Source organism: Flavobacterium pectinovorum (assembly GCF_006438875.1).
Classification (GTDB): domain Bacteria; phylum Bacteroidota; class Bacteroidia; order Flavobacteriales; family Flavobacteriaceae; genus Flavobacterium; species Flavobacterium pectinovorum_A.
In genome coordinates, this window is record NZ_RCZH01000001.1 from 403,699 (window position 1) to 519,041 (window position 115,343).

104 protein-coding genes and 1 tRNA gene (2 of these 105 only partly in view) are annotated in these 115,343 nt (G+C 32.9%); 69 read left to right on the top strand and 36 right to left on the bottom strand.

All coding sequences use genetic code 11. From position 1 onward, the window contains the following. Both EAH81_RS01595 and EAH81_RS01600 read right to left on the bottom strand, forming a co-directional pair. A protein-coding gene (locus EAH81_RS01595) for a PAS domain S-box protein (protein WP_140503010.1) crosses the window boundary here: on the bottom strand, window positions 1–2,756 show its 5' portion. 136 nt of this gene lie to the left of the window's left edge; the window shows 2,756 of its 2,892 coding nt (coding positions 1–2,756); its start codon is at window positions 2,754–2,756; the stop codon falls past the left edge of the window. A 50-nt stretch (window positions 2,757–2,806) separates the two neighbouring features. Continuing rightward, the gene (locus EAH81_RS01600; protein ID WP_140503013.1) at window positions 2,807–3,568 is read right to left on the bottom strand and encodes a LytR/AlgR family response regulator transcription factor; all 762 of its coding nucleotides are present in this window, start codon (window positions 3,566–3,568) and stop codon (window positions 2,807–2,809) included. A gap of 706 nt (window positions 3,569–4,274) precedes the next feature. Here EAH81_RS01600 and EAH81_RS01605 point away from each other — a divergent pair. The 6 genes from EAH81_RS01605 (at window position 4,275) to EAH81_RS01630 (ending at window position 10,270) form a co-directional block, all read left to right on the top strand. Further along, window positions 4,275–5,024 (top strand): DUF6597 domain-containing transcriptional factor, encoded by a 750-nt coding sequence (locus EAH81_RS01605; protein ID WP_140503015.1) that lies wholly within the window; start codon window positions 4,275–4,277, stop codon window positions 5,022–5,024. Between the two features lie 33 nt (window positions 5,025–5,057). Further along, window positions 5,058–5,477, top strand: coding sequence for a VOC family protein (locus EAH81_RS01610; protein WP_140503017.1), 420 nt, complete (start codon window positions 5,058–5,060; stop codon window positions 5,475–5,477). Between the two features lie 257 nt (window positions 5,478–5,734). Continuing rightward, entirely contained in the window at window positions 5,735–7,606 is a 1,872-nt protein-coding gene (locus tag EAH81_RS01615; protein ID WP_140503019.1) for a DUF3604 domain-containing protein, read from the top strand. A 61-nt stretch (window positions 7,607–7,667) separates the two neighbouring features. After that, the gene (locus tag EAH81_RS01620) at window positions 7,668–8,525 is read left to right on the top strand and encodes a peptidyl-prolyl cis-trans isomerase (protein WP_140503021.1); all 858 of its coding nucleotides are present in this window, start codon (window positions 7,668–7,670) and stop codon (window positions 8,523–8,525) included. Beyond that, complete coding sequence (locus EAH81_RS01625) at window positions 8,522–9,508, top strand: HupE/UreJ family protein (RefSeq protein ID WP_140503023.1); 987 nt, start codon at window positions 8,522–8,524, stop codon at window positions 9,506–9,508. The genes EAH81_RS01620 and EAH81_RS01625 overlap by 4 nt, the downstream gene beginning before the upstream one ends. Before the next feature lie 63 nt (window positions 9,509–9,571). After that, window positions 9,572–10,270: a DUF1826 domain-containing protein gene (locus EAH81_RS01630; protein WP_140503026.1), complete on the top strand. Its 699-nt coding sequence runs from the start codon at window positions 9,572–9,574 to the stop codon at window positions 10,268–10,270. Window positions 10,271–10,324: 54 nt separating this feature from the next. Here EAH81_RS01630 and EAH81_RS01635 read toward each other — a convergent pair whose 3' ends face one another. After that, window positions 10,325–10,804 carry a hypothetical protein gene (locus EAH81_RS01635; RefSeq protein ID WP_140503028.1) on the bottom strand — a complete coding sequence of 160 codons (480 nt, stop codon included), beginning with the start codon at window positions 10,802–10,804 and terminating at the stop codon, window positions 10,325–10,327. 108 nt (window positions 10,805–10,912) lie between these two features. After that, complete coding sequence (locus EAH81_RS01640; RefSeq protein ID WP_140503030.1) at window positions 10,913–11,602, bottom strand: VIT family protein; 690 nt, start codon at window positions 11,600–11,602, stop codon at window positions 10,913–10,915. A gap of 409 nt (window positions 11,603–12,011) precedes the next feature. On the opposite strand from EAH81_RS01640, the gene EAH81_RS27625 reads away from it, so the two are divergent. The 4 genes from EAH81_RS27625 (at window position 12,012) to EAH81_RS01655 (ending at window position 15,046) form a co-directional block, all read left to right on the top strand. Beyond that, entirely contained in the window at window positions 12,012–12,164 is a 153-nt protein-coding gene (locus EAH81_RS27625) for a hypothetical protein (RefSeq protein WP_170214114.1), read from the top strand. Between the two features lie 94 nt (window positions 12,165–12,258). After that, window positions 12,259–12,765 carry a PRC-barrel domain-containing protein gene (locus EAH81_RS01645; protein ID WP_140503032.1) on the top strand — a complete coding sequence of 169 codons (507 nt, stop codon included), beginning with the start codon at window positions 12,259–12,261 and terminating at the stop codon, window positions 12,763–12,765. Window positions 12,766–13,474: 709 nt separating this feature from the next. Further along, window positions 13,475–13,669, top strand: coding sequence for a hypothetical protein (locus EAH81_RS01650; RefSeq protein WP_140503034.1), 195 nt, complete (start codon window positions 13,475–13,477; stop codon window positions 13,667–13,669). Window positions 13,670–14,212: 543 nt separating this feature from the next. After that, window positions 14,213–15,046, top strand: a complete 834-nt coding sequence (locus EAH81_RS01655) for a hypothetical protein (protein WP_206669068.1) — start codon at window positions 14,213–14,215, stop codon at window positions 15,044–15,046. Window positions 15,047–15,071: 25 nt separating this feature from the next. Here EAH81_RS01655 and EAH81_RS01660 read toward each other — a convergent pair whose 3' ends face one another. Further along, a complete protein-coding gene (locus EAH81_RS01660) occupies window positions 15,072–16,061 on the bottom strand; it encodes a hypothetical protein (RefSeq protein WP_140503036.1) in 990 nt (329 codons plus the stop codon). 146 nt (window positions 16,062–16,207) lie between these two features. Continuing rightward, window positions 16,208–16,618 (bottom strand): helix-turn-helix domain-containing protein, encoded by a 411-nt coding sequence (locus tag EAH81_RS01665; RefSeq protein WP_140503038.1) that lies wholly within the window; start codon window positions 16,616–16,618, stop codon window positions 16,208–16,210. Window positions 16,619–16,899: 281 nt separating this feature from the next. On the opposite strand from EAH81_RS01665, the gene EAH81_RS01670 reads away from it, so the two are divergent. From EAH81_RS01670 to EAH81_RS01700, 7 genes are all read left to right on the top strand, one after another. Continuing rightward, window positions 16,900–17,460 carry a hypothetical protein gene (locus tag EAH81_RS01670; protein WP_140503040.1) on the top strand — a complete coding sequence of 187 codons (561 nt, stop codon included), beginning with the start codon at window positions 16,900–16,902 and terminating at the stop codon, window positions 17,458–17,460. 474 nt (window positions 17,461–17,934) lie between these two features. Beyond that, window positions 17,935–19,518: a hypothetical protein gene (locus tag EAH81_RS01675; protein WP_140503042.1), complete on the top strand. Its 1,584-nt coding sequence runs from the start codon at window positions 17,935–17,937 to the stop codon at window positions 19,516–19,518. 2 nt (window positions 19,519–19,520) lie between these two features. After that, window positions 19,521–20,408: a glycoside hydrolase family 25 protein gene (locus tag EAH81_RS01680; protein WP_140503045.1), complete on the top strand. Its 888-nt coding sequence runs from the start codon at window positions 19,521–19,523 to the stop codon at window positions 20,406–20,408. Next, complete coding sequence (locus EAH81_RS01685) at window positions 20,408–21,463, top strand: S8 family peptidase (protein ID WP_140503047.1); 1,056 nt, start codon at window positions 20,408–20,410, stop codon at window positions 21,461–21,463. The genes EAH81_RS01680 and EAH81_RS01685 overlap by 1 nt, the downstream gene beginning before the upstream one ends. A gap of 4 nt (window positions 21,464–21,467) precedes the next feature. Beyond that, a complete protein-coding gene (locus EAH81_RS01690) occupies window positions 21,468–23,663 on the top strand; it encodes a hypothetical protein (RefSeq protein ID WP_140503049.1) in 2,196 nt (731 codons plus the stop codon). Between the two features lie 62 nt (window positions 23,664–23,725). Beyond that, entirely contained in the window at window positions 23,726–25,471 is a 1,746-nt protein-coding gene (locus tag EAH81_RS01695; RefSeq protein ID WP_140503051.1) for a metallophosphoesterase, read from the top strand. A gap of 119 nt (window positions 25,472–25,590) precedes the next feature. Beyond that, window positions 25,591–27,015: an amino acid permease gene (locus EAH81_RS01700; protein ID WP_140503054.1), complete on the top strand. Its 1,425-nt coding sequence runs from the start codon at window positions 25,591–25,593 to the stop codon at window positions 27,013–27,015. 115 nt (window positions 27,016–27,130) lie between these two features. Here the strand turns inward: EAH81_RS01700 and EAH81_RS27795 are convergent, their stop codons facing one another. Beyond that, complete coding sequence (locus EAH81_RS27795) at window positions 27,131–28,123, bottom strand: DKNYY domain-containing protein (protein WP_241676491.1); 993 nt, start codon at window positions 28,121–28,123, stop codon at window positions 27,131–27,133. A gap of 268 nt (window positions 28,124–28,391) precedes the next feature. Between EAH81_RS27795 and EAH81_RS01710 the strand changes: the two genes are divergently transcribed. The 3 genes from EAH81_RS01710 (at window position 28,392) to EAH81_RS01720 (ending at window position 31,468) form a co-directional block, all read left to right on the top strand. Further along, complete coding sequence (locus EAH81_RS01710; RefSeq protein ID WP_140503056.1) at window positions 28,392–28,934, top strand: cysteine hydrolase family protein; 543 nt, start codon at window positions 28,392–28,394, stop codon at window positions 28,932–28,934. Window positions 28,935–29,113: 179 nt separating this feature from the next. After that, a complete protein-coding gene (locus EAH81_RS01715) occupies window positions 29,114–29,986 on the top strand; it encodes a helix-turn-helix domain-containing protein (RefSeq protein WP_140503058.1) in 873 nt (290 codons plus the stop codon). A gap of 126 nt (window positions 29,987–30,112) precedes the next feature. Then, window positions 30,113–31,468, top strand: a complete 1,356-nt coding sequence (locus EAH81_RS01720) for an MATE family efflux transporter (protein WP_140503061.1) — start codon at window positions 30,113–30,115, stop codon at window positions 31,466–31,468. 95 nt (window positions 31,469–31,563) lie between these two features. Here the strand turns inward: EAH81_RS01720 and EAH81_RS01725 are convergent, their stop codons facing one another. Further along, complete coding sequence (locus tag EAH81_RS01725) at window positions 31,564–32,307, bottom strand: SDR family oxidoreductase (protein WP_140503064.1); 744 nt, start codon at window positions 32,305–32,307, stop codon at window positions 31,564–31,566. Window positions 32,308–32,451: 144 nt separating this feature from the next. Here EAH81_RS01725 and EAH81_RS01730 point away from each other — a divergent pair, with 144 nt between their 5' ends. Both EAH81_RS01730 and EAH81_RS01735 read left to right on the top strand, forming a co-directional pair. Then, a complete protein-coding gene (locus EAH81_RS01730; RefSeq protein WP_241676492.1) occupies window positions 32,452–32,760 on the top strand; it encodes a winged helix-turn-helix transcriptional regulator in 309 nt (102 codons plus the stop codon). A gap of 174 nt (window positions 32,761–32,934) precedes the next feature. Beyond that, window positions 32,935–33,456, top strand: a complete 522-nt coding sequence (locus EAH81_RS01735; protein WP_140503068.1) for a hypothetical protein — start codon at window positions 32,935–32,937, stop codon at window positions 33,454–33,456. Window positions 33,457–33,467: 11 nt separating this feature from the next. Here EAH81_RS01735 and EAH81_RS01740 read toward each other — a convergent pair whose 3' ends face one another. Both EAH81_RS01740 and EAH81_RS01745 read right to left on the bottom strand, forming a co-directional pair. Beyond that, on the bottom strand, window positions 33,468–34,163 hold the full coding sequence (locus EAH81_RS01740) for a hypothetical protein (protein ID WP_140503070.1): 696 nt from the start codon (window positions 34,161–34,163) through the stop codon (window positions 33,468–33,470). 80 nt (window positions 34,164–34,243) lie between these two features. Then, entirely contained in the window at window positions 34,244–34,825 is a 582-nt protein-coding gene (locus tag EAH81_RS01745; protein WP_140503072.1) for a Crp/Fnr family transcriptional regulator, read from the bottom strand. A 347-nt stretch (window positions 34,826–35,172) separates the two neighbouring features. Here EAH81_RS01745 and EAH81_RS01750 point away from each other — a divergent pair, with 347 nt between their 5' ends. The 7 genes from EAH81_RS01750 to EAH81_RS01780 all read left to right on the top strand — a co-directional run bounded on the left by EAH81_RS01750 (window position 35,173) and on the right by EAH81_RS01780 (window position 42,053). Further along, on the top strand, window positions 35,173–35,961 hold the full coding sequence (locus tag EAH81_RS01750; RefSeq protein ID WP_140503074.1) for an SDR family NAD(P)-dependent oxidoreductase: 789 nt from the start codon (window positions 35,173–35,175) through the stop codon (window positions 35,959–35,961). A 233-nt stretch (window positions 35,962–36,194) separates the two neighbouring features. Next, window positions 36,195–37,001: a phytanoyl-CoA dioxygenase family protein gene (locus EAH81_RS01755; protein WP_140503076.1), complete on the top strand. Its 807-nt coding sequence runs from the start codon at window positions 36,195–36,197 to the stop codon at window positions 36,999–37,001. 153 nt (window positions 37,002–37,154) lie between these two features. Continuing rightward, the gene (locus EAH81_RS01760) at window positions 37,155–37,841 is read left to right on the top strand and encodes a CDP-alcohol phosphatidyltransferase family protein (protein WP_140503078.1); all 687 of its coding nucleotides are present in this window, start codon (window positions 37,155–37,157) and stop codon (window positions 37,839–37,841) included. A 1-nt stretch (window position 37,842) separates the two neighbouring features. Then, window positions 37,843–38,274 (top strand): GtrA family protein, encoded by a 432-nt coding sequence (locus EAH81_RS01765; protein ID WP_140503080.1) that lies wholly within the window; start codon window positions 37,843–37,845, stop codon window positions 38,272–38,274. 490 nt (window positions 38,275–38,764) lie between these two features. After that, complete coding sequence (locus EAH81_RS01770; protein ID WP_140503082.1) at window positions 38,765–39,343, top strand: DUF4833 domain-containing protein; 579 nt, start codon at window positions 38,765–38,767, stop codon at window positions 39,341–39,343. Between the two features lie 559 nt (window positions 39,344–39,902). Beyond that, the gene (locus tag EAH81_RS01775; protein ID WP_140503084.1) at window positions 39,903–40,790 is read left to right on the top strand and encodes a DUF4238 domain-containing protein; all 888 of its coding nucleotides are present in this window, start codon (window positions 39,903–39,905) and stop codon (window positions 40,788–40,790) included. Window positions 40,791–41,330: 540 nt separating this feature from the next. Further along, window positions 41,331–42,053, top strand: coding sequence for a hypothetical protein (locus EAH81_RS01780; protein ID WP_140503086.1), 723 nt, complete (start codon window positions 41,331–41,333; stop codon window positions 42,051–42,053). 174 nt (window positions 42,054–42,227) lie between these two features. Here EAH81_RS01780 and EAH81_RS01785 read toward each other — a convergent pair whose 3' ends face one another. Both EAH81_RS01785 and EAH81_RS01790 read right to left on the bottom strand, forming a co-directional pair. Next, a complete protein-coding gene (locus tag EAH81_RS01785; RefSeq protein ID WP_140503088.1) occupies window positions 42,228–42,647 on the bottom strand; it encodes a helix-turn-helix domain-containing protein in 420 nt (139 codons plus the stop codon). A gap of 110 nt (window positions 42,648–42,757) precedes the next feature. Next, window positions 42,758–42,831 (bottom strand) — tRNA-Arg (locus EAH81_RS01790). Window positions 42,832–42,945: 114 nt separating this feature from the next. Here EAH81_RS01790 and EAH81_RS01795 point away from each other — a divergent pair. Together EAH81_RS01795 and EAH81_RS01800 are read left to right on the top strand one after the other, a co-directional pair. Further along, window positions 42,946–43,458: an adenine phosphoribosyltransferase gene (locus tag EAH81_RS01795; protein ID WP_140503090.1), complete on the top strand. Its 513-nt coding sequence runs from the start codon at window positions 42,946–42,948 to the stop codon at window positions 43,456–43,458. 28 nt (window positions 43,459–43,486) lie between these two features. Further along, entirely contained in the window at window positions 43,487–44,254 is a 768-nt protein-coding gene (locus tag EAH81_RS01800) for a hypothetical protein (protein ID WP_140503092.1), read from the top strand. A gap of 28 nt (window positions 44,255–44,282) precedes the next feature. On the opposite strand, the gene EAH81_RS01805 is transcribed toward EAH81_RS01800, so the two are convergent. The 4 genes from EAH81_RS01805 to pheT all read right to left on the bottom strand — a co-directional run bounded on the left by EAH81_RS01805 (window position 44,283) and on the right by pheT (window position 49,493). After that, window positions 44,283–44,927: a response regulator transcription factor gene (locus tag EAH81_RS01805; RefSeq protein WP_140503094.1), complete on the bottom strand. Its 645-nt coding sequence runs from the start codon at window positions 44,925–44,927 to the stop codon at window positions 44,283–44,285. Then, entirely contained in the window at window positions 44,917–45,576 is a 660-nt protein-coding gene (locus EAH81_RS01810; RefSeq protein WP_241676493.1) for a sensor histidine kinase, read from the bottom strand. The genes EAH81_RS01805 and EAH81_RS01810 overlap by 11 nt, the downstream gene beginning before the upstream one ends. A gap of 753 nt (window positions 45,577–46,329) precedes the next feature. Then, window positions 46,330–46,770, bottom strand: coding sequence for a hypothetical protein (locus tag EAH81_RS01820; RefSeq protein WP_140503101.1), 441 nt, complete (start codon window positions 46,768–46,770; stop codon window positions 46,330–46,332). 302 nt (window positions 46,771–47,072) lie between these two features. Further along, complete coding sequence (gene pheT / locus EAH81_RS01825; protein ID WP_140503103.1) at window positions 47,073–49,493, bottom strand: phenylalanine--tRNA ligase subunit beta; 2,421 nt, start codon at window positions 49,491–49,493, stop codon at window positions 47,073–47,075. Window positions 49,494–49,769: 276 nt separating this feature from the next. Between pheT and EAH81_RS01830 the strand changes: the two genes are divergently transcribed. After that, the gene (locus tag EAH81_RS01830; RefSeq protein WP_140503106.1) at window positions 49,770–51,275 is read left to right on the top strand and encodes an aldehyde dehydrogenase family protein; all 1,506 of its coding nucleotides are present in this window, start codon (window positions 49,770–49,772) and stop codon (window positions 51,273–51,275) included. 76 nt (window positions 51,276–51,351) lie between these two features. Further along, complete coding sequence (locus EAH81_RS01835; protein WP_140503108.1) at window positions 51,352–51,726, top strand: DUF779 domain-containing protein; 375 nt, start codon at window positions 51,352–51,354, stop codon at window positions 51,724–51,726. Between the two features lie 488 nt (window positions 51,727–52,214). Here the strand turns inward: EAH81_RS01835 and EAH81_RS01840 are convergent, their stop codons facing one another. The 5 genes from EAH81_RS01840 to EAH81_RS01860 all read right to left on the bottom strand — a co-directional run bounded on the left by EAH81_RS01840 (window position 52,215) and on the right by EAH81_RS01860 (window position 59,720). Then, on the bottom strand, window positions 52,215–53,138 hold the full coding sequence (locus EAH81_RS01840; protein ID WP_140503110.1) for an AraC family transcriptional regulator N-terminal domain-containing protein: 924 nt from the start codon (window positions 53,136–53,138) through the stop codon (window positions 52,215–52,217). A 72-nt stretch (window positions 53,139–53,210) separates the two neighbouring features. After that, entirely contained in the window at window positions 53,211–54,074 is an 864-nt protein-coding gene (locus EAH81_RS01845) for a bestrophin family protein (protein ID WP_140503112.1), read from the bottom strand. A gap of 27 nt (window positions 54,075–54,101) precedes the next feature. Next, the gene (locus EAH81_RS01850) at window positions 54,102–55,412 is read right to left on the bottom strand and encodes a TolC family protein (RefSeq protein ID WP_140503114.1); all 1,311 of its coding nucleotides are present in this window, start codon (window positions 55,410–55,412) and stop codon (window positions 54,102–54,104) included. A 70-nt stretch (window positions 55,413–55,482) separates the two neighbouring features. After that, the gene (locus tag EAH81_RS01855) at window positions 55,483–58,578 is read right to left on the bottom strand and encodes an efflux RND transporter permease subunit (RefSeq protein ID WP_140503116.1); all 3,096 of its coding nucleotides are present in this window, start codon (window positions 58,576–58,578) and stop codon (window positions 55,483–55,485) included. A gap of 83 nt (window positions 58,579–58,661) precedes the next feature. Then, window positions 58,662–59,720, bottom strand: a complete 1,059-nt coding sequence (locus EAH81_RS01860; protein ID WP_140503118.1) for an efflux RND transporter periplasmic adaptor subunit — start codon at window positions 59,718–59,720, stop codon at window positions 58,662–58,664. A 549-nt stretch (window positions 59,721–60,269) separates the two neighbouring features. Between EAH81_RS01860 and EAH81_RS01865 the strand changes: the two genes are divergently transcribed. The 3 genes from EAH81_RS01865 to EAH81_RS01875 all read left to right on the top strand — a co-directional run bounded on the left by EAH81_RS01865 (window position 60,270) and on the right by EAH81_RS01875 (window position 62,593). Next, window positions 60,270–60,866 carry an AhpC/TSA family protein gene (locus tag EAH81_RS01865; protein WP_140503120.1) on the top strand — a complete coding sequence of 199 codons (597 nt, stop codon included), beginning with the start codon at window positions 60,270–60,272 and terminating at the stop codon, window positions 60,864–60,866. A 29-nt stretch (window positions 60,867–60,895) separates the two neighbouring features. Then, window positions 60,896–61,750 (top strand): hypothetical protein, encoded by an 855-nt coding sequence (locus EAH81_RS01870; protein WP_140503122.1) that lies wholly within the window; start codon window positions 60,896–60,898, stop codon window positions 61,748–61,750. A 240-nt stretch (window positions 61,751–61,990) separates the two neighbouring features. Further along, window positions 61,991–62,593 (top strand): PAS domain-containing protein, encoded by a 603-nt coding sequence (locus EAH81_RS01875; protein ID WP_140503124.1) that lies wholly within the window; start codon window positions 61,991–61,993, stop codon window positions 62,591–62,593. 601 nt (window positions 62,594–63,194) lie between these two features. Here EAH81_RS01875 and recG read toward each other — a convergent pair. Further along, the gene (gene recG, locus EAH81_RS01880) at window positions 63,195–65,303 is read right to left on the bottom strand and encodes an ATP-dependent DNA helicase RecG (protein WP_140503126.1); all 2,109 of its coding nucleotides are present in this window, start codon (window positions 65,301–65,303) and stop codon (window positions 63,195–63,197) included. A 188-nt stretch (window positions 65,304–65,491) separates the two neighbouring features. On the opposite strand from recG, the gene EAH81_RS01885 reads away from it, so the two are divergent. Further along, entirely contained in the window at window positions 65,492–66,034 is a 543-nt protein-coding gene (locus EAH81_RS01885; protein ID WP_140503128.1) for a DUF1697 domain-containing protein, read from the top strand. Between the two features lie 137 nt (window positions 66,035–66,171). On the opposite strand, the gene EAH81_RS01890 is transcribed toward EAH81_RS01885, so the two are convergent. Together EAH81_RS01890 and EAH81_RS01895 are read right to left on the bottom strand one after the other, a co-directional pair. Next, window positions 66,172–66,678, bottom strand: coding sequence for a hypothetical protein (locus EAH81_RS01890; protein WP_140503130.1), 507 nt, complete (start codon window positions 66,676–66,678; stop codon window positions 66,172–66,174). Between the two features lie 47 nt (window positions 66,679–66,725). Next, window positions 66,726–67,463, bottom strand: a complete 738-nt coding sequence (locus EAH81_RS01895; RefSeq protein WP_140503132.1) for a diphthine--ammonia ligase — start codon at window positions 67,461–67,463, stop codon at window positions 66,726–66,728. An 89-nt stretch (window positions 67,464–67,552) separates the two neighbouring features. Here EAH81_RS01895 and EAH81_RS01900 point away from each other — a divergent pair, with 89 nt between their 5' ends. The 6 genes from EAH81_RS01900 (at window position 67,553) to EAH81_RS01925 (ending at window position 73,409) form a co-directional block, all read left to right on the top strand. Beyond that, on the top strand, window positions 67,553–68,440 hold the full coding sequence (locus tag EAH81_RS01900; RefSeq protein ID WP_140503134.1) for a transposase: 888 nt from the start codon (window positions 67,553–67,555) through the stop codon (window positions 68,438–68,440). 6 nt (window positions 68,441–68,446) lie between these two features. Further along, window positions 68,447–70,522 carry a M1 family metallopeptidase gene (locus EAH81_RS01905; protein WP_140503136.1) on the top strand — a complete coding sequence of 692 codons (2,076 nt, stop codon included), beginning with the start codon at window positions 68,447–68,449 and terminating at the stop codon, window positions 70,520–70,522. A 140-nt stretch (window positions 70,523–70,662) separates the two neighbouring features. Further along, the gene (locus EAH81_RS01910) at window positions 70,663–71,562 is read left to right on the top strand and encodes a patatin family protein (RefSeq protein ID WP_140503138.1); all 900 of its coding nucleotides are present in this window, start codon (window positions 70,663–70,665) and stop codon (window positions 71,560–71,562) included. A gap of 5 nt (window positions 71,563–71,567) precedes the next feature. Beyond that, on the top strand, window positions 71,568–72,503 hold the full coding sequence (locus EAH81_RS01915; protein ID WP_140503140.1) for a hypothetical protein: 936 nt from the start codon (window positions 71,568–71,570) through the stop codon (window positions 72,501–72,503). A 15-nt stretch (window positions 72,504–72,518) separates the two neighbouring features. Then, window positions 72,519–72,926 carry a hypothetical protein gene (locus tag EAH81_RS01920; protein ID WP_170214116.1) on the top strand — a complete coding sequence of 136 codons (408 nt, stop codon included), beginning with the start codon at window positions 72,519–72,521 and terminating at the stop codon, window positions 72,924–72,926. A 48-nt stretch (window positions 72,927–72,974) separates the two neighbouring features. Next, the gene (locus EAH81_RS01925; RefSeq protein ID WP_140503142.1) at window positions 72,975–73,409 is read left to right on the top strand and encodes a hypothetical protein; all 435 of its coding nucleotides are present in this window, start codon (window positions 72,975–72,977) and stop codon (window positions 73,407–73,409) included. Between the two features lie 22 nt (window positions 73,410–73,431). On the opposite strand, the gene EAH81_RS01930 is transcribed toward EAH81_RS01925, so the two are convergent. Then, complete coding sequence (locus EAH81_RS01930; RefSeq protein WP_140503144.1) at window positions 73,432–73,953, bottom strand: hypothetical protein; 522 nt, start codon at window positions 73,951–73,953, stop codon at window positions 73,432–73,434. Window positions 73,954–74,077: 124 nt separating this feature from the next. Between EAH81_RS01930 and EAH81_RS01935 the strand changes: the two genes are divergently transcribed. The 4 genes from EAH81_RS01935 (at window position 74,078) to EAH81_RS01945 (ending at window position 78,488) form a co-directional block, all read left to right on the top strand. Beyond that, window positions 74,078–74,845 carry a sulfite exporter TauE/SafE family protein gene (locus tag EAH81_RS01935; RefSeq protein WP_140503146.1) on the top strand — a complete coding sequence of 256 codons (768 nt, stop codon included), beginning with the start codon at window positions 74,078–74,080 and terminating at the stop codon, window positions 74,843–74,845. Between the two features lie 102 nt (window positions 74,846–74,947). Continuing rightward, a complete protein-coding gene (locus tag EAH81_RS27340; protein WP_161595777.1) occupies window positions 74,948–75,091 on the top strand; it encodes a hypothetical protein in 144 nt (47 codons plus the stop codon). A 298-nt stretch (window positions 75,092–75,389) separates the two neighbouring features. After that, entirely contained in the window at window positions 75,390–77,726 is a 2,337-nt protein-coding gene (locus tag EAH81_RS01940; protein ID WP_140503299.1) for an ATP-dependent helicase, read from the top strand. A gap of 141 nt (window positions 77,727–77,867) precedes the next feature. Beyond that, on the top strand, window positions 77,868–78,488 hold the full coding sequence (locus tag EAH81_RS01945; protein WP_140503148.1) for an L-threonylcarbamoyladenylate synthase: 621 nt from the start codon (window positions 77,868–77,870) through the stop codon (window positions 78,486–78,488). Between the two features lie 190 nt (window positions 78,489–78,678). Here the strand turns inward: EAH81_RS01945 and EAH81_RS01950 are convergent, their stop codons facing one another. From EAH81_RS01950 to EAH81_RS01960, 3 genes are read right to left on the bottom strand one after another with little or no spacing between them, the layout of a single operon-like run. Continuing rightward, window positions 78,679–79,512, bottom strand: a complete 834-nt coding sequence (locus EAH81_RS01950; RefSeq protein WP_140503150.1) for a flagellar motor protein MotB — start codon at window positions 79,510–79,512, stop codon at window positions 78,679–78,681. A gap of 34 nt (window positions 79,513–79,546) precedes the next feature. After that, window positions 79,547–80,566, bottom strand: coding sequence for a glycosyltransferase family 2 protein (locus EAH81_RS01955; RefSeq protein WP_140503152.1), 1,020 nt, complete (start codon window positions 80,564–80,566; stop codon window positions 79,547–79,549). A 28-nt stretch (window positions 80,567–80,594) separates the two neighbouring features. After that, complete coding sequence (locus EAH81_RS01960) at window positions 80,595–81,041, bottom strand: type I restriction enzyme HsdR N-terminal domain-containing protein (RefSeq protein ID WP_140503154.1); 447 nt, start codon at window positions 81,039–81,041, stop codon at window positions 80,595–80,597. Window positions 81,042–81,140: 99 nt separating this feature from the next. On the opposite strand from EAH81_RS01960, the gene holA reads away from it, so the two are divergent. The 3 genes from holA (at window position 81,141) to ettA (ending at window position 84,159) form a co-directional block, all read left to right on the top strand. Continuing rightward, complete coding sequence (holA, locus tag EAH81_RS01965) at window positions 81,141–82,145, top strand: DNA polymerase III subunit delta (protein ID WP_140503156.1); 1,005 nt, start codon at window positions 81,141–81,143, stop codon at window positions 82,143–82,145. A gap of 66 nt (window positions 82,146–82,211) precedes the next feature. Further along, the gene (locus tag EAH81_RS01970) at window positions 82,212–82,394 is read left to right on the top strand and encodes a CAL67264 family membrane protein (RefSeq protein WP_140503158.1); all 183 of its coding nucleotides are present in this window, start codon (window positions 82,212–82,214) and stop codon (window positions 82,392–82,394) included. A gap of 73 nt (window positions 82,395–82,467) precedes the next feature. Next, entirely contained in the window at window positions 82,468–84,159 is a 1,692-nt protein-coding gene (ettA, locus tag EAH81_RS01975; RefSeq protein ID WP_140503160.1) for an energy-dependent translational throttle protein EttA, read from the top strand. A gap of 395 nt (window positions 84,160–84,554) precedes the next feature. Here ettA and EAH81_RS01980 read toward each other — a convergent pair whose 3' ends face one another. Both EAH81_RS01980 and EAH81_RS01985 read right to left on the bottom strand, forming a co-directional pair. Continuing rightward, the gene (locus tag EAH81_RS01980) at window positions 84,555–84,968 is read right to left on the bottom strand and encodes a thiol-disulfide oxidoreductase DCC family protein (RefSeq protein WP_140503162.1); all 414 of its coding nucleotides are present in this window, start codon (window positions 84,966–84,968) and stop codon (window positions 84,555–84,557) included. Between the two features lie 407 nt (window positions 84,969–85,375). Beyond that, window positions 85,376–87,541: an endonuclease MutS2 gene (locus tag EAH81_RS01985; protein WP_140503164.1), complete on the bottom strand. Its 2,166-nt coding sequence runs from the start codon at window positions 87,539–87,541 to the stop codon at window positions 85,376–85,378. Between the two features lie 110 nt (window positions 87,542–87,651). Between EAH81_RS01985 and EAH81_RS01990 the strand changes: the two genes are divergently transcribed. After that, on the top strand, window positions 87,652–88,323 hold the full coding sequence (locus EAH81_RS01990) for a uracil-DNA glycosylase (RefSeq protein ID WP_140503166.1): 672 nt from the start codon (window positions 87,652–87,654) through the stop codon (window positions 88,321–88,323). A 133-nt stretch (window positions 88,324–88,456) separates the two neighbouring features. On the opposite strand, the gene EAH81_RS01995 is transcribed toward EAH81_RS01990, so the two are convergent. From EAH81_RS01995 to EAH81_RS02020, 6 genes are all read right to left on the bottom strand, one after another. Continuing rightward, window positions 88,457–88,843, bottom strand: a complete 387-nt coding sequence (locus tag EAH81_RS01995; RefSeq protein WP_140503168.1) for a DUF4258 domain-containing protein — start codon at window positions 88,841–88,843, stop codon at window positions 88,457–88,459. A gap of 36 nt (window positions 88,844–88,879) precedes the next feature. Next, the gene (locus tag EAH81_RS02000; protein WP_140503170.1) at window positions 88,880–90,079 is read right to left on the bottom strand and encodes an alanine dehydrogenase; all 1,200 of its coding nucleotides are present in this window, start codon (window positions 90,077–90,079) and stop codon (window positions 88,880–88,882) included. Window positions 90,080–90,161: 82 nt separating this feature from the next. Then, the gene (locus EAH81_RS02005) at window positions 90,162–90,635 is read right to left on the bottom strand and encodes a GNAT family N-acetyltransferase (protein WP_140503172.1); all 474 of its coding nucleotides are present in this window, start codon (window positions 90,633–90,635) and stop codon (window positions 90,162–90,164) included. Further along, on the bottom strand, window positions 90,636–91,136 hold the full coding sequence (locus EAH81_RS02010) for a hypothetical protein (RefSeq protein ID WP_140503174.1): 501 nt from the start codon (window positions 91,134–91,136) through the stop codon (window positions 90,636–90,638). 25 nt (window positions 91,137–91,161) lie between these two features. Next, window positions 91,162–91,569, bottom strand: a complete 408-nt coding sequence (gene tsaE, locus EAH81_RS02015; protein ID WP_140503177.1) for a tRNA (adenosine(37)-N6)-threonylcarbamoyltransferase complex ATPase subunit type 1 TsaE — start codon at window positions 91,567–91,569, stop codon at window positions 91,162–91,164. A gap of 162 nt (window positions 91,570–91,731) precedes the next feature. Beyond that, window positions 91,732–93,285, bottom strand: a complete 1,554-nt coding sequence (locus EAH81_RS02020; protein WP_140503180.1) for a bifunctional response regulator/alkaline phosphatase family protein — start codon at window positions 93,283–93,285, stop codon at window positions 91,732–91,734. Between the two features lie 221 nt (window positions 93,286–93,506). On the opposite strand from EAH81_RS02020, the gene EAH81_RS02025 reads away from it, so the two are divergent. The 18 genes from EAH81_RS02025 to EAH81_RS02110 form a co-directional block, all read left to right on the top strand. Continuing rightward, the gene (locus EAH81_RS02025) at window positions 93,507–94,736 is read left to right on the top strand and encodes an HD domain-containing protein (RefSeq protein ID WP_140503182.1); all 1,230 of its coding nucleotides are present in this window, start codon (window positions 93,507–93,509) and stop codon (window positions 94,734–94,736) included. A gap of 39 nt (window positions 94,737–94,775) precedes the next feature. After that, entirely contained in the window at window positions 94,776–95,819 is a 1,044-nt protein-coding gene (gene lpxD / locus EAH81_RS02030; protein ID WP_140503184.1) for a UDP-3-O-(3-hydroxymyristoyl)glucosamine N-acyltransferase, read from the top strand. Further along, window positions 95,812–97,200, top strand: coding sequence for a bifunctional UDP-3-O-[3-hydroxymyristoyl] N-acetylglucosamine deacetylase/3-hydroxyacyl-ACP dehydratase (locus tag EAH81_RS02035; RefSeq protein WP_099712873.1), 1,389 nt, complete (start codon window positions 95,812–95,814; stop codon window positions 97,198–97,200). Before lpxD ends, EAH81_RS02035 begins: the two co-directional genes overlap by 8 nt. Window positions 97,201–97,274: 74 nt before the next feature. Further along, window positions 97,275–98,060, top strand: coding sequence for an acyl-ACP--UDP-N-acetylglucosamine O-acyltransferase (gene lpxA, locus EAH81_RS02040; protein WP_017497513.1), 786 nt, complete (start codon window positions 97,275–97,277; stop codon window positions 98,058–98,060). 91 nt (window positions 98,061–98,151) lie between these two features. Beyond that, entirely contained in the window at window positions 98,152–98,718 is a 567-nt protein-coding gene (efp, locus tag EAH81_RS02045; protein ID WP_089479142.1) for an elongation factor P, read from the top strand. Between the two features lie 134 nt (window positions 98,719–98,852). Then, a complete protein-coding gene (locus EAH81_RS02050; RefSeq protein WP_140503186.1) occupies window positions 98,853–99,782 on the top strand; it encodes a UDP-3-O-(3-hydroxymyristoyl)glucosamine N-acyltransferase in 930 nt (309 codons plus the stop codon). A 1-nt stretch (window position 99,783) separates the two neighbouring features. Beyond that, a complete protein-coding gene (locus EAH81_RS02055) occupies window positions 99,784–100,146 on the top strand; it encodes a nuclear transport factor 2 family protein (RefSeq protein WP_140503188.1) in 363 nt (120 codons plus the stop codon). Between the two features lie 84 nt (window positions 100,147–100,230). Next, window positions 100,231–101,103: a succinate--CoA ligase subunit alpha gene (gene sucD / locus EAH81_RS02060; RefSeq protein WP_140503190.1), complete on the top strand. Its 873-nt coding sequence runs from the start codon at window positions 100,231–100,233 to the stop codon at window positions 101,101–101,103. 154 nt (window positions 101,104–101,257) lie between these two features. Continuing rightward, window positions 101,258–101,686 carry a hypothetical protein gene (locus EAH81_RS02065; protein ID WP_099712377.1) on the top strand — a complete coding sequence of 143 codons (429 nt, stop codon included), beginning with the start codon at window positions 101,258–101,260 and terminating at the stop codon, window positions 101,684–101,686. A 455-nt stretch (window positions 101,687–102,141) separates the two neighbouring features. Continuing rightward, window positions 102,142–102,753 (top strand): RNA polymerase sigma factor, encoded by a 612-nt coding sequence (locus EAH81_RS02070; RefSeq protein ID WP_140503192.1) that lies wholly within the window; start codon window positions 102,142–102,144, stop codon window positions 102,751–102,753. Window positions 102,754–102,842: 89 nt separating this feature from the next. Further along, window positions 102,843–103,958, top strand: a complete 1,116-nt coding sequence (locus EAH81_RS02075; protein WP_140503194.1) for a FecR family protein — start codon at window positions 102,843–102,845, stop codon at window positions 103,956–103,958. 304 nt (window positions 103,959–104,262) lie between these two features. Further along, the gene (locus EAH81_RS02080) at window positions 104,263–108,003 is read left to right on the top strand and encodes a SusC/RagA family TonB-linked outer membrane protein (protein ID WP_140503196.1); all 3,741 of its coding nucleotides are present in this window, start codon (window positions 104,263–104,265) and stop codon (window positions 108,001–108,003) included. A gap of 11 nt (window positions 108,004–108,014) precedes the next feature. Continuing rightward, the gene (locus tag EAH81_RS02085; RefSeq protein WP_140503198.1) at window positions 108,015–109,517 is read left to right on the top strand and encodes a RagB/SusD family nutrient uptake outer membrane protein; all 1,503 of its coding nucleotides are present in this window, start codon (window positions 108,015–108,017) and stop codon (window positions 109,515–109,517) included. 17 nt (window positions 109,518–109,534) lie between these two features. Further along, a complete protein-coding gene (locus EAH81_RS02090; RefSeq protein WP_140503200.1) occupies window positions 109,535–110,398 on the top strand; it encodes a substrate import-associated zinc metallohydrolase lipoprotein in 864 nt (287 codons plus the stop codon). A 21-nt stretch (window positions 110,399–110,419) separates the two neighbouring features. Continuing rightward, entirely contained in the window at window positions 110,420–111,751 is a 1,332-nt protein-coding gene (locus EAH81_RS02095; RefSeq protein ID WP_140503202.1) for a DUF4302 domain-containing protein, read from the top strand. A gap of 175 nt (window positions 111,752–111,926) precedes the next feature. Continuing rightward, on the top strand, window positions 111,927–112,175 hold the full coding sequence (locus EAH81_RS02100; protein ID WP_140503204.1) for a hypothetical protein: 249 nt from the start codon (window positions 111,927–111,929) through the stop codon (window positions 112,173–112,175). Between the two features lie 249 nt (window positions 112,176–112,424). Further along, complete coding sequence (gene fabG / locus EAH81_RS02105; RefSeq protein WP_140503206.1) at window positions 112,425–113,171, top strand: 3-oxoacyl-[acyl-carrier-protein] reductase; 747 nt, start codon at window positions 112,425–112,427, stop codon at window positions 113,169–113,171. 186 nt (window positions 113,172–113,357) lie between these two features. Continuing rightward, on the top strand, window positions 113,358–115,343 hold the 5' portion of the coding sequence (locus tag EAH81_RS02110; protein ID WP_140503208.1) for a hypothetical protein. 42 nt of this gene lie beyond the right edge of the window; only the first 1,986 of its 2,028 coding nucleotides appear in the window; the start codon lies at window positions 113,358–113,360; its stop codon lies beyond the right edge, outside the window.

Sequence of the window (115,343 nt, forward strand, 5' to 3'; positions counted from 1 at the left end):
CCTGAAAGCCGAAAAAACATTTCATATATTTTTTGATGATATTCCTTATCTATACCAATCCCGTTATCGGCGATGCTGAGATGAAGATTTTCAGGATCTGAATATCCGGTTATTTTGATATACCGGCCAATTTCTTCCTTTTTCTGGTATTTTATGGCATTTGAGATCAGATTTTCTAAGATAGTATTAAAACGCAGCTTGTCAGTATAAAACGGTTGCTCTTCTGTGATTTCAATTTTGTAATGAATTCCTTTGGCATCTCTCGTGCTTTGAAGTGAATTTATGATGTCAGCTACCGTTTTATGAAGCGGAATCTGTTCTACTTCAAGTCCGGTACGGTTGTTTCGCGAGTAGTTTAAAATATTTTTAATAAAGTCATCAAGACGATTGACACTAGATCGTATCATTTCGGCATGACTAATGGTATCGGGTTCCTGGCTTTCTGTCTCAATAAAAGAGAGCAGACCCAGAATGGAAGTTAGGGGAGAACGTAAATCATGAGATACACTGTATACGAATTTATCCAGTTCTGAATTGGTTTTGAGAAGTTCTCTATTTCTTTTTTCCAGATTTATTTCGGCTTTTGTGCGGTCAGTGATGTCATTGGAAAGAATTAATCTCGCCGGCGATCCTTCATAGATAATATCATGCGCAATAATTTCAACAGGAAAAACGGAGCCATCCTTTCTGATATGATTCCATTTTCCCCTATTGTAATTTGATTTGTTAATTTCTGAAGAATCGCTGTATTTTATGAAATGATTTTTATCGTCATTAGGGCGTATATCTAAAGCAGTCATCGAAAGAAATTCCTCACGGCTGTATCCATAATGAGCAATAGCTATCTTATTTACGGCCAGAAATTTAAAGGTTACTAAATCTATAATCCACATAGGCATTGGATTGTTATCAAAGAGATACCTGTATTTCTTTTCACTTTTTTTCAGTTGTTTTTGCGCCAATTTCATTTCTGTAATATCAGCAAGCACAATAACGGCTCCGGTTATTTGACCTTTAGCATTGCGAAACGGAACAGGGTAGGGCAGAACATTGCGCTTTTCTCCGTTGGGGCGTTCGATAATGATTTCTCTTGTAAGATTTGATGCATCTTCTGTTAGTGCTTCGGCGAGAGAACATAAGCTCCGAGGTTCTGTGTCATTTATATTATGGTGCATGTTCCATGAATCGTACCATAAATCTTTTCCAATTTTCGGTTCTCTGCCCCATAAAGCTACCGCGGCCTTATTATAGATTGTTATTCGTCCTTCGCGATCGCAGGAATAAGTAGCAACTGGTAATTTGTGGATTAAATCCCGGTACATTTTCTCTCTTTCTTCGATTTTTTTCCGGGACACGACTTGCTCCGTTACGTCATTGGCAAAGACAAGGATACCATCAATATTGTTATCAGAATCCCTATTGGCCTGATAAATGAAATTTAAATAAACATCAACTAGCTTTCCGTTTCCATGACGGTCGAATTTGACTAACATTTCACTGGCTGCAAATGTTTCACCTGTTTTATAAACCGTATCCAAAAATTCAAAAATCCCTTGTGTTTCAAGTTCCGGTAATACTTCTTTTACCGTTTTGCCTATAATATTTTTTTTGCCGATTAATTGTAAATAGAGTTCATTTGCCAATTCAAAAATATGATCGGGACCTTTTAAAATTCCCATACAGGAGGGTGCCTGAGAAAATAAATTACAGAACCGCTGTCTTTCTGTTTCAAAAGCTTTTTGGATGTTTTTTTTCTCAGTAATAACTCTGCCTATGAAGTAGGTCACCTTATGCACGTCATCCCGGACAGCAGACAAAAGCATGCGGACTTTACTTCCGTCTTTACGTATAAACACTTTATTAGACGTATTTTCTTGAATATCAGTGTTAAAATTCGCATTTAGCACATCATGAGTATCTTCATGGGAAATAAAATCCATACATTTCTTTCCAATTAAATCTTCGTTTTGGTAACCTAAAATGTATTCTGATGCTTTGTTTACAGCCAAAAATCTACCTTCTTCATCACAGGAATAAATCAGTTCCATTGAAAAATCCAGAATTTTGGTAAGATTATGTAATTGCTCCTGACAAGAAATTTGAGTATCAATCTTTTCTGTAGCTTTTTTGTTTTCCTTTATTGCAGGTCTAATCATTTCAGTGGTTTCTTCTTCTTCTTTACTATTCTGTTTAAACGTTGTCAAAGTTCGCTCGTCCTTAAAAGTGTTGCTCTCATTGTCAACAACTATAAATTTTTGTAACAAACTGTCTTTTTGGAGTTGTTTGTCTGTTATTTTTAATACGTCTGAATTTGCAATTTTGAAAGTATCCCATTGTTCGTTATCAATAATTACATTTTCAGTTCTTTGAAAATTTTCACCGGCTTGTTTGTATTCCTGCAGCGCAATTTTAACTTTTCTTGCTAACGTATTCAGGTTTGCCTTTAGTACCACGTCACGTACTCCGATTTTTATAAGTTTTATGGCCTTTTCTACAGCAATGGTTTGTGTAACAAAAATGAAAGGTATAGTTGGCGCCATTTTTTGCTTCAATGTAAAAAGAGCCATCCCGTTGAAGGAAGGGAAAGAATAATTAGAAAGAATAATGTCAGGTTTGAAGTTGTAAATCGCCGATTCATATTCCTTTTCAGAGTAAACAATTTCGACAATAAAAGAACTATAGGCATCCTTCAATTCGTGTAGAATAGCCTTAATATCAGCAGGATCTTGCTCGGCAATTAATATTTTTGTTTTCATAAGAATGTTGATGCTATATTATTTGCAATTACTTAAAGCAGCAAGCTTTTTTATTCTTTAAGTTTAATAAATTTGTTAAAGTCCTCTTGCCGTCTTTTGGCAACCGGTAAAATTGCTCCATTTGAAAACTCACAGAAATAGCCATCTTTTTTTGAAATTTTAACGATATGACGCAGATTGATAATATAGGAATGATGTATTCTAAAAAAATAATTATGGTCTAAAATAGCACTGTATTCTCCCAGGTTTCTGCTTGACATTACCTTAGTGCCGTTTAAAAGGACAAAAACAGTATATTTTCCGTCTGCTTTGCAAAAAATAATTTCTGCAGTAGGTATTAGTTCTATTTTTTCTAAAAACGCTACTGCTACATAATCATTTGATTGATTCGAAGAATTTAGGAGATTAATGCTATTGATTTTATGATCCTGATAAGAGCGTTCCATTTCTCTTCTTTTGATTACTTTATAAATGGCTAAAATGATTGCATTAAAATCTATTGGTTTCAACAAAAAATCAATCGCATTGTGTTTAAAAGCCTTAATGGCGTAATCCTTTTGTGCGGATATAAATACGAGTTTCGGAATGCTGAAATCCAGTTGTTCAAGCATTTCAAAAAAAAGATCGTCCTTAAGTTCAACATCCAGAAAGATAAGGTCAGGTTTTTTTGCTTTTATAATTATGGTTCCGGTACTTATACAGCCTGCATCGCCAATTATTTCCAAAATCATAGCATTCTCTTCTTCAAATTTTTTCAGAATGAGCAACGTCTCTTTTTCCCCAGATATGATTATAGCATTAACAGGATTCATAATCTTATATTGGTGGTTTGGAAATTCAAACCGTAAATTAATTGATTTAAAATATTTCTTAATCTATTGATTTTTAAGGCTTTATTTCAATTAAAAATAGTAAGTTCTAAAATATAAATAAAAGAAATACTTTTATTATGAGATACAAAATTTGATCACAAGTAATAAATGAGCCTTAATAAGTATAAGTGTAGCGTATATGACGCTAGTGTGTATTTTAATGATTTATTTACGAATTTCGGACTTGTCTACATATTAGCTGGTCACTTTACCAGAAGTAGTATCAAAATTCTTTAAGCAAGCGAACAAAAGGCACTGAACGATCTTCTATTATTAAATAAGTGAACAATTAAATATGAAACAATCGATAATATCAAATATACTATTTTGATTAAAAATCAATTTATATAATTTCTAATAAATCTTACAAATTAAGTATGTAATTTGCTGTTATGTAGTTGTTTATAGATTGTAAAAAATGTTAGATATAGTTATTAGAATGCAATAAATTGCAACCAATAAAAATAGGAATGTTTCAATAGAGCAGTCTTTTTTAGGAAACCAACTATCGATTTTTTTTGTAGTATTGTAAAACCTTAAACTACATACGGCTATTAAATATTAGAGATGCGTTATAAAGGCGCGGGTTATAATTATGTGCGATTTTAGGGATATAAGTACAATAAAAAGCTGACAGACAAATTAAATGATTTATAAAGAATTTGACCCCGACACATTATTAAGCGATTTCGTTAAGAATTATTGGTGGTTTGATAATTCTACAACTCAACAACTAGACTTTACAATTTTGCCGGACGGCTGTTTTGACCTTATCATATCCTTTGACAACTACGAACAGGAAGAAATTTCACTAACAGGACTTTGGACGAAACAAGTTGAAGTTTCTATTGCACCAAACAGACAGCTTTTTGGAATTCGTTTTAAATTATTGGCGGTTGACTACATTTTACAACAAAAGATTTCATCGTTTTGCGATAGCGAACAAATTAAGGATAACGATTTTTGGGAATTTGATAAAACCTCATTTAAGGATTTAGAAATTGTAACAGAAGAATTGAATAAAATTATGCTTTCAATTTTGGGTAGTCAAAAAGGTATTGACAGCCGAAAAAAAAGTCTTTTCAACTTGTTGTATCAAACAAATGGTGAACATACAGTAGAACAATATTCGCAACAGGTTTTTTGGACAAGCCGACAAATCAACCGTTATTTCAAAGATAGATTTGGTATTCCTTTAAAATCGTACTGCAAAATTTTAAAATGTTTCGCCTCATTCAGGCACATCAAAAAAGGGCAACTTTATCCCGAACAAAATTATTTTGACCAATCACATTTTATAAAAGATTTGAAAAAACATACGGGAAACAATCCAACTGAACTTTTTGAAAACAAAAACGACCGATTTTTACAATTGGCAACAATGACAGAAAAGTAGTTTTGCATCATTAATCCATATAAAAAAAGCAAAATGAAATTCAGTAACATCAGACTTTTAGTGCACAACTTTGATAAGTGCTTCACTTTTTACAACGACATTCTTGGTTTGGAATGCTCTTGGGGAAAACCTGGCGACAATTTTGCCAGTTTCAATATTGGCCATCCATCGGGACTTGCTCTGTTTAAAGCAGAACTAATGAGTAGTGCAATCAACAACGCAGACGCAAATAAAAATGAAATATTGCAAGACAAAATTGCAATCATTCTGCAAGTAGACAGCGTAAATGAAACGTACAGTTTATTACAAGGTAAAGGCGTAAATTTTTTAACTGAGCCAAAAGATATGACAGCTTGGGGAATTAGAGTGGCACATTTTAGAGACCCTGAGAACAATTTAATTGAATTATATTCTGACTTTACCAAAAGAGAAATGGGACGATCATTTAATTGAAGACGAAAAGGATTTTGCTAAAAATAAATAACAAATTTTGCCTAACAGTTGTTTGTGAATTTTAAATTTCGCCATTGTTTTTTCATATTCTTGAGTCATTACCGATAATGTAGAAGTAGTCTATTATGTAAATTATTATGGTGGATATAATGTATACACATCAATTAAAGTTTATTAACTTCATAAGTAAGTGTTTGGTTATTAAATAATTGTTTAACTTTATTGAGGTTTTATATTATGAATTAAAAATTTGTATTATGAGAAAAATAATTCAGGCAGGACTTGTGTTATTACTAATAACAAGTTGTGGAGGAAAAGATTCATCAAAAGATGTTACGGTTGATAAAGCCCAAAAAACTGCTGAAATTGATGAGATTGCCGAAAATCCATTAAAAGATTGTTTTTTTGGAGACCTTCATTTGCATACTTCATTATCACCAGATGCCAATATGATTGGTACTACTGCACTTCCTGAAGATTCTTATAAATTTGCGATGGGCGAGGAAGTAACTTATATGGGACAGAAAATAAAACGTATTGCCCCACTTGATTTCTTGGCCGTAACCGATCACTCTGAATATCTTGGCGTAATTGCAGCAATAAAAGATCCAAACGGTCCTTATGCAGGCACAGATCGGAATAAACTTTACAACAGCAAAGATCAAAAAGATGTGGCGAAAGCTTATGCAGATTTTATGGTTGGTGTTGTTGCCAATAAACCAGCGCCCGAATTAAACAACGAAAAAGTAATCAAAAGTTCGTGGCAACGCATTATTGAAGCTGCCAGCAAATACAATAAACCTGGAAAGTTTACGACGTTTGTTGGTTACGAATGGACTTCAATGCCATCAGATGCCAACAAACATTCACAAAACTTGCATCGATGTGTAATTTTTAAAGGAGAAAAGGTTCCGGACAAACCATTTTCCTCTTTTGATTCAGACGATCCGGAAGATTTATGGACTTATTTAGAAAATGCCAGAAAAACAGGAGATGATGTTATTGCTGTTCCTCATAACGGAAACCTTAGCAATGGACTTATGTTTGATACCAAAACATTAAAAGGAAAACCACTTACCAAAGAATACGCAGACAGAAGAATGAACAATGAGCCTTTGACAGAAATCGCTCAGGGCAAAGGACAAAGCGAAACACATCCTTCTTTGTCAGGAAATGATGAATTTGCAAATTACGAACTGGTTGAAATACTATTAAGCAGCAGTGCCAAAGCAAAATTCCAAAAAGGAAGTTACGTTAGACAAGCTTATGGAGTAGGGCAGGAATTACAAGAAAAATTGGGGAGTAACCCCTTTAAATACGGACTGGAAGGCGGAACTGATTATCATTCCGGTTTTTCAACTACCGAAGAAAATAATTATCCCGGATCTCACGCTTCTCAGGATAATCTGGCAAAAGATTATGCTACAATTCTAGCCGCTACTGAATCTATTGGCGGAGAGCCTGCCAGTAAGCTAAGTGCAGGCGGATTGACAGGCGTTTGGGCAGAAAGCAATACCAGAGATGCAATTTTTAATGCATTGAAAAAGAAAGAATGTTTTGGAACAAGCGGCGTACGCATTAAAGTACGCCTGTTTGCCGGTTGGGATTATTCAAATAATTTGATAAAACAAAATAATTGGATAAAAGAGGCTTATGCCAGTGGAGTACCTATGGGCGCCGATCTTCCAATTTCGACTAATAGTAAAAAACCTAAATTTTTGGTTCAGGCCATTAAAGATCCCAATTCCGGAAATCTGGACCGCATCCAAATCATTAAAGTGAGTACTAAAAACGGAAAAAGTACGGAGAAAATATTTGATGTTGTTTGGGCAGGCAGCCGTAAGGTTGATGCCAAAGGAAAACTGGCTTCTGTTGGAAACACCGTAGACATTAAAGCGGGTTCTTATACCAACACCATTGGTGCGGCAACCTTATTGGGCTATTGGGAAGATACAGAATTTGATCCACAATCGTATGTTACTTACTATGCAAGAGTACTTGAAATTCCAACCCCGAGATGGAGTACTTATCTTGCTGCAAAACATAATTTGCCAGTGAGCAAAACTGTTCCTGCCACTATTCAGGAGAGAGCATGGACGAGTCCTGTTTGGTACACACCTGCAAAATAAATACAGCTATTAATTTCAAATATGTAAAACCCTTTGGTTTTGTATGTTTTAATTTTATTTCATGGCAATTAAAATAAAACGCTTTTTTAGTGAACCCTTGATTCAATTTATAATTTTAGGTGGATTATTGTTTTTATTTGTTTCTTACTTTCAGCAAAAAAAAGATATTGAAGCCCGTGAGATAACGGTTAGTAAAGAAAAAGTAAATCAGATTATTCTAAATTATAAGACACAAGTTGGCAGCCTTCCGTCAAAACAAGAATTAGAGGCACTTATTGATGGATATATCAAAGAAGAAATATCGTATCGTGAAGCAAAAAAATTAGGACTGGATCACGATGATGAAATTATCCGCAGAAGACTTTCTCAAAAATTCGATTTTTTGCAGACAGATTTGGTAGAAATCAAAGAACCGACAGAAGAAGATCTACTACTTTTTTATAACAATCATAAAAAGCTTTTCCGGAAAGATGCCACCGTAACTTTCTCTCATATTTATTTCAGTGCCGATAATAGTACAGCTGCTTTGGCAAAAGAAAGAGCAATCATCGTTTTAAAGCAATTACAAAATCATGAAATTGCCAATGCACACGAAAAAGGAGATCTATTCCCTTTGCAATATGATTATGTCGATCAGGCAGTTGTCGATGTACAGCAAAACTTTGGAAATAAACCAATCGTAGATTTCTTATTCAAAGAACCTTTAAAGAGATGGCTAGGGCCCGTAGAATCGGGTTATGGCTGGCATTTGGTATTTATATCAAGCCGTGGAAATACAGGAATAATGCCATATAAGTTAATTAAAGAAGAGGTAAAATTAAACTATATAGATTCCGTTAAAGCAACACAAAATAAAATTGCATACGATAAGCTGGCTAAAAAATATCTCATTAATCGTTCTTATCTGGATAAAAAATGAGAAACTATTTTTTAATTATCCTAGTCTTATTATCATCTAACTTCCTGTATTCGCATGAGATAAGACCTGCTTTTCTGGAAATAAAAGAGAATAAAAATCATTCTCTGGAAATAATCTGGAAACAGCCTTTGATGGGCGATTATGGTTTACCAATATATCCCTCTATATCTGCGGGATGGATGACAAATTCAAAAGCTCAAATAGTTTATACAGAAACCTATTTAATCAAAAGATGGAAAGTACCCGCCAATCATGTTTCACTTGACGGGCAAACTATTAGAATTGACGGACTTGAAAAAACAATTACGGATGTATTGGTACAAATAACCCTTCTTAATGATGTATCTTATACCTATTTAATAAAACCATTACAGCCATTTGTAATACTCGACATAAAAAAAATACAGCCTCCACCGGTCTGGCAATATGTGCAATTAGGAATATTTCATATTTGGTCCGGTTTTGATCATTTGCTTTTTGTCTTAGGTTTGATACTGCTTGTAAAAAAGAGATCAAAACTAATCTGGACGATAACCGCCTTTACAATAGCCCACAGCATTACATTGGCATTGGCAACCTTGCAGATTGTTAAAGTATCGGCAGTATTTACCGAATCTGCCATTGCGTTGAGTATTGTTTTTCTGGCCATAGAACTGCTGCGTCATTACAAAGGAAAAGATGGTTTTGCCTATCATTATCCCTGGTTGGTTTCTTTTCTTTTTGGACTATTGCACGGACTTGGTTTTGCCAGTGCTTTACAAGACGTTGGATTACCGCAAAATAATATTCCGCTAGCCTTGTTTTTATTTAATGTAGGTGTTGAAACCGGACAATTAGTATTTGTGTTTGTAATTCTACTGCTATTATCAGTCCTGCATTTATCAAAATTTCAATTACCTAAATGGAGTTATAAAGCACCGGCTTATATAATAGGAACACTTGCAATGTATTGGTTTTTTGAGCGGCTTTCAGATGTTTTTTGATTAACTGACTACTATTGCATAATTTTGTAACGCACGAAGCAACCAGCTTCTTACTATTATACTATGAGCAAGACATTTTCTGACAACAGCCAAATTGGAACCGTTTCTACTTTCTCTGACCTTATACATACCGATTTCAAAGGAGAAATGAATGCACTATGCTGGTACAGAAATTTGGATGGCGATTTTAACGAGATTGTAATTCAACTAGGTTTAAAAGAAAATATAACCGAAGTTTATCCTGAAGATCTTATCGCACTCCAACTCTCAGAAAAGGGAAATATAGCACGAAAAATAATCTTAAATGATTTACAATTATTAACTGATTTTGGCGCTTCTCCGGCACTTAATTTACTGAAGTGTTATGATCGCGATGATGAATTTGATTTCATATCGACTGATGTATATTCGTTTCATGTAGATCGTTCGCCCATTGCAACAGATACTTTTTTATGTACCTATCACGGAGCGGCAAGTGATATTGTTTCTAATTTGCAAGCAGAGCAAAAAATCTTAATTCCGGAAATCCGAGCAAAGCTAAAAGAGCTGCATGATGGACCACAGGAAGAATTCGAAGACTTTTTGAAGGAAAATTATTTTGATTTGCATTATCAGATACATGACGATGCAGAACCTGTTAATTTAGGATTAGGACATCTTTGGCGACTTGCTGTAGATCATCCAAAACAAGAAGTATTGCCTTGTATTCACAGAGCACCAATAGAAAATGAAGGCGAATATCGGTTGTTGTTGATTTGTTAAGGATATTTATAAAAATAAGATAAAAAAAGAGGCTCAATTTGAGCCTCTTTTACATTAATGTTTCCCGTTTCCTTTTCCTTTGCCGTTTCCATTATGGTTCCCATTATCGTGATGACCATTATCTTTTCCTTCTTTATTATTTCCTTTACCGGGTTTTTGACCAATTGTTTTTTGAGGTTTTCCTTTGTAACCTTTTCCATATTTTACTTTATGAGTTTTGAAATTATCGTAAGGACGATCACCTCGATAATCATTCAATACAACTTTGTATTCGTTATAAAGATCATAATTTCTATAAACAGAAGGAAGTGATCTTGCTCGTACCCATCTTCCATTATTCAAATAAACATAATTTGATGTGCTTACATCATAATAGGTTTCAAGATCAGGCAGATAGTAGTAACGTACATCTGTATAACCGGCAGGTCCCCAGGCAGGAGGAGTTCCTATATTTACATTTACCGAAACCTGTGCCTGCGTATAACTAAATGAAAGGAATAATATTCCAATCAAAAAATATTTGATAGTTTTCATAATGTTATTTTTTATTCATTTATATTTTGGATAAAACAACAAACGTGCCGAAAATTTATTTATGATATAAGTTATTGATTATCTATGGTTTGTGTTTTATATTGATTTTTAAGTAGTTTGAACTCCAAAAATATATCCAACTAAAGCCGAGATTGCCATTGCAAAAGTTCCCCAAATACAGATGCGCAAAACGGCTTTCCTGACATTAGAGCCACCTGCTTTGGCTGCCAGTATTCCTGAAAAAGCTAAAAAGAGTATAGAAAAACCATATTGATAGAAAACCATGTCATTTATGGGAGCAAAAATAGCAACCAAAAGCGGAAGCAAACCTCCTATAATAAAGGATATTGCAGATGCAAAAGCAGCTGTCAAAGGATTGGCTTGCGAGATTTCATTAATTCCCAGTTCATCTCTCGCATGAGCTTCAAGGGCATCCTGAGCCATTAATTCGCTGGCGACCTGTTTTGCCAATGTTTTATTTAGCCCTCTTTGGACATAAATATCTGCTAGTTCCTCAAGTTCTGCTTCGGGCATGGTATCAAGTGCAAATTTTTCTCTTTTTAAATCAGCAGATTCTATATCAGATTGTGAACTTACTGACACATATTCTCCTGCTGCCATAGAGAGCGCACCGGCGACTAATCCGGCAACAGCTGCCAATAAAATAGGTTCTCTGGTTACGCTTGCCGCTGCAACCCCAATAACTAAACTTGTAGTAGAAAGAATTCCGTCATTTGCTCCCAGTACAGCAGCCCTTAGCCACCCGCTTCTATTGATATAATGATTTTCTGCTTTCATAGACTTTCTTGCGTTATTTACAATTTTATTTCCCGTTCATTTTTTCATTTATCTCTTTCAGATTTCTTGTAGGGAATTTTCGTTTTTTGTAGATTATTGTGCTGAATTTTATTTGTTTACAGAATAAAGTTACTGTAAAATCTGCGAGCTGATGAAGTAAAAAAAGTAGAATGATTCTAAATTTAAAGTGGATATTTTTTAAATCTAATTAATCGCGCTCTAACGGTCCGAAAAGAGAAATATCTGTCACAAATTAATCTTCACTTATTCAAAAAATAAAATGATTCTCCAAATCAATCTACTGGGAATTGTGTAACATCCTGCTGAAATTAAATACTTTAGAACATATTCTCATTTGTATCTTTAATTAGTATTTTAAAAACTATTATTTACTCAAAAAAACTAAGTTATGGCAGAGATTAAAATTGAAAAAAAGAAACCGATGTGGCTATTGATTGTAGTATTGCTCATAATTGGAGGACTTATATACTACATCTATTTTACAGATCATGAAACTCACACCGAAAGCAGCACAGAAATTGAAAACACAAGTGCACAATAAGAAACTATAACTGGATATAGCAGACTAATATCAACTTTAGTTTCCTGCAATTCTATCCGGCAGAAAAAATAATATAATTTTTATATAAAAAAATATGGAAAATAAAGACAAAAACTTATACAAACTGGACGAACTATCTAATTATAAAATTGCTTCTGATTATTCTGACGTAAGAGGATGGAAGATCGTAGACGCTGAAAACCACACCATAGGCAAAATTGATAATCTCTGGGTTAATAAAGATATGAAGCGCGTGGTTTATCTGGATGTTAAACTAGACAAAGGATTACTAGACGACCACCACAATGAGGTTCGTGATGTTATTGCAAACGACAACGGAAAGGAGTTTATCTATAAAGAAGGCGACAGCCATATTATCATACCAATAGGATCTGTAAACATAAATAAAGACACCAAAACTGTAATGGCAAACAGTATAGGATATGATACCTTTAGAAACACAAGCAGATACAACACACAAAATAATTTTGACAGAGAATATGAAAGAAGAGTTATGAAGTCTTACTATCCGGAAAATGATCCTAATTATGATAGTGACGATGACGCTTTTTACAACCGCAGGGAATTTGACAACCACTAGTATTGCTGATTTTACTTTACATTCAAGTTGTATTTTGATATATTAAATTGGTAAAACGGTATAAAAAAATCCCATTTTTAAGATGGGATTTTTTTTTATGTCTGTTACTGAAAGGAGTCCTGATCGCGCGAATATGCGCAACGATAGTGCGGAAATTCTTTCCGTACCTGTTCCTGTAATAATAAATACTTATCTCGAGTTGTGGACAGGGGTTGCAAATACGCGCTATCGTGTTTCATAACATTTTTTAATATTCCGTAGGAATATCTGAGCGGTAGAAAAAAAATAATATCGTTTTGAGTTGTGTCCTGTAAGGACACCTGCTTTTACAGAAATAACACATCTAACGCGTTAATCAAACGTTCCTACGGAACGTATAACTGTAATTCAAATTAATTCTACCGAGCAAACATTCCTACGGAATGAATCATTTTTTGCTTATTTTGTAGAATAACTAGACCAGATAGCGCAAATTTGAAATTATAAGCATACAAACCCTCAGGATTATGAGATTTATAATTGCCACTCATTTTTAATTTAGAATTAATTGTTGCTAATTGACCCATAACCACACGAAAGGATTCGTGCGGGAGCGGGTCATAAATAGAGATAAATTAGAATAATCAAATTATTGTTAAATAAACTTGGTGGTTTTTATTATTAAAAAATTAAGTTATATATTAATTTCTAACCAATAAAACTATTAAAAATGACTTACAAAACAATTCAAGAACTTTACAAAAAACAATTTAACAAAACTATTAAAACTTGTTGGATTGCAGATGTTAAAAGAGAATTAGGGCTTACTACTCGAATTTCAAAAAACAGAATAAATAAAGATTCTGTAAAATATCCTTGCCCAAATGAAGAAATAAAAATTTGGTTGAGAGAAATTTTAAATTAAAAACCTGCCTATAAGAGCTACTACAACGGATTTGGGTAATAGCTTGCTACCGCACGAATCCTTTCGTGTGGACATAACAGCTAAACATTAAACATTCTAAAAATCACAACATCGTCAATAAGTCCACTTTTGATCTAAATAATCAATAGCATCACTATAAGCATACAAGCCCTCAGGATTATGAGATTTATAATTTCCACTCATTTAATTTAGAATTAATTGTTGCTAATTAACCCATAACCACACGAAAGGATTCGTGCGGGAGCTGGGGATTTCTAAAGATGAATTTATTGAAAGTATGAGAACAGGAAATTATAAATCAACTTCAATACATATTGACTTATTAGAATATGGCGAACAACCAAAAAAGCAATAAAAATAAAAAACTATAACAGCAGATGTTTTATAAATCTGCGTAGGGAGTTACCTTTATATTTCATATTTGCGTTAAGCAAAAAAAAAGTTTATTAAATTACAAACCGCTTAATTACAAGAATTATATGTGATTTAAAATAGCAATTTTTTAATAATAAATATTTTATAATGGGAAAAATGAAAGATTGGCTTATAGATATGCAAGAAAATGCAACGGAATTTACACTTGCGAAAATTCTTGGGATATCTTATGAAGAATTAAATGAGCTAGATTATCAAATTGAAACTGACGAAAGTGAAGATGGAATAATTTATAATTACAGATTCGAATTATTTGGAAATTCGCCAAAACAAATTATTCAAAAAATAAACCGTCTACAAGATGGTAAACGAGTCTATTTAGAACCTTGGGAATTAGATAATGAATTTGACTATGACTTTCAATTCGAAGCTATTACTAATGACAAAAATTTCTTAAAAAAATTCCATGAAGAAATTGACAATTTGATGTCTTTGCTTGCAATTAAAATAGAAGAACCAAATCAAAAAAAGATATTAAACAGACAAGTTTTTATTGGTATAATTGGAACAATGGAATCTTTTCTTTCTGATGTATTTATAAATTTAATTTTTGATAATGACAATTATTTCAAAAATTTCATTAAAACCCATCCTGAATTCAAACAACGTAAATTTGAGCTACGAGAAATATTTGAGGAAACAGACAGGCTCGAGGAAACTGCCAAAAAAATAATGCTTGACACTATTTATCATAATTTACCTGTTATTAAAGAAATGTATGAAGACACTTTTGAAATTAAATTTCCTTCTATTAAAGAAGTTTTTAAATATGTATTTCAACGTCATGATTTAGTACATAGAAATGGAAAAACAAAAAATGGAATAATTGTAGATACTAATGAAGAAGCAATACAAGACTTGAAAATGAAAGTGATTGAAATGATAACTAATTTAGCTAAAGAATTAGATATCAGTAATTAAAATGTTTATAATTAAGAATCCGCAACTACATAAACAATTTTACTTTATGTCGGATACAAAATGGGCTATTTAGTGATGCTTGATAAAGCTCCATTTCATACTTTCTTATTTCATCAAAATGGTTTTTTATTCCTGTAATAAAATCTTTAAGGATGTCAGTACCGTTGAAAAACTCATTACATAAAACATTTACACTATTAAAAGTATCTTGAAAATCGATTTTGACTCCATTCGCTTTCGCATTTTTGACATAGTGATTTATTACATAATATAGCCTAACATATGTATGTGGGTGAGTACTTGCTTTGGTGTAAAACGTTGTACTAGTATCTTCTAATTTATCTGAATCAAATTCACCATTTAAAAAAAGTAAAAAGGTAATTACTATACTAGAAATCCCCATATACATCAGTCGCTTGAAATTTTTTTCATTTTTTATTGCGGACGGCAACATATCTGTATAATATTGTTGCATATACATACTTACAAATTGCGCACCATTCAAATCTGCATCATATTCACAAACATGATGATAAAGGGAATAAGATCTRTTCTCCGGTCGTTCATTTAAACTACTTGATTGCTTTTGAACACAATGTGCAAATTCATGATAAAATGTAAAAATTGTAGAGCATTGAAACAACAGATATTCAAGACTATCACTAATACCACTTTGTAAGTTATGGTAACCCGTAAACTTACTGTTTTTAAAAAACTTATTTTTAGTACCAACTCTTTCATGTAATTGTTCCATGTAACCTTTAGAAAACCTTATAAAAGAATTTTTTCCATCGGTCGCTGCTCCAGCATTAGCTTCTGAAGTATTCCAATAAAAAAAATAGCATGGTCCTAATTTGAACCTATTGCTATAATCTCTCAGATTTTCTTCACACCAGAGAAAATACTGATCATAAACCTTGCGTAAACTATCGTTTTCGTAATCAAAAATTATTGAATTAGGAATACCAATTTCTAAGATTTTACGCTTATTCTCTTTATAATTCTCAAAGGCCATTTTTATTAGATTGAAATTCGCACAAAATTAAATAATTAAATGCCGTTTTTATCAAATTATTCTTTTGGTTGTAATGGACGAGTTTTATATATATTTGACTTAGTTTTAATGAAATGATTTTAAATTAATATATCTTCTATAAATAATTATTTTCCAATTAATTTTTCAAGCCTCACCATCATTTCATCTTTCTCTTTCAACAGACGCTCGTACAAAGCAATTTTTTCTTCATACAATTGAACAATTTTATCAATTGGATTAAATGTACAGTGTGGGTTAATTGCATTTAATGTTGATGCATCATTACTTGTAAATGTATTAGAAATTACACTCACAGCATGTTCTTCATCAAAATTCTGAAAAGCTTCAACTGGAATTTTCATTGCATCTGAGATTTGTTTCAGCAAATTATCTTCAATTACATCTTTTTGCTCGAGCACAGAAATTTTCTTTTGATTCCATTCATTTCCCAGATCAAAAGCCAATGCTTCTTGTTTGATTCCAAGCATTTCTCTGAAGCGTTTTACGTTTCTTCCCTGATGTATTTTCTGTTCCATAATGAATATCAATTTTTCTAGAGGCTCAAAGATAACCCCATTTGGATTAAAAACCTTGAATTTCAAAGATAAAAAAATATCCCGTAAAACATTTATTTTGTCAGAATATTATACCACTTATATTTTGCTCCAATGTTCTCTGGTATAATGCCGATGTAATATGAAAATAGTACAATACAATTGGACTATATTGAATATACAATCAGTATTATACAGGATTCCGAATAGATTATCCTTTGCAAAGAATAGAATTTCGCTTGAGAATTTTAAATCTTCGTACTATGAAAAAGAGTAAAATATCCTTCGAAACTAGCTTTTGGGCAGGATTTGTGGCGGGAAATCCATTTAAGGCTATTAATGCATTTTTTGCTTTTGCAGATCTTGATTATTATAAACAAAATTTAACCGAAGCGGTAATTTATAGCTATAAAACAAAGGTTTATAATCAGGAGAACCCCAGCAATGTTTTTGTATTTTATACTGCTGTCAATTCTTTTCTTAAAGTCTGTTATTGCCTGCAACAGAAAAGCAAAAAATGGAAAGTAAAAGATTCCTTGCGTTCTGAAACCGTGTTTCCTTTTTCATCTTTGACAAAACAAGAATACGACAATCCTTTTATGGTATTTCAGAAAGCATTTGCCGAAAAAACGCTTGAAGAATTTGAATCATTTCTAAGTCTAATCGTGGAGCTTTCGTTGTCTCCTTTTGCCGGAGATCCTGAATCTGACCTAACGACGCCTTATATTCACTTAATCAAAATGCTCGATGCCGTAGAACTAATCAAGGAAAGAGGCGTGGAGAAAATCAAAAAAACAAATCAGATTGTTGCCGTAATTGCATAAAACATCCCTTATCCAAACTTTAAAAACGATATTATGAAAACCTCAACATCGATTTTCTTTCGACTATCATAAATTATAAATCTTGTTTTGGAAGATTATTTAAATTGTGTTTTTTATTTATTATGTAAGATTTATTTTAAGCTTAACGATTTAGAAAAAAGGTCTGTATTCCGGTGCGTTACGACCTTTTTTGGTTGAGGACTTTTAACAAGTTATTTATTTTTATAAAAATCAGGTGTTTTTACGGTCTGATATATGGTTTTCTTTTTTTAATTTAGATCTGTGTTAATTGTTTGATATTTAGTAATTTAGATTAATTTTTCTGTTTGATAATTATTTAAAAAAGAGTACTGAATTCGGCATTTTTTTGACATATTTTCATTTAGTTGAACAAATACTATTAATCAGGTTTGTTTTACAATTCCGGATGCATGCACAAAAGTTAACATTTATAAATATCTAAATAGCCCCGATATGATAAATAATGTAGCCCTCGATGTTTTTATCGGACTTACTTTCATCTTCTTACTGTATAGCCTTTTGGCAACGATAGTTCAGGAAATGATTGCCGTAAGATTTTCTTTTAGAGCAAAACTACTGGAGAAAGCCATTCTCAGAATGTTGGAAGATGGTAAAACAAGTGTAGGATGGTCCTCTTTTATTGATGATAGAATATATGGAATACTTCATTTGTTTGGCGTGGTCAATATACTTAAAAACAAGAAAGTAGCAGTTTGGTTTTATTCACATCCATTAATTAAATATCTGGCAGAAGATAACTACTACAGCAAGCCGGCTTATTTGACAGCGGCCAACTTTTCGAAAGTAATTATCGATTTATTAAAAGGCTTCAATCAGCCGGAATCGCAAACAATCCAAACCATCAATCAATCGATAACTAATGGTACAATTTACAAATTACCCATTAGCAGCAGTAATGCTCAGGATGATAAATCGAATCCAGCTTTTAAGATATTAATTAAAGAAAATAATCTTCAAGGAGCTAATACAGCTACTGGTTCTGAAACGGTTGATATAAATCCCAATACGGCTCTTTTTCTAAGATCACTTTGGCAGGAATCAGGTGGGGATCTTGATTTATTTAAAGCAAAACTGGAACAATGGTTCAACGATACAATGGAGAGAACAACAGGCTGGTATAGAAGATATACCAGAGTTTTGTTGTTTGTTATTGGTTTGATAATGGCTTGTAGTTTTAATGTGGACGCAATTGCGATTCATCGAATTCTTAGCAAAGATAAAACTGCGAGGGAACAGCTTGTTCAAATGGCGATTAAGGATCAGGGAAATTATGCCGGAGCTGTTGATAATATTCGAAACGGAACGCTGCCACAAAATCAGGCAGATCTTCAAAAAACATACAATTTGGTAGCTGCAGATTCCCAAAAAGCTGAGAGTATTATGGGGTTAGGAAGACCCTGGAAGGATTCTTGTGCTACTTGTGAAAAGTATTTTAAATGTGATAAAGAAGCATTAGAAGTAAAGAAAAACATGATCGTTTTAAGAAATAAAATTGCATCGATTGATTCTTCTTTAGCAATAATTGATACTTACAAAAAACAAATAAAAACAAAAGATTCATTACTAATTATTCCGGCTTTTAAAGATAATGTGGACAAACTGAATGCAGATATTAAAAAGCTAAAAAAAGATAAGGATTCGGTAAGTGAAAAATTGAAAAAAAAGAGTCCTGATAGCCTGACAACGTTCAGAGATACTTTAAATAAAATGACCGTTTTAAGCAAACGATGCCATATAATACAAAAAGCTCACTGGTTACAATCTAGTACCTATCAGGTAGGCGGATGGGAAACTATTATAGGTTGGCTTATAACAGCATTAGCCATCACTTTGGGTGCTCCGTTTTGGTTTGATATGCTTAGCAAATTAATCAGTGTTCGCGGTGTTGGATCTAAAGCTTCTCCAACTACAGATCCTGATTCGACAGGAGGAAAACCAAACGGAACCGGTTCAAATTCTAACAGTACAAGTCCGGTAACAATCAATAATAATTCAGGTGAGGAGGCTGTTGGTTAATTATGGCACAGTTAAAAGTAATCGTAAATAAATTAAATAAGCGAACAGGTCCAATAACTGATTTTAATGATAAATCAAATATAGTTGGAACTATTTTAAAGGGAAAATTGTTTGAAGGCAGTAAACAAATTTCAAATATACTTGGTGATTGGTATGAAGACAGTGATGGCTATTATTATTGGGCTGGTGGCTTATTGGTTTTAGATATACCATTGGGGATTACTATAAAAGTTCCGGATTTGCCTATTAATCTTCCAAATCCGTATAGGGTAGGAATTGATATTTCTCATCATAATATAATTCCCGATTGGCAGGGAATTAAGAATTGTGGTGTCACCAGTGTCTACATAAAGCTTTCAGAAGGAGTAGGAACTCCTGATAAAATGGCTTCACAAAATGCATTAAAAGCAAAACAATTTGGATTAAACATTGGATATTATCATTTCTGCAGACCTGATACAAGAAATGGTGGTATTATAATTAGCGATGCAATTGCAGAAGCAGAGGAAGCAATACGACTAATGTCCGGTATCACAAATTCAAATCTACCATTGGTTCTTGACTTAGAAAACCAAAAAAGCTGGGATACACCACTTAATGCAAATGACTATGAAAAGTGGATAAACCATTTTATTACCAGAATTAATGAATCGGGAAAGGAATGCATGATTTATAGCCGTAAAGAATATTTAGACAGAAAACTTCCGGCTACACACGATTTAGGTAAATACAAATTATGGATATCCCGCTACACATTAAAAGACTGTAACAAAGTCGAATTGCCCGTTGGTTGGAACGATTGGGCAATGTGGCAATACAGGGAAGATGGTATAATAGGAACCAATGGAAAACTGGATATTAATATTATTAAAGACAAAAGCTTATTCTGATGGCACAATTTAAAGTATTAGCAAATAAACTGAACGTCCGCATAACTCCTGTTATTGATTTTGCGAATAAAAGTAATATAGGAGAGGTTATTCTAAAAGATTCTATTCATGAAAGTACGGAGCAACATGAAAATATCTTGGGAGTTTGGCATAAAATAAATGACGGTTGGGCGAATGAGAAGTGGTTAAGTGAAGAGCAATTATTGTTCAGCAAAAGTCAAATTATTGACTATAACATTTTATCATTATTACCACAAGAGACAAAAAAAACAAATGGTCAAGGAATAACTGTAGGAATTCTTGATAGTGGTTTATTTAGACACGAAGCTTTTGCAAAAACCAAAATAACAGGGGCGAATTTTGTTGATAGTAATAAAGATTTTGAAGACAATTCAAGAGATAGCCATGGAACTTTTGTTTCTGGTATAATTGCAGCAGGAATCTGTGAGGATTTCAAAATGAAGGGCATCGCAACAAATGTATCTCTCCTTATCGCTAAGATAGGTAATGAGTTTAGTATTTCTGATAGTGATTCCGTTTTTAATGCACTCAATTGGATAGTTGACCAACAACCTGATATTATTAACTGCAGTTTTTCGTTTGCTCCATTAGATAAATCTAGGTTTGAAAGTATTTTATCTTCAAACAAAGCAAAAGGTATTATTTGGGTTGCTGCTGGTCAAGATGGACCTGGAGTTTTTGATAAAAAAATATTTTATCCCGCTTTAAATAGTAATGTTATTGCCGTAGGGTCTTTAGAATCAAAAGATTTAGATTCTCGGAAAATAAGTGACATCAATTCGCATATCAAATATATTGTTCCTCAATTTCCTTTCAAGTCAACAGATATATTCGATACTTATAGCGATGCTAAAGGAAGTAGTTTCGCATCAGCATTGGTTACGGGAAATTTAGCACTTATTAAATCTAGCCTAAAACTTAAAGGTTCAATGGATATCACGCCCCTAGCTTGCATTAAAATTTTAGATAATTACATTGAAAACTTGACTTCTGCTGAACAATTACAAAATCCATTTTTAATATTTAAAAGATAACATTATGAGAAAAATAATATTTTTATTGTTAATTTCATTTATTACAATTAATAGTATAAAGAGCCAAAATATTTATTATGATGCAAAATACCTAAATAATCGCTTGGTAAATAAAACCTTCAAACCTTCAAAAATAACTAGTAAAACTGAAGATTCTTTAATAWTATTAGAAGCCTCAATTGATAAACAAATAAATGACCACAAAAATCAAACTAATATCCTTACGAATGAAGACTATAAAAAAATTCAAAATCAAAGAAAAGAAATTAAAAATGCCTTATTAATTATAGATCAAAAAAAAATAGATACTTTATTTACTATTTTAAAAAGGTATTTTCCAGAAATAAATGAAAATACCGCACCAAATAGCATATCAGAAATACTATCAAAAAATCCTTTTTTTAATGGATTTGAAATTGAAAGTAGAAAAGAAGGAGGTGGTAAGTTATTTACAGATAATAATTTATCAAGTGTGACGAACATCGGCGGTCTCGATGTAACCAAATACGCAAATGCCATTTCAGACCTTATGATTGAACGAGCCAAACAGGAACTAACCATTGCGTTTTTTAACAGGTTTAGAAAGTTTGCGGATAAAAACCCCGAGTTTAAAATATTGTTTCCTAAAACAACAGATAATTTAGCCAACCTTCTCACGTATACTTATCCACAAATGTTGCCTGCGTTGAGGAACAGTTTTTTTGAAGATATTAAACAGATTACCTATCATCTGGACGATGTACTTCAATTGCCGAAATATCAAAAACTTTTTGAAAATTTTCCAGAAGTTAGAGTAGCAATTCGGTCAATAAATCTTATCCATACTCTAGAGTCAAATGAGGCTACTGCTGCTGACATTATTAAAGATTTTTCTCAATTTGAAGAATTTGAAACAATAAATGATACCGCGTCTAATTACTCAAAAGCGTTTAAGAATTTAGGAGCATCTGTTAAATTGGGAGCAATTTTTTCAGAAAGTTTAAGAGAACCTGATACTACCAAAAATAAAATATGGATAACAATGAAGCAAGCACAAGAGATGCTAAAAGACAAAGTGTTTTTTAAAATCTATATGGGCTTAATATACCAACAGTGCGAAAAAGAAAAAATCATATTCTATCTTGGTAAGTCCAATTTAGATTTTGCTAAGAATGTGTTAGCAGTACAAAAAGATGACCTATTGATATTCAAATCTAAGGTTACAGAAATGATAACTTTAGGAGCTAAGGTTAATGAAACTTTAGCAAATTTAAAAGCAAAAGACTTAAAAAAAGAAAAACTTTCTAACGATGATATTTACAATTATGTTAATGTATCAATCGACATGATCGAGTATAGTCAAAACATTGCCAAAATATTCAATACAGAATTACTGTCTGATAATTATCTATTAATAGCAAAGAAATCAAATGCTTTATATAAAGATATTTATAGTGAAAAATATACACAAGCTGTTAATGATGCTGTAGACATATTAAAGAACATTCATGATCTCGTAAAAAGTAATACTGCTGTAGGGATTGACAAAAAAACTAATCTTGATAGTTTATTTATATTTGTCGAAAAAGTTAGACCTTATGCGCTTTTCATGGGTAATACAGTCGAAGCAAAAACAGAAGAGCAAATTAAAGCAGCTTTAGATAATGCAATGCTTCCTGTTGGAAGTTCAACTATAAAAAAATATACAGAAAATTGGGGTAATGTTTCTATACAATCCTATTTAGGGGCATATTACAATTTTAGTTCTTCATCTACTACTATTCCATCAGCATGGACAGACAAATTTGGAGTTATAGCACCCATCGGTATATCATGGACACCGGGTTTTTTGAGTTGGAAGCGTGGAGGAGCATTAAGCATCTTTGCTCCACTCCTTGATATTGGTGCCATAGTAGATTATAAACTTGAAAAAGAAGATAAAACAGATAGCAATGGTTCAACAGAACCTGTAATAGTAAAAGAGTACAAAATTGAATTAGGGCAAATATTTTGCCCTGGTGGATATCTTGTTTATGGTTTTCCATGGGATTTGCCTTTATCTTTTGGTGTTGGTGGTCAGTACGGACCAGGTCTTTCCAAAATTAATGTAGACGGTACTACTGTGGTTGGAAATCCTTCATGGAGATGGAATATGTTTTTAGCGGTTGATATTCCTTTTTTCAATTTAATGAATCATAACAAGGTTAGACCTATAGAATAATGAAGAAAGAGGTGAATAAATTAATGTAGTGTTTAAATTCTTTGATTCCCAAAAGTATAATCATGAAAAAAGCAAAATTTGTTCCTGCGGATATGGTCAATTGGTACAAGCCAAGAATGCTGTTTAGTATCGCAATGAAGGCAGTCATATCAGGTACTTTTGGAAATTATGCTGACCGTAGAGAAACTCAGGCTGCACTAGATACAGATATTAAAAATGATGATCATTGGAAAGATCTTGAAGAATATTATGGAGGAACAGAAACCTGGATAGATATTGTAAGTGATACTGGTGATGGTTTCGATTCCACATTTGCCGTTGCCACATGTGTTGCAAAACAGGAATTGGAAGTTGAAAATCCAGAAACTAATGGAAAAATTACAATTCCAAGAGCAAAAATATTAATATTTGGCGGTGATGAAGTATATCCGTTTCCAACATCAGAAGCTTACGAAAGAAAATTTAAAATTCCCTATGAATCTGCATTAGGTAAGGATGATGATACTATTGACGAAGAAAATCGGCCTCATTTGTATGCTATTCCCGGTAATCACGATTGGTATGATGGGTTGGGAAATTTTATTAAAATTTTTTGTCAGCAAAGAAAAATAGGAATTTGGAAAACCAAACAACATAGAAGCTATTTTGCATTGCCGCTCCCAAATAACTGCTGGATTTGGGCATTAGACATACAGCTTAACTCTGACATTGATGCACCGCAGTTAAAATATTTCAGGTCAATTAGTGATAAAATGAAGGCAGGGGATAGTGTTATTCTTATTACTGCTGAACCAGCGTGGGTGTATAAAGCTATTTATAAAGACAACAAATCATGCGAGCGGCTTTCGTTTTTTATTGATAAATTTATTTACGACAAAGATGGAATTACTAATAAAAAATTTAAATTGCCTGTCGTCCTAACAGGTGATTTACATCATTATTCCCGTTATTCAAGTAAAAGCACGCAATATATTACCGCAGGCGGCGGCGGGGCATTTTTGCACTTAACACACAATTTGCCCGAAAAAATTGAATTAAAAGAAAACTATAAATTAAAAAAACTTCAAAGTTTTCCAGATAGCAAAGTATCCAAGAAATTGTTATTAGGAAATTTGTTATTCCCCTTTAAAAACATATTCTTTACCTTTCTTATTGGATCTGTTTACTTATTTTTTTACTGGTTTTTTTATGCCGAAGAACAGCATGTTTTTTACAAAAATAATGATTCCAGTTTTTCAATTTATAATGCTATTAGTAAAAATTGCCAATTATTAGTAGATAATCCTGGTGCATTGCTTATTACTGTGTTTTTAGGAATGGGATTCTATGCATTTACAGAAACAAAAGGATTTACACCTAATATAGCACGATTCAACGGATTTGTTCATAGCGTATTACAAATATTTGTTTTTTTTATGGTTATCTATTCCGCTAATTTTCCCATTGATATCGATTCACTTAAGTTTTTAATTGTAATCCCTGATAAGGTACTTGAATTGATCAAAATAATAATAATTTGTTTTCTTGGAGCTGGTGTTTCCAGTTTAGTAATGGGCATTTATTTATATATAACTAATTTATTTTTTGATATGCATTTAGACGAAGCTTCATCATCACTGGCATGCCGTCATTACAAAAATTTCTTGCGAATTAAGGTGCATTCAACTGGATTAACAATTTATCCAATAGGAATTAAAAACGTACCAAAAAATTGGAAGATGCAACACCATAAAAATGACACCTATTCATTTTCAGGTAATAAAGTAGAAACTCATCTCATTGAAAAGCCGATTGAAATTAAATTCTAACACATATAATTTCTTATAAATATCCTTTAGCAACGCATACTTTGTACGATTCCTTTTTTAACTTATCTTCGTTGCTTATACATTCGTGAGTACATTTTACTCCTTTAAAAATCTAATTTGTGGAAAAAACACAGGAAAACGTACAAGATAACCAGCTTAAACGTGGGCTGACTAATCGCCACATTCAGTTAATTGCCCTGGGCGGATCAATAGGAACAGGTCTTTTCCTTGGTATTGGTCCGGCGGCTGTATTGGCAGGACCATCTGTTATTTTAGGATATGCTGTTGCCGGAATTATCGCTTTTTTTATTATGAGACAACTTGGCGAAATGGTTGTCGAAGAACCAGTATCAGGAAGCTTTAGCCACTTTGCCTATAAGTATTGTGGTTCTTTTGCAGGTTTTGCATCCGGTTGGAATTATTGGATTTTATATATTTTAGTCAGTATGGCTGAACTTACAGCCATTGGTGTGTATGTGCAGTTTTGGTGGCCTGGAATTCCGCTGTGGGCATCCAGTTTATTTTTCTTTCTGGTGATTAATGCTTTAAATTTCGCCTCGGTGAAAGTTTACGGAGAAACTGAATTTTGGTTTTCCATTATAAAAGTTGTCGCAATTATTGCAATGATCCTCTTTGGTACTTATTTGCTAATAAGTGGTACAGGAGGAGAACATGCTACAATTCATAATTTATATAACGATGGAGGTTTCTTTCCAAAAGGTGTCTTTGAAAAAACTAGTGACGGTAGTTTTCAGGGTTTATTAGCGGCAATGGCGCTGATTATGTTCTCTTTTGGAGGTTTAGAACTAATAGGAATTACCGCTGCTGAGGCAGAAAATCCCGAAAAAAACATTCCAAAAGCAACCAATCAGGTTATTTATAGAATTCTTATATTTTATGTTGGTGCATTGGTTATTTTATTTGCTTTGTCACCCTGGAGACAGATTACTACAGACAGTAGTCCGTTTGTAATGGTTTTTCAAAATTTAAACGGAATGGAATTTGAGTTGTTTGGCAACAAAATATTTTTCACAAGCCTTATTGCTAATGTGCTTAATTTAATTGTATTAACTGCCGCTTTATCCGTATATAATAGCAGTGTTTACAGTAATTCACGTATGTTATACGGTTTAGCAGATCAAGGCAATGCGCCTAAGTTTTTAATGAAGCTAAACAAACAATCGGTACCAATTAATGCCATTTTAATTTCTTCCTGTTTTGCAGCTATCTGTATTTTAATAAATAAAATAATGCCAAAAGAGGCTTTTAGTATTTTAATGTCTTTGGTAGTGTCTTGTTTAGTGATTAACTGGGTTATGATTTCGTATACGCATCTAAGATTTAGGCTTTCGAAAGACAAGAAAAACACAAAAACGAAGTTTCCTTCCATATTTTATCCGGTAAGTAATTACATCTGTTTGGTGTTTTTATTGGGTATTTTATCCATCATGTGGATCACTGATATGAAATTATCCGTAGAATTAATTCCTATTTGGCTGGGGATTCTTTTTGTTTGTTATAAAGTTTTTAAAACAAAAAAATAAGTAGTTTTACAACGGTATTCATTACGAGGCATTTATTGTCAACATAGCACTTAAAAAAAATGCTAAACTTATAGTTTAGCATTTTTTTTAAGTGATTTTGAATGTTTTACCAGATTTACTTCGCTTGAATAGATGAATCTATTGTGAAGACTAAAGAATAAATACATCTTACACCTTGTCCATTTTGTATGGCAGGTTTCCATTTTGAAGATAGTTTTAAAACTCTGATAAATTCTTCTCCAGTTCCATATCCAATATCGCGAAGAATTTTTATCCCGGATAATACGCCATTTTTTTCGACTACAAACGTTGCATATACTCTCCCTTTAAGCCCTTCTTCGTTTGGAATTTTGTATTCTTTTTTTAGAAAATTATAAAATTCATTCATTCCGCCAGGAAATTCAGGTAATGTTTCAACTGAACTCCCTGTAAATGGATGAGAATCATCTACTTTTATTTCTTCAGTATTTTTCTCCCATTTGGGATTAAATATTTTTCCTAAAAAATTGTATGATAGAATAGAATCAGATATTTTTATAATCCAATATCCCTTGTTGTTTTTAATGATATAATAATTTGATAAAAGGAGATTATCAGTCGTGTTTTTGATAATAACCTCTAGATAATTAAGACTGCTTGAAACGAACTCAAAATTTTGTCCTTGAATTATTTTAATATTTTTGTAGTATAAGTGATTTTTATCAGCTAAAAAACTGCCTAAAAGATGTGTTGAATTCGCATCAATTCCTTCAATCTTCTGTAATCCTGACGCTGTATAATAATATACATTACTTTTGTTTTTATAATAACTATAAGATATTCTTTGAAATCCATCACCCTTAATAGCTGTTAATTTTCCTTGGAAATAAATTTGATTGTCTTTTTTATAAAAATTATACTCGTAATATTCTGCATTCTCTACCCGTTCATAAAAATCACTTCCACATATATTGTAAATTGGTTCTTCCGGCAGTCGTCTGGAATAATTTTCAGGAACTTTTAGATTGTTATCTCTTATTGCAGTGTTATTTTTTTTGCTTTGACCATTCGCAATAGAAAAAACGCTTAAAAAAATAAAAATTAATGCCTTCATTTGATTGATATTCATAAGAGTTGTATTTATTCAATAGTTGGTATTTATTATGCTTTTTTGATTCTCATTATTTTATAGATGCATTGAAATCTACAAAGGTTGGGAGAGGAGTAAATTTTTTTTGCGTTTTGTCTTTTATTAATTATTGTACTATTGAAAACGCTAATGTATAAATAAAAAATCTTTGCTTATCAAAATGGTATGTATTGAAAGTGCTTTGGTATCTGAAATCGCAACTCTAAGTTTTAATTTTGTCAGATATAAATTTTAAAATTAAAGTAAAATGAATAAGGCATTATTATTAATTGATATACAAAGAGAATATTTTGAAAATGGTTCATTAGAACTTGTAAATCCTATTGCTGCAAGTGAAAACGCCAAGAAACTATTGGAGCATTTTAGAAAAGAAAATGAGACTATTATTCATGTTCAGCATATATCCGGAGAAGGTTCTCCCATTTTTATTCCCGGTACAAAAGGTGTAGAAATTCATGAAAATGTAAAACCGCTAGGAGAGGAGAAAGTAATTACGAAACAATTTCCTAATAGTTTTAGGGGAACTGATTTATTAGAATATCTTCATTCAAAGCAGATAACGCATTTGGTAATCGCGGGAATGATGACTCATATGTGCATTGACGCCGGAACAAGAGCTGCTGTCGACTTTGGATTTGAATGTACAGTAATTGGAGATGCCTGCGCTACACTGAATCTTCATATAAAGGATCAGGACGTCAAAGCTGAAGATGTTCATAATGCATTTTTGGCAGCATTGGAATTCTTTTATGCAAAAATCATTACAACAGAAGAGTATTTGCTCTCGTAAAATAAAGGGTAAATAAGGAATCACTTTTATAAAATGAGCTGTAATTTATTACTGCTCATTTTTTTTGGTTTGAAGTAATTTGTAAATGAAGTTGTAAATTTGCTTTAAATCTAATATTTAAGCTCATCGTAAAGAAAGTAAAAAGAAACGGATTTCAATGCGTTAACTAATTAAAGAAAATGAAAACAATTAAATTTCATAAAACAGAATGTGGTGTTGAAGTGCTTCTCAATGTATTGCACGGCGATATGCTGAGTGAGAGATACTTGGAGCGTGATACTTACAATACTGATTTTTTTGAAATATTGCTTTTTAAGACCGCCAAGGGATCCCTGATTTTAAATCAGCAGAAGATCGATATAACTGACAATACAATTGTTTTTATTTCTCCCTTTCAAAAACGGAAATGGACTTTGGAGAAAGAGGGATTGGATTATACTGTTCTCGTTTTTCAGGAAAATTTTCTTAATGATTTCTTCTCGGACAAATTCTTTACCTATCGTCTTCTGTATTTCTATCAGTTGAATTATCCTTTAAAGATTGGTATTGAAAAGGAAGAACTTCAAAAAGCGCTTGGTCAGCTTATGGAAATCAAATCCGAACTTATTAATACCAGAACAGATAGTATTCATATCATAAGATCTCTTACGTATTATCTGCTTTTGAAGTTTAACAGAATCTATGCAGATGCAAATAATCTTTCAATTGATAGGGCAGAAAATAACTTTGCTTACCAGTTTAAACAGTTGCTGGAAACGCATATTAGGCAAAAGCAGCGAATTGACTACTATGCAGATTTATTAAATGTGAGCAGGATTACAATTAACACTTGTGTGAAAAAGCAGTTTAATGTAACCGCGACAGAACTCTTAAAACAGAGACTGCTTTTTGAAATAAAGAATGACCTGATACATTCGGGAAAGACGATTGCTGAGATTGCTTATGATCTTGATTTTTCAGAACCCGGACATTTGATGCGATTTTTTAAAACCCAAACAGGAATAACCAGCAGCCAATTCCTCTCAGATTACCAAAATGGGATATTTTCATAGCATTTTATAGGGCTGTTACAGAATAAGATAAATCTAAAACAAAAAGATCGCTGCGCTTTAAATGAAAGTTTAAATAATGGCAATTTCAATTCATTAAATCTGCCTTGAGGCATTCAATTTTCTAATATGATCAAAAAATACAAATCCAATAAGATATATTACCAAAGTACAATAGCACTTGCAGGACCTGTTGTAATTTCCCAGTTGGGGCATACACTGGTGCAGACTCTTGATACAGTTATCATAGGGCATTATGCAGGAACGATATCATTGGCAGCAGTTTCGCTGGTTCATTCTGTTTTCATGGTAGTTTTGGTCATAGGATTAGGAGTTGCCTATGGATTAACACCTTTGATTGCACAAGAAAACGGAAAATCAAATTTTAAGGAATGTGCCGAACTTCTGTCAAACAGTTTATGGCTTAATGTCACAGCCGCAATTTTTCTTTTTTTAATAGTTTATTATGGCTCTATGTTTGCCATGCAGCATGCAGAGCAGGATCCTCAGGTTGTTGAAACGGCAAAACCTTATTTGCTAATATTAAGTTTATCTATTCTGCCTTTAATGATATTTCAAACTTTCAAACAGTTTGCAGAAGGGCTGGGTTTTACAAAACAAGCAATGTCCATAACGATATGGGGAAATGTGCTCAATGTAATTATTGCAATAATTCTGGTAAAGGGAATGTTCGGGATGGAGCCAATGGGAGTTCAGGGAGTAGGAATTGCAACATTGATAGATCGGGTTTTAATGATGTTGGTTATGATATGGTATGTACTTCGATCAGAGAATTTCAGGTCTTACATACACCATTTCTCCGTTAAGTTTGTTGATTTTTCAAAAATTGCAAAAGTGGTAAAAATAGGATTGCCTGTGGCTATGCAGTATGTATTCGAAATTGGAGCGTTTGCAGTTGCCGCTTTAATGGCAGGTCATATTGGTGCAATTGAACAGGCAGCTCATCAGACAGCAATAACCCTTGCAGCAATGACTTACATGATGGCGGGAGGAATTGCATCGGCGGCAACCATTAAAGTTGGAAATAGTTTTGGAAATCAGAATTACAAAAGACTTCAGAGTTTTGCGTATGCATCCTATCATTTAGTGATCATTTTCATGATGTTTTTTGCTGTAATTTTTATGCTCTTTAATCAATATTTACCTTACTTAATAACAAATGACGCAAGTGTTGTAGCGCTGGCTGCACAATTATTGATAATTGCTGCTCTATTTCAGCTTTTTGATGGTACACAGGTCGTTGGTTTAGGAACACTAAGAGGAATGGGAGATGTAAACATTCCCACTTTTATAACCTTTATTGCTTATTGGCTTATTGGTTTGCCTGCGGCTTATGTTTTAGGAATTCATTTCGATGCCGGAGTAAAGGGAATCTGGTATGGTTTGACATTGGGATTGTTAACATCATCTGCCTTACTTTATTTAAGATTCCGATATGTAATGAAGAAAAATCTGTTAAAATAAAATATTAGGTGATAATAAAAAAATGCTAAATCATTTGATTTAGCATTTTACTTTTATATAATCTTTTAATCATTTATTAAATGACAATGATTAATTTATTTTAGAGCATAATTTATATAGCCTCCATCTGCGATCAGCTCTGTTCCGGTAATAAAACTAGCATTGTCTGAAGCAAGAAATAATACTGTTTTCGCAATTTCCGCCGGGTCTCCTAATCGCTGCATTGCAGTAGCACCTGCCAAAAATTCTTTGGCATCCTCCGGTACGGCTTTATGAAGTCCAGGCGTAGAAACTGGGCCAGGACTCAAAATGTTGACACGAATTTTTCTTCCTGCTAATTCGTTTGCAGCCACCTGAGCGATTTTATTTAAAGCTCCTTTGGTAGCAGAATATATACTGCTGCCTAAATTTGCTGCCGTTGCAACTGTTGACGAAGTAAATATTACTGATGAACCTTCTGCTAAGTGGGGAAGTAGTTTTTGCAGTGTAAAGAAATGACCTTTAACATTGGTATTAAACTGTGCGTCAAAGTCAGCTTCAGTTACTTCTTCGATTGAGGTAAATCTTGCTATTCCTGCATTTAAAAAAAGAGTGTCTAATTTATTCCCGCTTTCTGCAAAAGTTTTTTCCAACTGTGAAAGATCTGATAAATTTGCAGTATCAGAAACTATAGTTTTTAATTTTGGACTGTTAATTTCGGTGGCTGCATTTTCAAGGTTTTCGATATTTCTTCCTGTGATCCAGACGTTTGCACCTGCTTTTATAAATTCTTTTGCTGTTGCTAATCCAATTCCTGTAGTTCCTCCTGTGATCAGAACATTTTTGTTTGTGAAATTCATTTTACTATATTTTAAATTTTATATTGGCAAAGTTAGTTCAGCTAAGTTTATTATTGTTACTTTGTAACTAAAAGTAACAGTAACGTTTGAGTAACAAGGTAACATATGAGTAACGAATGTCAGATTGAACACAAAAAGGAGATAATGGCAGTCCATGATACAATGGATATATTGAATGGGAAATGGAAAATTTCTATAATTTCATCCATCTGTTATCATAATAAAAGAAGATTTACAGATATTTTAAATGATGTAAACGGGATTTCCAACAAAATGTTAAGCAAGGAGTTAAAGGACTTAGAGATTAATAAACTTATTAAACGAACAGTTCTTGATACGCAGCCCGTTACAATTCATTATCAGCTGACGGAGTATGGATTGACATTAAAAACGATAATAAATGATCTTGCCGAATGGGGAATAAAACACAGAAAAGTAATTATTGAAGGTTAGCAGAGTAAAGACAACTTTTTAAGTTTTAATGAAACTTATGCAAATAGCTATTTAGCAGATAAACAAGCAAATCATAAAGAAACACTTTTCTTAAACATTTATATGTGCAATTAGGAAAAAATTGGAGTATTTTCGTTTTACTTAATACCTTATCTTTTACACAATTGATCAAAAATGGGACAATATATTACTCTGATTTTCGCAGATGAAAAAATAGAAATTGATAATAAAATACCGCATTTTTACGAAGATGGATACTTAATAATTCCATATAATGACGAAACACGAAGTGCGGCTGAAAGTTTACAAAAGATATGTAAAGAGGGAATGACACTTGACGAATTATTTAATTTTTATATTGATACAAAATTCATTTTAAATGCAGATAAGAAAATTAATATACTTGGAGAATATGAAGGATTAAATACCGATTTAGATGATTTAGAAGAGATAGATTTAGTTGAATTTTTAAAACTATTAAATCTTTCAGATTTTAAAGTTTTAAGCTACGATGATTTAGCTGGAGATTACATTTTAAATTTTGAAAATTTTATTTATAAAAATTTAGATCCACAATCAAACAGACCCCGAATAAGAATGGATAAGCCATATCTCTATCAATATGAGGGGTGTTTAATACATTGTTTAAAAGATATTGAAACAAGAAGAAATAATTCTAATAATAATGTACTATAGGGTTACAGATATTAAAATGAAGAATTTTTTAATATTTTATAATGGAGTAACTGTCGAATCGAAACCAAATGCGAAAAAATAACAATTGGAACTAAAACGGCAGGCAGCAATGTAAAAGGAAATTCCAGAAGGGCAACATTTGGCTGATCAAAAGCAAATTGCTGAAATTTTGTTGGTAATGATAACACTGCATTAATTGCAATATTCAGAACTAAAGCCAGGCAAATAAAATTCCAGATTAATAAAATAGTGTAATTAATTTTCTTTTTCACAAAAGTAAAATAATATACAATTGGTGCGGAAATACCAGATAAAATATCAAAATTTCGGCCTTCAAATGTCATTAATTCCGGTACAGCCTTATGCATAAAGAGCCATAATAAAACCAATTCTACTGGTATCCTGATAACATGTAAAAGGGTAAGTGTTTTAATATTTAATGCATCAATAAAGGCTTTTCCCTTTTTGGTGATAAAAAGAATAACAATCAATGTTAAGGGTGGGAATAGAAGTAAAGCAAATCGAGGTGGTATTGTATTTTCCGATTTATAGAAACCAAAATTGCTTATAAAAGATTGCACAATGATCCAAAAAAATAGTACAGCCAAAACGATCTTAGATGAATATGAAGCTTTATAAAAAAGAACAATTGAGGTTAAAAGTGTAATTCCGAAAACCAGACTAATATAAAGTGGTAAAGTATCCATTGTTTTAATTTTTTAGTTAAACAAAGGAATGTATTCCGGATTATAATATACTTAGCAATTGGCAAGAAATGAAAGGATCACTATTTTTTTGAAATTTCTTTTCGAATTCTGCTTAAAGAAGTGTCAGTAATACCAAGAAAAGAAGCGATAGTTTTTAAAGAAGCCTGTTGAAAAATCTCAGGATTGCTTTTTAATAGATGGATATAGCGTTCTTCGGCAGTTTCGCTAATCATGGAAAGCATTCTGGTTTTAAGTTCAGAAAATCCTTTGACGAGTATAGACCTTCCAAATTCCCTAAATTCAGGTAAAGAATGAAATAAATTATTTAACTGCTCATAAGTAATATACCAGCCCACAGAATCTGTTACTGCATTAATATTTTCTTTTGATTTTGTACGGTTAAAAAAAGAAGCAACTTCAAATACAACATCTCCGGGAGAATAAAAGTTTGTAGTAACTTCATTCCCTTCAATATCAAATGCAAAAGCTCGCATAAACCCTTTTTCTAAAAAAAGATATTCATCACAAATAGTACCTTCAGTAAGATGCATTTGATTTTTGAGTATAATTTTACTTTCAAAATGGCTTGCAATTTCTTCTGCCATTTCTGCAGTAATGAGATTTGTAGTTTTAAAGTATAAAGCAATAGCTTTTTTGCTCATATCGTAAATGTTTGATGAACTAAGATAATAATTAATCCAAATGTAAATATTTCTAAGAGTAGTTATTTTATTGTGAAGGAGAGGAGACAATGTCATTAAGTTAAGCTTTTTTTTAGACAATTAAGACTGATAAAATCGCGCAAAGCCGCCAAGTTTACATACATTTTCTTTGCGATTTGCGCCTTTGCGCGGGATTTATTCGGCAAAGTCCCGATCCCGAAACGTCGGGACGGGATAGATATTTCCTTAACTTAATGACATTGGGAGAGGAAAGGGTAACCATTATACATTGTTGCACACCCAACGGTTTACAATAAATCTTTATATTTGGTAATTAAATGAATAAAATGAGCGAAAAAACGAAACCATATGCCTTAATAACCGGCGCCAGTAAAGGCATTGGAAAATCTATTGCTTATGAATTGGCTAAACAGGGCTATCCATTATTACTTGTTGCAAGAAGTAACGAGGAATTAAAAGCATTATCTGATGATCTTCAGGTTAAATACGGCATTAATGCTCCTGTTTTATCGATTGATCTTTCGACAAATGGCGCATCGCAAAAAGTAACCGATTGGATAAAAATGAATAACTACCACGTTGGCATTTTAGTTAATAATGCCGGTTATGGTGTGTGGGGCGATTTTAGTCAGTCTTCTCTAACGGATCAGCTTGGCATGATGCAGCTTAACATGAATGTAGTTGTAGAACTTTCGCATTTATTAATACCTATACTTTCACAAGAAAAACAAGCTTATATTTTAAATATATCAAGTACTGCTGCCTACCAGGCTGTACCTACGCTAGCTGTTTATTCGGCTACAAAGGCTTTTGTTTTATCGTTTACGCGTGCATTGCGTTTCGAACTTGCCCAAACTTCCATTTCAGTAACCTGTTTTAGTCCGGGCCCGGTTGATACTGGTTTTGCTGCAAGAGCTGGTTTAAGCGCTTTTAGCAAAATGGCTGAAAAGTTTAATATGCAGCCTGATGAAGTTGCAAAAATGGCAGTAAAAGCCATGTTTAACAAAAAATCTGAAGTTATTCCGGGTTTTACAAATATCATTTCGGTTTACGCCAACCGCATACTACCAAAGGCATTTATCGAAAAAACTGCAGCCGGGATTTATAAAATTTAATTTTTTTCAAAAAAAAATAAAAAAATATTCTTTGTAAAATAAAAAATAGTATTACGTTTGTATTAAATTCTACTAATTCTATAGAGTATGTCAAATAATGAAAAAAATATGTTTAATTTATCTGAAAACCGAATGCACGCAAACATGCTAATGTTTTGTTGTTGCTGTTGTTGTTATTCTGTTTTAGATAAAATTACAAACACTATTCTTTCATTTATTAAATCTATATTATCATGGTATCTTCTTATAAAACCTTTACCCTTACTGAGCAATTAACTAATGAGCAAATTGCGTTTTTTAACGAACATGGTTTCATCCATTTCAAAAAATTTATAAATCCGGAAACTGTTTCATCAATCATTGATGCGTCAAAACAAGTGCAGCAAAATTGGATTGACAATGACCTTCAAAAAGTAAATGGTGTTCCCATTAAATATGGAAAAGATTTAGACGGTTCTCCTATTGTACAGCGTTTTGCTTTTATCAACCAGCATCATCAAACCTTAAGCGGTCTTTTACTTGATCCAAGATTTAATAGTTTATTACCATTGGCAGGCGATGGCGCAAGATTAGGTACGGAAGAAAAAGACGGAATGGTTTTCAATCATTATATCAATGGACCGGAAAGTAAGTTTACTAAAATGGGCTGGCATACAGATGGTTTGAGAGATATTTTTTATGGTGCAAAATTAAACCCGATGCTCAATGTGGGTATTCACTTAAGCACTTTAAAACCCGAAAACGGCGGTCTTAAAATAATTCCGGGTACGCACAAACAAAGTGTTTATCAAATGCTTTTTCGTAAAAAGTACTTTTTAGATAATAAACCTGATCCACAGGAAGTTTCCATCACTCCGGAAGCTGGAGATTTAACCATTCACGATGGCCGTTTGTGGCACAGAGTTGCAGAATCCTCTATCCGTGGCGAAGAGAGTAGAAGAAGAGTTATTTATATTCCAATTATAGCAGGAAAATACGCTCCGAAAGATGAGAACAGTCCAACGGTTTTCTATCAACGTTTTGCAGGAATTGTTAAATAATATGCTGATTGTCCTCGCATTTAGTTATCTGGTTAGATCAGGTAAGCTAAAAAGAACCACTGATTTTTTTAAAAATACGCAAAGAAAAATAAAATTTAAAATTATAAAAGTAGAACTGGCTATAGTATCAGGCTTACAAATATTGCGCTATTAATGGGAAAAGAAACACAGGTTGAAGATCATAATGCAATCGTACAAAGAACATTTTCAGACCGTAAACGAACTAATATTTTAAAAAGAGCAGAACAGTCAACGATTGTGTTTTTGCTTCCAAAGGTGCCTAAATTCATTTCGCCAAACGTACTTACTTTGATGGGTACACTTGGTTCGGGATTGGTTTTTTTAGCTTTTATTTTAGGCACTTATGTAGCTAATTGGTATTTACTTTTCGGTATTATCGGATTGATTATAAATTGGTTAGGCGATTCTTTAGACGGAAGATTGGCTTATTACAGAAATATTCCGCGCCTTTGGTATGGTTTTGCGCTCGATATTATTGCCGATTGGATTGGTATTGTACTTATAGGCTTTGGCTATTTCATTTATGCTAAAAATGGCACACAAATAGTAGCCTTTGCTTTTGTCGCATTGTATGGTTGGTCGATCATCATCAGTCAGTTACGCTACAAAATTACTAGTGAATACAGTATAGATTCCGGCTTTGTTGGTCCAACGGAACTTAGATTTATTATTGCTTTAATTTTAATTATAGAAGTTTTATTTCAGGGATCTATTGCATATTTGGCTGGCTTAATTACTATTATATTGCTTGTGATTAATGCTATAGATAGCTTAAAACTTTTGAAGTTAGGCGATTTAAAGGATAAAAACCAAGACTGATATGTTCCCGAAAAAATCTATTTTGACTTTTCTACAAGCTCAAGTTGCGGCATTTTTAGGTGGCATTACAGATTATGGCTTAATGATTTTATTAACAGAAGTTTTTAAAATGCATTTTACCTTTTCTATTCTAATCTCGGGAACAGTTGGCGCGATTATCAATTTCAGCATCAATAGATTTTGGGTATTTAAAAATCAATGTGGTTATAGCAGCCATATCAATAGTCAGCTTTTTAGATTTGCGTTGGTTGTATTGGGAAGCATTTCCTTAAAATCATTTGGTACGCTTATTTTGCAAAAAGTATTTCAAATCGATTATAGAATCGGAAGATTAATCACGGATAGTTTTGTTTCTTATGGATTTAATTATCCACTGATTAAATATTGGGTTTTTAGGGCAAACAAAAAACAGATTAATCCAGAAAGTAATTAGAAAAATTCGTTTTTATCAACGTTTTCGCTTAGCGAATCAGTAAAATCAGGGTCTAATTTTGACGCGGATAAAACAGATTTACTTCGTAAAAACGCGGATAAAAACGGATTTGATCTGCAATAATTTATTTTTTAAAAGCTTAACTTAATGACATTGCTAGATCCCGTCCCGAAGTTTCGGGATCGGGACGGGATAGATTTTATGTGTAAAAAAAGAAAACAAAAAGAAACTTAGTTTACATAGCCAGTCCCGAAGCTTCGGGATTTGTTTTAGCAAGTGAAACGCCTTTTTTAAGCGTCCTAAAACTATCCCGAGGTCAATATCATTAAGTAAAGCTTTTTGAATTGCCTCCAGCTTCAGCTGGAGGCAATTCAAAAAAACTTAGCGACAAAAATTATAGTTTGAAAGCTTAACTTAATGACATTGATCCCGAGGCTTCGGGACTATGTGTTAAAATAATTGACCCAACGGGTTATATAAAAATTTCATTATGAATAAATTACTATTTAAAAATTTTACAAAATCACTAATCGTTATAACGATCTTAGTAAATATAATTTCCGCAAACCTATTGGCACAATCTAAAAATCCGTCGCCGTTAAATTTCCCAACGCCTAAAAATATAGAAAATATGCTATTTTACATTCAGCGGGACCCAAATGTAAACACCGCTATTTATGCTATAAACTATCAGGAAAATGGAAAAATAGACAAAAGCAATCCTATAAAAGCCTATTGGATTCGATATGCTGAGAAAGGAGAAAAAAAAGATTTTAATTATTTGCAACGCAAATTTGCATACGGAATAGAAAGTAAAACTTTAAATAATGAGGAATTTGAGCTTCAATTTGTATCGTATAAAAAGTTACCATTAACCTTGAAAAAGATAGATTCAGATCAAAAATATCATGTTTTTGTAAGTGTAAATCAGAAAAGAATACAAGTAGAAAAAATATTTGTGCGCATTGAAGGAGGTTCTTTTTGGTTACCAAATGTAAAGTATGCCGAAGTTACCGGAATTGAAACTTCCTCGAATAGAACAATTACGGAAAGAATGTTGTTGAAATAAGATAGCTATGTGCTAGTTAATAAGAATATGAAAAAAGGCGTTCGCACTCTCCGAAGTGTTTCATGAAAAACTGCGCAATCCCGAAAGCCTTCGGGACTGACTTTGCGCAATTTTTTTGTTAGAAATTATAAACCTGAAAGAAGTGTCCCGACTTTTTACGGTTAGTTCTTATTATTGTCTTGGATTTTTTTACAATCAGTAAAAATATTCTAAGAAAATTAGTTTTAAGTCAGATACTTTATGAAGTCTCAGTTTTTCAATTATATTTGTTTAAAATGGCGCAAAGTCAGTTTCGAAGGCTTTCGGGATTGCGCATCGTAAAGAAGAATACTTCGCAGAGAGGAGTTTCTCTTATTAGTTTGGACAGGACTGGAATTTTTGACAAAGGAAAATAATTAAATTAAACAAGTTAATATAGATTCGAACCTACATATGTTAACTCTTAAAAATATATGCCTTTTTAATTTATGATTTAAATGTATCACGATTTTGCCACAATCATTTTAGTCTTAGCTTAGTTTTAAAATTTATTTTTTTAATTTTGGTAATAATTGCCTGAATGATTATACCTTATATGGAGCCAGAATTTCAAAATCAGCATAAGCTTTCCCAGATTTACTTAAAACAGTTTGGATATATTGGAGAAGACAATGAACACTATGTTTCCGTGTACAGAGTTGGAGAAAAAAAGACAATGAATATTAAAGTAAAATCCTTTACAGCTGAAGTAAATATTTTTGATCTTCCACTCCCGGATATGAAAGATAAAAGGTTGTTTGAGAATTTAAGTTCTCAATTAGAATCGCGTTATCCAAAGGTGATAACAAATCTTAAAAATCAAAAAAAACTAATTCCTTTAGATAAAGATATCCTTAATAATTTCACCGCTAATATTTTATGCCGTACTGACCGATTTAGGGATTTTATATCATGGTGTCTTAAAGACAGCGAAGCTGCAGTTACCTTAGTTAGTGAAATTACTTTATTTTCTGAGGGTCAGGAAGATAAAGATGAGCTTGAGTTTATAATAAAACACATCCCGTCTGATTTACAGCTAAACCTTGTAATGCCTTACATCATGACTCATTTAGTGCAGGTTTTTAGAAGATTCAAAAAAGTTGTTTTAAAACACTATGCAAATGTCGGGTGGCTGACTTCTGATAATCCAGTTCATATTGAAAGGTTTGGACAGCATAGCTATTTGATTCCTGTTGAAGCAGAAATCTATTTTCCTTTGTCCAAAGATTTTTGTCTTTTTATGTTTCATCCCGATTCGCAGTCATCTGATAATCTATTAAGAAAAATGAAATTAGATAAAGTCAATCTTGTAAATTTTGGAACATGTGATGACATCAACAAAAGAATGTTTGTAGATAATCAAGCTTATTTAAATTTTGATTATCTAATCTTTAACACGCAGACCGACGAGACTACATTTCGAGAATAATGTTTTTATTAATAGTTATATGGAGTTAATTTTCAATCATAATTTTTATAGAATTGTAGTCATCGACTAACTGATTATATTCTACATCATTTATTATTAAAGCTGCCCCGCTTTCCGAAGTGTTCTCATGAAAAGTTACGCAATCCCGAAAGCCTTCGGGACTGACTTTGTGTAATTTTTTTGTTCCTTACAAATTATAAACTTGATAGAAGTCTCCCGACTTTTTACTGTTAGTTCTTATTATTGTCTGGGATTTTTTTACATTCAGGGAAAATATTCTAAGAAAATTAGTTTTAAGTCAGCCACTTTATGAAGTCTTAGTTTTTCAATTATATTTGTTTAAAATGGCGCAAAGTCAGTTCCGAAGGCTTTCGGGATTGCGCAGCGTAAAGAAGAATACTTCGCAGAGCTGGTTTTGTATTTGAGATGATTTGGTAAATCCGAAGAATGGTTTTAATTTAGTCCCAAACCCGCTGTAGTAACATAACGTTAGCGGTAATATCTGCCAACAAAGGTCAATTCCATAACTTAATATAACAAATGATTAAATTAAAAATTATTACTCGCTTATTTATATACTTTACTTCAGTTTTGCTTTTATCAGCTTATATTGTTGGAATAACGGATAATCAAATAATTATAAAAGAAAAAAAACAAAGCACCTCAATTGTTTCAGGAATATATGAGTTTCAGACGAGTTGGCTTCAATCAACTGCTAATTTTAAATCCGATGGAACTTTTGAAATGAGTTACACATTAAGTGACAAACATGAAACTTCTGGAACTTGGACTATTAAGAAAGACATATTGATTCTAAAAAACGATGATAATTTCCCTGCCAATAAAAAATGGCTGATTAAGGATGAAAAACTTTATCCAATATTAAAATCATCAAAAGAATATGATATGGATTATTGCTACATTTTACAAAAACAACCTACCGAAAAAGTAAATTATTCCTCATTGAAGAATTGTAAATTGAAATATTCTGATATTGATGATAATTCAACTTACATAATTATTAAAGACAATATACATACTGAGTTTCCAAATGGTGGTAAAAACTATATTAAATCAAAACTGGAATGGATAAATGATTTTGAGTACAATGCAACAGTAATCGAATTAACAGCTAGCGATTTATCTTTTAAAGTTGGTGATAAGATAAATGTGAAATTTGATAAAATTGATAATGAAACTCTTTATTACACAGCGAGTTTTGATGGTAATATAGTAACAGGGAAATTCAAAATCATTAATTGATACTACCGCTAGCAAGGCGTTTGGCAAGATCGCGAATAAAATACCCCCGCTCTCCAAAGAGTTCCTATGAAAAGCTGTGTGAATGTCTCCAGACTTCGAACCCATAAATAATGTTCTAAAACAAAAAAGAGACTCGAAAGTCTCTTTATAGAATTAATATATCTTTATAAATAATTATTTATTGATTAATTTTTCAAACCTTGCCATCATTTCATCTTTCTCTTTTAACATACGCTCGTATAACGCAATTTTTTCATCATATAATTGAACAATTTTGTCAACAGGATTGAAAGAGGGTTGGTAGCTAAATCCAGAGGCAACAGCGTTATCCTTAAAATCTTGGAATGAATAAGTATTTGCAATTACATTCACCGCCTGTTCTTCATCAAAGTTCTGAAAAGCTTCAACAGGAATTTTTAATGCATCTGAGATTTGTTTCAGCAAATTATCTTCAATTATATCTTTTTGCTCCAGCACAGAAATTTTCTTCTGATTCCAGTCATTTCCCAAATCAAAAGCCAATGCTTCTTGTTTGATGCCAAGCATTTCTCTGAAGCGTTTTACGTTTCTTCCCTGATGTATTTTCTGTTCCATAATGAATATCAATTTTCTAAAGGCTTAAAGATAAAGCCATTTTTTGAATTAAAAGCCTGCGTTTCAAAAATAAAAAAAAATCCCATTTCGTAAGAAATGGGATTTTTTTGTGACCTCGACTGGATTCAAACCAGTAACCTCTTGAGCCGTAATCAAGTGCGCTATTCAGTTGCGCCACGAGGCCTTTTGTTTTCAATTAAGCTAATTTTTCGTAGCTTTGTTGAGCGCTTATTGCGGGTGCAAAGATAGAAACAAATGTGAGATATACAAGCATAAAATAACATAAAAATCAAAAAAAATTATGATTGAGAATTATATACGTGATATTCAGGGTTTTCCTAAAGAAGGAATTTTGTTTAAAGATATTACTCCGCTATTAAATGACCCAATTGCTAGGAAAGAATGCCTTTCAATTTTAATTGAATCTCTGAAGGGACAAAAAATAGATAAGGTAATTGGAGCCGAAAGTCGTGGCTTTTTCTTCGGAATGCTTTTGGCAGATCGATTAAACGCAGGTTTTGTTCCGGTACGAAAACCCGGAAAGCTTCCTTTTGATATTATTTCGGCGTCTTATGAATTGGAATATGGAACTGATTCGCTTGAAATACATACAGATGCCATCAAAAAAGGGGACAAGGTTTTAATTCACGACGATGTTTTGGCAACAGGCGGAACAGCAAAAGCCCTTGGTGATTTGGTAACCGAACTTGGCGGCGAAATCGTTCAGTTTAATTTTTTAATGGAATTGTCTTTCCTTAACGGAAGAGAAAAAATAAAAGACTATCCTATATTTGCTGCCATAAACTATTAATCAAACCAAATTTAACCCAAACCTACGCATGAAGCAGTTTTATTGTTTAGCATTCCTTGTTTTGTTGTTTTCCTGTAAAGAAAATAAAGAAGCCACAACTGAAAATCTCAATACCACTCAAAAAGATACTATAAATATAAAAGAAACGAAAGTTGTTTCTAATAACACCCAAACAAGTGTTTTAAGACCAAATGAAAAACTAAAAATTCAACAAGTATATTCTGATTTGGTCGAATTTGTAAATTTTGATGGTAATGGCGATTATGCATTGTTTACTGTTCAAAAAAACAAAGAGTTAATTTCGTTGTATACGAATCTTGAAAATGCGAAAACTTTTAAAAGAGGCGATTTATTGGACGTTAAGTGGAAGATGGATACTATTTATATTGCTGGCGAAGGAGAAAAACAAGATTTTGGAGAGTGGCTGGTTGATGCCAAAAAAGTAAAAGACGGAAATGTTACCTTGTTTCTTAAAAAGTACAAGAAACCAATAAAATATTATTCTGAAAAAGAAGATTATACAGCTGATTATAAAGATTTCTTGTATACACAAGTCGAATATTATTTGGCAAATTCTAAAAACGAACTCGTCAAAGCGGCTTTAAAAAGTCCGGATGCTGATTTAAGTTATTCTATTGAAGAAAAAGATAGGGAAGGGCGCTCTTATATCGTTTTAGGAATTTCGAATGATTTTGAGCATCATACTAATATCCTACAATGGTTGTATCTCGATAATGAAAACAATACATTATACGAATATGATTTACCAAACGATAAATTAATCAAATTTGATTAAAGGAGTTTTATAAATTGTCTTAGTTTGCTTAAACTAAGACAATTTTGTTTTTAATAGCATAGAGAACCAAACCTATTCGGGTTTTTATTTCCAGTTTATCAAATAGACATTCTCTGTATCCGTCGATTGTTTTAGGACTCAGACACATTTCTGAGGCGATTTCTTTGTATGTTTTTTCGGTACAGGCATGTTTTATGAAAATGATTTCTTTGTCTTTTAAATTGACTTTTGTAGCGTCGCTATTGGCTTTTTTGACCAGCATTCCGGAAACTAATTCGGTAAAGAAAAAACCTTTTTCGATTACCGATACAATGCCATTTCTAAATATTTCCGGCGATGTATCTTTTAGCAAATAACCTTTTGCGCCGTTGGTTAGCATTTTTATAATAATTTCTTCGTCGTCGTTTACAGACAGCGCGATAACCTTAAGATTTGGCCTGTTTTCTTTAATCCATTTCATGGTACTCACGCCATCGAGAACCGGCATATTTACATCTAACAGAATCAGATCAACTTCTGAATCGATATTTTCCTGTAAGTAGGAAATGAATACTTTTCCGTTTTCAAAGCGATTGATGACTTCAAAATCTTTAAAACTATTGATCAAAAGCTCCAGTGATTGCGAAAAAAGCATATGATCATCTACAATAATAATTTTGTTTTTAGGTTTCATCGGGTTTAGTTAAAGGATATTCTATAGTTACAGTGGTTCCTGCTGTGTCTGATTTCATAATTAATGTTGCTCCAATTAATTTTGCTCTTAGTTTCATGTTGTTTAATCCAATTCCGGAATTTGTATGGAGCGGATCGTAACCAATACCAAAATCGTTAAATTCTAAAGAAAACAAAGTTTCTGTTGTCGTAATATTTACTTCAAATAAATCACTGTGCGAATGTTTCAGACTGTTATGCAATGCTTCCTGAAAAATTCTGTAAATAAATAAATCGTGTTCTTGGGTAATCTCCGGTATTTGTCCCGAAAGTGTGTATTTGTATTGAATTTTTTTAAGCTTTTTTATGCGCTCTAAATCCTGTTTTATGGCTTCGATAAAATTGTTTTGAAGTAAATTATCTTTATTGATAATCCGCGATAAAATCCTGATTTCATCTAATGATTTTGCCAGGACTTCTTTAAGGTCATTTAACTCATTTTGTTGTACAGCTTTTCCGCTATTGATATACATATTGAGTTGCATAATCCCCACAGATACTATTTGGCCAATATTGTCATGCAGTTCTTTACTAATTTCAGATAGCGTCTGATCCTTAATTTCCAGTCTGGTTTTTATTAATTCAGATTGAAAATAAAGCTCTGATTCCATCTTTTCTACCAGATAATTATTCTTTTTCTTTAGAAAATAAAAGAATATAACAAGCAAAGTTATCAGTAAAGTTAAGAAAACAATACCTAACGAAATGACTAATAGTTGTATTTCTTTTCGCTCCATATAAATCCGATAATAAAACAACAATGCGACAGCAAATTTAAAATAAACAATACTAAGCTAAATATTGATTCATCATGCAGAATTAAAAACCAGTTAATTGCGAGCATAAACGGAAGAAACGGTACATGAAACACCAATATCCCGAGGATGTACCAAAAAAAAACTGATTTTTTAAACTTGAGTACTTTCTCCGAGTTAAAAATTTCTACCAAATATAGGCAAGATAATATCATAACTAAAAGAACACCAATCGCAAAGCTATAAATAAAAGCTTTATTATTGTTGTCCTTGAAATATAAAAAATTGAGAAAGAAAGAAAATATAAACAATATCAGGAATAGAGTTGCCGCTTTTTTATAGTTGTAATTCAGTAAAAGACTTCGAAGGAGTAGGATGTACGCCGAAAAACTAACGAACATATAAAAATTGTAGACATAATAGTTTAATAAACCTGTCCATGATGTAAAGTAATAGCCCACTAATTCTGTAAGTACTGCAAACCATATTAAAACGACCATAGATTTAGCCTTTTTACCAGGAAGTTTGTTCAGTGATAACAATCCAACAATTCCTGATAATAAGGCTAAATAAATGATATAACATCTTAAAAATTCAAACATAATTTTTTTAATATATTAAGCTAGGTGGTCTTCCAATGTTTCCGTAATTCATAGGAGAAAGGCTTTCTACATCGCTTGAGGTTTCTATATCTACCAAAGCAAAAGCCTGAACTTTTGCCGTTGTGTTTTTTTGTACTTTTTTGCCCGTTGGAACAAGGAATAAAGTCGTCAATCCGGCTTTTTCTCCATGTTTTTCATCCTCAGGATATTCTCCAAAATAAAAACGAATACCATCGATTGTATAACCGTCTTTTGTGCCTTCCGTTTTTATATAATGGATATAATTTTCTAATTCTTCTAAAGAGTACCAAATTGCATTTGCATCTTCTTTTTCTTCTTGGTTTGATTTTGCAGTCAAACTAGCTTTTTTACTATTGTAATTCGAATTTAAAATTCGGGCAAATTCTTTAGTAATTAGCTGACTTGGTTTTGCTGGTGGATTTTTCATGATTGTTAATTTAATTGGTTAATGGTTTAGTTAAAATTATTTTTCAAAATTATTTTAATCGTGGCATAACGACAAGGGTATTTTCCCCCTTTTTTTATAAAGTAAATTTATCTAAAAAAAAGTAGGCAAAATAGTGTTATATAATAATTTATTTGAATAGCTTGAGATTTAAAAGCTGAAATTGAATGAAATAGATAAACTAACACATTCCAATTAACCTGAAACCTGAAACCTGAAACAAAAAAGAAAAACCCGACAAGTTTTAGACCTGTCGGGTTTGAATTTATAAGAAGCGATGTTTTTTATCTCAAAACAGCTCCAATTTCAGTCTCAAAAGTTTGTTGCAGTTTCGACATGATTTTATCAATTTGAGAATCGGTAAGCGTTTTAGTATTGTCCTGAATTGTAAAACTCAAAGCATACGATTTTTTACCTTCCGGAAGTTTGTCACCTTCGTAAACATCAAATAAATTAACGTCTTTTAGAAGTGTTTTCTCCGTTTGTTTTGCCAAATTATAAATACGCTCATAAGTTGTACTATTATCGATTAGCAAGGCTAAATCTCTACGAACTTCAGGGTATTTAGGAATCTCTGTGTATTTAATTTTTCCGGTAATGATTTTCAGAACCAGATCCCAGTTGAAATCAGCAAAATAAACATCTTGTTTGATTCCGAAATGTTTCAGGATTGATTTCTTAACCAGTCCAATTTCAACCAATGTATCATTGTTGTAGCAAATCGCTGTACCTTCTGAGAAAATATCAGTTTGTACGGGAGCATTTGTAATTTTCTCAATTCCCAAACGAGCAAGAATTGCTTTTACATATCCTTTCAATAAAAAGAAATCAGTTGGTTTTTGACCGTTTGTCCAGCTTTCTTTGTTTCTGTTACCAGAAATTAATAAAGTAAGGTGTTTGTGCTCTTCATATCCGTTAAGATATTTATGGTATGATTTTCCAAATTCAAACAATTTCAAATCAGAATTTCTTCTGTTGATATTATACGAAATAGCTTCTAAACCCGAAAACAATAATGATTGGCGCATTGTTGCCAAATCACTGCTTAAAGGATTCAACATCGTAACATTGTGTTCTTCTTTTAATACAGTCGATAATTTCGCATAAGCGGCAGTTGTCAAAGAGTTTGCCATCATTTCATGAAATCCCTGAGAATTCAATTGTCCGGCAATTACATTTTGAACTTTATAATCTTCTGTTCTTGGAGAATTTGCAACTGTAGCATTGAATTTTTTAGAGAATTCGATGTTGTTATAACCGTAAACTCTTAAAATTTCTTCGATCACATCAATTTCACGCTGAACATCAACACGGTAAGCCGGAATCGTCAATCCTAAACCAGAATCAGAAACACTATTTACTTTAATATCTAATGAAACTAATATTTTCTTGATCGTGTCTTTTGGAATTTCCTGTCCGATAATTTTCGAAACATGGCTGAAATTCAATAAAACAGAAAAATCTTCTACTTTTTTAGGATAAACCTCTACAACATCAGATGTTAATTTTCCGCCCGCAACTTCCTGAATTAAAAGCGCAGCACGTTTTAAGGCATATTCAGTAATAGTTGGATCAATTCCTCTTTCATATCTAAAAGAAGCATCAGTGTTCAATTGATGTCTTTTGGCAGTTTTACGAATGCTAACAGCGTCAAAATAAGCACTTTCTAAGAATATAGAAGTTGTTCCTTCCGTAACACCGGATTTTTTTCCACCAAAAACACCTGCAATAGCAAGCGGTCCTTTTTCGTCACAAATCATTAAATCCTCTTTGTGCAATGTTCTTTCAACATCGTCTAAAGTGATGAATTTTGTGCCTTCCGGAAGTGTTTTTACGATAATTTTTCCGTTTATTTTTGCAGCATCAAAAGCGTGCAAAGGTTGTCCTAATTCGTGTAAAACATAATTAGTAACGTCAACAACATTATTTCTTGGAGTTAATCCAATAGCTTTCAAACGATCTTGTAACCAGCTTGGAGATTCATGTACAGAAATTCCGGAAATGGTAACACCACAATATCTAGGCGCCAATAAAGGCTCTTCAACATTCACATCAATTTTTAAAGTACGCATTTCTACTCTAAAATTACTTACAGATGGTGTAATCAATTCGATATTTACACCGCGTTGCAGCATTCCGGCTCTTAAATCACGAGCTGTACCAAAATGGCTCATTGCATCTGCACGGTTTGGAGTTAATCCAATTTCGAAAACTTCATCATTAGCAATTTGAAATACTTCAGAAGCAGCCGTTCCCGGTACCAAAGCATCATCCAGAACCATGATTCCGTCGTGGCTTGTACCAAGACCTAATTCATCTTCGGCACAAATCATTCCATGACTTTCCATTCCGCGAATTTTTCCTTTTTTAATGGTAAATTCACCACCGTCTTTATCATATAAAATGGTTCCAATAGTGGCAACAGGCACTTTTTGTCCTGCAGCAACATTTGCAGCGCCGCAAACAATTTGTATAGGAGCTTCTAAACCAATATTTACTGTTGTAACATTTAATCTGTCAGCATCAGGGTGTTTTTCGCAAGTAAGTACGTGTCCTACAACAACTCCTTCTAAACCGCCTTTAACCGATTGGTATTTTTCGACAACTTCTACTTCAAGACCTAAATCTGTAAGTAATTCTGAAGTTTGCTCCGATGTCCAGTCTGTTTTAATGAATTGTTTTAACCAGTTGTAAGATATTTTCATGTGTAACTTTATTATTCTTGTATGAGGATACAAATATAAGGATTGCGTGTTGTAGTAAGAAAGAATTTATTTGGTTTTTTCAAGCTGTTTTTAATTTGGATAAAAATTCCTGATATTGAGTATTTTGCATTTTTACCACTACTATTTTATTAATTAAGTATTAAAAGTTGGTTATAAAAACGAATTTGTAATTTTTGTGCTATTGGATGACTGAAAAGTGCTATTCTGTGTCGAATTATGAAGGTAAATTTGAAATGAATCAAAAAAAAATATCTTATGAGCACAACCGCACAAAGACCTGAATTTAAGGCAAAATATGATAATTACATCAACGGAAAATTTACTGCGCCTGTAAAAGGGGAGTATTTTGATGTTATTTCTCCAATTGATGGAAAAGTATTTACAAAAGCCGCACATTCAGGCAAAGAAGATTTAGAATTGGCTGTTGATGCAGCCTACGAAGCATTTAAAAGCTGGGGAAAAACCTCTGTAACCGAAAGAAGTATTTTATTAAATAAGATTGCACAAAAAATAGAAGATAATCTCGAATATATTGCGACCGTAGAAACGATTGATAACGGAAAACCAATCAGAGAAACGCTTGCCGCTGATATTCCCTTGGCGATTGATCATTTTAGATATTTTGCCGGAGTAATTCGCGCCGAGGAAAGTTCGATTGCAGAATTGGATTCTCAAACGGTTTCAATTGCTTTTAGCGAACCATTAGGTGTCGTTGCGCAAATTATTCCGTGGAATTTCCCCATTTTAATGGCGGTTTGGAAAATTGCTCCGGCACTTGCAGCAGGAAATACAATTGTATTAAAACCGGCAGAAAGCACGCCAATTTCCATTTTAGTTTTAATGGAATTGATTGGAGATATTCTTCCTCCGGGAGTTTTAAATATTGTAAATGGTTTTGGTGCTGAGCTTGGACGTCCGTTAGTGACAAACAAAAAAGTTTCTAAAGCCGCATTTACGGGTTCTACCACCACAGGACGTTTGGTGATGCAATATGCTACCGAAAATATTATTCCGGTTACGCTTGAACTTGGCGGGAAATCACCAAATATTTTCTTCCCATCTGTTGCAGATCATGACGATGACTTTTTTGATAAAGCGATTGAAGGTGCTGTTCTTTTTGCCTTAAATCAGGGAGAAATATGTACTTGTCCGTCAAGATTATTAATTCACGAAGATATTTATGAAAAATTTATCGCTAAAGTAATCGAAAGAACCGAAGCTATTATTGCAGGAAATCCGTTGGATAAGTCAACTATGATTGGTGCACAGACATCGTTAGTTCAGAAAGAAAAAATCATGTCGTACATTAAACTTGGAAAAGAAGAAGGTGCAGAATTATTAACCGGAGGTGATGAAAATCATTTGGGAGGAGATCTTGAAGGCGGTTATTATATCAAGCCAACATTATTTAAAGGACATAACAAAATGAGAATTTTTCAGGAAGAAATTTTTGGACCGGTTCTCGCTGTTACAACTTTTAAAACCACTGAAGAAGCTATTGAAATCGCCAATGATACGATGTATGGTTTAGGAGCCGGAGTTTGGACGCGCGATGCGCATGAAATTTATCAGGTTCCAAGAGCGATTCAGTCCGGTCGTGTATGGATTAATCAATATCATTCTTATCCTGCAGGAGCGCCTTTTGGAGGTTATAAACAATCCGGAATTGGCCGCGAAAATCACAAAATGATGCTTGGACAATATCGCCAGACAAAAAATATGCTAATTTCTTATGATAAAAAGAAGTTAGGTTTCTTTTAATTGGTTAATTGTTGGTTCGAAAAGGTAAGTTTCTGACTTACCTTTTTTTTGTAAATTTAATTTAAAGGAAAATGTCATGATAAAGAGAATTGATGCCACCGATAAAGCCATTGAACTGATTAAAATATTAAAAGAAAAACACGGAGATTTAATGTTTTATCAAGCCGGAGGATGTTGCGAAGGAACACAACCGCAATGTTTTGAAAAAGGCGGTTATTACCAAAGAATGGGGGACGTTTGTATTGGTACTATTGAAGATACAGAATTCTGGGTCGATAAAGATTTATTCGAATATTGGAAACATGCCCATTTTACATTAACTGTAATTGATGCTTTTGGAGTAGGAGGTTTTTCATTGGAAACACCTTTAAAAAAAACATTCCAAATTGAATATCGAATTTTTACCGAAGAAGAGGAAAAGGATTTAGAACCGGTTAGTTTTATTAAGTAAGGTTCAAAGGGACAAAGGTTCTGAGGGACAAAGGTTCTGAGGGACAAAGGTTTTAATACGCAAAAATTGACCGTAGAGACGCACAGCAGTGCGTCTAACATATGATTATAGAAAATTGGCATGGATAATTGGAGCCGAGACGCACTGCTGTGCGCCTCTACGATAGACGTTGTAAATATAAATGTAAAGAAAAAAATCCTAAAAAAATCCTTTATCTCTGAACGTTTGCACCTTTGTTGTGGGTAGTTTTAATACGCAAAAATTGACCGTAGAGACGCACAGCAGTGCGTCTAACATATGATTATAGAAAATTTGGTATGGATAATTGAAACCGAGACGCACTGCTGTGCGTCTCTACGATAAACGTTGCGAAATAAACGTTGTGAAAAAAAAATGAAATAAATGTTATAAGATAAACGTTGCAAAATGACAGTTAGAAAAAACTTTGTCTCTTTGAACCTCAGAACCTCAGAACCTCAGAACCTTCCTCAATTAACATACAACAACTGATATTGTTTAGGAGTAATTCCTTCATGTTTTTTGAATAATCGTATAAAGTAATTCGCATCTTCAAAACCGGATAAATAACAAACTTCATTAATTTGAATTCCGGGATTTCTGAGGAGTTTTTTGGCGTGTTTTATTTTTTCGCTCAAAATATACTCAATCGGACTCATTCCTAATTCTCTTTTAAAGAAGCGGTAGAAAGAAGCAGAACTCATACAGGCTTTATCGCTCAAGCTTTTCAGGTTTATATTTTCCTTCAAATTAAGTTTGATAAATTCCGTAACCTCAAAAATTGGATTGTTTGCGTGAACGGTGACTCCGTCGTCAATAGATTTTATGGTTTGCGTTTGGATAATTCGGATTAGTAATTCCTGCAATGTCAAATCTGCCAAAGCGTCTTTGGTGATCGAAGTACTCATACATTCCTTGATAAGTTTGTTGATTGTTGTGGCGAGATCGACATTGTTATAGAAGAAATAATTCTGATGATTTAATTGCCAGAAAACATCATTTCCTTCTTTAGGATATCGTTCGTTCAGGAAATTTAAAGTATCGGTTATTTTTGCTTTATCAATTGCCAGAGCAAGACATTGCGTTGGATTTTCTCTGGATGCTTCCGGAAAATCAATTTTCATTTCGATATTCGAAGGAATAACAACCGTTTCTCCAGGCAAATAATCAAATCCGGGTTCATCAAAAAGATGCATTATTTTTTTACCTCTTAACATACTGGTAACCACAAAATCGTTAAATTTCAGCGGAACCAATGTAGAAGATTCGTAGGTTTCAAAAATATTTAATTCACAATGATTCAGCGTGTAAACGCTTCTGTTTTCTACAAGTGTCTTTAATGATTTTTCATTTGATAAATGAGGGGGATGAATTAAAACACGTTGATTATTCATTGTAATTAAATTTTAAGTGTAGACTTTAAATTTAATGAAAAATAATATAAGAACCTTATATTTAACGTTTTATTAAATCAGTTCTTCGACGTGTTTTTTAATGTTTTCGGCAATCTTTTTTGTTGGTAAATCATTCTCATCATTACCAAACGGATCTTCAATTTCTTCGGCAATAAGCTCTAAACTTGCCAGTACATAAAAAATAAAAACAACTACGGGAGCTACAAGATATCCTAAACTAACCGAATAACCAAATGGCAATGTCATGGTATAAAAGAAAATGAATTTTTTTATAAAAGCACTGTAAGAGTAGGGAATAGGAGTGTTTTTTATTCGCTCACAAGCACCGCAAATATCTGTAAAAGCTTGTAGTTCTTCGTTTAAAATAATAAGCTGATCTCCGCTTATTTTTTTTGCATCATACAAATCAGTGATTTTATGATACATAATTCTTTTTATCTGATTTGGCTTATGTTTATGATGGTCAATTTCCAGATCAACATCTTCAAAAAGCTGTTTGCCGGTATCATCATCATGAAGATGTTTGTGAAGAATTGAAGCATATGCAGGAATAAACTTTCTAAAGAATTTACGATCATTTTCGTCCTTTAAAATTGCCGAGAGTTTAATCGCCAGATTGCGGCTATTGTTTACAAGACCGCCCCATAATTTACGTCCTTCCCACCAACGATCATAAGCGGTATTGGTTCTAAAAACAAGCAATAACGAAATTACAAAACCTAACATTCCGTGCATTATTGGAATATTATGGATATAATCATTTTTACCAATCTTGAAATAAGAAACTTCAAGATATCCAATAAGAGCAGAATAAATTCCGATGGCAATCATTATCGGAAACAGTTTTCTAACGGTATCCGATTTATGAAAATGGAAGATAAAAGTAAACCAATCTTTGGTATTGTACGAGATCATTTATATTTGTTTTGAAACAAATTTAATTTAAAAATTAATATTTCCAGCTAATTCTTTCAAGGCAATTTCAGATAATTTTGCCTCGTATTGAGCGTTGCTGTAACGAACTTTTGCGTTGACGTAATTTAGCTGAGCCGTTCTGAAATCGAGCGTTGTGATCGTTCCAATTCTAAATTTATCTAAGGTAATGTCCAGATTTTGTTTTGCAATTGCTTGATTGTCTTCTTCTAAACCTATTAATTCCAGATTGGTTAAATACGTTTGAAATGCGGTACTTAATTGTGTATTCAAAATCATATTTTGCTGATCAATTGCAATTTGAGAATTCTCAATTTCCAGTTTTGCTACCTTTTCATTTCGGTGTTGGTTAAAACCGTCAAAAACGTTTAACGTTGCGTTAAAACCGTAATTAAAACCTTTGGATGAAGCTGAACTTGTAAAACCTAAACTCGATTGACTTTCGGTAAAATTATAGCCGGAAGTCAGGTTTACAACAGGATAACGATCTGCTTTTATTTGTTTAAGCTGCAATTCGGCAATTCGTTTATTGATGACTTGAGATTCCAGACCCGGGTTTTGTTTCTGTGCCAAATCTATTAAATCAGCCAAAACTAACTTATCATCAACCTTAACCAAATCTGTTACCGTAAAGTTTATTTTTGCATCACGCGCTAAATATTGATTCAATAAAATCTTTGCATTTGCATACGATTCCTTTTGTCTTAATAAGGCAACCTGATCAGAATTTAAGTCAACCTGAGCATTTAAAACCTCAAGTTTTGAAGCTTTACCAATGCTGAAACGATTTTGTGCCAATGTTAATCTTTGTTTAGAAATTACAATTGTAGTGTCTAAAGCTGATAATTGGTGTTGCTGCTGCACTAAGTCATAATAGGCAGAATTTACCTGACCAATTTTCATCAGAATAGTTCTTTTTAATTCAGAATCACCTAGTCTTTGCAGCTCTTTTAATTGGTCTAATCTGGCAAACATTTTCATACCGTCAAAAACGGTCCAGCCTAAACTTACACCATAATTTAAGTTATTATTTTTGGCGTTGTTTAAGGATGTCGAAGTTCCATCCTGACGTGTTTGTGAAGAGTTTGTAATCCCGTTATTGTCCGTGATTGAAGCAGTCGCAGTTGGCAGCATTCCGGCGTTTCCAACGGTTACATTTGTTTCGCTGATTTTTGAATTATTCTTGGCGATCTTAATTTCAAAATTATTCTCCAAAGCTATTTTCATAGCATCTTCAATAGTCAGGACTTCTTGTGCATTCGTTTTTATGATGCAAAACAAGAATAATAGTACCGTATTGAATAAAATTTTAGTATTCATATTAGTTTTCTTTTGCCATGAATTCACGAATTAATTTAAAAAAAAACGTGAATTCGTGGCTATATTTTTATTACTTACTTTCTCTTTCGTATTCCTCAATATGATCAAATTCCGGATAATGTTTTCGGGCTTTAGACCACATTAAATAAATAGCCGGAATTACAAATAGAGTCAAAGCCAATGAGAAAATAGTTCCTCCAACGATCACAACCCCCATTCCAATTCTACTTGTAGACGCCGCTCCAAGTGACATTGCGATTGGTAAAGCTCCTAATGCAATTGCTAAACTGGTCATCAAAATAGGACGTAAACGTGCTTCTGATGCTTCCAGAATGGCTTCTAATTTTGGTTTTCCCTGTTCTCGTAACTGATTCGCAAATTCGACAATCAAAATACCGTTCTTGGTTACCAGGCCAATAAGCATTACAGTCCCAATCTGACTGAAAATATTCCAGGTTTGATTGAATAACCACAATGAAAATAAAGCTCCCGCAACCGCCATTGGTACTGTCAGAATAATAATAAGCGGATCTATAAAACTTTCAAACTGAGCCGCAAGAATTAAGAATATCAGCAATAAAGCCAATCCAAATGCAAAAGAAGTATTTGAACTACTCTCAACAAAATCTCGCGATTCTCCACTTAAATCGGTGGTAAAACTCTGATCTAAAACTTTAGTTTTAATTCGATCCATTTCTTCAATACCATCGCTGATACTTTTTCCTGGCGCCAAACCTGCAGAAACCGTTGCAGACATGTATCTGTTATTGTGATACAATTGTGGCGGATTACTTTGTTCTTCGACTTTTACCACATTATCCATCTGAATTAACTGACCGGATTTATTTCTAACAAACATCGAAGTTAAATCCAAAGGTTTTGAACGGTCTTTTTGATCAAACTGACCAATTACCTGATATTGTTTTCCGTTTTTAATGAAATAACCAAAACGTTGTCCGCTTAAGGAAAGTTGTAAAGTCTGGGCAATATCCATAATTGATATTCCTAAACTTTCTGCTTTTGCGCGGTCTATACTTACGTTGATTTCAGGTTTATTAAATTTCAAATTGACATCTGAAGTCGAGAAAACCTCACTTTTGCCAACTTCATTCATGAAAACAGGAATTTTTTCTCTTAGTTTTTCAAAAGTTGGAGCCTGAATAATATACTGAATCGGAAGTCCTCCACGTCGGTTTACGGCAATTGTAGGCTGCTGAATTACAGATGTTTTAGCGTCCGGATATTTTTTAGTCCATTTGGTTAATTTATCAGCAATATCTTTTTGGGATCTGGTTCTTTCATCTGGTTCTGTCAATGATAGTCTGATGAAACCGGAATTTGTTGCGGAACCTCCTGAACCTCCAGCGGTGATTACTAAACTTACTTTTTTCTCCGGAATAGAATCATCAACCAATTTTGACATTTCCTGCATAAAACGGCTGGTATATTCATAAGATGAACCTTCGGGAGTGGTCATACGCATCGTCACAGAACTACGGTCATCATAAGGAGCAGTTTCTTTTGGAAGAATGGTAAAAAACAAATAGATCAATCCAAAACAAGCAATTAAAATAGGGAAACTAATCCATTTTTTCGCCATAAAACGCCCAAGTGCGTCTGCGTAACCACTATTTAATTTTTCGAAAAAAGGCTCTGTTCTAACATAGAATTTTGATTTTTTCTGTTCGCCGCCTTTCATCAAATAGGCATTCAGCATTGGCGTTAAAGTCAGGGATACAAAGGCAGAAATTAATACCGCAGCCCCAATTACAACTCCAAATTCCCGAAAGAGTCGGCCAACAAATCCTTCTAAGAAAATTACCGGTAAAAATACGGCAGCAAGTGTAACAGAAATCGAAATTACGGCATAGAAAATTTCATTAGAACCTTTGATTGCGGCTTCAATAGGCGACATACCTTCTTCGACTTTTTTGAAGATATTTTCGGTAACCACAATTCCGTCATCAACCACTAAACCAGTTGCAAGAACAATAGCCAACAGCGTTAATACGTTGATCGAAAATCCAAAAAGCCACATGATAAAAAACGTAGCAATTAAGGAAACGGGAATATCAATCAAAGGTCTGAACGCAATTGCCCAGTCTCTAAAAAACAAATAGATAATAATAATTACCAGAAGAATCGAAATTCCTAAAGTTTCGGCTACTTCAAGTACTGATTTTTTTACGAAAAGCGTATTATCCAGTGCAATGTTTAATTTTATATCCTTTGGAAGATCCTTTTTTAAAGCGTCATATTTTTTATAAAACTCTTTTGAAATATCAAGATAATTGGCTCCCGGCATTGGCACAATAGCCAAACCAATCATAGGAAGTCCTGATGATGTTAAGGAAGTTTCTATGTTTTCAGGACCTAATTCGGCACCGCCAACATCGCTCAAACGAACAATTTTGTCTCCATCGGTTCGAATAATAATATTGTTGAATTCTTCTGGTTTAGAAAGGTTTCCAATTGTCTTTACCGTTAATTCGGTATTGTTTCCGGTTAATTTTCCAGACGGTAATTCTACGTTTTGCGCATTTAAGGCGTCGCGAACATCAGAAACTGTGCAGTTATAGGCATTTAATTTTACAGGATCAATCCACAAACGCATCGCGTAACGTTTTTGTCCCCAAATTTGAACACCACTTACTCCCGGAATAGTTTCTAAACGCTGCGAAATGACATTTTCTGCATAATCACTTAATTCTAAAGAGCTTCGGCTGTCACTTTGTACCGTCATCGAAATAATAGATTCACTATCGGCATCGGCTTTAGAAACTACCGGCGGCGCATCAATATCCTGCGGTAAACTTCTAACGGCTTGCGAAACTTTGTCACGAACATCATTTGCCGCTTCTTCTAAGTTTTTATCTAAATTAAATTCGATTGTTATATTGCTGCTTCCCTGATTACTGGACGAAGTGATATTTCTAATTCCGTCAATGGCATTTACAGCTTTTTCAAGAGGTTCCGTAATCTGCGATTCAATAATATCAGAATTGGCTCCGGTGTAGTTTGTTCGGATTGAAACCTGCGCAGGATCAATCGAAGGGAATTCACGAACACCCAAAAAGGTATAACCAATGAAACCGAATAAAATAATTAAAAGATTCAGTACAATGGTTAAAACAGGTCTTCTTATACTTGTGGTTGATAAACTCATGTGAGACTTATTATTTTAGATTTCAGATTGTTGATTTTAGATTTCTGATGCTTAATCTGAAATCTAAAGTCTAAAATCTACAATTATTTTACTTTAACTTTTATCGGGGCGTCATTTTTTAATGACATAACGCCACTGGTAATCAATGTGTCTCCGGCTTTTAATCCTGATAAAATCAAAATAGAAGCATCAGTTCTTGTAGTTGCATCAACCTTAACTTCTTTGGCTTTGCCCATATTGGCGATATAAACTTTTTTACCGTCTTGTATCGGAACAATAGCTTCTGATGGTACAACGATAGCATCTTTTATAATGTTTAATGGTAATTTTACATCGGCAAAAGTTCCCGGAAAAAGTTTTCCGTCGATATTATCTGCAATAGCGCGAACTTGTAAAGTACGTGTTGCAACGGCTACTTCCGGCTCTATTGCATAAATTTTTGCGGAGTAAACTTTATCAGATCCCGAAACTGAAAAATCGATTGTTGAACCTGATTTTACTTGTGAAGCATATTTTTCAGGAATAGAAAATGTAATTTTCAATTTTCCTGAATTGACCAATTTTGCCACTAAAATAGTTGGTGTAATATAAGTTCCCGGTGAGATAGAGCGCAAACCAATTTTTCCGGAGAAAGGAGCTTTAACAGCTGTTTTTGCAATTTGAGCCCTAATTAATTGAGTTTGGGCTTTCATTGAAGCATAATCTGCATTTGCAACGTCAAATTCTTCCTGACTAATGGCTTCTTTTTGAAGTAATAATTTAGCTCTTCTTTCATTTTCGCCAGCCAGACCTTCTTTGGTTACAGCCTGTCTTAATTGGGCTTTCAGTTCAATATCATTTACCTTAAAAAGTACTTGACCTTTGTTTACATAAGTCCCTTCATTAAAGTAAATACCTTCAACAATCCCTGAAACTTCGCTGCGGATTTCTATTTGCTCATTTGCTTCAATTGATCCTGATAAGGACAGGTTATTATCAAATGTAGAAGTTTTTACTACAATTCCCGATACAGTTGTTGGAGTATCTTTATCGCCAAATTTTTTAGATTCGTCGTTTTTACTTTTATTAGATACCACTCGATAGGCAATAAATCCTCCCAGAACGATAATTAGAAGGGCGTAGATTAGGTTTTTTACTTTCATAAAATAGGGGTGAATGTGTTTTTGGTCTTTGTTTTAGTAAGCTTGCAAATTTAACTTTTTGAAGTGAAAACGAAAGGGCTTAGCCTTTATTTAACACTTGTATGTACAAGTTTTTTAATTAATGCATTAATTAGACTATGCTGCTTAACAATGGTTTAATATGAATGTAAAAAAAAGTTTTTTCAGTCTTATTTTTCAATCCTTAAAAGGCTTAAAAAAACGTAAAAATAGATGTTTTGATGTGTTTTTTATAGGTTTTTACTTATTATTTGAGTAAAAATACGTATTTTAAAATTAAGAAAAATCTTTCAATAATGCTATTTAACGTATTTTACCCGTTTTGTGTTGCACTTTATCGATTTTATTTGTAACATTGATAAGGTTAAACAAAATACTTTTTTTGATAGAAAAAAACCTATATTTTTAATTCTTAAATTGTTATAACATGAGAATTGGCGCCGTATTTTAAGTAATGGATCAATATTAGTAAAAAATTGCATTAACAAGTGTTTATCTTTTTTTATCCCCAACAAAGAAAATAATCAGTTTATGAAGAAAAAAATACTTTTGACCTTATGGTTTTCATTATTACTTACTGCAATTTCTTTTTTGTTTTGGCAAAATGAATTTAAATATAGTTTGCCAACACCAATCCCCAAAGATTACCATGTGATAGCCATGGGAAGTAAAATTGATCTCAAATGCTGCATGGCGGATCACAGACCGGTTTTTATTCATTTTTTTAATCCTGAATGTCCTTGTTCTCGTTTTAACGTGCCTCATGTAACGGAATTAATCAAGAAATACGGAGATCGGATTAACTTTAAAATTGTGGTTCTCAACAAACAGAAGAATTTTACAATCGAAGAAATCCAGAAAAAGTTTGATGCCAATATTCCTGTGTACTTTGATGAAGGAATGGCAAAAAGCTGTGGTGTTTTTTCGACCCCGCAAGCGGTTCTTCTCGACGATTCTCAAAATTTATATTACCGCGGAAATTATAATAAAACCAGGTATTGTACCAATGCCGACAGTAATTATGCCCAGCAGGCAATCGAGTCTTTGCTGAAACAAAATCATGCCCCCTCATTTGATGCTTTAGCTCTGAGAGCTTACGGATGTTCGTTACCAAAATGCACTAAATAAATCTATCCTTAACCTAAATTATTTAATTTATGAAAACAAAAGCCAGTTTGAATGAACAAGATTATCTGTACAATTTCATGTCGACAATGACACAAAAATCAGATACGATTATCAATTATGTTCTTGCCGTTTATTTCCTTTTCGGAATTGCCTTAGCCTTTAAATACGATACTTTTGAAATAGGAGTAGGGGTTGGGACTTTGAATTTACTAATGTATTATTCTGCAAAGTTTTTTGTCAAAAAATCTACCTTATACCAATATGTATTATCGGTCGTTTTGGCAATATTTATGGCGCAGTACATTTATCAAATGCACGGACTGTTTGAGATGCACTTCACGGTTTTCATTGCAAGTACCATTTTAATTATTTATCAAAACTGGAAACTTCAAATTCCGCTTACCTTATTGGTAGTATTGCATCACGGAGCTTTGGCATATATGCAAAATTTTGTTTTCAGCGATCCAAAAGGTTTGCAATTGTATTTTTCGCAGGTTAACTTTGATATCGAAACTTTTGTAATACACGTTGTATTGGCAGCAGTTGTATTTTTTATGAACGGATATTGGGCGTACTATTTTAAGAAACACAGTCAAAATCATATTTCTAAAATTTCTGATGAATATGAATTGGAGAACATAAAACTGGCATCTGCAAAATACAATTCTCTGTCTGCAACAAAAGACTACAATGACTTTATTCACAGAACAACTTTGGATTTAAAACTTCCTGTAAATTCAGTTTTAAAACTTATCGATGTTTCAAAAGGACATACTGACAACGATAAATTGCTTAGTTACTTAGAAATGATGAGAGAAAGCGCTAAAAAAATCGACGATTTAGTGAATGATATTCATGTTAAGTCCACAAATAGCAGAGGATAATTTGATAAAAACCAACTTCCAAATCAATTATTAATTTATTAATCGATTTTATTTTATGCTCAGTTATGCTTTTCAATCGGCCAGTCCAATGCTGATTACTTCTAAAATCATTTAAGGTTTGTTTAGAAAATAAAAAACATATTAATGATTTTAGAAGTATAACTTAACTAGAATAATACATTAAAGGAATTCAACTTTATACGCAAATATAACTGTATATTAATTTTAAATACAAAAATTATGGATACCAGAATTAATCGCCCAACTCCATCAGATAGAGAAGTTGATTGGAATAAGAATAAAGTTTTACTGAGTAAAACAGATACAAAAGGGACAATTCTATACGCCAATGAAGATTTTATAGATGTATCAGGCTATGACGAATTTGAGCTGATTGGACAGCCTCATAACGTAATACGTCATCCTGAGATGCCAAAAGTAATTTTTAAATTCTTGTGGGACAGTATTAAAGCAAGTCAGAATATTCATGTGATTATCAAGAATATGTCCAAAACAGGGAGATATTATTGGGTTGTTACTGATTTTAAAATCATAGCCGATAGCGATGGTGAAATCGTAGGATATTTTGGAACCAGAAAATCAGTTCCTGAAGACATTGTCGTAAAATTTATAGAACCGTTGTATAAAAAACTTTTACATATAGAAGAAGTGAGCGGAATTCATGCTGCCGAGGAATACTTAATTGGTTTTCTTGAAGAACGCAAGAAAAGCTATATGGAATATATCGATCATCTTATTGCAACAGGAAAAGATGATAAAAATAAAGTAAGTAAAGGCTTATTTAATGGTATTTTTGAAAAGAAAGCACCACCAAAGAAATAATACTTTAAAAAACTAACTATATATGCTTCATTGCGTCAGGAAAATATTCAAAATCTAAAATTTGTCCCCCAACAAATCTGAAATCACCTTAGAAATGATAATTGAATATTTAGAACTTAAACAAGATTTAAGTTTGATACAGTGAAGTATATTTTTTTTAAAATTCCAATTTTGAAAAAAAAATCGAATTCTGAAATTCCAAATTCCAACTTAAAAAATCCTAAATTCTATTACCGATTGTTTTAGGCTTTTTTTAAACAATTATCCCACAAAAAATTACGCAAGGAATCGCCAGGTTTTTTAAGTATTTAATTTTTTGAATAGCCTCCAGCTTTAGCTGGAGATACTTAATGCGCACAATAAAATGGCTTTAGCCAAATCACGCATTTTTGGCTAAAGCCATTCAGAGTGATTTTATACAAACTCCAGCTAAAGCTGGAGGCAATTCAAAACAAAACTTTGCCGAAAAAATTATAGTTTAAAAAGGCTTAATTTAATGACATTGGGATAGATTCCAGACTCAGCACCTTAGAAACTTAGAGCTTTAGAACCTTTTCTTAATGCCTTTGTGCCTTTGAACCTTTGTCCCTTTGAACCTTTCTCAACTAATATAATTCCAAATATTCTTCTTTTTTGTAAGCTCCATAAAAACAGCTTTTAAGACGGCATGTTCGGGTTTTTGGAGCGGTCCGTCTTCTTTTAAGATCTTCAGGGCATAATTTCGGGCAAGACCCAAAATATCACGATCACGAACAATATCTGCAATTTGAAGATTTAAAACTCCACTTTGCTGCGTTCCCATTAAATCTCCGGGACCACGAAGTTTAAGATCGACCTCGGCAATTTCAAAACCATCATTAGTCTGAACCATTGTATCCATTCTGGTTTTACTGTCATCACTTAATTTATAGCTTGTCATAAGAATACAATAGCTTTGTTCGGCACCACGACCCACGCGGCCACGTAATTGATGGAGTTGAGACAATCCAAAACGCTCTGCACTTTCAATAATCATAACACTGGCATTTGGTACGTTAACCCCAACTTCGATAACGGTTGTTGCCACCATAATGTTGGTTTTACCTTCAGCGAAACGTTTCATTTCAGAGTCTTTATCTGCAGGTTTCATTTTTCCGTGCAAAATTGAAATCGAATATTGAGGCAATGGAAAATCGCGGGAAATACTTTCGTAACCGTCCATTAAATCTTTGAAATCCATTTTTTCTGATTCCTGAATCAAGGGATAAACAATATAAATTTGTCTTCCAAGAGCAATTTCATCTCTCAGAAATTTCCAAACCTTCAAACGATTACTGTCAAAACGATGCACAGTCTGAATGGGTTTTCTTCCGGGAGGCAATTCATCAATTACAGAAATATCCAAATCGCCATACAAACTCATTGCCAGAGTTCTGGGAATAGGAGTTGCGGTCATGACTAAAACATGAGGAGGAATTTCGTTTTTCTTCCATAATTTAGAACGTTGTTCTACGCCAAATCTGTGTTGCTCATCAATTACCGCCAAACCCAGATTTTGGAATTTTACTTTATCTTCCAATAAAGCATGAGTTCCAATTATGATATGTAAACTGCCATTCTCAAGCTCTTCGTGAATGATTCTTCGGGTTGCAATTTTCGTAGAACCCGTTAGTATTTTTATGTTGATGTTTAGGGTTTTAGCCAATTCGGATAACCCGATAAAGTGCTGATTTGCCAAAATTTCTGTCGGTGCCATCAAACAAGCCTGAAAACCATTATCAATTGCCAGAAGCATACTCATGAATGCAACGATCGTTTTTCCAGAACCAACATCTCCTTGTAATAAGCGGTTCATTTGGGCATTGCTTCCCATATCTGAACGAATTTCTTTGATTACTCGTTTTTGAGCATTGGTAAGGGAAAACGGCAGATGATTTTGATAAAACTCATTAAAGAATTCACCCACTTTTGTAAATGGATGCCCTTTTATTTTATGTTTCCGAATAAGATTTTTAGTAATTAATTGCAGCTGAATAAAGAACAGCTCTTCAAATTTTAATCGGAATTGGGCTTTCGCCAAAGCGTCGGTACTTTTAGGAAAATGTATGTTGAATAATGCTGCTCTTTTCGAAATTAATTTTAATTCTTCGATTAAATAAGACGGAAAAGTTTCTGTAAATAAAGCTTGAGTTTCAAGAAACAGCTGCTCCATCATCTTATTAATTGTTCTGTTTGAAATTCCTCTGTTTGTCAGGGTTTCCGTCGAAGGATAAACAGGCTGCATCGCGGAGCGAAGGCTTTTTTCGTGCTCGCTAAATAACTCAATTTCCGGATGTGCCATACTAAACTGACTGCCGTACAAAGAACATTTTCCAAAAATCACACAAACTTCATTTAGTTTTAAGCTTTCACGAATCCATTTATGTCCCTGAAACCAGTTTAGATCTATTTGTCCGGTATCATCCACGAAAGTGGCAACGAGACGTTTTTTGTTTTTGGCAAATTCAACCGTTTTGATATTGATGATTTTTCCAATAATCTGAACTTCTGAACCTGTATTTTGAAGTTCGTTTATCTTATAATAACGGGTTCGGTCGATATATCTATTCGGAAAAAAATTGACTAAATCACCATATTTATGAATTCCCAATTCCTTACGAAGCAACTGACCACGATTTGGACCAACACCTTTTAAGTATTCGATAGGGGTTTCAAGGAGATTATTAGACATGAAATAATTTTAGATTTTAGATTTCTGAATTTAGATTTAAGAAATAAATTATAGACAAAAATCTATTTTCTTTATTCTATACGCTGTTTATCTTTTAAAAAGCGAAGATAGATTTTAATTAGGAAATTTGAAAATGAGAGAATTTAAAGTATAGAAAATAATATCTTTGAAGAATAAAATCACAAGAAATGACAACACATTTAGCACTTTTAAGAGGAATCAATGTTTCCGGACACAATATGATGAAAATGGAGGCTCTGAAAACAATGTTGGAAAATATTGGTTTTAAAAATGTAAGAACCTATCTGCAATCCGGAAATGTTTTTGTGGACACAGAGGAAGAAAGTGCGTCGAAAGTAGCTTTTATAATAAAACAAGAGATTTTTAAAGTTTTTGGACATGAAGTTCCAACCATTGTCATTACCAAAGAAGATTTGGAATTGTGTTTCAAAAACAGTCCATTTCTAAAAGATAAAGATGCTGATACCAAAAAGCTATACGTGGCTTTTGTTTCGATTGCTTTAAAAAGCGAAAATATAAATGATCTAAAAATCAGCCAGTTTAAACCTGATGAAGCCAGTATTGACGGCAACAGAATTTTTATTAAATATGATGTTGGTGCAGGAAAAACAAGATTTGACCAAAAATATATCGAGAAAAAATTGAATGTTACAGCAACAATTAGAAATTGGAATACGGTTACAAACTTGCTTAGTATGTTTTCAGAATAGTTTGAGAATTAGATAATCTGTCAATTAGATAATTAGATAATGTTATAACATTGACTGCAAATTTTTAATATAATCAGCAGCAACAATAATTATCTAATTTTCAAATTATCTAATTGGCACATTATCTAATTGACACATTAATCTCTGATCCATTTTAGCATTATTGGAAATGCGCCTTTATTTTCCTTTAATGCGCGTTCCTTCCCTAAGCAAAGTCCGATCCACTCCAGAAAAGGAAGGCCAATGTAAATTTCATTTTCAAAATTTGAAATCAACCATTCGGAGTCATTTTTATAACCTTCGGGATGAAAAACAAATTCAGTTTCTAATTGCAAATATTTCGCTGCAGCAAACGACCAAAGTATAGCACCCATTTCTTCGCCACCAGAAGGCCAGGAAGCTAACATTTCGCTAGTACCGGCTCTATTTCTCTCGGCAGAAGTGGTAACAGCTAAATGTCCTGCTTCATGCAGAATATCGCCTGGATATAATAGTTTTTCATAGTCAATATAAATACAATTTGGACCCACACTTAATCCTGGAAGAAAAGTTTCTTGTAACTCTTTTTCAATTACATTAATTCCAATTTCATGGAGAAATAATATGACTTTTTTAAGTCCTAAACTGTTCTCTTTTATTGACATATGGTTGAGTTTTTTAATAAAAATTTATTCTAATTGTTTATTGCCGTCTAAATCAAATCACAATACCAGAATCCAAAATCAAAAGCATCACTGGAATTTGTATCGCAAGCTGTATCTGATGATTTTTCGGTTTTAGGTTTTTCATATTTTCGATAAACAATTTCTCCGATTTCAAAACTTATAGGTTCCGAAAAAATGGGTCCGTCAAAAGTAAAGGTATGAAATTCGCCATTTTCGCCACAAACATCTACATTTTTAGGTAAATCATTTATAAAGTTTTGATCAATTACCCGTCCAACAAAACTTTTATCTAAATAACGTTCATTTACACAAACCACAATAGTCTTGAATCCTAAAGAAATAAATTCCTGTATCAAATCGTGAGTTGGAATTTTCCAAATAGGAAAAACGCCTTCAAAACCTAATTTTGCCAATTGATCTTCTCGATATTTTCGTAAATCTTCCAGAAAGATATCTCCAAAAACTGAATGCGTAATGCCTTGTTCCTTTAATTCAGTCAAATTTTTGGTCATTACTTCCTCATAAACTTCCATCGTTGGCATTTCGGGAATTTGCAGAATTTTCAAAGGCAAGTCGATGCTTTTTGCTTGCGCTTCAAGTAATTCTACACGAACGCCGTGCATCGAAATACGCTGAAACTGCTGATTGACACTTGTCAATAAACATTCGATTTTAAAATCAGGGTTTTGTAAAATTTTGTACAAAGCAAGTGCTGAATCTTTTCCGCTGCTCCAGTTAAATAAGGCTTTTTTTGGTGTTGACACGATAATGTAATTTTCTGTTGGTAAACTTACAAATTTCGTTCGATTTGTTGGCGAAACCTTGTAACTTTGGATTTCTTACACGCCAAAAAATGACATTATTTAAAGAGAAGTATAAAATAGGTTCGAATCGATTGAAAAATTGGGATTATTCCAGTGAAGCAGTTTACTTTATTACATTAGTGACTAAAAATAGAGACTGCATTTTTGGATCTATTGAAGAGGATAAAATGATTTTGAATGAGAATGGAAAAACAATTGAAACGGAGCTTTTGAAATCGATAAAAATTCGCGAAAATTGGTTTTTTCATAATTGGGTTGTTATGCCAAATCATATTCATTTGTTGATTGAAATAATGGAACCACGATTTAAAAATAAACAGATTGTTGACAAACAAAATTTGGGCATGCAAATTCCGCACATGGAAATTGGCGACAACCAAATTGGTGACAAACAAATTTTCGGTATGCAAATTCCACGCACAGAAATTGATGATATACAAATTGACGACATGCAATTTCCACACACGCAAATCGTAGAGACGCACAGCAGTGCGTCTGCGTCCGGTATATCGACAAACAATGAGGTAAACGATCTGACAAACATTGGCGAGACGCACTGCTGTGCGTCTCTACGTGATAATTGGGGTGATAATCGAGATGATAATTATGGTAGTAATTTGAATGATAATTGCGGCACAAATCGCGGTGATAATTGTGTAAATATTAATGAGAACAGAAATCGTAACAACAAAAATCAAGACCAATTAGATTCAATATTATTACGAAAACCAAATTCAATATCTTCATTTGTTGCGACATTCAAATCGGTAACAACGAGACAAATCAACGGAGTCGAAACCATATGGCAATCCAATTATCACGATCATATTGTGCGTAATTACAAAAAATTTGACATTATTTACAATTATATAAAAACCAACCCAAGAGCATGGGAATTGGATTCTATGAAACCCTAATCTTCAATGAAATATATTCTTTTATTCTTTACCACTTTCATTTTTGCACAGCAAACCCAATTTGTCGATTTCAAATCGGTTAATGCGCAATTAAAATTAAACACATTAGACAAATCGATTGCAGGATCAGTTGAATATCAGTTTGAGGTTCTAAAACCTATAGACACTATTAAAATTGATGCCAAAAACATGGAGTTTTCTAAAGTTTTAATCAATGGAAAAATCGTCAATTCTATAACTACAGAGAAACAATTACAGATTATTGGTGATTTTCAAAAAGGAAAAAATCAATTGACTTTTGATTATTGGGCAAAACCCAAGCAAGCGTTATATTTTATTGATATAGAAAATTCAGAAGTTCAAATTTGGACTCAGGGGCAAGGAAGATATACCAGTAATTGGTTTCCGAGTTTTGATGATGTCAATGAAAAACTGATTTTCAACTTGGGAATTACTTTTAATAAAGAATATCAGGTAATCTCAAACGGAATTTTAAAGGAGAAAACAACAAATGGCGATTTAATACAATGGCAATACGGAATGGAAGAACCAATGAGTTCTTATCTGGTAATGCTCGCCATTGGAAAATATGATAAGAAAGAACTGAAAGCTAAATCAAAAATTCCGTTGGAATATTATCTGGAGAATAAAGACACCAATCGGTTTGAGTCTACATATCGGTATTCAAAACGTATTTTTGATTTTTTGGAGAAGGAGATCGGTGTAAAATATCCTTGGGAAATTTATAGAGAAATTCCTGTTCGTGATTTTTTGTATGCCGGAATGGAAAACACAACTTCAACACTTTTTGCAACACGTTATGTAGTCGATTCAATTGGTTTTGAAGATAGAAATTATACTAATGTTGATGCGCATGAATTGGCGCATCATTGGTTTGGTGATTTAATTACGGCAGAAAGCAGTACGCATCACTGGCTTCAGGAAGGTTTTGCAACTTATTATGCGCTACTTGCAGAAAGGGATATTTATGGGGAAGATTATTTTTATTCGAAATTGTATGATTCTGCGCAACAAATAAAATTTGCTTCCAGAACAGATTCAGTTCCGGTTCTAAATGCGAAAGCAAGTTCTTTGACTTTTTATGAAAAAGGGGCTTGGGCATTGTTTATTTTGCATGAAGCGATTGGAGATAAAGCTTTTAAAAAAGTCATAAAAAATTACCTGAAAAAGTATGCTTATCAAACAGTTAATACGCAAAATTTCTTTGACGAAATAAAGAAAGTTTCTGATTTTGATTTGGATAAATTTCAGAAAACCTGGTTAGAATCTCCCGTTTTTGATACACCAACTGCAAATGCTTTATTGAGCAAGAACAAAGCAATTCAGATTCGTTTAGAAGTAGACAAACTTAAGAAAACACCACTTGCAGAAAAAGAAGTTTTTCTTAAAAAGACATTAGAATCGGATGTTTATCAAGGAATAAAACAAGCAATTGTAGATCAATTAGTAAATGAAAAATACGAGGCTAAAAAAGCACTCTTGCTTGTCGCTTTGAATACGAATAATGTACAGGTTAGACAGGATGTTGCAAGTACCTTGACTAAGATTCCGGAAGATTTCAGGTTGGATTATGAAACTTTGCTTAACGATAAATCCTATCAGACGCAGGAAATTGCATTGTTTTGGCTGTGGAAGAATTTCCCGGAACATCGCTCAGAATATCTTGACAAATCTAAAAACTGGATTGGTTTCAACGATTATAATCTTCGTACAATGTGGCTTTCATTGGCCTTGTCTACACCAAATTACAGCGATAATCCTGAAGCTTTGGGTAGTGAGTTGATTTCTTTTTCTTCTACAAAATATGAAGCTACAACGAGACAAAATGCACTTGAAAAATTAATATCGTTTAAAATTATTAACGATCAGGTTCTGAGTAATTTAGTTTCGGCTACAACGCATCATATGTGGCAGTTTTCTAAGTTTGGAAGGGACACAATTCGATTTTTATTAAAAAATTCAGAGATGCGTGTTTCATTTGAAAGAATTTTGCCTAATTTGACCCCCGATGAACAGTTCCAATTGGATCGTTTGTTGAAAGAGAATGAAGTGAAGAAGTAAGAAGTTGAGAGTAGAGAAGCAAGAATAAAGAAGCTAAATGTAAGAAGGCAGATTTGACGTTTAGTAAAGGTCTTTCCTCTTGCTTCTAAAATCTTGTCTCTTCCTAAAAAAATCCAAAAACAAATACCTACAATATATTTATGAGAGCATTGGTTATTTCTGGTGGAGGGAGTAAAGGAGCATTTGCCGGCGGTGTTGCGCAATATCTAATAGAAGAAAAAAATTACGAATATGATTTATTTATAGGAACTTCTACCGGAAGTTTGCTAATTCCGCATTTGGCCCTTGGTCATATTAAGAAAATTCACTCGGTTTATACGAATGTTACTATGAGTAGTATCTTCAATATTTGCCCGTTTGTAGTGAAGAATAAAAATGGAGTAGATATTGTGACCATTAATCACTTTAATGTTTTACGTCAGTTTTTTAAAGGAAAGAGAACTTTTGGCGAAAGCAAAGGATTGAAGAAATACATCCGCAATAACTTTAGCATTTCTGATTTTAATAAATTGAAAAAACTGAATAATGATGTCATAATTACTGTAACCAATTTTACTAAAAACGAATCAGAATATAAATCTATAAAAGATTGTAGTTATGAAGAGTTTTGTGATTGGTCCTGGATTTCCAGTAATTATGTTCCGTTTATGAGTTTGGTCGAAAAAAATAATTACGAATATGGCGATGGCGGATTCTCAAGTTTGGTTCCGATTCGTGAAGCTATAAATCGTGGAGCAACAGAAATTGATGTAATCATATTAGAAACCGAAGTGAATATGGATAAAACCGTTATTGGTAAAAATCCTTTTTCGCTAATGATTGATTTGTTCCGAATTGCCTTGGATCAGGTAGAAAAACACGATATTGCTATAGGAAAACTTATGGCAAACAACAAGAATGTGAAACTTAACTTATATTACACACCAACCAAGTTGACTAATAATGCACTTATCTTTAATAAAGAAGTGATGAAAGTATGGTGGCAACAAGGCTTTGAATATGCTCAGAATAAATCTGAGATTATGAGTGATAATAAGTAAATAAAATGAAAAAATACTGCGGAATTATATTTACTGCTATCTATGCAATGCTTTTTAGAATTTTGGTTGAATACAATATTATTGAATTTAATTCATTAGCTTATTTGATCGTTGTACCCATCATAATGGGATGTTTATCTTTTTTGATTGATATTGAAGTATTTGTCAATAGTCGTTTAAAAGTTATTGTCTTTCTGTTACTACTTTCTTTTTTGTTCTTATACTTTGCTTTTCGAGCCCGATTTGAAGATTTAGGATGTTTGATTATTTTGGTTCCATTGTATCTAATTGTTTCTGTTGTAGCGAGTTTTCTTTTTAGGTATTTTTCTAAAATTAAAATAGAAAGCAGAAAGAGAAATACAATTAGAAACATTTCGTTAGTCATCATGATTCCAATTGTTTTAGGCAATATCGAGAAATACATAGAAAAAAAAGAATCTAATTTCCAAGCTTCGCAAACAGTAGAGATAGATGCTCCAAGAGAAGTAATTTGGAATAATTTACCTTCAGTTCCTAAACTTACCAATTATATTCATAATACTGTTTATAATTATTTAGGGTTTCCCAACCCGGTAAAATCAGAATATAATGCAGAAACAAATACCAGATTAGGATATTTTGATAATGGAATAATATTAAATGAGAAAATTATTGAATCGGACGAATTCAAAAAAATGTCTTTTTCTATTAATATTGATAAATCAAAGCTTGATAATAGTCAAACGTTTCAGCGTGTTCTTAAGAATAAAAATGTCGTTTTTACTATGATTACATATCAATTAGAAAAAATAGGTACTGAAAAAACTAAATTAACTCTTGTCTGTGATTATAAAATTCGAACAAATGTGCCTTTTTACGGAGAATTTTGTTCTAAAAATATAATTTCCGATTTTGAAAGTAAACTGCTAAAGGCTTTAAAAAGGAGAATTGAAAGTAAATAACTTTAATAAATAAAAATGAGTGAATTTAGATACAGTATTTGTGAGCCTACAAATCCGAAAATTATTGAAAAGGGAAAAATTGATTCTTCTGAGATAATGCAAATTGTTGAAGATTTTCCGTGGAAATTGCATTTAGAAGAAGTAGAGAATTCAAAGAACACTTATTATTCACCATCGCTTGAATTTGAAAATTTAAGCAATAAAAATGGTTTGGCAATTTCTGCTGTTGGCAATCCTGCTAAATATGAGTTTTATGTATTTTTCAAAAGACCTAAAATGCAGAAAACGTGGTTTGGTTTAAGTGAAAAATTAAACAAAAATTATACTTCTGAATTGCTTGACCAAAATAAAGAAAAAACAATTGAAATTTTAAAAGCTTTAATTGATAATAACTTAAGTTTTTTAGAACGTAAATTTCAATAGTTTTATAAAGTTGATTTATTGATAAGCGTAGTTAGAAATTGACTAAATATGATAATATCTTTTGATCTTGATGATACATTAATTTCTAATAAGTTTGAGCTGGAAAAATCAAATTTATTACAGCAATTTTTAGGTCTTGAAAATCTAAGAAAAGGAACGGTAGATTTATTTAGAGAACTAAAAAAGCAGAAGCATCAAATTTATATTTATACAACTTCCTACAGAAGTGAGTCCCGAATAAAGTGGACATTTTATTCTTATGGAGTTTCTGTTGATTTTGTGATAAACCAACAGAAACATCAAAAGTCAATCCGTAAAAAAGATATGTATTGTTCAAAGTTTCCACCTATGTTTAATATTGATATTCATATAGATGATTCAATTGGAGTGGAAATGGAAGGTTATAAATATGGCTTCAAAACCATTATAATTTCTGAAAAAGATGAAAATTGGACTCAAACAATTCTGAGTAATTTACATTAGATAAAAAAATATAAATTGAACTTTACCAAAGTTCAGAAACCTCATTTTTAATGTACGCCAAAGCAGCATTACTAGGCGATTGTTTTTCTAATAAATCGTTTAGAATTACTTCACGTAATTTATCTGCACTGTCAACGCGATCACTCATGGCAGTCTTACGGATGATTTGTATGGTTGAATTTTTAGCCGTTGTAATAATCGTCCAACTTTCATCAGACATATATATTTGTTGTGCTAAATTGTGTTCAAATTCATTTTCGATTTGGTCAATTAAGATGTTTTCATAATCGTGTTTCTCGTTAGAAATTGGAGCAATTCTAATCAATAGTTTCGTAAGATTGATACGCTCTAAGTATAAAGTCATACGCTCGTAAGCCTGTAAACGTATTGGTAATGATTGTTTTTGATATTCTCTGTTCAATAAAAAATTACGTTTTTTATCGTTGTTTTTAATGTGTAGTTCAAAAAAACTATACGCTACAAATCCTGTAACAATTGCTGGTAAAGTATAACTGGCTAATTCTATAATTCTTGTAAAATCCATTTGGTTTAATTTTTCAACAAAAATATACTTTTTGGGGAGAAATCCACTTTAAATTTATTGTAATAAACAAAATGGAAGTTTACTTTTGTTCACTTCTTTTTAAACCTACTGAAACACAACATTAATGGATTCATACATCATACTTTTACTTTGTTTAGCAGCTTTTACTGCAGGATTTATTGATGCTATTGTTGGCGGCGGAGGATTGATTCAGACTCCAATGGGATTGATTTTATTGCCTAATTTACCAGTTTCTACGGTTATTGGAACTTTGAAATTACCGGCATTTACCGGAACTGCTTTTGCTGCTTTTCAATACTTGAAAAAAGTGGTTATTCAATGGCGCTTGTTGTTGATTATGATGTGTTTGGCAGTTCCATCGGCATTTTTAGGTTCTACTTTACTGACTTATGTAAGTAATGATTTTATGAAACCGCTTTTATTGGTTGTTTTGTCTCTTTTGCTAATTTATACTTATGCAAAAAAGAATTTTGGACAACATGAAGCCAAGGATCATTCGGTTAAAACTCAAATTTTATATGCGATCGTTATCAGTATGATTGTTGGTTTTTATGACGGATTTATTGGTCCCGGAACCGGAAGCTTTTTTGTAGTTGCTTTTATTGCTTTAATGGGTTTTGACTTTTTACACGCTTCTGCGAATGCTAAAATGGTAAATTTGGCAACAAACTTTGGATCAATTTGTTTGTTTATGATTAAAGGAAAAATCATCTGGGCAATTGCGATTCCAATGGCAATCAGTAATGGACTTGGCGGATGGCTGGGCGCAAAACTGGCAATTAATAAAGGAAATGGTTTTATTAGGGTTTTCTTTTTAGTTGTAGTAATCGGTACTTTAATCCGATTTGCTTATGATGTGTTTTTTAAATAAAGGTTCTAAGGTACAAAGATTCTAAGTGGCTAAGTTTTTAGTTAATTGTAAGAATTATAATGTGGAAATTAGTTATTTTTGATTGATATACACATTATAAGTATGAGAGAATTAGATGATGATTACCAGAATAGCTTAGAAAAATTGATAGAGGAACTTCAAAAAAGTGAAGAAGATATAGAAGCTGGCAGAATAATCGATTATTCTGACTTTAAAGAAAAACTTCGAATTAGGTATAATATTTAAAAATTGCCGAGATAAGATTTTAATTCTTTAGAAAAAAACTCAGTCCCGAAGCTTCGGGATAGCGACTTAGTGGCTCAGTATCTTAAAAAGAAGCCAATTGTTTGAATCTAGCCCCGATAGAGGCGATATCCTCGCAGTGAAACGGAGAGATAAAGCTGAAAGCGGGAAACCATGTTTAATAAAATGCCTGTTTTTTTGGCTTCAAAAAAAATAAAAAACTTAGCATCTTAGCGTCTCAGCATCTTAGGAACTTTATTTTATAATTCTTATTTTTGCATTACTTATGGAGAAAAATTTCATGCAGAAATACATTGACCAGCTCAATGAAGCACAACGACAACCCGTTCTGAAAAAAGACGGGCCAATGATTATTATTGCTGGTGCAGGTTCGGGAAAAACCCGTGTTTTAACGATTAGAATTGCTTATTTGATGGCTCAGGGTGTTGATGCTTTCAATATTTTGTCGCTTACATTTACGAACAAAGCTGCTCGTGAAATGAAACACAGGATTTCGGATATTGTGGGAGCATCGGAAGCAAAAAATCTTTGGATGGGAACTTTTCACTCGATTTTTGCTCGTATTCTTCGTGCGGAATCGGATCATTTGGGTTATCCATCGAATTTTACCATTTATGATTCTCAGGATTCGGCGAGACTGATTTCTTCTATTATTAAAGAAATGCAGCTGGATCGTGATATTTATAAACCGAAACAGATTTTAGGACGTATATCTAGTTATAAAAACAGTTTGATTACGGTAAAGGCTTATTTTAATAATCCGGAATTGGTAGAGGCGGATGCAATGGCCAAAAGACCGCGTATAGGAGAAATTTATCAGCAATATGTAGAGCGTTGTTTTAAAGCAGGTGCGATGGATTTTGATGATTTATTATTAAAAACCAATGAGTTATTGACTCGTTTTCCTGAGGTTTTATCAAAATATCAGAATCGTTTCCGTTATATATTGGTTGATGAGTACCAGGATACAAATCACTCTCAGTATTTGATTGTTAGGGCTTTATCTGATAAATTTCAGAATATTTGTGTGGTGGGTGATGATGCGCAGAGTATTTATGCTTTCCGTGGAGCAAATATTAATAATATTCTGAATTTTCAGAAGGATTATGAGGGTGTAATAATGTTTCGTTTAGAGCAAAATTACCGTTCGACGAGAAATATTGTTGAAGCGGCAAACACTGTGATGGAACATAATAAAACGAAACTGGATAAAGTAGTCTGGACCGCGAATGATTTTGGGGCAAAGATAAAAGTACATCGTAGTTTGACGGATGCCGAAGAAGGTCGTTTTGTAGCGAGTACGATTTTTGAACAAAAAATGCAAAATCAGCTTCATAATGGTTCATTTGCTATTTTGTACCGTACCAATGCACAATCTCGTGCGATGGAGGATGCGTTGAGAAAGCGTGATATTCCGTATCGAATTTATGGTGGATTATCGTTCTATCAACGTAAAGAAATTAAGGATGTTTTGTGTTATCTGCGTTTGGTGATTAACCCGAAAGACGAGGAAGCATTGGTTCGTGTGATCAATTATCCGGCTCGTGGAATTGGGGATACTACAGTAGAAAAATTAACGATTGCTGCCAATCATTACAAGCGCTCGATTTGGGAAGTAATGGTTAATATTGATAAAATTGACTTGAAACTTAACTCGGGAACAAAAAATAAAATCAATGATTTTGTGACGATGATCCAAAGTTTTCAGGTGATTGACCAAAATCAGGATGCTTTTTATGTTACGGATTATGTGGCTAAAAAAACGGGTTTGGTTCAGGAACTTAAAAAAGATGCTACACCGGAAGGTATGGCAAAAATTCAGAATATCGAAGAGCTTTTAAATGGTTTAAAAGATTTTACTGAAGGACAAAGAGAAATTGATGGTGCAAGAGGAGCTTTATCTGAATTTATGGAAGATGTGGCACTTGCAACTGATTTAGATAAAGATACATCTGATGAAGATCGTGTGGCTTTGATGACTATTCACTTGGCAAAAGGACTGGAATTTCCTCATGTTTTTGTAGTAGGAATGGAAGAAGATTTGTTTCCGAGTGCAATGAGTATGAGCACCAGAAGTGAATTAGAGGAAGAACGTCGATTATTTTACGTAGCTTTAACTCGTGCTGAGCATCAGGCTTATTTGACTTATGCACAATCACGTTACCGTTGGGGCAAATTAACAGATAGTGATCCATCACGTTTTATTGAAGAAATTGACGGACAATATTTGGAATATTTAACGCCTGCAGAAAGTAATTATCGTTATAAATCGCAAATTGATGGAGATATTTTTGGTGATATTGATAAATCTAAATTGCGATTAGCAAAACCGATTGCATCAACGCCGCCAAAATACATCACGGAAAGCGAACCTAAATCGGACTTAAATATTCGTAAATTAAAACCTGTTGTAGGAGTTAATCCAAATAATTCGGCTCCAAATTTATTTGATAGTAAATTGACTATCGGAAATATAGTGATGCACGAACGTTTTGGAAAAGGTGAAGTCGTTAACCTTGAAGGTGTTGGAGCGGATAAGAAAGCAGAAATAAGATTTGAAGTGGGTGGTCTTAAAAAACTATTACTTCGATTTGCAAAATTGGATGTGGTGGGGTAAAAAGAGAAGTTTCAAGTTTTTTTAGTTTCAGGTTTTAGGTTTTCCAAACTTTGTGGTTAAGCCAGTAAATCGATTTTTGATAACTTTAAACTTAAAACAAAGTAAACCTGAAACAAAATTAAACTTTAAACAAAATTTTAAATGGCTGAATTCATAAAAATATATCCTGATAAACCTAGCGAAGCTGCAATTGCCAAAGTGGTAAAAGTGCTTCAAAACGGAGGTTTGGTAATTTACCCAACTGATACTGTTTACGGTTTGGGTTGTGATATTACAAATTCGCGGGCTTTGGAGAAAATTGCAAAAATCAAAGGAGTAAAATTAGAGAAAGCAAATTTTTCATTTATTTGCCATGACCTGAGTAATCTGTCAGATTATGTTCGTCAGATTGATACGTCGACTTTTAAGATTTTGAAAAGAGCCTTGCCGGGACCTTATACTTTTATTTTACCGGGAAATAATAATTTACCAAAAGAGTTTAAAAAGAAAACTACTGTTGGTATTCGTATTCCTGATAATAATATAGTTTTGGAAATTGTTCGTCAATTAGGAAATCCAATTGTTTCGACTTCTATTCGTGATGAAGATGATGTAATTGAGTACACTACAGATCCGGAATTGATTTTTGAGAAATGGCAGAATATTGTCGATATGGTAATAGATGGCGGTTATGGAGACAACGTTGGTTCAACGATTATTGACCTGTCAGATTACGAGCCGGTTATTGTGAGAGAAGGTAAAGGAGATATTGGTATTTTGTAAATAAATACTGAAATTGCATAATAGTTAAAAATAAATAACTAACTTTAGTATAGTTAAAATTTAGTTAGTTAATTTAAAATAATGCTATTCTTGATTTATATTTAATTGGTTATTAAAGAAATTAAGGATACATAAAAGCAGGTCAATTGACCTGCTTTTTCTGTATTATAAAGTATGTAAAAAACGTAGATTATTTAGCTTGTTTTTTCATTTCTTTTTCAATCATATCATAGAACTGATCGATTTTTGGCATAACCACAATACGAGTTCTTCTGTTACGAGCTTTGTTTTCCGGAGTATCATTAGCAACTAATGGTACGTAAGAACTTCTACCGGCAGCGATTAATTTTGCAGGGTTAACTCCAAGATCGTTAGTTAATACACGTACAATAGATGTAGAACGTTTAACACTTAAATCCCAGTTGTCTAACAAAACTCCGTTGCTTTTGTAAGGAACGTCATCTGTGTGACCTTCAACCATACACTCAAAATCAGGTTTGTCATTTACTACTTTTGCAACTTTAGCTAAAACTCCTTTTGCTTTATCACTTACATCATAGCTGCCACTTTTAAACAATAATTTATCAGCGATAGAGATAAATACAACTCCTTTTTCAACATTGATTTCGATATCTGGATCATTAATTCCAACAGCTCCTTTTAAACTAGTAACTAACGCTAATGTTACGCTATCTTTCTTAGTTAAAGCATCTTGAAGTCTGGATATTTTTAAATCTTTTTCTTTTAAACTTTCTAATGATTTTTCAAGATTTTCAGCTCCTTTAGTTGTTAATACAGTTAAATCCTTAGAACTATTGATTAAGTCTTGATTATGTGCTTTATAACTTTCAGCTGTAGCTGCCAATCCTGCTTTTTCTTCAAGGCAAGAATTTAGTTTTACGGTGCAAGAGTTTAATAAATCTTGTGTCTCTTTGTTCTTAGCTTCTAATGCTGCGTATTGTTTTTTCGATACACACGAAGATAAGGCCATTAATACTGTTAGTGCGATAACTATTTTTCTCATAGGTATTATATTTAATTAAACGTTGATTACAAATTTAGTTTTTAATATTTTGTTTACTGTTAAAGATATCTTTAAAAACAGCCAATTTACTGATGTAATACAAGTAAACGATACTTTTGACAGTATAGTATTGCTGTATTTGAAAATCTTTTCTTTTTTTTAGATATCTTAAAGATAGGCAATAAAAAGAGAAGTGTGCCTTTAAAATGGCAAAAGTATGGCTGAACTTCCCCTGCGTAAGAAATCGGATGCCGGCAATACCGTCTAAAACCATTCGAAAGAAAATGACAAAAAATAACCCTTTTTTAGGCAGGTTTTTGACAAGCATTAATAGTGAATTTCTAAAATTCAAAAATGTCTTTCTTGGATTTCCTTGTTGTAAAGTGGCACCTCCAACATGATAAACAACAGATCCAGAATTGTACTTTATAATATGTCCTTCATTTGCAGCTCGCCAGCATAAATCAATCTCTTCCTGATGTGCAAAAAAGCTTTCGTCAAATCCGCCTAATTCATGATATGTTTTGCTTCTGATAAAAAAACAAGCTCCGGAAGCCCAGAATAACTCACAATTATCATTGTATTGACCATTGTCTTTTTCAATAGTATCAAAAATTCGGCCGCGACAGAAAGGGAAACCGTATTTATCAATAAATCCTCCCGCTGCACCAGCATATTCAAAGTATTCTTTGTTTTTAAAATCAAGAATTTTAGGCTGGATTATAGTGGTTTGTATTTCAGCATCAAAATTTTGAATTATAGGCTGAAGCCAATTCGCTGTCACCTCAATATCCGAATTTACTAAAGCATAAATCTCAGCATCAATATGTTTTAAAGCGTCATTATAGCCCTTTGCAAAGCCATGATTTCCACTATTTTGAACGATTTTGATGGTGGGAAAATTTTGTCTAACAAAATTTATAGAATCATCAGTCGAAGCATTATCAGCTACATATATAGTGGCTTCTTCTGAAAATTGGACAACCGATGGTAAAAATTGTTCCAACAACTTTACACCGTTCCAATTTAAAATGACAACAGCTATTTTATCCAAAAGTAATTTTTATTTATTTGAGTATTCTTTATCTTGTATAATCCGGTAAGTCTCTTAAAAACTGGTATTTTTCGTTTTCAAAATCCATTTGGCAATAAAAATGGCTGAGACCATTCGTTACATTCAAAAATCGTGCCTGCATTGTCATATTATAACGGGCAATTTGGTCAAAAGTTGCCTGAGAAATTTTTACTTCAGGTGCTTTGCATTCTACTAATATATGTATAGAACCATCAGAATTGAAGACAACAACATCATATCGTTTTCGCAATCCATTGACAGTTAGAACTTTTTCTACATTAATAAGTGATTTTGGGTATTTCTTTTCATTCATCAAAAAATGAACAACATGTTGTCGAACCCATTCTTCGGGGGTAAGAATGATGAATTTTTTCCTGATTTCATCAAAAATAGACACTTTATTTTCGCTATTTTTGAATCGGAAAGTATAAGTAGGAAAATTTAATTGCTGCATAGTACAAAGATAATTTGAAAATTAGTCAATTTAAAAAATAGGTAATTATTTTTTTATATTAATCTGCTTACTGATACTGAATACTGAAAACTAAAATGAATGGATGAAGTTGTAAAAATTGTTAACGATATTAAAGCCGGAAATATCAAACCAATATATTTTTTAATGGGTGAGGAGCCTTATTATATTGATAAATTGTCAGAATATATTGAGCAGAATATCCTTTCTGAAGAGGAGAGAGGTTTTAACCAAACCGTACTTTATGGCAGAGATGTTTCTATAGAAGATATTGTTTCAACGGCCAAGCGCTATCCTATGATGGCTGACCGTCAGGTTGTTATTGTAAAAGAAGCACAGGATTTATCAAGAACAATTGATAAAATAGAATCGTATGTTAACAATCCGATGGCAACAACGGTTCTTGTTTTTTGTTATAAATACAAAACGCTTGACAAACGTAAAAAAGTAACCAAATTACTAGCTCAAAACGGAATTGTTTATGAAAGTAAAAAACTATATGAAAACCAGGTTGGTGATTGGATAAAACGTGTCCTTGCGGGGAAAAAATACACAATTGACCCTAAAGCAAATGCCATGTTGGTGGAGTTTTTAGGTACAGATTTGAGTAAAATAAATAATGAATTAGAGAAATTACAAATTATTTTACCACAAGGAACCGTAATTACGCCGCAACATATTGAGGAAAATATTGGTTTCAGTAAAGACTACAATGTCTTTGAACTTCGTAAAGCAATTGGAGAACGTAATCAGCTAAAAGCGTATAAAATTGCAGAAAATTTTGCACACAATCCAAAAGAATATCCATTGGTAATGACAACCGGATTAGTATTCGGCTTTTTTGTACAGCTTTTAAAATATCACGGATTAAAAGATAAAAACCCTAAAAATGTTGCTGCTGCAATTGGCGTAAATCCTTATTTTCTAAAGGAATACGATTTGGCAATAAAGAATTATCCAATGCGGAAAGTGAGTCAAATCATTGGGGCTTTGCGTGATGTTGATGTTAAAAGTAAAGGTGTAGGAGCTAATGCATTACCACAGTCAGATTTGTTAAAAGAAATGCTTTATAAAATATTTAATTAAGCCGTGAAAATTCACGATATTTGCACTTCTAAAAATAAATCACATTAAAAAATAATTATCACAATTATGGGAATGAATAAAAATACCGTTTTAGGATGGGCTACTTTTATAATGATACTTATGGGATTGTTACTTATAGGTCTTGGAGCTTTTAGATACAGTGACGTATCAGGCTGGGGATTTGTAGCCGTTGGAGTTGGTTTTCTAGCCAATGCCTGGGTTTTTAATGCATTGAAAGGTAGAGTTTAATCCTTATTCAATATCAATTGCAAGGATCAATTGCAATACAAATAAAAAAAATAATTAATTAAAAATAAATAGAATGTCAGACGATAAGAAAGTAATTTTCTCAATGCAAAAATTGAGTAAAACCTATCAGGGAGCAGACAAACCAGTGCTTAAAAATATTTATTTAAGTTTCTTTTACGGAGCTAAAATTGGTATTCTTGGACTTAATGGTTCTGGAAAATCTTCTCTTTTAAAGATTATTGCAGGAGTAGATAAAAATTATCAGGGAGATGTTGTTTTTCAACCAGGTTACACGGTTGGTTATTTAGAGCAAGAGCCTATTCTTGATGATTCTAAAACAGTTATCGAAATTGTTCGCGAAGGAGCTGCTGAAACTATGGCAGTTTTAGAAGAATACAATCAAATCAATGATTTATTCGGTCTTGAAGAAAACTATTCCGATCCTGATAAAATGGATAAGTTGATGGATCGTCAGGCAGCTTTGCAAGACAAAATTGATGCTCTTGGTGCTTGGGAAATCGACACTAAACTAGAAATCGCAATGGATGCTTTACGTACTCCGGAGGGAGATACGCCTATCAAAAACCTTTCGGGAGGTGAGCGTCGTCGTGTGGCTTTATGTCGTTTGTTATTGCAACAACCGGACGTATTGCTTCTGGATGAGCCTACCAACCACTTAGATGCTGAATCGGTACTTTGGTTAGAGCAGCATTTAGCACAATATGCAGGAACTGTAATTGCGGTAACGCACGATAGATATTTCTTGGATAATGTTGCTGGTTGGATTCTTGAGTTGGATAGAGGAGAAGGAATTCCCTGGAAAGGAAATTATTCTTCTTGGTTAGACCAAAAATCAACCCGTATGGCGCAAGAAGAAAAAGTTGCTTCAAAACGTAGAAAAACATTAGAGCGTGAGCTTGACTGGGTTCGTCAGGGAGCAAAAGGCCGTCAGACGAAACAAAAAGCGCGTTTACAGAATTATGATAAATTATTAAACGAAGATCAAAAACAACTGGATGAAAATCTGGAAATCTATATCCCGAACGGTCCACGTTTGGGAACAAATGTTATTGAAGCTAAAAATGTAGCCAAAGCTTTTGGAGACAAATTATTGTACGATAACTTAAACTTCACTTTACCACAAGCCGGAATTGTTGGAATTATTGGACCAAATGGTGCTGGTAAATCAACCATTTTCAAAATGATTATGGGAGAACAAAAAACGGATAGTGGAGAATTTTTAGTAGGAGAAACAGTGAAAATCGCTTACGTAGATCAATCTCACTCTAATATTGATCCAAATAAATCTATTTGGGAAAATTTCGCCGATGGTCAGGAATTAATTATGATGGGCGGAAGGCAAGTAAATTCGAGAGCTTATCTATCACGTTTTAACTTTGGTGGCGGAGAACAAAACAAAAAAGTTTCAATGCTTTCAGGTGGTGAGCGTAACCGTTTGCACCTTGCGATGACATTGAAAGAAGAAGGAAATGTCCTTTTACTGGATGAGCCAACGAATGATTTAGATGTAAACACACTTCGTGCACTAGAAGAAGGATTGGAGAATTTCGCCGGTTGTGCCGTTATTATTTCGCACGACAGATGGTTCTTAGATAGAATTTGTACCCACATTCTGGCTTTCGAAGGAGATTCAGAAGTTTATTACTTTGAAGGAGGTTTCTCTGAATATGAAGAAAATAAAAAGAAACGTTTAGGTGGTGATTTAACTCCAAAACGTTTGAAATACAGAAAGTTAATTAGATAATAATTCTAAAAATTTTCAATTCAAAAATCCCAAATTCCAAATTGTAACAGATTTTGAATTTGGGATTTTTGTTTTGTTGTCATTTCGACGGAGGAGAAATCACACTAGGAATCGACAAAGATTGGTGAAGTTAGGGACGGAGCTTCGTGTGTGATTTCTCCTCCGTCGAAATGACAAGATTGGCGTAAAAAAGATTTATTAGACTTAAATTTTTTGGAGCTATTTCCTGCTATCCGCTTGTATCTTTTATTTTTTCTAAAGAAAAAAAATAAAAGGATAACGCTTCTATCAGGGCTAAGGCATTAGGTTTCACAAAAATCTTTATTTCTTGATGACAAAAATGAGAATAAGATCTGCGTTAATCCGTTTAACCCGCAAAATCTGTGGGGCAATCCTCATAAAAACTTAGCCTTCAATTCCGGAGTAGGAATCATACAGCTTTCTTTTTTGCCATACCATTCGTAGCGGTTTTTGGCAATATAATCATAAACAAAATTTCGGAGTTTTTCAGGAAATATTTTTAAAACAGAAACCAAACTATAAATTCCTCCGAGTTCTTCTGCAATTTCAATCGCGGCCGAAGATTTATAATAATACGCCACACCGGGATTATACAAAATTATACTGTCAATTTTATTTTGATCAATGCCAATAAAGTTACAGATTTCAATTCCCAATTCTGATTGTAAAGCTACAAATCTAAAAACATCTTTTTTATCATGTTTGATCACAAACTGAACAGCGCTATTGCATAAATTGCAAATACCATCGAAGAGGATAATTTTTTTATTTTTTGGAAGGTCTTGCATTTTGAAAAAAGTTTCAAGTTTAAGGTTTCAAGTTTTCTAAGCTTTGTTAAAGTTTTAAACTTTGACAAAGCTTTGCGCGAAGTATGTCATTTCGAGGAACGAGAAATCTCCGCAAGTAACTCCGCAACGAGTATACAATCTTTGTCGAGCTTCTTGCGGAGATTTCTCGTTCCTCGAAATGACAAATAAGCAATAATTACAGTTATTGATTTTAACTATCAAAAATAAAAAATCAATAAATCTTACGAATCAAAAACAACTTTCATAGATTATTTTTAAGCCGTTTTAAAAAAATACTCATCTTCGTGATTATCTTTTTTAAAATATTTTCTTAAATCGCTTTATTTTAATTTTTGATCAATTTTCGCATTTTTAAACACTGAAAACTGCGACTGAAAACTGAAAACTTACTTCTTTCCAGCTTCAACGAACTCCAATTCATCCAAACTTACTTTCGAAGTAAAAATCCCGTAATTTACCGTTGCTTTATTTTTTTCGATGGAATCGATACTTCCAACAGATCTTCCGTCCACCATTCTTACACGATCACCAACTTTCAAAACTGGTTTTGGTTTTTCGATAATAGGTTTGAGTTTCTTTTCTTTTTTCTCTTTTCGAATTTCTTCTACTTGAACAGAAACTTCAGCAATAACTTCTTTTTTCTTTTCGATTATAGCTTTGGCTTCTTTTGGAGTTGCTTTTTTACGTTTTGAATTTTCAATTTCAATAATTTTCAAAAATTCTCCTAAGAGTTCTTTCTTGTTTTTGTTGTTGAAATATTTCTCCGAGATATCTTCAATTTTCTGACCAATGTAAATCGTCTTTTGGTTGCTATCATACAATTCCTGATAGCTTTCCAGTTTTTGTTTGATTTTTACATTGATGTTTTCCATTTTTTTACCTTCTTCACGGGCTCTCGTTTCTTCTTCTTTTAGATTTATAGAAGTTTTCTCGAGTTTCGATCTCTCTTTCTGAAGCGTTGCGATTGTTTTATCAAAACGAACTTTGCCAACTTCAATTTTCTTTTTGGCGCGATTGATTAATCCGTAAGGAATTCCGTTTTTCAAAGCCACTTCAAAAGTAAAGGAACTTCCTGCCTGACCTAATGCTAACTTATACATTGGTTCCAATGATTTTTCGTCAAACATCATATTTGCATTTGTAGCAAAAGGCAATTCGTTAGCCAGAATTTTCAAGTTGGAATAATGCGTTGTAATAATTCCGAAAGCTTCACGATGGTAAAATTCTTCCAAAAAGATTTCGGCTAACGCGCCACCCAATTCGGGATCAGAACCTGTACCAAATTCATCAATTAAAAACATGGTTTTCTTGTTGCACTTCTTCAAGAAGTAATTCATGTTTTTTAATCGGTAACTATAGGTGCTTAAATGATTTTCAATAGATTGATTATCTCCAATATCCGTTAGAATTCTGTCAAACAAGAAAGTTTCACTTCGTTCATGCACCGGAATCAACATACCGGATTGCAACATCAATTGCAATAAACCAACTGTTTTAAGCGAAATTGTTTTTCCTCCAGCATTTGGCCCGGAAATTACAATGATTCGGTTATCTTGTTTTAATTCAATGGTTTGCGGATGTGTGATTTCATTTTTTTGTTTGTTGTTCAAATACAAAATCGGATGATAGGCTTCTCTGAAAAATAATCTTCTTTCTTCTGTAATTGTTGGTAAGATTCCGTTTATTCTATTCGCATATTTCGCTTTTCCAGCAACGACATCTATATCACTTAAAAATTCCTGATACTCAATCAACAAAGGTAAATATGGACGAATCTGATTTGATAATTGTTTTAGAATTCTGGTAATCTCTTCTTTTTCTTCGTATTCAAGATTAGCTAATTCACGAGAATATTGCAATGTTGCCTCTGGTTCTATATAAGCAATGCTTCCTGTTTTTGAACTTCCTAGAATAGAGCCTTTTACTTTACGGCGATACATTGCCAAAACAGCCAAAACTCTACGGTTTTGAACAAAACTTTCTTTAATATCGTCGAGATATCCAAGACTATTGTTATGAGAAAGAGCGACTCCAAAACTTTGGTTTACTTTGCCGCGAACAATATTCATATTCTGGCGAATGCTTAATAAAGCGGGAGAAGCGTTGTCTTTTATTTCGCCATATTTGTCTACAATGGCATCAATTAAGGTTACAATGTCTTTTGTATATTCAACTCTTGAGGCTCTGGCGTTTAGATTTGGATAATAATCATCGAATTTTTTAAGGAAATTCAGTAAGAAATTTGATGTTGACGAAAGGGTTGCAATTTTTCTAAAACTTCCTACTTCAAGAAAGCTGTCTTCAATTGCTAAAAATTTGATTTCGTGTGTTATAGCGTCAAATCCATGATTAGGAATTGCGTTGTTATTTTGAAAAGACGAAACATATTCTGATGTTTGCATCAAAGCCTGCATCAAAGTTTCTTTGTCTCTAAAAGGGATTATTTGTAAAGCTTTTTCTTTTCCAATATCCGTATTGCAGCCCGCTGAAATGGTTTCAAGTACTGTTGGAAATTGTAAATCTTGTAATGTTTTTTCGGTGATGGATATCATTATATATCGTAAGTTGTAAAGTTCAAAGTTACAAAGTTTTAAAACTAAATAGAACTATTAATTAGTACTTTGAAAAAAACTTTGCGTAATTTGTTATAAAATTTAGTAAAATGGAAATCAATCTTTCTCCAGAGTGGCAATCAGTTTTAAAAGATGAAATTCAAAAGCCTTATTTCAAGGAATTGATGTTGGCTTTAGATCTTGAATATCAAACTCATACTTGTTATCCTCCGGCTGAATTGATTTTTTCTGCTTTTAATAATTGCTCTTTTGCAAATCTAAAAGTAGTCATTATTGGTCAGGATCCTTATCATGGAGAAGGCGAAGCCAATGGTTTGAGTTTTTCTGTGAATGATTCAGTTAAAATTCCGCCTTCATTGCGTAATATTTTTAGAGAATTAAACGATGATTTAGATGCTGTTTTTATGCCAGCTTCCGGTAATTTGGAAAAATGGGCGCAACAAGGTGTTTTGCTTTTAAACGCTTCATTAACAGTTCGTAAAGACAGCCCAAATAGTCACAAACATCTGAAATGGAATCTTTTTACAGATGCTGTAATTCAAGCTATTTCTGATCAAAAAGAAAATGTCGTCTTCTTATTATGGGGAAGTTTTGCTCAGAAAAAAGGATTAAAAATCGATCGCTCGAAACATTTTGTTCTAGAATCAGGACATCCTTCACCAATGAGTGCTAATCAGGGAAAATGGTTCGGGAATAAACATTTTAGTCAAACAAATGACTTTCTAAAATCTAAAGGAATTGAAGAAATAGAGTGGTTATAAGGGTTTAAGCCATATTTACAACACAATCTTGTCATTTCGAGGAACGAGAAATCACATAACGGATTTACAGTTCGTTGCTCTCTGGATGTGATTTCTCATTCCTCGAAATGACAAAAAAAGCTATTATTTTTTTTTATTTTTCGATAGGTTTCTTAACAATCTCGTCTAGAATCGCTTTATTTTCATAGTTAATTACTTTAAGGATTATCTCTTGGTTTTTAACTGTTTTTCCTTCTATGATGTATAATTTTCCTTTTTTGAATGGAACATTACTTTGATCAAAATCAACATCTCCATAAGTCAATGTGTTTTTAATATCTGTAGTATCAACCCATTTTTCATTTAAAGTCTGAATTGCCGCAGGAGAATATTGGAAAGGTTTTGTCCTTAAATTATTCAGAACTCTGGCGTTCGGAAAGTAATTGCAACGAGTGTCTTTTCCACTAAAAACAAGGGCTACAAAAAAGCATCCCATAATCAAACCAATCAAATAATATGCAAAACGATGTACGAACTTCATGAAATAAAATTTTTGCAAAGGTACACTAAAGTTCCCTTAAAATACAAGTAAATTAATATCGTTATCAGGCAAATCAAACCATTCGCCAATTGCTTTATTGGTAAGGATTCCGTGGTATAAATAAATTCCGTTTTTTAGACCTTTGTTACATCTTATAGCACTTTCTAATCCGCCATCTTCAGCTATCTGAAGTAGGTAAGGAGTTAAGATGTTACTAATTGATAATGAGGCGGTTTTAGAGTATCTTGACGGAATATTTGGTACGCAATAATGCAAAACATTGCTTTTTATAAAAGTAGGTTTTTCGTGTGTTGTAACTTCTGAGGTTTCAAAACAACCTCCAGTATCAATACTTACATCTACAATTACGGCGCCTTTTTTCATGTGTTCGACCATAGTTTCTGTAACTATAATAGGGCAGCGTTCTTTTCCACGCATCGCACCAATAGCGACATCACAACGTCTTAAAGCTTTTAATAATGCTTTTTGCTGAACAGTTGAAGTGAAGATTCGTTGGTTTAGATTATTTTGTAAACGACGTAACTTAGTGATGGAATTGTCAAAAACTTTTACGTTTGCACCCAATCCAATGGCAGTTTTAGCAGCAAATTCACCTACAGTTCCAGCGCCTAAAATCACGACTTCAGTAGGAGGGACGCCCGTAATATTACCAAATAAAAGTCCTTTTCCAAATTCATCCGTAATCATTAATTCGGCTGCAATAAGTATAGATGCTGTTCCGGCAATCTCGCTTAATGATTTTACTGCAGGATACGAACCGTCTTCGTCTTTTATATATTCAAAAGCAAGTGCGGTTATTTTTTTTTGAGCCAAAGCTTCAAAATATTCTTTCTTTTTAGTTTTTAACTGAATAGCCGAAATAATAATCGTTTCGGGATTAATCATTTTGATTTCAGCCAATGTTGGAGGTTCTACTTTAAGCAACATTGGGCAGCCAAAAACTTTTTTAGTGTCTTTTGTTACTTCTGCACCGGCATCAGAATATTCTTTATCAGAATAACTTGAGCTTTCTCCGGCACCAGATTCAATCATAACACGGTGACCTTCATAAGTCAATGAGTTTACAGCATCCGGAGTCAGGCAAATACGACGTTCCTGGTAACTTGTTTCTTTAGGGATTCCTATAAAAAGTTCACTTTTGAATCGGCCAATTTCAAGTTTTTCTTCTTGTGGCAACAATTGTTGTTTCGTAAATGGAGTGAGGGTAATTGACATGGGTTGTGCAAATATTAAGAGTACAAATTACGTAAAAAGTTTTAAAATCAATGTAAAAATTGTGCTAATACTGTTTTAATAATTAGGTCATTACTTTTTCCATTTTTATATCGGCTCGTTCATAACTCACATCTCCTAAAGCAATTTCTACAAAACCAAACTTTTCATATAAATGAATTGCGGGAAGCAGTTTTCTATTTGAGTACAAAAGCAATTTTTTAATGTCATATTCTTCGGCTACAGCCAAACAATGAATCAATAGTTTATTTCCAATTCCAAGACCTTGTGCTTTGTCAGAAACTGCCATTTTGCTCAATTCGAATGTATCATTGTCGACTTTCATTAAAGAAACAGTTCCGATAATTTCATCATTATACTTTGCATAGAAAATAAGCCCGCCTTTATCAATAATTTCTTCTTGCGGATTCGAAAGTACGTACTCGTCTCTTTCCTCAACTCTAAAATACTTCTGAAGCCATTCTATATTTAAGGTCTTGACGTGTTCTTTTAAATCTGAAGAAAAAGGGATTATTTCTACTGTATTTTGAAGGTTCATTTATTCTTTTAATTTATACTTATCACTAATGTTTATCCATTTGTTTTCTTTTAATGAAAAAACATATCTAAAATCTGGTTGATAACCATTGGTTCCGCCACAAGATATTGTTGAATTAATTTTTTTGAAATGTAGATCATTATTGAAAAAAACACCTTTCTTAACCGTGATAAGAACTTCTCCACAATTAATATCAATCGTGTCTTTTGAAATTATTTTATGACTCAATCGATAGATTCTTAATTGCTTATTGTTTTTGTAAGCAATTTTAAAGATTTCTTTTTCACTTGGGAATTTGTAAACGCTTTCTTTAAACTTATCTTTAATTCTATCTGTTTCTGAATTAGGTTCAATGTATTTATAGCCACTTGATAACATTAAATCAAATCGACTATTCATGGCAGTAATATATAGATTGTCTAAAATTTCAAGTTTATCTGTTTGTGCTTTTGAAAAACTAAAAACAAAAAAGAGACTAATAATAAATACTTTTTTTATCAAATTAAATAATTTCTATGTTCTTGTTTTAAACCAATTTTAACTCTCTTCTTCCATCTGCCAATAACTCAATCGTTACTACAGAATGTTCTTTGGGAATTAAACTTGCGATTTTTTCAGACCATTCAATAAAGCACCAATTCCCGGAATATAAATAATCGTCAACTCCCATATCAAGCGCTTCGGTTTCCCTATTTAATCTGTAAAAATCAAAATGATAAACGATTTGATTGTTAGAAGTATAGTATTCATTTACCAAAGAAAATGTAGGACTGCTTGTTGCATCCTGAACCCCTAAATTTTTACAAAGCTGTTTGATTAAAGTAGTTTTTCCAACGCCCATTTCTCCATTAAAAAGGATAATTTTATTTGGGTTTGAAGCTATAATTTGCTCGGCTACTTCCGGAATCTGATCTAATGAAAAAACGATATTCATTGTTGTAATTATTTAGTACGATTGTCTTTCGCGAAAGCGAAATTATTTTTGCCACGAATTTCACGAATTTTCACGAATTAAAAAATATTATTAAAAAATTCGTGCTAATTAGTGAAATTTGTGGCAACTTTTTATACTGAAAACTGCGACTGAAAACTCTTTTTATTTCGGATTAAATACCAAAAACGGGATAATCATTTCTTCTAATGAAATTCCTCCGTGTTGATACGTATTTCTGTAATAACTCACATAATGATTGTAGTTGTTTACATAGGCCAAAAAGAAATCATTCTTAGCGAATATAAAGGAACTACTCATATTTATTGCCGGTAAACCAATGTCTTTGGGTTCTTTTACGACATAAACATCTTTTTGTTCATATGTTAAACTACGTCCGGTTTTGTAGCGCAAATTTAAACTTGTATTTTTATCTCCAACCACTTTTGATGGATTTTTTACATTAATTGTACCGTGATCTGTGGTCAAAATTAATTTGAAACCTAAAAGCTGTGCTTGCTGAATAATTTCTAATAAAGGGGAATTTTTAAACCAGCTTAAAGTCAAAGAACGATACGCTTTATCATCTGAAGCCAGTTCTTTTACAACTTCCATTTCAGTTTTTGCGTGCGATAACATGTCTACAAAGTTGTAAACTACGGTTACCAAATCGTTGCCCTTTAAGGCTTTGAAGTTTTCCGCAAGTTTTTTTCCACCAGCGTAATTCGTGATTTTAAAATAATCTTCTTTAATATTTAATCCCAAACGCTTTAATTGAGCCGAAAGAAATTCGGCTTCATAAAGATTTTTTCCACCGTCTTCGACATCATTTTTCCAATATTGCGGAAATTGTTTCTCCATTTCTGTTGGTAATAAACCTGAGAAAATGGAGTTTCGCGCGTATTGTGTCGCTGTTGGAAGAATAGAAAAATAAGGAACTTCTTTTTCTAATTTATAGTAGTTAGAAACCACTGTTTCAAAAGATTTCCACTGATCGTATCGTAAGTTATCAATGACAACAAACAAAATTGGTTTGTCTTTCTTTTTAATTTCTGGAACTACTAATTCCTTAAATAAGGTATGAGATTGTATTGGTTTATCTGCTTTTGGAGCAAACCAGTCTTCGTAGTTTCTTTCTATAAACTTTCCGAATTGCGAATTAGCTTCAACTTTTTGAGATTCAAGAATTTCTATCATTCCCTGATCGTTGATGTTTTCTAATTCTAATTCCCAAAAAATCAATTTTTTGTACAGTTCAACCCAATCTTCAAATGAATTGACCATAGCTAATTCCATTGAGATTTTGCGGAATTCCTTCTGATAATCTAAAGTTGTTTTCTCTGATATTAATCTCGAATGATCCAGATTTTTTTTCAAACTCAATAGAATCTGGTTTGGATTTACTGGTTTTATTAAATAATCGGCGATTTTAGAACCAATGGCTTCTTCCATTATATATTCCTCTTCACTTTTAGTGATCATAATCATCGGGATTGCTGATTTTTTCTCTTTCATTTCAGAAAGTGTTTCCAAACCACTCATTCCGGGCATATTCTCATCAAGAAAAACAATGTCAAAATTATCTTCTTCAAATAGAGTAATAGCGTCTAGGCCGTTATTACAAGTAGTTACAGCGTAGTTTTTTTTCTCCAGAAATAATATATGTGGTTTCAAAAGATCGATTTCATCATCGACCCAAAGTATTTTTATCTTATCCATAAACAAATTTTATTTTAATGCAATTTAGAAGTATAGAACTTAAAAAGTATTAAAAATAGTATAAATTTCAGAATAATGATTTGTGATTTTAATGTAATATCTTTTTTTTATTTTGGTATTGCTTTGAAAGTCAGTAGATATTATTGTTATTTTTTAAGTAAAAAACTCCAAATGGTTTATAGTTATTTACTTATATTTGTTGATCTAAAAATAACCAAATAGTGACTCATATCAATAAGTTAAAAATATTCAATGATCCCATTTACGGGTTCATTTCCATCCCGAACGAACTTATTTACGACTTAATTCAGCATCCGTATTTTCAGCGTTTACGCCGTATTTCTCAAATGGGATTGTCGTATCTGGTTTATCCCGGAGCAAATCATACCCGTTTTCATCACGCGTTGGGATGTATGCATTTAATGCAAAAGGCAATTGAAACACTTCGTTTTAAGGGTGTTGCAATTTCAAATGAAGAAGAATGTGCTTTGCTGATTGCTATTTTACTGCATGATATTGGGCACGGACCTTTTTCGCATGCTATGGAAAAGAGTATTGTTGAAGATGTGAATCACGAAGCTATTTCGTTGTTATTTATGAATCAGTTGAATGAGGAATTTGACGGAAGATTGAGTTTGGCGATTCAGGTTTTTAAAGGTGATTATCACAGGAAATTTATGTTGCAATTGATTTCCAGTCAATTGGATATGGACCGAATGGATTATTTAAAACGTGATAGTTTTTATACCGGTGTTGCAGAGGGAAATGTTAATTCTGAGCGTTTGATTCAGATGATGAATGTAGTTGATGGCACTTTGGTTATTGAAGAAAAGGGTATTTACTCCGTAGAGAAATTCCTGCTTTCAAGAAGATTGATGTATTGGCAGGCTTATTTGCATAAAACAAGTTTGGTGGCCGAATTAATTTTGATGAAAGTATTAAAAAGAGCTAAAGAATTGACTTTAAAAGGAGTTGCTTTGCCTTGCAGCGAGCCTCTTTTGTATTTTATGCAAAATAAAGTTGCTTTGGAGGATTTTGATGCAGAAAAGCTTGATTTGTTTTCTCAATTGGATGATTTTGATATCATTAGCGCTTTGAAAGCCTGGCAAAAACACAATGATTTTATACTTTCTACTTTAAGTAAAATGATCATTAACAGAGATTTGCTAAAAATTAAACTGAGTGCAGATAAAATTCCGATGGAAGAATCTCAATCTTTAAAGGAAGAATTTGCTAACGAACATCATATTACACTATTAGAAGCCGGATATTTTATTTTTAGAGGAAAAATAAAAAATCAAGCCTATAGTAAAGAAGCTGAACCTATACGAATTTTGAAAAAAGACAAAACAATTGAGGATGTTGTAGAAGCCTCTGATCAGCTGAATTTGAAATCGTTATCTAAATTGGTGACAAAATATTACATCTGTTTCCCAAAACAACTTATCTAAAATTAACATTTAAAATCTATTTTTTATATTTTTGTCGCAATGAAATTTACAGCAGAACAAATAGCAGGGATTTTAGAAGGAGAAGTTGTTGGGAATCCCAATGCAGAAGTTTCCCGGTTATCTAAAATCGAAGAAGGCGAGGAAGGTTCACTTACTTTTTTGGCTAATCCTAAATATATCAACTACATATATACTACAAAAGCTTCGGTAACAATTGTTAATGATAGCTTTATACCTGAACAGGAAGTTACAACAACTTTAATAAAAGTAGAGGATGCTTATGCTTCCTTTTCTAAGCTTTTAGAATTTTACAATCAGGTAAAATTGAATAAAAACGGAATAGAACCACAGTCTTTTATGTCTGAAGGAACTAAACATGGAGAAAATTTATACCTCGGGAGCTTTAGTTATATAGGACAAAATGTAGTTCTGGGTGACAATGTAAAAATTTATCCTAACAGTTTTATTGGTGATAATGTTGTTATTGGCGATAATGTATATATTTTTGCAGGCGCCAAAATTTATTCTGAAACGATAATTGGAAATAATTGTACGATTCATTCAGGAACTATTATTGGTGCTGATGGTTTTGGTTTTGTCCCTAACGAAGAAGGAGTATATAGTAAAGTACCGCAAATTGGCAATGTTATCATAGAAGATAATGTTGATATTGGAGCTAATACTACAATAGACAGAGCAACTCTGGGTTCTACGATTATTAGACAAGGAGTTAAATTAGACAATCAAATTCAGATTGCCCATAATGTAGAAATTGGTAAAAATACTGTGATTGCAGCACAATCAGGTGTTGCCGGTTCTACAAAAATTGGAGAAAACTGTATGATTGGCGGGCAAGTTGGTATCGCAGGTCATTTGATTATAGGTAATAATGTTAGATTACAGGCTCAATCAGGAGTTGCAAGAAACATTAAGGATGATGAAGTTTTACAAGGCTCACCATCACTTGGATATAGTGATTTTAATAAATCGTATGTTCATTTCAGAAACTTGCCTAAAATCGTAACCGAAATTGAAGAATTAAAAAAACAAATAATAAACCCAAAAAATGGAAATAATGGTTAAACAGAAGACCATCAAGAATGAAATTTCACTAACAGGAGTTGGATTACATACTGGGAAAGAAGTTACAATGACTTTTAAACCAGCTCCAATTAATAATGGTTTCACTTTTGTAAGAGTAGATTTGCAAGGTCAACCAGTCATTGAGGCTGATGCGAACTATGTTGTAAATACACAAAGAGGTACTAATTTAGAAAAACTAGGTGTAAAAATTCAAACACCAGAGCACGTTTTGGCTGCATTAGTTGGATGTGATTTGGATAATGTTATTATTGAATTAAACGCTTCTGAACTTCCAATTATGGATGGTTCTTCAAAATATTTTGTTGAAGCAATTGAAAATGCCGGAATCGAAGAACAAGATGCTAAACGTAATGTTTATGTAGTAAAAGAAGTTATTTCATTTACTGATGAAACTACCGGAAGCGAGATTTTGGTTATGCCAAGTGATGATTATCAAGTAACTGCAATGGTGGATTTTGGTACTAAAGTTTTAGGTACTCAAAATGCAACTATGAAAAGTATAGCCGATTTTAAAGACGAAATTGCTAATTCCAGAACTTTTAGTTTCTTACATGAGTTAGAATCTCTTTTGGAAAACGGATTAATTAAAGGTGGAGATTTAAACAACGCTATTGTATATGTAGATAAAGAAATATCTGATGCTACAATGGAAAATTTAAAGAAAGCTTTTGGAAAAGACAAGATTTCTGTTAAGCCAAACGGAGTTTTAGACAACCTGACTTTACATTATCCAAACGAAGCTGCAAGACATAAATTGCTTGACGTTGTTGGGGATTTATCTTTGATTGGAGTTAGAATTCAAGGAAAAATTATTGCTAATAAACCAGGTCACTATGTAAATACACAGTTTGCCAAAAAATTAGCAAAAATCATCAAAATTGAGCAAAGAAACCATGTGCCGGTTTATGACTTAAATTTGGAACCATTGATGGATATTCATAAAATCATGGCTGTATTGCCACACAGACCACCATTTTTATTGATCGATAGAATTATAGAAATGTCGGATAGTCATGTGGTAGGAATGAAAAATGTAACAATGAATGAGAATTTCTTTGTAGGACATTTTCCTGAAGCGCCAGTTATGCCAGGAGTTTTAATTGTTGAAGCAATGGCACAAACAGGAGGGATTTTGGTTTTAAGCACAGTTCCGGATCCTGAGAATTATTTGACATATTTCATGAAAATTGATAATGTTAAATTTAAACACAAAGTTTTGCCTGGCGATACCTTAATTTTCAAATGTGAATTGATTTCTCCTATAAGAAGAGGAATCTGTCATATGCAGGCAAATGCTTACGCAAACGGAAAATTAGTAACTGAGGCAGAATTAATGGCTCAAATTGCAAGAAAACAATAATAATTTAATCGATTTTATTGTTTACGTTTGTTGCCCAAATTAGACTATTTTAATTTAAAATATAAAACATACAGATGAATCAACCATTAGCATATGTTCATCCCGGCGCCAAAATCGCTAAAAACGTTGTAATAGAACCTTTTACAACAATTCACAATAATGTTATTATTGGTGATGGTACTTGGATTGGTTCAAATGTGACCATTATGGAAGGTGCTCGTATTGGAAAAAATTGTAATATTTTTCCAGGAGCGGTAATTTCTGCAGTGCCACAAGATTTAAAATTTGGCGGAGAAGATTCTCTTGCTATTATTGGAGATAATTGTACCATTAGAGAATGTGTTACTATCAATAGAGGTACGGTTGCTTCAGGGCAAACTATTCTAGGAAACAATTGTTTAGTTATGGCTTATGCACACATTGCACACGATTGCGAGATTGGTAATAATGCCATAATCGTAAACGGAGTAGCTTTGGCAGGTCACGTAGTTGTTGGTAATCACGCCGTAATTGGTGGTTTGGCAGCAATTCATCAATTTATTCATATTGGAGATCACGCTATGATTTCTGGTGGATCTTTGGTTAGAAAAGATGTTCCTCCTTATACAAAAGCTGCAAAAGAGCCATTATCATACGTAGGAATCAATTCAGTAGGTTTAAGAAGAAGAGGTTTTAGTACAGAGAAAATCAGAGAAATTCAGGAAATTTACAGAATTCTATACCAAAAGAATTATAATACAACACAAGCTTTAAGTATTATTGAAGCCGAAATGGAAGCTACTCCTGAGAGAGATGAAATTCTGGATTTTATCAGAAACTCATCACGAGGAATCATGAAAGGTTATTCAGGAAACTATTAAAATAAAGTTTAATTGTTTATTTGTTTAGTCGTTTAATCGAATAAACAAATAAACAATTAAACGATTTAACAAAAAATAAAAAAGAAAACAAATGGCATCTACATCAGATATTAGAAACGGATTGTGTATTAAATTCAATCACGATATTTATAAAATTGTTGAATTTCTTCACGTAAAACCTGGAAAAGGTCCTGCTTTCGTAAGAACAAAATTGAGAAGTTTAACTACAGGAAGAGTCTTAGATAATACATTTTCTGCAGGACATAAAATAGAAGATGTGCGTGTAGAAACGCATAATTATCAGTTTTTATATGCTGAAGGAGATGAATTTCATTTTATGAACACAGAATCTTTTGAGCAAATTTCTTTGAATAAAAATATTTTGGATGCTCCGGGATTATTGAAAGAAGGAACAAGTGTAATGGTTCAGGTAAACACTGAAACTGATTTGCCTTTATCAGTAGATATGCCATCATCTGTAATTCTTGAAGTTACTTATGCTGAACCGGGAGTTAAAGGAAATACAGCTACAAATGCAACAAAATCTGCTACGGTAGAAACTGGTGCTTCTGTAAACGTTCCTTTGTTCATCAACGAAGGTGATAAAATTAAAATTGATACAGCTTCAGGGAATTACATGGAGCGTGTAAAAGAGTAGTTTTTTAATTAGATAATTTGTCAATGAGTCAATTAGAAAATTAGTGAATAATCACAATTTTGAGCATTCATTTTCTGATTGACACATTTCTAATTGGCACATTTTCTAATTGACAAATTTTCTAATTTAAATATATGAAATTTCCAAAGATTCATTCTTTACAAGAAATTGCAAATTTGCTTGAGTGCGAATTTATAGGTGACCCAAATTTTCCGGTTTCAGGCATGAACGAAATTCATGTTGTGGAGCCAGGAGATATAGTTTTTGTAGACCATCCCAAATATTATGACAAAGCTTTACAATCAGCAGCTACTATTGTTTTAATTAATAAAAAAGTAGATTGTCCGGAAGGTAAAGCACTTCTGATTTCTGATGATCCTTTCAGAGATTTTAATACACTAACCAAACATTTCAGACCTTTTCAGGCAACAAATGTATCGATAGCTCTTTCTGCAACTATTGGAGAAGGTACTGTAATACAACCCAATTGTTTTGTTGGAAACAACGTTACAATTGGTAAAAACTGTGTGATTCATCCAAATGTTACTATTTACGATCATACCGTAATTGGAAATAATGTAATGATTCATGCGGGAACTATTTTGGGCGCCGATGCATTTTATTACAAAAAACGTCCGGATGGTTTTGATCAGTTAATTTCTGGCGGAAGAGTTGTAATTGAAGATAATGTTGGTATTGGTGCGCTTTGTACTATTGACAAAGGTGTAACAGGTGATACCACAATAGGCGAGGGAACAAAATTGGATAATCAGGTGCATGTTGGACATGATACTGTGATTGGAAAAAAATGTTTAATTGCTTCACAAACAGGTATTGCAGGTTGTGTGGTTATTGAAGACGAAGTTACAATCTGGGGACAAGTAGGAACAACCAGCGGAATCACGATAGGAGCGAAGGCTGTTATTATGGGGCAAACGGGTGTTACTAAATCGGTTGAAGGGGGAAAATCTTATTTTGGAACTCCAATCGAAGAATCAAGAGAAAAGCTAAAACAATTGGCTAATATCAAAAAGATTCCTGAAATTTTAAATAAATTGAAATAATATGTCTATTAAAGAATTTGTTCAAAAATTTTACAAGTCAGATGCCTTAATTGATAGTGAAATCATGAAAATTTATTTACATCCTGATGTAAAATTGGATTGGAACAGCACTAAAGGATTGATCGAGATGGATTACAATTCAATGTTAGATATGGCAAATGAGCTAAGTCGTGCGTATGTGCGTTCTAAGGTCAGAATTAGCCATATTATTGCAGAAGAGGATTTAGTTTCAATTCGTTATTCGCATTTTGTAAAAACGATTGAAAACCCAAGAGAAGAGATGTTATTAGCCCATTTTTCTACAATTTGGCAAATAAAAGACGATAAATTATATCGTGGTTATCAAATGAGTCAATTTTCTTGATTTTTTTGAAGACAAAAAGGTTAAAATACGTTACAAAACCTTACTTTTGCATCACAATTTTAAAAACTACATAAAATATATATCATGAGTGTTTTAGTTAATAAAGATTCCAAAATAATTGTTCAAGGATTTACAGGAAGCGAAGGAACTTTCCACGCTTCTCAAATGATTGAGTACGGTACTAATGTTGTGGGTGGTGTTACTCCTGGAAAAGGTGGAACTAGCCATTTAGATCGTCCGGTTTTTAACACAGTAAAAGACGCTGTTGAGCAAGCTGGAGCTGATACCTCTATCATTTTTGTTCCGCCAGCTTTTGCTGCTGATGCAATTATGGAAGCTGCTGATGCTGGAATTAAAGTAATTATTGCTATTACAGAAGGAATTCCTGTAGCAGATATGATTAAAGCAAATAATTATGTTAAAGAAAGAAATTCTAGATTAATCGGGCCAAACTGTCCGGGAGTTATCACTCCGGGTGAAGCTAAAGTTGGTATTATGCCAGGTTTCGTTTTCAAAAAAGGAACAGTTGGTATCGTTTCTAAATCAGGAACTTTAACTTATGAAGCTGCTGACCAGGTTGTAAAACAAGGTTTAGGAATCACTACAGCTATTGGTATTGGTGGAGATCCAATTATTGGAACTACAACAAAAGAAGCTGTTGAATTATTAATGAACGATCCTGAAACTGAAATCATCATTATGATTGGTGAAATCGGTGGTCAACTTGAAGCTGATGCTGCAAGATGGGTAAGAGCTGATGGTAACCGTAAACCAGTTGTTGGTTTTATCGCTGGAGAAACTGCTCCTGCTGGTAGAACAATGGGTCACGCAGGTGCTATTGTTGGTGGTTCTGATGATACAGCTGCTGCTAAAAAACAAATCATGAGAGACAACGGAATTCACGTTGTTGATTCACCAGCTGAAATTGGTAAAAAAGTAAAAGAAGTACTTGGATAATCTCCAATATTCAAAATAAAAAATTCCAAAAAAAAGTCTCAATATCTTGTTGAGACTTTTTTACATTTTTAAAATAATTGGAATTTAATTTAAAACTTAGCAACTCAGATTCGAAGTCCCAAAACTTCGGGATAGAAGCTTAAAAAAAAGAAATATGTACAAAGAATTAGAAAAGTTTAAAGTAAGCAATAGTTTTACTTTTACAATCGAAGATAGTTTAGAACAAACTTGTAATGCTCCGGAATCCGGTGCAGGAGTTTTTGTAGTTTATGCTGTTGAAGGAGATGCAAAAGAATTAATCATGGTTGGTTCTACAGGAACTGTTCAAAATGATGGAACTTTAAAAAGTAAAAATGGTGGTTTATACGATAAAATCGTAAACGGACACCAATTTGCTAAAACTGGTAGAAAATATTCTTGGCCAGCACAAATGAAATTAGAAAATATCGATGCTCTTGAAGTAGTTTGGTACGAAACTTTTAATGCTGATGTAAAAGGAATTCCTACGACTGTTGAAGGACAAGTTTTGCAAAACTTCCTAGATGAAAATGCAAAATTACCAAGATGGAATGTAGCTTTTTAAAAAGCTATTTTTATACCATTTATCGAAAGCCTTACTATTTATTTAGTAAGGCTTTTTTACTTTTATATATTTCTCATTGAATTTATGATCTATAAACCGCCATTTTTGTGACATGTAAAATAGTTTTAATGTTTTTAACTTACGTGCAACTCATTGGACTGGCTAACCGAAGATAGTAATTAAAGGAATTTTAGTTGAGATTTACAGTAGTAAAATCCCACAATTTATACATTTAACAAAATAAAATTAAGATATAAATAACAAGGTTTAGATGAACTAAACCGCATAAAGAAGCAGTTTTCTTGTATTAGGAAACTGCTTCTTTTATGTAAAAAAATTGGTTTTAAATATTTGCTTTTATATATTTATCGCACAAAACCAAAAGATAATGTTAAAAAAACATATTCTTTGTATTAAGTAAAAAAAGTTTGTTTTAAGTATCAGCCACTATTACCATGAAAACCTCAACCGTAGAATTTAGCACCTTTGATGATATTACCCTTTGGACTAGTCTAAAAGAAGGGGACGAAAAATCATTTTCGATGTTGTTTGAAAGATATTATGCCGATTTGGTGAGTTATGGCAATTCACTTTCTCCGTATCATGAAAAAGTACAGGATTGTATTCAGGATGTTTTTACGGACATTTGGGTTTATCGCAATTCATTGCAGCATTCAGTGGTGGTAAAAGCTTATTTATTATCAAGTGTACGCAAGAGAATTGCAAGACTGCATGAACGTGATCATATTTTTCGCAAAGCAACAAACACAGATTCTATTGCATTTTTACTGGAGTTTTCTGTAGAGCATGAATTTATAGATGATGATTATGCTACTAAGGAAAAAGTTACTTACCTGAATAAATTATTAAACGAATTACCTCCTCGCCAAAAAGAAGCTTTGTATCTAAGATATCATCAAGGACTTAGTGTGGAACAAATTGCCGAAATGCTGGATGTAAATTACCAATCGGCGAGTAATTTGTTGTATCGCGGTTTGCTTGCCCTTCGCAAAGAATGGAAGGGTACTTTTTCATTATTTCTACTACTATCTTCAAGTAGTTTTTAATTTTATTTAAAGAAATATAAAAAAAATCACAATTTGGTGAGTATATAATCAAAGAAGTGTCCTCTATGTTTTTGTAACCTTATTTTTAGATGCAAAAACGTAATACATATACCGAAATAGAAGATTTTTTATCTGATGAATCATTCCAGTCGTGGATTTTATTAAAAATCGACAATGATGGTTGGGAAGAGTGGACTTTAGAAAGTCGTCAACGTGCAAAATTAGTCGAAGATGCACGACACTTATTGTTGGCGATGAAAGTTCCGGATTCAAAATTGTCAACTTCAGATATTCGCAGAGCGTTAGAAACGACTTGGCTGAAAATTGAAGAAAAAGAAAATCAAAAAGATTTATCGGAAAATTCAAATGTAAAATTCCTTAGAAAATGCTTTCTAAACGGAGTTGCAGCAACTTTAATTTTTGGATTAATATCGGTTTGGTCTTATAAAAATTATTTCCACACAGATAATAAAGTGGTTACCTACAAAGAACTTATTGATGAAAATAGCGAAGGATTAGTGGAGCAAACCAACAATTCAGACAAACCGCAAATTATTACATTATCCGATGGCAGTTCGGTTTTATTACAGCCCAATAGTAAATTAAGTTATCCTAAAATCTTTACCGGAAACGAAAGAAAGGTGTATTTATCCGGCGAAGGTTTCTTTGAAATTAGTAAAAATCCTAAAAAACCTTTTTACGTTTATGCAAACGAGATTGTCACAAAGGTTGTTGGAACTAGTTTTAGGGTCAAAGCTTACTCTGATCAACCTGACGTTGAAGTTCTTGTTCGCACCGGTAAAGTTAAGGTTAGGTCTAACGAAATGATTTCAAAATCAGATCATGAAGAGATCATTTTACTTCCTAATCAGGCATTGCGATTTGTGCGTAATGATCTAAAATTCAATAAAATCACAAATATTACTCAGGATGTTGAACTGGCTCAAAGCGTTGGAAATATTGAACAGTTAAGTTTTGAGTTTAGCGATATTCCTGTTTCTCAGATTTTTGAAACAATCGAGCAGGCTTATTTAGTAGATATTGATTATCCTAAAGACAAATTAAAGGATTGTCATCTTACTACTTCACTGAGCGACCAGCCTTTGACCGAGAAATTAAAAATTGTCTGTAAAAGCATTGGCAATAACACCAGTTTTGAAATGAACGGAAATCAAGTTATTATAATATCACAAGGCTGTAATTAATTTCAATGTATAACTGTAATTATACAAGATAAAATTAGCACTGGAAAATAATATTTTGAAGTAAATCCTTTCTTTTTTAAGTGAGATTGTAATTTATTTCTTTTGAAACAAACCAAAACCAAATTATAAACTAAAAACCAGAAAAAAACCAAAAATGCCTATGTAAAAGATGATGCATAAAAAAAGTGCCGAAATGCTGTAACATTTCGACACTTATTAAAATTGAATTTCTCTCTGTAAAGAGTCATTCAGTACGTTTCTTAAAATACACTCGAATCAGTATTAATCAAAACAAACCAAAATTATGAAAAAACCAGTTGTTAAACAACGATTACTCCATCGAATCATGAAAATAACACTATTTCAGTTTGTCCTTGCACTTGTGTTTTCAAGTGTTGCAATGGCAAACGATGTAAATGGGCAAAAAAAATTAGATACCAAAGTCACAATTACAGTTGAGAATTTGACTTTGGATAATGCATTATCTAAAATTGAAAAGTCTGCGCATGTAAAATTTTCTTATAATTCCAGATTACCACAATTAAACCAAAAAGTGAGTATTGAGGCTAATCAGGAAACATTGGCAAGTATTCTAAACAGAGTATTGCTTCCGTTTAATATCACATATGCAGAAGTTAGTAATCAGATTATTTTGCAAAAAAATGTTGTAAATCCGTTTACAAACACAGATACTCCCGATTCATTATTAGAAATATTAACTGCGGGTCCAATTATCAAAGGAAAAGTAACAGATTCAGGAGGAAACCCTTTGCCTGGTGCGACAGTATTGGCAAAAGGAACTAAAATGGCTGTATTAACAGATTTTGATGGTTATTTTACTATCGAAATGCCAGCTAACAGCACTAAACTTATCATTTCTTATGTAGGTATGGAGACAAAAGAAATTGATACAAACAATACTACACCAACGATTGTTTTGAATGAATTGGGGCAAAATTTAAAAGAAGTTGTAGTAACTACAGGTTACGAAAAAACATCTAAAAGAACCTTTACCGGTGCTATAAGCAAAATTTCAGCAACTGAATTGAAGGTTGACGGTGTTGTGGATGTTAGTAGAATGATTGAAGGAAAAGCAGCAGGGGTAACAGTTCAGAACGTAACTGGAACTTTTGGTACAGCACCAAAAATTACGGTTCGTGGATCTTCATCAATTTTTGGAGATACAAAACCTTTATGGGTTATTGACGGTGTTGTTCAGGAAGATATTATTAATATTTCGTTTTCTGATTTGGCCTCAGGAAATTCTGAAACATTGTTAAGTTCTTCTGTAGCAGGTTTAAATGCGAATGATATTCAGAGTGTAGAAATTCTAAAAGATGCATCGGCAACTTCTATTTATGGTTCAAGATCTTTAAACGGAGTTGTAGTTGTAACGACAAAACAAGGACGAAGAGATTCACCATTAAAAGTGAGTTATTCTGTTGAAAACACAGTAAGAACTGTTCCTAGTTATTCTCAATATGACATTTTAAATTCTCAGGAATCTATGAGTATTTTAAAAGAATTGGAAGGATATAGCGGAGACGGTAAAGGATTTTTGGAAATCGCGTCATCACTTAACGGAAGATTTGGAGGAGTTTATAATATTATGGCAAAACAAATTGATACTTACAATAAAACAGGAGGTCAGTTTGGAGTTAGAAATGATGAAGTTAGCCGTAATCAATTTTTAAAGAAATACGAATTAGGAAATACAGATTGGTTTAATGTTTTATTTAGACCATCTATCACTCAAAATCACTCTTTGAGCTTTTCAGGCGGTGGAAAAAACAATACCTTCTATGCTTCTCTTGGATATTATTCAGATCCGGGCTGGACTATTGCAGATAATGTAAAACAATTAACTTCAAACATAAAAGGTACATTTTTTATTAATGATAAATTAAATATTACCTTATCTACAATGGGTTCCATACGTAACCAAATGGCGCCGGGAAGTTACGAGAGCAAATCAGATCCTGTATACGGAAGTGTAAACAGAGAGTTTGATATCAACCCTTTTAAGTATGTTTTAAATACAAGCAGAACTTTAAGACCATATGATGATAATGGAAATTTAGAATATTACAGAAATAACTGGGCTCCAATGAATATTATTAATGAACTTAATAATAATACACTGGATATTAAAGTAAATGATATTCGTTTTCAATTGGATTTAGAATATAAAATTAATCCTCATTTAACTTATAATCTTACAGGTTCAGCCAGATACGCCAATACTTCGAGAGAACATAAAATTTATGAAGATTCAAATGTTGCTGCCGCTTACAAAGCCGGTACTGCATTAAGTGTAGAAGGAGAAAATTCAATCGTTCAGGATGCAAATATCTTTTTGTACCGTGATCCGGATAATTTGACAGCACCAAAAGTATCTGTGCTTCCAAATGGAGGATTTTTAAGAAAATTCACAAATGATATGACTTCTTATAACATTAGAAATAGTGTTAATTATAGAAATACATTAAATGAAAAACACGAATTAGAAGGTTTCTTTGGTACAGAACTTAGATCAGTAGATAGAAATAGCGACAATTTTACTGCAGTTGGACTTCAGTTTGACAGAGGGCTTACACCTTTTATTGATCCTAGATTGATTTCTAAAATCGTAAATGATGGTGATTCTTACTATGGTTTTGATGCTGAAAGAGAAAGAACAGTTGGTTTCTTCGGAAAAGTAGGATATACTTATGATCGTCGTTATACAGCTTCTCTTACAGGTCGTTATGATGGTTCTAACAGACAAGGAAACAGCGGTTCTAACAGATGGTTACCAACTTATACTGTAAGTGGAAAATGGAATATTACGGAAGAAAATTTCATGAAAAATGTTAAATCTATAAACAATTTAGCATTAAGAGCTTCTTATGGACTTACAGCTACTGCGGGACCGGCAACAAACTCATTGGCGATTTACAAAAGTTTTATTACGGACCGTCTTTCTCTTGCAAACAGAGAATCTGCAATATCGATTGATGAATTACAAAACGGTGATTTAACCTGGGAAAAACAATACGAAACTAACATTGGTTTAGATTTAGGAATGTTTAATAACAGAGTACAATTTGTAACGGATGTTTATACTCGTAATGCCTTTGATTTGGTTGATTTTGTAACAACTTCAGGAGTTGGAGGAGAAAGTATTAAGCAAGGTAATAATGCCGATATGAGAACTAAAGGTCTTGAGATAGGTTTTACAACTCAGAATATTGTAACAAATAATTTTAGATGGTCGACAACACTTAATTTCTCTGTTTACGATCAAAAAATCACAAAATTACAGAATAAGCCATCTGCTTTCAGCTTAGTAAACGGAAACGGCGGAAACGCTTTGGGATCTCCTAGAAACTCTATTTATTCGTATGATTTTACAGGATTAAATAATCAGGGATTGCCAACTTTCAAATTACAGGATGGTGCAGAAAACAATATGACAGATGCTGATTTTCAGGATACAAATGATGTCACTAAATACCTGAAATATGAAGGTTCTATTGAGCCAAATAAATCTATAGGTTTAGCGAATACTTTTACTTACAAAAGTTGGTCTTTATATGTGTTTATTGTAGGTTCAGGAGGAAATAAAGTTCGTTTAAACCCTGTATATGATAGCGTTTATGATGATTTGACAGTGTTTACAAAAGATTTTACGAATCGTTGGATAAATCCTGGAGATGAAAACTTTACAAATGTTCCGGTTATTGCAGACAAAAGATTAATAGCAAATAATGGAGGAGAACGCACGTTAGCAAAAGCTTACAATACCTATAATTATTCTGATGTGAGAATTGCCGATGGTGATTTCGTGAGATTAAAAAATATCTCATTGGGATGGGAATTCCCTAAAGATTTCAAGAAAAAATTAGGAGTAAGCACCTTTACTTTAAAAGGATCAGCAGTAAACCCTTGGTTGATTTATTCTGATAAAAGACTAAACGGTCAGGATCCGGAATTCCGTAACACAGGAGGTGTAGCTTTTCCAATCACATCACAATACACATTTGCCATAAACCTTTCATTTTAATATAATTGATTATGAAAAATATAAAAATAGCTTTATTTCTAGTACTACTTGTTGGTGTTAGTAGTTGCGATGATTTCCTTTCGGAAACACCAGATAACAGATTGCAAATTGATACACCAGAAAAAATATCCGAATTATTGGCAGCTGCATATCCAGACGGTACTTATATCGAGCTTACCGAAACGATGACGGATAACGTATCTGATAATAAAAGTTCACTTGTAAATATAAATAACGCACAAAGCTACAATTGGGATTTACAAGATGATCAAACCGGCAGAGATACTCAGGGTTTTTACTGGAATGCTGCTTACAAAGCAATTGCAACAGCAAATCAGGCATTGGCATCTATTGAAGAACTTGGAAACACACCAAATCTTAATCCTCAAAAAGGAGAAGCTTTGCTAGCCAGAGCTTATGCTCATTTTATGTTGGTTTCGATATGGTCAAATCGTTATAATCCTGCAACAGCAGGAACTGATTTAGGAATTCCATATGTGACAAAACCAGAAACTGTTTTGCTTGCAACTTACAAACGTGGTACTGTAAAAGAAGTTTTTGACTTAATACAATCAGATATTGAAGAAGGTTTAAAATATGCTACCAACGAATACAGAACAGATTATTTAAAATATCACTTTAATAAAGAAGCTGCAAAAGCTTTTGCAGCCCGTTTTTATACTGCAAAAGGAGATTGGAAACGTGTATTGGAACTTACTGATGGATTAGGAAACAAACCTGTAGGAAAGCTTAGAGACTGGGTAGCTTACAACTCTTATGATTTTCCGAATAAACCAATTGAATATGCAAAAAACACGCAGGTTACAAACCTTTTAGTAGGATTTCCAAGTTCAATTTGCGGAAGAGCAACAAGTAGTAACAGATTTGCTTTTACAAGAGCAAAAGAGAGAGATGAGATACTTGGCAGCGACACTAATATATTCAATAAAGATTGGTTAATTGATATTTCAATACAAGGTGCAAGTGGAGCAAATGTGGCGGTGTATAAATTTGGCGAGTATTTTAAATACACAAATGTTACGGCACAAATTGGACTTCCATTCACAGGAGTTGTGTTATTTTCTAACGATGAAATGTTCTTAAACCGTATCGAAGCGCATGTTATGACAAATCAATTGGATGTTGCGACTTCAGAGTTGGAATATTTTTTAGGAACCAGAACAGATGGACATGATGCTTCAGATGTATTGACAAAAGAAATGGTATATGATAAATATCCGGTTATTGATGGTGAATACACTCCGTTTTATTCCCTTACTGCAGAACAAACCTCATTTATTAAAGCAATTACAGAAGCCAGAAGAAGAGAGTTTTTGCACGAAGGACTAAGATGGTTTGATATCAAAAGATTTAATTTGGTTGTACAGCATAATACCTACAATTCACAAGGACAAATAGCTAAGACTAATATTTTGGTTAAAGATGACAAGCGTCGTGCTGTGCAAATACCACTAAATGCGTCTAACAATGGAATTGAAAAAAATCCGAGATAAATTTAATTTACACTATTATGAAATTAATTAAACAATATAAAAATATAGCATTGGTACTTGGACTTCTGACACTTGCATCTTGTTCTCAGGAAGACCAGCCAACAGAAAGTTTATTGAATTTTACCCCAAAAGTAAAAACTGATTTAGACAGATGGATTGATACAAACTATATTGATCCTTATAATATTAGCGTGCAATATGAGTGGAATCAAAATGTAGTAGATAATAATAGATTTTTATTTCCGCCGGCAATAGACAAAGTACAGCCGGCATTAGAAATAATCAAGAAAATATGGATCGACAGTTATACAACAATAGGAGGAAAGGATTTTGTTAAAATCATTGCACCAAGAGATTTTGTTTTGGTAGGCGGCGTAAACGTAAATCCGGATGATGTCTCCAATACTTTAGGTTTAGCCGAAGGAGGAAAGAGAATTTCTCTTTTTCAGGTTGATTATGTAGACAAGAAAGATCGCGCAAGTGTAACCGAATTTATTCATACAATTCAGCATGAATATGTACATATTTTAAATCAGACTAAAACATTTGATGTACAAGCCTGGTCAAAAATAACACCAAAGGATTATAGCTCAGACCCTTTTAGCATTTCAGATGAAGAAGCGTACGAACTTGGTTTTATAAGCGCTTATGCAAGATCAAACTATACAGAAGATTTTGCAGAAACAGCAGCAATAATTTTGTTAAACTCAGAAGAAGATTATGCAGCATTATTGGCGAGCATTACAAATCCGGCTGGAGTTGCTGCATTAAAGCAAAAAGAAGCACTAGTAGTTCAATACTATAGAGATGCTTTTAATATAGATTTTTATGCGCTAAGAGACGAAGCTCAAAAGAATACCACAAAGGTTCTAAATGATTAAAAATTTAACAAAAGATAAATTATGAAAACTAAAAATATATTGAAGTATTTATTGCTCATTATTTTGATGTTGCAAGTAAATAGTTGTGTAAGCACAGATGCCGAGCAAAAGTTTGAAGACTCGCCAACAGAGCGTTTAAACAAACAAAAAAAGGAACTGGACGATTTATTACTTTCTGCCAAAGACGGATGGAAAGCAGTTTATTATACTGACGATAATCAATTAGGGGGATTTACACATTTGTTCAAATTTTTGCCTAACGGAAAAGTAGACATGGCTTCTGATTTTGACGATGATACAGAGAAACATAATAGTCAATATGAAATTCAATTAGGAAGTACCGTGAGTGTCGTTTTTACGACAGAAAATAAAATTCATTTATTGTCAGATTCTGGTAATTCACCGCTCGCTGCAGGAAAAGGATTTTTGGGAGATTTTCAGTTTTTATTTTACGGTCAGGAAAACGGAGACCTTGTTTTCAAAAGCAATAGAACCGTAAAAGAAGTTCGTTTTGTAAAAGCGACACCTCAGGATTGGGACGATTTAAAAGGAAACACCATCATGAACAAAAACATAACAGGTGATATTAATAGCCCATTATTCAGAACCCTTGAAACTACAGATGGAACAACAGTTAAAAAATACGAGCTTAACTATAATTCCGTAGTTCGATTTGGAACAGCAATTCCTTTGCAAGATGGAAATGCCGAAACCCTTAAATTGGCAGTTGCCTTTACGCCAACAGGAATAACTGTAAGACCGGCAATTATCGTAGGAAGTCAAAAATTGACGGATTTTGTTTATAATGAAACTGATAAAAGTTTTGTTGCAACAGGAACAAGCGGTGCAAAAGCTACTATTCAATTTACAAATGCACCTCCGAGATTAACAGATGATTACAAACTATTTTTAGAAGGAGGAGGACAAATTACAATAGGATATATAGCTGCGAATTTATCTGGTGCCGCTACCAACTCCCCTTACGCTAAAGCAATATTAGCTCAGGTAAATGCTGCTTTGCCAGCAAATCAAAAAATTGCGAGAGTTCAGATAGCTTTCAACGATCCTTTGAATGGTAATTACATCGCGTACACATTTACTGGAGGAAAAGCAACTATCTATCATTTTTTCACCACTAGTGAAGATGCTGTAAATAAGACAATCATCTTAACTGATGACGGTTGGATAGGAACTCCGGCAGCAAGAGCATTCTTGAAAGTTTTAGATGATGAAATTACAAATCCTAAAGGATTATATCTTAAAAAAGAATCGTTTACCATCTTCTATACGAATGTTATTTACACTTATGCAAGTGCAGCCACTCCGTTTAGATTGACGAATTACAAATTTTAATAGTTTAGTTTTTTTAGTTTTGTTCTTGATTTTGGATAAAAAGCGGCTCCAATCGAGCCGCTTTTTTAAAGAATAGAATAATATCAAGAATTTAATTAATTGTGACTTTTGGTTTTTATTTACAAAATATTAATGAATCCATTTATTGTTACGTCTGAAACTCAACAGACATAAAATGATTGAGAATACAATATTAAACAACCTGATTATTATGTTAGAAAAAATTTTAAATCTTAGAGGAGTTGAAGTACTTAGTATTAATCAACAAAAAAATGTAATGGGCAGCGGCAACGGCAACGGAACTGCTATATGTACCATTCCCTGGACTCCACTTCCTTATTATGGGCCATGTATTATGGAGGCGCAAATAAAACCGGTTGAACCAATATGCAAAGCAACAATTGATGGTATAGAATGCCTATAATAAAGTTATTTCTTTTAGAACCGTTTCATAATTTATGAAACGGTTTTTTTTATCTTTTCGCTTTAAGAAATCTGCTTTATTCATAAATTACACAATTGTTATTTTTTTAAAAAGGGAATTATCATATATTTGACAAGTCATTTATAGCCCTGATAGAAGCGGTATCCTTTTACTGGCTCCTTTAGACAGAAAAAGATACAAGTGGATAGCAGGAATAGCTACAAACAATTATTAAAATTAATTTTGAATATGAAATTACTAGAAGGAAAAGTTGCCATCATTACGGGCGCTAGTCGTGGAATTGGAAGAGGAATCGCAGAAGTTTTTGCTAAACATGGTGCAAACGTTGCTTTTACATACAGCTCATCTGTAGCGTCTGCAGAAGCTTTAGAAGCAGAATTGAATAGTTTAGGAATTAAAGCAAAAGGATACCAGTCAAATGCGGCCGATTTTAATGAAGCACAAACTTTTGTTGATGCTGTTTTGGCTGATTTTGGAACTGTTGATATTTTAATTAACAACGCCGGAATCACAAAAGATAACCTATTAATGCGTATGTCCGAAGCTGATTTTGACCAGGTTATTGATGTCAATCTAAAGTCAGTATTTAATATGACAAAAGCAATTCAAAGAACATTTCTAAAACAACGTGCGGGTTCTATCATCAATATTAGTTCAGTAGTCGGAGTATCCGGAAACGCTGGACAAACTAACTATGCAGCTTCTAAAGCAGGTGCAATTGGTTTTACAAAATCAGTAGCATTAGAATTAGGTTCCCGTAATATTCGTTGTAATGCAATTGCACCGGGATTTATAGAAACCGAAATGACAGCAAAATTACCGGAAGATGTAGTAAAAGGATGGAGAGAAGGAATTCCTTTAAAACGTGGAGGAACAGTAGAAGATGTAGCAAATGCTTGTCTTTTCCTTGCTTCAGACATGAGTGCATACGTTACAGGACAAGTCCTTAATGTTTGCGGAGGAATGTTAACCTAAAAAGTCTCAGTTTACTGTTTTCAGTTTACACTGAAAACTAAAAAACTATTCCATAAATATCAGTTTTTGGTTTTTCGGTTTGCACTGAAAACTGAAAACTGTGACTGAAAAACTATTTAAATATTTCAGTTTACGGTTTTCAGTTATTGCTGATTACTGAAAACTGCCACTGAATACTAAATAAATATGACTACAAACACGATACTATTATTATTGCTTTCATTAGTAATAGCTGGAGGGTTGTCGTATTTTCAATATTTTTTAAAAGCCAAAAACAAATCCAATGTGATTTGGTTTTTGGCTTTTTTACGTTTTTTAGCCATTTTTGGATTATTAGTTTTACTGATAAATCCAATAATGACCAAAAATTCACTCGAAATCACCAAAACGCCACTGGCAATTGCGGTAGATAATTCGAGTTCGATTACGGCTTTAAAATCAGATAAAAAAGTTGCCGAATTATATCAGAAATTAATTTCGAATCCTGCCCTTCAGGAAAAATTTGAAATACAATCGTATCAATTTGATGCAGATTTCAAACCTTCTGATAAATTTGATTTCAAAGGAAAACAAACCAATCTTGACGAAGTAGCCAAGAATTTAAAAAGTATCAACAAAAACCTGATTTTCCCAACAGTTATAATTACTGACGGAAATCAAACTACAGGAAACGATTATGTATATCGATTTGATCCTGTCAATAAAGTTTATCCCTTGGTTGTGGGAGATACAACCACGTTTCTGGATTTAAAAATCAATCAGCTTAACGTAAACAAATACGCTTTTCATAAGAATAAATTTCCGGTGGAAGTTTTTCTGCAATATTCGGGAGATAAAACCACAACTGCTGATTTTACAATTTCGCAGGGAAATTCAGTTGTAGCCAGAGAAAAAGTTTCTTTTTCGCCTTCAAAAAAAACAGCCACTTTAAATTTGCTTTTACCGGCAGACAAAGTAGGATTACAAATTTTTAAAGCGAGTATTTCATCCGGAGCAAAAGAAAAAAACAGTTATAATAACATCAAGAATTTTGCGGTAGAAGTTATCGATCAAAAGTCTACAATTGCCATAGTTTCTGCTATAAATCATCCTGACATTGCCGCATTAAAACGCGCAATAGAAGTTAATGCACAGCGCAAAGTGATTTTGGTTAAACCAAATGATATTAATCAATTACAAGAAGTTTCGGTTTTAGTTCTTTATCAGCCAACAACAGCTTTTAAAGCCATTTTTGACAATAATAAACTAGCAGGAACAAATACCTTTATAATTACAGGAAACAACACCGATTTTAATTTTCTAAACCAACAACAAAATAGTTTGGTCTTTAAAATGAGTGGACAAAGAGAAGATTATTTATCCGAATTTCAATCGCAGTTTAATTTGTTTGCGATAGATAATATAGGTTTTGAGAATTTTCCTCCATTGCAAAATTTATTCGGAACCGTTACAACAAACGCAAATGTGTCTGTTTTACTTTCGTCAAAAATTAGAAACGTTGCTACAAATGCGCCTTTATTGGCTTTCGCCGAAAATCAAGGAAAAAGAACTGCTTTTCTTTTAGGAGAAAACACTTGGAAATGGCGTTTACAAAGTCATATCGACAATCAGTCATTTGAAAAATATGATGTTTTTGTAGACAAGATCATTCAATATTTAGCTTCGACAACTTCAAGAAAATCATTGGTTGTAACACACGAGAGCTTCTACAATTCAGGCGAAGCAATTGTAATCAACGCACAATATTTCAATAAAAATTATGAGTTTGACGAAAAAGCCAGACTTACAATCACGGTTACAAATGCCGAAACTAAGCAAGCTAAAAACTACGATTTACTAAAAGGAAATAATTCATTCTCCGTAAATCTGGACGGTTTATCAACCGGAAAATACAATTTTACCGTAAAAGAACTAAATACAAACACATCATATTCGAGTCATTTTGAGATTCTGGATTTTGATATCGAAAAGCAATTTGTAAATCCGGATGTTACAAAACTTAAACAACTTGCACTTCAAACCAACGGAAAAGCATTCTTTGAAGATCAAGCCGATAATTTGATCAATACACTTTTGGAGAACAAAGAATACAAATCGATAGAGAAAAATATTTCGACCAAAACTCCATTAATTGATTGGGTTTGGTTGTTGATTTTAATCGCTGTTTTATTG

Excerpts from the sequence above, each read along its gene's own strand:
- EAH81_RS01675 (WP_140503042.1), top strand. The coding sequence starts at position 17,935 with ATGATAAATAATGTAGCCCTCGATGTTTTTATCGGACTTACTTTCATC.
- EAH81_RS02090 (WP_140503200.1), top strand. The coding sequence starts at position 109,535 with ATGAAATTAATTAAACAATATAAAAATATAGCATTGGTACTTGGACTT.
- EAH81_RS01980 (WP_140503162.1), bottom strand. The coding sequence starts at position 84,968 with ATGCAAGACCTTCCAAAAAATAAAAAAATTATCCTCTTCGATGGTATT.
- EAH81_RS01810 (WP_241676493.1), bottom strand. The coding sequence starts at position 45,576 with ATGGAATCAGAGCTTTATTTTCAATCTGAATTAATAAAAACCAGACTG.
- EAH81_RS01775 (WP_140503084.1), top strand. The coding sequence starts at position 39,903 with ATGATTATACCTTATATGGAGCCAGAATTTCAAAATCAGCATAAGCTT.
- EAH81_RS01730 (WP_241676492.1), top strand. The coding sequence starts at position 32,452 with ATGGCAGTCCATGATACAATGGATATATTGAATGGGAAATGGAAAATT.
- EAH81_RS01830 (WP_140503106.1), top strand. The coding sequence starts at position 49,770 with ATGAGCACAACCGCACAAAGACCTGAATTTAAGGCAAAATATGATAAT.
- EAH81_RS01995 (WP_140503168.1), bottom strand. The coding sequence starts at position 88,843 with ATGAAGTTCGTACATCGTTTTGCATATTATTTGATTGGTTTGATTATG.
- EAH81_RS01720 (WP_140503061.1), top strand. The coding sequence starts at position 30,113 with ATGATCAAAAAATACAAATCCAATAAGATATATTACCAAAGTACAATA.
- EAH81_RS01850 (WP_140503114.1), bottom strand. The coding sequence starts at position 55,412 with ATGAATACTAAAATTTTATTCAATACGGTACTATTATTCTTGTTTTGC.
- tsaE (WP_140503177.1), bottom strand. The coding sequence starts at position 91,569 with ATGAATATCGTTTTTTCATTAGATCAGATTCCGGAAGTAGCCGAGCAA.
- ettA (WP_140503160.1), top strand. The coding sequence starts at position 82,468 with ATGTCAGACGATAAGAAAGTAATTTTCTCAATGCAAAAATTGAGTAAA.
- EAH81_RS01750 (WP_140503074.1), top strand. The coding sequence starts at position 35,173 with ATGAGCGAAAAAACGAAACCATATGCCTTAATAACCGGCGCCAGTAAA.
- EAH81_RS27795 (WP_241676491.1), bottom strand. The coding sequence starts at position 28,123 with ATGAATATCAATCAAATGAAGGCATTAATTTTTATTTTTTTAAGCGTT.
- EAH81_RS01780 (WP_140503086.1), top strand. The coding sequence starts at position 41,331 with ATGATTAAATTAAAAATTATTACTCGCTTATTTATATACTTTACTTCA.
- EAH81_RS02095 (WP_140503202.1), top strand. The coding sequence starts at position 110,420 with ATGAAAACTAAAAATATATTGAAGTATTTATTGCTCATTATTTTGATG.
- EAH81_RS01915 (WP_140503140.1), top strand. The coding sequence starts at position 71,568 with ATGAAAAAATACTGCGGAATTATATTTACTGCTATCTATGCAATGCTT.
- EAH81_RS01605 (WP_140503015.1), top strand. The coding sequence starts at position 4,275 with ATGATTTATAAAGAATTTGACCCCGACACATTATTAAGCGATTTCGTT.
- EAH81_RS01785 (WP_140503088.1), bottom strand. The coding sequence starts at position 42,647 with ATGGAACAGAAAATACATCAGGGAAGAAACGTAAAACGCTTCAGAGAA.
- EAH81_RS01635 (WP_140503028.1), bottom strand. The coding sequence starts at position 10,804 with ATGAAAACTATCAAATATTTTTTGATTGGAATATTATTCCTTTCATTT.
- EAH81_RS01905 (WP_140503136.1), top strand. The coding sequence starts at position 68,447 with ATGAAATATATTCTTTTATTCTTTACCACTTTCATTTTTGCACAGCAA.
- EAH81_RS01800 (WP_140503092.1), top strand. The coding sequence starts at position 43,487 with ATGAAGCAGTTTTATTGTTTAGCATTCCTTGTTTTGTTGTTTTCCTGT.
- EAH81_RS01665 (WP_140503038.1), bottom strand. The coding sequence starts at position 16,618 with ATGGAACAGAAAATACATCAGGGAAGAAACGTAAAACGCTTCAGAGAA.
- lpxD (WP_140503184.1), top strand. The coding sequence starts at position 94,776 with ATGAAATTTACAGCAGAACAAATAGCAGGGATTTTAGAAGGAGAAGTT.
- EAH81_RS01940 (WP_140503299.1), top strand. The coding sequence starts at position 75,390 with ATGCAGAAATACATTGACCAGCTCAATGAAGCACAACGACAACCCGTT.
- EAH81_RS01910 (WP_140503138.1), top strand. The coding sequence starts at position 70,663 with ATGAGAGCATTGGTTATTTCTGGTGGAGGGAGTAAAGGAGCATTTGCC.
- EAH81_RS01890 (WP_140503130.1), bottom strand. The coding sequence starts at position 66,678 with ATGTCAATAAAAGAGAACAGTTTAGGACTTAAAAAAGTCATATTATTT.
- pheT (WP_140503103.1), bottom strand. The coding sequence starts at position 49,493 with ATGAAAATATCTTACAACTGGTTAAAACAATTCATTAAAACAGACTGG.
- sucD (WP_140503190.1), top strand. The coding sequence starts at position 100,231 with ATGAGTGTTTTAGTTAATAAAGATTCCAAAATAATTGTTCAAGGATTT.
- EAH81_RS01740 (WP_140503070.1), bottom strand. The coding sequence starts at position 34,163 with ATGGATACTTTACCACTTTATATTAGTCTGGTTTTCGGAATTACACTT.
- EAH81_RS01715 (WP_140503058.1), top strand. The coding sequence starts at position 29,114 with ATGAAAACAATTAAATTTCATAAAACAGAATGTGGTGTTGAAGTGCTT.
- EAH81_RS02080 (WP_140503196.1), top strand. The coding sequence starts at position 104,263 with ATGAAAAAACCAGTTGTTAAACAACGATTACTCCATCGAATCATGAAA.
- EAH81_RS01925 (WP_140503142.1), top strand. The coding sequence starts at position 72,975 with ATGATAATATCTTTTGATCTTGATGATACATTAATTTCTAATAAGTTT.
- EAH81_RS01870 (WP_140503122.1), top strand. The coding sequence starts at position 60,896 with ATGAAAACAAAAGCCAGTTTGAATGAACAAGATTATCTGTACAATTTC.
- EAH81_RS02055 (WP_140503188.1), top strand. The coding sequence starts at position 99,784 with ATGTCTATTAAAGAATTTGTTCAAAAATTTTACAAGTCAGATGCCTTA.
- EAH81_RS01770 (WP_140503082.1), top strand. The coding sequence starts at position 38,765 with ATGAATAAATTACTATTTAAAAATTTTACAAAATCACTAATCGTTATA.
- EAH81_RS02075 (WP_140503194.1), top strand. The coding sequence starts at position 102,843 with ATGCAAAAACGTAATACATATACCGAAATAGAAGATTTTTTATCTGAT.
- EAH81_RS01640 (WP_140503030.1), bottom strand. The coding sequence starts at position 11,602 with ATGAAAGCAGAAAATCATTATATCAATAGAAGCGGGTGGCTAAGGGCT.
- EAH81_RS01875 (WP_140503124.1), top strand. The coding sequence starts at position 61,991 with ATGGATACCAGAATTAATCGCCCAACTCCATCAGATAGAGAAGTTGAT.
- EAH81_RS01615 (WP_140503019.1), top strand. The coding sequence starts at position 5,735 with ATGAGAAAAATAATTCAGGCAGGACTTGTGTTATTACTAATAACAAGT.
- EAH81_RS27340 (WP_161595777.1), top strand. The coding sequence starts at position 74,948 with ATGAGAGAATTAGATGATGATTACCAGAATAGCTTAGAAAAATTGATA.
- fabG (WP_140503206.1), top strand. The coding sequence starts at position 112,425 with ATGAAATTACTAGAAGGAAAAGTTGCCATCATTACGGGCGCTAGTCGT.
- EAH81_RS02050 (WP_140503186.1), top strand. The coding sequence starts at position 98,853 with ATGAAATTTCCAAAGATTCATTCTTTACAAGAAATTGCAAATTTGCTT.
- EAH81_RS01885 (WP_140503128.1), top strand. The coding sequence starts at position 65,492 with ATGACAACACATTTAGCACTTTTAAGAGGAATCAATGTTTCCGGACAC.
- EAH81_RS02070 (WP_140503192.1), top strand. The coding sequence starts at position 102,142 with ATGAAAACCTCAACCGTAGAATTTAGCACCTTTGATGATATTACCCTT.
- EAH81_RS01655 (WP_206669068.1), top strand. The coding sequence starts at position 14,213 with ATGGGAAAAATGAAAGATTGGCTTATAGATATGCAAGAAAATGCAACG.
- EAH81_RS01695 (WP_140503051.1), top strand. The coding sequence starts at position 23,726 with ATGAAAAAAGCAAAATTTGTTCCTGCGGATATGGTCAATTGGTACAAG.
- EAH81_RS01755 (WP_140503076.1), top strand. The coding sequence starts at position 36,195 with ATGGTATCTTCTTATAAAACCTTTACCCTTACTGAGCAATTAACTAAT.
- EAH81_RS01650 (WP_140503034.1), top strand. The coding sequence starts at position 13,475 with ATGACTTACAAAACAATTCAAGAACTTTACAAAAAACAATTTAACAAA.
- EAH81_RS01630 (WP_140503026.1), top strand. The coding sequence starts at position 9,572 with ATGAGCAAGACATTTTCTGACAACAGCCAAATTGGAACCGTTTCTACT.
- EAH81_RS01625 (WP_140503023.1), top strand. The coding sequence starts at position 8,522 with ATGAGAAACTATTTTTTAATTATCCTAGTCTTATTATCATCTAACTTC.
- EAH81_RS01900 (WP_140503134.1), top strand. The coding sequence starts at position 67,553 with ATGACATTATTTAAAGAGAAGTATAAAATAGGTTCGAATCGATTGAAA.
- EAH81_RS01820 (WP_140503101.1), bottom strand. The coding sequence starts at position 46,770 with ATGAAAAATCCACCAGCAAAACCAAGTCAGCTAATTACTAAAGAATTT.
- EAH81_RS02005 (WP_140503172.1), bottom strand. The coding sequence starts at position 90,635 with ATGAACCTTCAAAATACAGTAGAAATAATCCCTTTTTCTTCAGATTTA.
- EAH81_RS02065 (WP_099712377.1), top strand. The coding sequence starts at position 101,258 with ATGTACAAAGAATTAGAAAAGTTTAAAGTAAGCAATAGTTTTACTTTT.
- EAH81_RS01735 (WP_140503068.1), top strand. The coding sequence starts at position 32,935 with ATGGGACAATATATTACTCTGATTTTCGCAGATGAAAAAATAGAAATT.
- EAH81_RS01645 (WP_140503032.1), top strand. The coding sequence starts at position 12,259 with ATGGAAAATAAAGACAAAAACTTATACAAACTGGACGAACTATCTAAT.
- EAH81_RS01610 (WP_140503017.1), top strand. The coding sequence starts at position 5,058 with ATGAAATTCAGTAACATCAGACTTTTAGTGCACAACTTTGATAAGTGC.
- EAH81_RS01935 (WP_140503146.1), top strand. The coding sequence starts at position 74,078 with ATGGATTCATACATCATACTTTTACTTTGTTTAGCAGCTTTTACTGCA.
- EAH81_RS01840 (WP_140503110.1), bottom strand. The coding sequence starts at position 53,138 with ATGAATAATCAACGTGTTTTAATTCATCCCCCTCATTTATCAAATGAA.
- EAH81_RS01745 (WP_140503072.1), bottom strand. The coding sequence starts at position 34,825 with ATGAGCAAAAAAGCTATTGCTTTATACTTTAAAACTACAAATCTCATT.
- lpxA (WP_017497513.1), top strand. The coding sequence starts at position 97,275 with ATGAATCAACCATTAGCATATGTTCATCCCGGCGCCAAAATCGCTAAA.
- EAH81_RS01725 (WP_140503064.1), bottom strand. The coding sequence starts at position 32,307 with ATGAATTTCACAAACAAAAATGTTCTGATCACAGGAGGAACTACAGGA.
- EAH81_RS02000 (WP_140503170.1), bottom strand. The coding sequence starts at position 90,079 with ATGTCAATTACCCTCACTCCATTTACGAAACAACAATTGTTGCCACAA.
- EAH81_RS01805 (WP_140503094.1), bottom strand. The coding sequence starts at position 44,927 with ATGAAACCTAAAAACAAAATTATTATTGTAGATGATCATATGCTTTTT.
- EAH81_RS01920 (WP_170214116.1), top strand. The coding sequence starts at position 72,519 with ATGAGTGAATTTAGATACAGTATTTGTGAGCCTACAAATCCGAAAATT.
- EAH81_RS01760 (WP_140503078.1), top strand. The coding sequence starts at position 37,155 with ATGGGAAAAGAAACACAGGTTGAAGATCATAATGCAATCGTACAAAGA.
- EAH81_RS01990 (WP_140503166.1), top strand. The coding sequence starts at position 87,652 with ATGGAAATCAATCTTTCTCCAGAGTGGCAATCAGTTTTAAAAGATGAA.
- EAH81_RS02020 (WP_140503180.1), bottom strand. The coding sequence starts at position 93,285 with ATGGATAAGATAAAAATACTTTGGGTCGATGATGAAATCGATCTTTTG.
- EAH81_RS01670 (WP_140503040.1), top strand. The coding sequence starts at position 16,900 with ATGAAAAAGAGTAAAATATCCTTCGAAACTAGCTTTTGGGCAGGATTT.
- EAH81_RS27625 (WP_170214114.1), top strand. The coding sequence starts at position 12,012 with ATGGCAGAGATTAAAATTGAAAAAAAGAAACCGATGTGGCTATTGATT.
- EAH81_RS01620 (WP_140503021.1), top strand. The coding sequence starts at position 7,668 with ATGGCAATTAAAATAAAACGCTTTTTTAGTGAACCCTTGATTCAATTT.
- EAH81_RS01930 (WP_140503144.1), bottom strand. The coding sequence starts at position 73,953 with ATGGATTTTACAAGAATTATAGAATTAGCCAGTTATACTTTACCAGCA.
- EAH81_RS01710 (WP_140503056.1), top strand. The coding sequence starts at position 28,392 with ATGAATAAGGCATTATTATTAATTGATATACAAAGAGAATATTTTGAA.
- EAH81_RS01600 (WP_140503013.1), bottom strand. The coding sequence starts at position 3,568 with ATGAATCCTGTTAATGCTATAATCATATCTGGGGAAAAAGAGACGTTG.
- EAH81_RS01845 (WP_140503112.1), bottom strand. The coding sequence starts at position 54,074 with ATGATCTCGTACAATACCAAAGATTGGTTTACTTTTATCTTCCATTTT.
- EAH81_RS01855 (WP_140503116.1), bottom strand. The coding sequence starts at position 58,578 with ATGAGTTTATCAACCACAAGTATAAGAAGACCTGTTTTAACCATTGTA.
- EAH81_RS01865 (WP_140503120.1), top strand. The coding sequence starts at position 60,270 with ATGAAGAAAAAAATACTTTTGACCTTATGGTTTTCATTATTACTTACT.
- EAH81_RS01835 (WP_140503108.1), top strand. The coding sequence starts at position 51,352 with ATGATAAAGAGAATTGATGCCACCGATAAAGCCATTGAACTGATTAAA.
- EAH81_RS01765 (WP_140503080.1), top strand. The coding sequence starts at position 37,843 with ATGTTCCCGAAAAAATCTATTTTGACTTTTCTACAAGCTCAAGTTGCG.
- EAH81_RS02085 (WP_140503198.1), top strand. The coding sequence starts at position 108,015 with ATGAAAAATATAAAAATAGCTTTATTTCTAGTACTACTTGTTGGTGTT.
- EAH81_RS01860 (WP_140503118.1), bottom strand. The coding sequence starts at position 59,720 with ATGAAAGTAAAAAACCTAATCTACGCCCTTCTAATTATCGTTCTGGGA.
- EAH81_RS01950 (WP_140503150.1), bottom strand. The coding sequence starts at position 79,512 with ATGAGAAAAATAGTTATCGCACTAACAGTATTAATGGCCTTATCTTCG.
- EAH81_RS02100 (WP_140503204.1), top strand. The coding sequence starts at position 111,927 with ATGATTGAGAATACAATATTAAACAACCTGATTATTATGTTAGAAAAA.
- recG (WP_140503126.1), bottom strand. The coding sequence starts at position 65,303 with ATGTCTAATAATCTCCTTGAAACCCCTATCGAATACTTAAAAGGTGTT.
- holA (WP_140503156.1), top strand. The coding sequence starts at position 81,141 with ATGGATGAAGTTGTAAAAATTGTTAACGATATTAAAGCCGGAAATATC.
- EAH81_RS02035 (WP_099712873.1), top strand. The coding sequence starts at position 95,812 with ATGGTTAAACAGAAGACCATCAAGAATGAAATTTCACTAACAGGAGTT.
- EAH81_RS01985 (WP_140503164.1), bottom strand. The coding sequence starts at position 87,541 with ATGATATCCATCACCGAAAAAACATTACAAGATTTACAATTTCCAACA.
- EAH81_RS01680 (WP_140503045.1), top strand. The coding sequence starts at position 19,521 with ATGGCACAGTTAAAAGTAATCGTAAATAAATTAAATAAGCGAACAGGT.
- EAH81_RS01685 (WP_140503047.1), top strand. The coding sequence starts at position 20,408 with ATGGCACAATTTAAAGTATTAGCAAATAAACTGAACGTCCGCATAACT.
- EAH81_RS01960 (WP_140503154.1), bottom strand. The coding sequence starts at position 81,041 with ATGCAGCAATTAAATTTTCCTACTTATACTTTCCGATTCAAAAATAGC.
- efp (WP_089479142.1), top strand. The coding sequence starts at position 98,152 with ATGGCATCTACATCAGATATTAGAAACGGATTGTGTATTAAATTCAAT.
- EAH81_RS01945 (WP_140503148.1), top strand. The coding sequence starts at position 77,868 with ATGGCTGAATTCATAAAAATATATCCTGATAAACCTAGCGAAGCTGCA.
- EAH81_RS01970 (WP_140503158.1), top strand. The coding sequence starts at position 82,212 with ATGGGAATGAATAAAAATACCGTTTTAGGATGGGCTACTTTTATAATG.